General features: G+C 50.8%; 112 protein-coding genes, 1 riboswitch and 1 other annotated feature (2 of these 114 cut by a window edge). Of the genes, 23 read left to right on the forward strand and 89 right to left on the reverse strand.

What is annotated here, in order from left to right; genetic code table 11:
- The 14 genes from AF331_RS14705 to AF331_RS14770 form a co-directional block, all read right to left on the reverse strand.
- Positions 1-384 carry the 5' portion of a flavin reductase family protein gene (locus tag AF331_RS14705; RefSeq protein WP_053428815.1) on the reverse strand. Its footprint begins 228 nt before the window's first position, so the window shows 384 of its 612 coding nt (coding positions 1-384); it begins with the start codon at positions 382-384; its stop codon lies beyond the left edge, outside the window.
- Positions 368-1,486 carry a histidinol-phosphate transaminase gene (gene hisC / locus AF331_RS14710; protein ID WP_053428816.1) on the reverse strand — a complete coding sequence of 373 codons (1,119 nt, stop codon included), beginning with the start codon at positions 1,484-1,486 and terminating at the stop codon, positions 368-370. The genes AF331_RS14705 and hisC overlap by 17 nt, the downstream gene beginning before the upstream one ends.
- Positions 1,487-1,723: 237 nt before the next feature.
- Positions 1,724-2,812: a 4-hydroxyphenylpyruvate dioxygenase gene (gene hppD / locus AF331_RS14715; protein WP_412177720.1), complete on the reverse strand. Its 1,089-nt coding sequence runs from the start codon at positions 2,810-2,812 to the stop codon at positions 1,724-1,726.
- A gap of 135 nt (positions 2,813-2,947) precedes the next feature.
- Positions 2,948-4,363, reverse strand: a complete 1,416-nt coding sequence (locus tag AF331_RS14720; RefSeq protein WP_053428818.1) for a dihydrolipoyl dehydrogenase family protein — start codon at positions 4,361-4,363, stop codon at positions 2,948-2,950.
- Positions 4,364-5,488 (reverse strand): dihydrolipoamide acetyltransferase family protein, encoded by a 1,125-nt coding sequence (locus AF331_RS14725; RefSeq protein ID WP_053428819.1) that lies wholly within the window; start codon positions 5,486-5,488, stop codon positions 4,364-4,366.
- A gap of 13 nt (positions 5,489-5,501) precedes the next feature.
- Positions 5,502-6,497: an alpha-ketoacid dehydrogenase subunit beta gene (locus AF331_RS14730; RefSeq protein ID WP_053428820.1), complete on the reverse strand. Its 996-nt coding sequence runs from the start codon at positions 6,495-6,497 to the stop codon at positions 5,502-5,504.
- Positions 6,494-7,558 (reverse strand): pyruvate dehydrogenase (acetyl-transferring) E1 component subunit alpha, encoded by a 1,065-nt coding sequence (gene pdhA, locus AF331_RS14735; RefSeq protein ID WP_053428821.1) that lies wholly within the window; start codon positions 7,556-7,558, stop codon positions 6,494-6,496. The genes AF331_RS14730 and pdhA overlap by 4 nt, the downstream gene beginning before the upstream one ends.
- 391 nt (positions 7,559-7,949) lie before the next feature.
- Positions 7,950-9,056 carry a Glu/Leu/Phe/Val dehydrogenase dimerization domain-containing protein gene (locus tag AF331_RS14740; protein ID WP_152915664.1) on the reverse strand — a complete coding sequence of 369 codons (1,107 nt, stop codon included), beginning with the start codon at positions 9,054-9,056 and terminating at the stop codon, positions 7,950-7,952.
- A 78-nt stretch (positions 9,057-9,134) separates the two neighbouring features.
- Complete coding sequence (locus AF331_RS14745) at positions 9,135-9,530, reverse strand: thioesterase family protein (RefSeq protein WP_053428822.1); 396 nt, start codon at positions 9,528-9,530, stop codon at positions 9,135-9,137.
- A gap of 1,002 nt (positions 9,531-10,532) precedes the next feature.
- Positions 10,533-11,315: an SDR family oxidoreductase gene (locus AF331_RS14750; protein WP_053428823.1), complete on the reverse strand. Its 783-nt coding sequence runs from the start codon at positions 11,313-11,315 to the stop codon at positions 10,533-10,535.
- Positions 11,316-11,460: 145 nt separating this feature from the next.
- The gene (locus AF331_RS14755) at positions 11,461-12,255 is read right to left on the reverse strand and encodes an ABC transporter ATP-binding protein (protein ID WP_053428824.1); all 795 of its coding nucleotides are present in this window, start codon (positions 12,253-12,255) and stop codon (positions 11,461-11,463) included.
- The gene (locus tag AF331_RS14760) at positions 12,239-13,258 is read right to left on the reverse strand and encodes an ABC transporter permease (protein ID WP_053428825.1); all 1,020 of its coding nucleotides are present in this window, start codon (positions 13,256-13,258) and stop codon (positions 12,239-12,241) included. The genes AF331_RS14755 and AF331_RS14760 overlap by 17 nt, the downstream gene beginning before the upstream one ends.
- Before the next feature lie 18 nt (positions 13,259-13,276).
- On the reverse strand, positions 13,277-14,236 hold the full coding sequence (locus tag AF331_RS14765) for an ABC transporter substrate-binding protein (RefSeq protein ID WP_152915665.1): 960 nt from the start codon (positions 14,234-14,236) through the stop codon (positions 13,277-13,279).
- 300 nt (positions 14,237-14,536) lie between these two features.
- Entirely contained in the window at positions 14,537-15,493 is a 957-nt protein-coding gene (locus AF331_RS14770) for an NAD(P)H-dependent flavin oxidoreductase (RefSeq protein ID WP_053428827.1), read from the reverse strand.
- Positions 15,494-15,645: 152 nt separating this feature from the next.
- Between AF331_RS14770 and AF331_RS14775 the strand changes: the two genes are divergently transcribed.
- A complete protein-coding gene (locus AF331_RS14775) occupies positions 15,646-15,969 on the forward strand; it encodes a PadR family transcriptional regulator (RefSeq protein ID WP_053428828.1) in 324 nt (107 codons plus the stop codon).
- A gap of 5 nt (positions 15,970-15,974) precedes the next feature.
- Complete coding sequence (locus AF331_RS14780; protein ID WP_053428829.1) at positions 15,975-16,649, forward strand: DUF1129 family protein; 675 nt, start codon at positions 15,975-15,977, stop codon at positions 16,647-16,649.
- Here the strand turns inward: AF331_RS14780 and paaX are convergent.
- Entirely contained in the window at positions 16,646-17,521 is an 876-nt protein-coding gene (paaX, locus tag AF331_RS14785) for a phenylacetic acid degradation operon negative regulatory protein PaaX (RefSeq protein ID WP_053428830.1), read from the reverse strand. The genes AF331_RS14780 and paaX overlap by 4 nt on opposite strands.
- A gap of 170 nt (positions 17,522-17,691) precedes the next feature.
- On the opposite strand from paaX, the gene AF331_RS14790 reads away from it, so the two are divergent.
- The gene (locus AF331_RS14790) at positions 17,692-18,369 is read left to right on the forward strand and encodes a hypothetical protein (protein ID WP_053428831.1); all 678 of its coding nucleotides are present in this window, start codon (positions 17,692-17,694) and stop codon (positions 18,367-18,369) included.
- 23 nt (positions 18,370-18,392) lie between these two features.
- Here the strand turns inward: AF331_RS14790 and AF331_RS14795 are convergent, their stop codons facing one another.
- From AF331_RS14795 to AF331_RS14855, 13 genes are all read right to left on the reverse strand, one after another.
- Positions 18,393-19,598, reverse strand: a complete 1,206-nt coding sequence (locus AF331_RS14795; protein ID WP_053428832.1) for an acetyl-CoA C-acyltransferase — start codon at positions 19,596-19,598, stop codon at positions 18,393-18,395.
- Entirely contained in the window at positions 19,595-20,470 is an 876-nt protein-coding gene (locus AF331_RS14800; RefSeq protein WP_053428833.1) for a 3-hydroxyacyl-CoA dehydrogenase, read from the reverse strand. Before AF331_RS14800 ends, AF331_RS14795 begins: the two co-directional genes overlap by 4 nt.
- Before the next feature lie 60 nt (positions 20,471-20,530).
- Complete coding sequence (locus AF331_RS14805) at positions 20,531-22,048, reverse strand: aldehyde dehydrogenase family protein (RefSeq protein WP_053428977.1); 1,518 nt, start codon at positions 22,046-22,048, stop codon at positions 20,531-20,533.
- A gap of 19 nt (positions 22,049-22,067) precedes the next feature.
- Entirely contained in the window at positions 22,068-22,841 is a 774-nt protein-coding gene (locus AF331_RS14810) for an enoyl-CoA hydratase-related protein (protein ID WP_053428834.1), read from the reverse strand.
- 3 nt (positions 22,842-22,844) lie between these two features.
- Entirely contained in the window at positions 22,845-23,624 is a 780-nt protein-coding gene (locus AF331_RS14815; protein WP_053428835.1) for an enoyl-CoA hydratase/isomerase family protein, read from the reverse strand.
- A complete protein-coding gene (locus tag AF331_RS14820; RefSeq protein WP_053428836.1) occupies positions 23,611-23,925 on the reverse strand; it encodes an EthD family reductase in 315 nt (104 codons plus the stop codon). Before AF331_RS14820 ends, AF331_RS14815 begins: the two co-directional genes overlap by 14 nt.
- A 22-nt stretch (positions 23,926-23,947) precedes the next feature.
- Positions 23,948-24,427 (reverse strand): 1,2-phenylacetyl-CoA epoxidase subunit PaaD, encoded by a 480-nt coding sequence (paaD, locus tag AF331_RS14825; RefSeq protein ID WP_053428837.1) that lies wholly within the window; start codon positions 24,425-24,427, stop codon positions 23,948-23,950.
- Between the two features lie 12 nt (positions 24,428-24,439).
- On the reverse strand, positions 24,440-25,258 hold the full coding sequence (gene paaC / locus AF331_RS14830) for a 1,2-phenylacetyl-CoA epoxidase subunit PaaC (protein ID WP_053428838.1): 819 nt from the start codon (positions 25,256-25,258) through the stop codon (positions 24,440-24,442).
- Complete coding sequence (gene paaB / locus AF331_RS14835) at positions 25,255-25,608, reverse strand: 1,2-phenylacetyl-CoA epoxidase subunit PaaB (RefSeq protein ID WP_053428839.1); 354 nt, start codon at positions 25,606-25,608, stop codon at positions 25,255-25,257. Before paaB ends, paaC begins: the two co-directional genes overlap by 4 nt.
- Positions 25,609-25,621: 13 nt before the next feature.
- Entirely contained in the window at positions 25,622-26,560 is a 939-nt protein-coding gene (paaA, locus tag AF331_RS14840) for a 1,2-phenylacetyl-CoA epoxidase subunit PaaA (RefSeq protein ID WP_053428840.1), read from the reverse strand.
- 36 nt (positions 26,561-26,596) lie between these two features.
- Positions 26,597-27,925 carry a phenylacetate--CoA ligase family protein gene (locus AF331_RS14845; protein WP_053428841.1) on the reverse strand — a complete coding sequence of 443 codons (1,329 nt, stop codon included), beginning with the start codon at positions 27,923-27,925 and terminating at the stop codon, positions 26,597-26,599.
- A 187-nt stretch (positions 27,926-28,112) separates the two neighbouring features.
- Positions 28,113-29,717 (reverse strand): MDR family MFS transporter, encoded by a 1,605-nt coding sequence (locus AF331_RS14850; RefSeq protein WP_053428842.1) that lies wholly within the window; start codon positions 29,715-29,717, stop codon positions 28,113-28,115.
- Positions 29,686-30,171, reverse strand: coding sequence for a MarR family winged helix-turn-helix transcriptional regulator (locus tag AF331_RS14855; RefSeq protein WP_053428843.1), 486 nt, complete (start codon positions 30,169-30,171; stop codon positions 29,686-29,688). The genes AF331_RS14850 and AF331_RS14855 overlap by 32 nt, the downstream gene beginning before the upstream one ends.
- A gap of 223 nt (positions 30,172-30,394) precedes the next feature.
- Here AF331_RS14855 and AF331_RS14860 point away from each other — a divergent pair, with 223 nt between their 5' ends.
- Positions 30,395-31,237, forward strand: a complete 843-nt coding sequence (locus tag AF331_RS14860; protein ID WP_053428844.1) for a YitT family protein — start codon at positions 30,395-30,397, stop codon at positions 31,235-31,237.
- A gap of 76 nt (positions 31,238-31,313) precedes the next feature.
- Here AF331_RS14860 and AF331_RS22505 read toward each other — a convergent pair whose 3' ends face one another.
- A complete protein-coding gene (locus AF331_RS22505) occupies positions 31,314-31,469 on the reverse strand; it encodes a hypothetical protein (RefSeq protein WP_160316566.1) in 156 nt (51 codons plus the stop codon).
- An 891-nt stretch (positions 31,470-32,360) separates the two neighbouring features.
- Between AF331_RS22505 and AF331_RS14865 the strand changes: the two genes are divergently transcribed.
- Positions 32,361-32,897: an MEDS domain-containing protein gene (locus tag AF331_RS14865; protein WP_082346989.1), complete on the forward strand. Its 537-nt coding sequence runs from the start codon at positions 32,361-32,363 to the stop codon at positions 32,895-32,897.
- Positions 32,898-32,961: 64 nt separating this feature from the next.
- On the opposite strand, the gene rbsB is transcribed toward AF331_RS14865, so the two are convergent.
- From rbsB to AF331_RS14905, 8 genes are all read right to left on the reverse strand, one after another.
- The gene (gene rbsB, locus AF331_RS14870; RefSeq protein WP_053428845.1) at positions 32,962-33,885 is read right to left on the reverse strand and encodes a ribose ABC transporter substrate-binding protein RbsB; all 924 of its coding nucleotides are present in this window, start codon (positions 33,883-33,885) and stop codon (positions 32,962-32,964) included.
- Positions 33,886-33,895: 10 nt separating this feature from the next.
- Complete coding sequence (rbsC, locus tag AF331_RS14875) at positions 33,896-34,852, reverse strand: ribose ABC transporter permease RbsC (RefSeq protein ID WP_053428846.1); 957 nt, start codon at positions 34,850-34,852, stop codon at positions 33,896-33,898.
- Entirely contained in the window at positions 34,845-36,335 is a 1,491-nt protein-coding gene (locus AF331_RS14880; protein WP_053428847.1) for a sugar ABC transporter ATP-binding protein, read from the reverse strand. The genes rbsC and AF331_RS14880 overlap by 8 nt, the downstream gene beginning before the upstream one ends.
- A 14-nt stretch (positions 36,336-36,349) precedes the next feature.
- Complete coding sequence (rbsD, locus tag AF331_RS14885) at positions 36,350-36,736, reverse strand: D-ribose pyranase (protein WP_053428848.1); 387 nt, start codon at positions 36,734-36,736, stop codon at positions 36,350-36,352.
- A complete protein-coding gene (gene rbsK, locus AF331_RS14890) occupies positions 36,733-37,623 on the reverse strand; it encodes a ribokinase (protein ID WP_053428979.1) in 891 nt (296 codons plus the stop codon). The genes rbsD and rbsK overlap by 4 nt, the downstream gene beginning before the upstream one ends.
- A gap of 5 nt (positions 37,624-37,628) precedes the next feature.
- Complete coding sequence (locus tag AF331_RS14895; RefSeq protein ID WP_053428849.1) at positions 37,629-38,606, reverse strand: LacI family DNA-binding transcriptional regulator; 978 nt, start codon at positions 38,604-38,606, stop codon at positions 37,629-37,631.
- Positions 38,607-38,745: 139 nt separating this feature from the next.
- Entirely contained in the window at positions 38,746-40,302 is a 1,557-nt protein-coding gene (locus AF331_RS14900) for an ABC-F family ATP-binding cassette domain-containing protein (RefSeq protein ID WP_053428850.1), read from the reverse strand.
- A gap of 81 nt (positions 40,303-40,383) precedes the next feature.
- Positions 40,384-41,493, reverse strand: coding sequence for an NAD(P)/FAD-dependent oxidoreductase (locus AF331_RS14905; protein ID WP_053428851.1), 1,110 nt, complete (start codon positions 41,491-41,493; stop codon positions 40,384-40,386).
- A 142-nt stretch (positions 41,494-41,635) separates the two neighbouring features.
- Positions 41,636-41,842 (forward strand) — a binding site (T-box leader).
- Positions 41,843-41,906: 64 nt separating this feature from the next.
- Here AF331_RS14905 and AF331_RS14910 point away from each other — a divergent pair.
- Positions 41,907-43,250, forward strand: a complete 1,344-nt coding sequence (locus AF331_RS14910; protein WP_053428852.1) for a sodium-dependent transporter — start codon at positions 41,907-41,909, stop codon at positions 43,248-43,250.
- Positions 43,251-43,296: 46 nt separating this feature from the next.
- Here AF331_RS14910 and AF331_RS14915 read toward each other — a convergent pair whose 3' ends face one another.
- The gene (locus AF331_RS14915) at positions 43,297-43,791 is read right to left on the reverse strand and encodes a superoxide dismutase family protein (RefSeq protein WP_235576398.1); all 495 of its coding nucleotides are present in this window, start codon (positions 43,789-43,791) and stop codon (positions 43,297-43,299) included.
- 269 nt (positions 43,792-44,060) lie between these two features.
- Here AF331_RS14915 and AF331_RS14920 point away from each other — a divergent pair, with 269 nt between their 5' ends.
- The gene (locus tag AF331_RS14920; RefSeq protein WP_053428853.1) at positions 44,061-45,023 is read left to right on the forward strand and encodes a S8 family peptidase; all 963 of its coding nucleotides are present in this window, start codon (positions 44,061-44,063) and stop codon (positions 45,021-45,023) included.
- Positions 45,024-45,058: 35 nt separating this feature from the next.
- Here the strand turns inward: AF331_RS14920 and AF331_RS23045 are convergent, their stop codons facing one another.
- Both AF331_RS23045 and AF331_RS14930 read right to left on the reverse strand, forming a co-directional pair.
- A complete protein-coding gene (locus AF331_RS23045; protein ID WP_082346990.1) occupies positions 45,059-46,159 on the reverse strand; it encodes a kinase in 1,101 nt (366 codons plus the stop codon).
- A gap of 102 nt (positions 46,160-46,261) precedes the next feature.
- Positions 46,262-46,507, reverse strand: a complete 246-nt coding sequence (locus AF331_RS14930; protein ID WP_048005756.1) for a YkuS family protein — start codon at positions 46,505-46,507, stop codon at positions 46,262-46,264.
- 1,461 nt (positions 46,508-47,968) lie between these two features.
- Between AF331_RS14930 and AF331_RS14935 the strand changes: the two genes are divergently transcribed.
- Positions 47,969-48,406, forward strand: a complete 438-nt coding sequence (locus AF331_RS14935; RefSeq protein ID WP_053428854.1) for a ferritin-like domain-containing protein — start codon at positions 47,969-47,971, stop codon at positions 48,404-48,406.
- Positions 48,407-48,445: 39 nt separating this feature from the next.
- Here AF331_RS14935 and AF331_RS14940 read toward each other — a convergent pair whose 3' ends face one another.
- Positions 48,446-50,755 carry a helicase C-terminal domain-containing protein gene (locus tag AF331_RS14940; RefSeq protein ID WP_053428855.1) on the reverse strand — a complete coding sequence of 770 codons (2,310 nt, stop codon included), beginning with the start codon at positions 50,753-50,755 and terminating at the stop codon, positions 48,446-48,448.
- Between the two features lie 18 nt (positions 50,756-50,773).
- On the opposite strand from AF331_RS14940, the gene AF331_RS14945 reads away from it, so the two are divergent.
- Positions 50,774-51,370, forward strand: coding sequence for a YczE/YyaS/YitT family protein (locus AF331_RS14945; protein ID WP_053428856.1), 597 nt, complete (start codon positions 50,774-50,776; stop codon positions 51,368-51,370).
- A gap of 26 nt (positions 51,371-51,396) precedes the next feature.
- Here the strand turns inward: AF331_RS14945 and AF331_RS14950 are convergent, their stop codons facing one another.
- Positions 51,397-52,686 carry an ATP-binding protein gene (locus AF331_RS14950; RefSeq protein ID WP_053428857.1) on the reverse strand — a complete coding sequence of 430 codons (1,290 nt, stop codon included), beginning with the start codon at positions 52,684-52,686 and terminating at the stop codon, positions 51,397-51,399.
- 241 nt (positions 52,687-52,927) lie between these two features.
- Between AF331_RS14950 and AF331_RS14955 the strand changes: the two genes are divergently transcribed.
- On the forward strand, positions 52,928-53,254 hold the full coding sequence (locus AF331_RS14955) for a cyclic-phosphate processing receiver domain-containing protein (protein WP_053428858.1): 327 nt from the start codon (positions 52,928-52,930) through the stop codon (positions 53,252-53,254).
- Positions 53,255-53,394: 140 nt separating this feature from the next.
- Complete coding sequence (locus AF331_RS14960; protein ID WP_053428859.1) at positions 53,395-54,456, forward strand: aromatic acid exporter family protein; 1,062 nt, start codon at positions 53,395-53,397, stop codon at positions 54,454-54,456.
- A 33-nt stretch (positions 54,457-54,489) separates the two neighbouring features.
- Here the strand turns inward: AF331_RS14960 and AF331_RS14965 are convergent, their stop codons facing one another.
- Complete coding sequence (locus AF331_RS14965; protein ID WP_053428860.1) at positions 54,490-55,650, reverse strand: acyl-CoA dehydrogenase family protein; 1,161 nt, start codon at positions 55,648-55,650, stop codon at positions 54,490-54,492.
- A gap of 146 nt (positions 55,651-55,796) precedes the next feature.
- Positions 55,797-57,263, reverse strand: coding sequence for an alanine/glycine:cation symporter family protein (locus AF331_RS14970; RefSeq protein ID WP_053428861.1), 1,467 nt, complete (start codon positions 57,261-57,263; stop codon positions 55,797-55,799).
- Positions 57,264-57,444: 181 nt separating this feature from the next.
- On the opposite strand from AF331_RS14970, the gene AF331_RS14975 reads away from it, so the two are divergent.
- Positions 57,445-57,693 (forward strand): alpha/beta-type small acid-soluble spore protein, encoded by a 249-nt coding sequence (locus AF331_RS14975; RefSeq protein ID WP_053428862.1) that lies wholly within the window; start codon positions 57,445-57,447, stop codon positions 57,691-57,693.
- Here the strand turns inward: AF331_RS14975 and AF331_RS14980 are convergent.
- The gene (locus AF331_RS14980; RefSeq protein WP_053428863.1) at positions 57,690-58,343 is read right to left on the reverse strand and encodes a uracil-DNA glycosylase; all 654 of its coding nucleotides are present in this window, start codon (positions 58,341-58,343) and stop codon (positions 57,690-57,692) included. The two genes, AF331_RS14975 and AF331_RS14980, sit on opposite strands and share 4 nt — an antisense overlap.
- Before the next feature lie 125 nt (positions 58,344-58,468).
- Here AF331_RS14980 and AF331_RS14985 point away from each other — a divergent pair, with 125 nt between their 5' ends.
- The gene (locus AF331_RS14985; protein ID WP_053428864.1) at positions 58,469-58,891 is read left to right on the forward strand and encodes a pyridoxamine 5'-phosphate oxidase family protein; all 423 of its coding nucleotides are present in this window, start codon (positions 58,469-58,471) and stop codon (positions 58,889-58,891) included.
- A gap of 388 nt (positions 58,892-59,279) precedes the next feature.
- Here AF331_RS14985 and AF331_RS14990 read toward each other — a convergent pair whose 3' ends face one another.
- Together AF331_RS14990 and AF331_RS14995 are read right to left on the reverse strand one after the other, a co-directional pair.
- The gene (locus AF331_RS14990) at positions 59,280-61,055 is read right to left on the reverse strand and encodes an ABC transporter ATP-binding protein (protein WP_053428865.1); all 1,776 of its coding nucleotides are present in this window, start codon (positions 61,053-61,055) and stop codon (positions 59,280-59,282) included.
- Complete coding sequence (locus AF331_RS14995; protein WP_053428982.1) at positions 61,039-62,766, reverse strand: ABC transporter ATP-binding protein; 1,728 nt, start codon at positions 62,764-62,766, stop codon at positions 61,039-61,041. The genes AF331_RS14990 and AF331_RS14995 overlap by 17 nt, the downstream gene beginning before the upstream one ends.
- Positions 62,767-62,993: 227 nt before the next feature.
- On the opposite strand from AF331_RS14995, the gene AF331_RS15000 reads away from it, so the two are divergent.
- Positions 62,994-63,356 (forward strand): DUF2500 domain-containing protein, encoded by a 363-nt coding sequence (locus AF331_RS15000; RefSeq protein WP_053428866.1) that lies wholly within the window; start codon positions 62,994-62,996, stop codon positions 63,354-63,356.
- 50 nt (positions 63,357-63,406) lie between these two features.
- Here AF331_RS15000 and AF331_RS15005 read toward each other — a convergent pair whose 3' ends face one another.
- From AF331_RS15005 to AF331_RS15040, 8 genes are all read right to left on the reverse strand, one after another.
- The gene (locus AF331_RS15005; protein WP_053428867.1) at positions 63,407-63,862 is read right to left on the reverse strand and encodes a threonine/serine exporter family protein; all 456 of its coding nucleotides are present in this window, start codon (positions 63,860-63,862) and stop codon (positions 63,407-63,409) included.
- A 20-nt stretch (positions 63,863-63,882) separates the two neighbouring features.
- The gene (locus AF331_RS15010; protein WP_053428868.1) at positions 63,883-64,644 is read right to left on the reverse strand and encodes a threonine/serine exporter family protein; all 762 of its coding nucleotides are present in this window, start codon (positions 64,642-64,644) and stop codon (positions 63,883-63,885) included.
- Between the two features lie 53 nt (positions 64,645-64,697).
- The gene (locus tag AF331_RS15015) at positions 64,698-65,351 is read right to left on the reverse strand and encodes a DedA family protein (protein ID WP_160316567.1); all 654 of its coding nucleotides are present in this window, start codon (positions 65,349-65,351) and stop codon (positions 64,698-64,700) included.
- A 109-nt stretch (positions 65,352-65,460) separates the two neighbouring features.
- On the reverse strand, positions 65,461-66,054 hold the full coding sequence (gene thiT, locus AF331_RS15020) for an energy-coupled thiamine transporter ThiT (RefSeq protein ID WP_053428870.1): 594 nt from the start codon (positions 66,052-66,054) through the stop codon (positions 65,461-65,463).
- Between the two features lie 61 nt (positions 66,055-66,115).
- Positions 66,116-66,220: riboswitch (TPP riboswitch) on the reverse strand.
- Between the two features lie 54 nt (positions 66,221-66,274).
- Positions 66,275-66,604 carry a hypothetical protein gene (locus tag AF331_RS15025; protein WP_053428871.1) on the reverse strand — a complete coding sequence of 110 codons (330 nt, stop codon included), beginning with the start codon at positions 66,602-66,604 and terminating at the stop codon, positions 66,275-66,277.
- Between the two features lie 169 nt (positions 66,605-66,773).
- Entirely contained in the window at positions 66,774-67,589 is an 816-nt protein-coding gene (locus tag AF331_RS15030; protein WP_053428872.1) for a ZIP family metal transporter, read from the reverse strand.
- Between the two features lie 131 nt (positions 67,590-67,720).
- On the reverse strand, positions 67,721-69,352 hold the full coding sequence (locus AF331_RS15035) for a hypothetical protein (RefSeq protein WP_053428873.1): 1,632 nt from the start codon (positions 69,350-69,352) through the stop codon (positions 67,721-67,723).
- 2 nt (positions 69,353-69,354) lie between these two features.
- Positions 69,355-70,140, reverse strand: a complete 786-nt coding sequence (locus tag AF331_RS15040) for an ABC transporter ATP-binding protein (protein WP_053428874.1) — start codon at positions 70,138-70,140, stop codon at positions 69,355-69,357.
- 138 nt (positions 70,141-70,278) lie between these two features.
- On the opposite strand from AF331_RS15040, the gene AF331_RS15045 reads away from it, so the two are divergent.
- Positions 70,279-71,121: an STAS domain-containing protein gene (locus tag AF331_RS15045; protein ID WP_053428875.1), complete on the forward strand. Its 843-nt coding sequence runs from the start codon at positions 70,279-70,281 to the stop codon at positions 71,119-71,121.
- Positions 71,122-71,430: 309 nt separating this feature from the next.
- Here AF331_RS15045 and AF331_RS15050 read toward each other — a convergent pair whose 3' ends face one another.
- Together AF331_RS15050 and AF331_RS15055 are read right to left on the reverse strand one after the other, a co-directional pair.
- Positions 71,431-74,169 (reverse strand): hypothetical protein, encoded by a 2,739-nt coding sequence (locus AF331_RS15050; protein WP_053428876.1) that lies wholly within the window; start codon positions 74,167-74,169, stop codon positions 71,431-71,433.
- Positions 74,170-74,407: 238 nt separating this feature from the next.
- Positions 74,408-75,598: an MFS transporter gene (locus AF331_RS15055; RefSeq protein WP_053428877.1), complete on the reverse strand. Its 1,191-nt coding sequence runs from the start codon at positions 75,596-75,598 to the stop codon at positions 74,408-74,410.
- Between the two features lie 312 nt (positions 75,599-75,910).
- On the opposite strand from AF331_RS15055, the gene pxpB reads away from it, so the two are divergent.
- Together pxpB and AF331_RS15065 are read left to right on the forward strand one after the other, a co-directional pair.
- The gene (gene pxpB / locus AF331_RS15060) at positions 75,911-76,612 is read left to right on the forward strand and encodes a 5-oxoprolinase subunit PxpB (RefSeq protein ID WP_053428878.1); all 702 of its coding nucleotides are present in this window, start codon (positions 75,911-75,913) and stop codon (positions 76,610-76,612) included.
- Complete coding sequence (locus AF331_RS15065) at positions 76,609-77,589, forward strand: 5-oxoprolinase subunit C family protein (protein WP_053428879.1); 981 nt, start codon at positions 76,609-76,611, stop codon at positions 77,587-77,589. The genes pxpB and AF331_RS15065 overlap by 4 nt, the downstream gene beginning before the upstream one ends.
- Before the next feature lie 40 nt (positions 77,590-77,629).
- On the opposite strand, the gene AF331_RS15070 is transcribed toward AF331_RS15065, so the two are convergent.
- The 5 genes from AF331_RS15070 to AF331_RS15090 all read right to left on the reverse strand — a co-directional run bounded on the left by AF331_RS15070 (position 77,630) and on the right by AF331_RS15090 (position 80,189).
- The gene (locus tag AF331_RS15070; RefSeq protein ID WP_048007545.1) at positions 77,630-77,827 is read right to left on the reverse strand and encodes a YwbE family protein; all 198 of its coding nucleotides are present in this window, start codon (positions 77,825-77,827) and stop codon (positions 77,630-77,632) included.
- 26 nt (positions 77,828-77,853) lie between these two features.
- The gene (locus AF331_RS15075) at positions 77,854-78,084 is read right to left on the reverse strand and encodes an excisionase family DNA-binding protein (RefSeq protein WP_053428880.1); all 231 of its coding nucleotides are present in this window, start codon (positions 78,082-78,084) and stop codon (positions 77,854-77,856) included.
- Positions 78,068-79,465 (reverse strand): 23S rRNA (uracil(1939)-C(5))-methyltransferase RlmD, encoded by a 1,398-nt coding sequence (gene rlmD, locus AF331_RS15080; protein WP_053428881.1) that lies wholly within the window; start codon positions 79,463-79,465, stop codon positions 78,068-78,070. Before rlmD ends, AF331_RS15075 begins: the two co-directional genes overlap by 17 nt.
- Positions 79,466-79,527: 62 nt before the next feature.
- The gene (locus AF331_RS15085) at positions 79,528-79,884 is read right to left on the reverse strand and encodes a hypothetical protein (protein WP_053428882.1); all 357 of its coding nucleotides are present in this window, start codon (positions 79,882-79,884) and stop codon (positions 79,528-79,530) included.
- Positions 79,884-80,189 (reverse strand): antibiotic biosynthesis monooxygenase family protein, encoded by a 306-nt coding sequence (locus tag AF331_RS15090; RefSeq protein WP_053428883.1) that lies wholly within the window; start codon positions 80,187-80,189, stop codon positions 79,884-79,886. The genes AF331_RS15085 and AF331_RS15090 overlap by 1 nt, the downstream gene beginning before the upstream one ends.
- A 247-nt stretch (positions 80,190-80,436) precedes the next feature.
- On the opposite strand from AF331_RS15090, the gene AF331_RS15095 reads away from it, so the two are divergent.
- A complete protein-coding gene (locus AF331_RS15095) occupies positions 80,437-80,784 on the forward strand; it encodes a hypothetical protein (RefSeq protein WP_053428884.1) in 348 nt (115 codons plus the stop codon).
- Positions 80,785-80,870: 86 nt separating this feature from the next.
- Here AF331_RS15095 and AF331_RS15100 read toward each other — a convergent pair whose 3' ends face one another.
- The 6 genes from AF331_RS15100 to AF331_RS15120 form a co-directional block, all read right to left on the reverse strand.
- Positions 80,871-81,785 (reverse strand): diacylglycerol kinase, encoded by a 915-nt coding sequence (locus AF331_RS15100; RefSeq protein ID WP_048007539.1) that lies wholly within the window; start codon positions 81,783-81,785, stop codon positions 80,871-80,873.
- 167 nt (positions 81,786-81,952) lie between these two features.
- Positions 81,953-82,714: an arylamine N-acetyltransferase gene (locus AF331_RS15105; RefSeq protein ID WP_235576400.1), complete on the reverse strand. Its 762-nt coding sequence runs from the start codon at positions 82,712-82,714 to the stop codon at positions 81,953-81,955.
- Between the two features lie 174 nt (positions 82,715-82,888).
- Positions 82,889-83,269, reverse strand: a complete 381-nt coding sequence (locus AF331_RS15110) for a helix-turn-helix domain-containing protein (protein WP_053428886.1) — start codon at positions 83,267-83,269, stop codon at positions 82,889-82,891.
- Positions 83,270-83,429: 160 nt separating this feature from the next.
- The gene (locus AF331_RS15115; protein ID WP_053428887.1) at positions 83,430-83,996 is read right to left on the reverse strand and encodes a thioredoxin family protein; all 567 of its coding nucleotides are present in this window, start codon (positions 83,994-83,996) and stop codon (positions 83,430-83,432) included.
- A gap of 417 nt (positions 83,997-84,413) precedes the next feature.
- A complete protein-coding gene (locus tag AF331_RS22510; protein WP_156450566.1) occupies positions 84,414-84,572 on the reverse strand; it encodes a hypothetical protein in 159 nt (52 codons plus the stop codon).
- Positions 84,544-84,972 carry a DUF4257 domain-containing protein gene (locus AF331_RS15120; RefSeq protein ID WP_048007535.1) on the reverse strand — a complete coding sequence of 143 codons (429 nt, stop codon included), beginning with the start codon at positions 84,970-84,972 and terminating at the stop codon, positions 84,544-84,546. Before AF331_RS15120 ends, AF331_RS22510 begins: the two co-directional genes overlap by 29 nt.
- A 101-nt stretch (positions 84,973-85,073) precedes the next feature.
- On the opposite strand from AF331_RS15120, the gene AF331_RS22515 reads away from it, so the two are divergent.
- Entirely contained in the window at positions 85,074-85,229 is a 156-nt protein-coding gene (locus tag AF331_RS22515; RefSeq protein ID WP_156183310.1) for a hypothetical protein, read from the forward strand.
- A 1,019-nt stretch (positions 85,230-86,248) separates the two neighbouring features.
- Here AF331_RS22515 and gatB read toward each other — a convergent pair.
- The 3 genes from gatB to gatC are packed head-to-tail and all read right to left on the reverse strand — an operon-like array spanning position 86,249 to position 89,457.
- A complete protein-coding gene (gatB, locus tag AF331_RS15125; protein WP_048007534.1) occupies positions 86,249-87,679 on the reverse strand; it encodes an Asp-tRNA(Asn)/Glu-tRNA(Gln) amidotransferase subunit GatB in 1,431 nt (476 codons plus the stop codon).
- A 14-nt stretch (positions 87,680-87,693) separates the two neighbouring features.
- Positions 87,694-89,154, reverse strand: a complete 1,461-nt coding sequence (gatA, locus tag AF331_RS15130) for an Asp-tRNA(Asn)/Glu-tRNA(Gln) amidotransferase subunit GatA (RefSeq protein ID WP_053428888.1) — start codon at positions 89,152-89,154, stop codon at positions 87,694-87,696.
- Between the two features lie 12 nt (positions 89,155-89,166).
- Entirely contained in the window at positions 89,167-89,457 is a 291-nt protein-coding gene (gatC, locus tag AF331_RS15135; RefSeq protein WP_053428889.1) for an Asp-tRNA(Asn)/Glu-tRNA(Gln) amidotransferase subunit GatC, read from the reverse strand.
- Positions 89,458-89,673: 216 nt separating this feature from the next.
- Between gatC and AF331_RS15140 the strand changes: the two genes are divergently transcribed.
- Both AF331_RS15140 and AF331_RS15145 read left to right on the forward strand, forming a co-directional pair.
- Complete coding sequence (locus tag AF331_RS15140) at positions 89,674-90,042, forward strand: cupin domain-containing protein (protein ID WP_053428890.1); 369 nt, start codon at positions 89,674-89,676, stop codon at positions 90,040-90,042.
- 20 nt (positions 90,043-90,062) lie between these two features.
- Positions 90,063-91,136, forward strand: coding sequence for an AbrB family transcriptional regulator (locus AF331_RS15145; RefSeq protein WP_053428891.1), 1,074 nt, complete (start codon positions 90,063-90,065; stop codon positions 91,134-91,136).
- On the opposite strand, the gene AF331_RS15150 is transcribed toward AF331_RS15145, so the two are convergent.
- The 17 genes from AF331_RS15150 to AF331_RS15230 all read right to left on the reverse strand — a co-directional run bounded on the left by AF331_RS15150 (position 91,117) and on the right by AF331_RS15230 (position 114,063).
- Complete coding sequence (locus AF331_RS15150; protein WP_235576402.1) at positions 91,117-91,557, reverse strand: YueI family protein; 441 nt, start codon at positions 91,555-91,557, stop codon at positions 91,117-91,119. The two genes, AF331_RS15145 and AF331_RS15150, sit on opposite strands and share 20 nt — an antisense overlap.
- Positions 91,558-91,780: 223 nt before the next feature.
- Positions 91,781-92,728, reverse strand: a complete 948-nt coding sequence (argF, locus tag AF331_RS15155) for an ornithine carbamoyltransferase (protein ID WP_053428892.1) — start codon at positions 92,726-92,728, stop codon at positions 91,781-91,783.
- The gene (locus tag AF331_RS15160) at positions 92,725-95,796 is read right to left on the reverse strand and encodes a carbamoyl phosphate synthase large subunit (protein WP_053428893.1); all 3,072 of its coding nucleotides are present in this window, start codon (positions 95,794-95,796) and stop codon (positions 92,725-92,727) included. The genes argF and AF331_RS15160 overlap by 4 nt, the downstream gene beginning before the upstream one ends.
- Positions 95,789-96,853: a carbamoyl phosphate synthase small subunit gene (locus AF331_RS15165; RefSeq protein ID WP_053428894.1), complete on the reverse strand. Its 1,065-nt coding sequence runs from the start codon at positions 96,851-96,853 to the stop codon at positions 95,789-95,791. Before AF331_RS15165 ends, AF331_RS15160 begins: the two co-directional genes overlap by 8 nt.
- A gap of 139 nt (positions 96,854-96,992) precedes the next feature.
- The gene (locus AF331_RS15170) at positions 96,993-98,141 is read right to left on the reverse strand and encodes an acetylornithine transaminase (RefSeq protein WP_053428895.1); all 1,149 of its coding nucleotides are present in this window, start codon (positions 98,139-98,141) and stop codon (positions 96,993-96,995) included.
- Entirely contained in the window at positions 98,138-98,947 is an 810-nt protein-coding gene (gene argB / locus AF331_RS15175) for an acetylglutamate kinase (RefSeq protein WP_235576403.1), read from the reverse strand. Before argB ends, AF331_RS15170 begins: the two co-directional genes overlap by 4 nt.
- The gene (argJ, locus tag AF331_RS15180) at positions 98,910-100,139 is read right to left on the reverse strand and encodes a bifunctional ornithine acetyltransferase/N-acetylglutamate synthase (protein ID WP_053428897.1); all 1,230 of its coding nucleotides are present in this window, start codon (positions 100,137-100,139) and stop codon (positions 98,910-98,912) included. The genes argB and argJ overlap by 38 nt, the downstream gene beginning before the upstream one ends.
- A 14-nt stretch (positions 100,140-100,153) precedes the next feature.
- Positions 100,154-101,188, reverse strand: coding sequence for an N-acetyl-gamma-glutamyl-phosphate reductase (gene argC, locus AF331_RS15185; RefSeq protein ID WP_053428898.1), 1,035 nt, complete (start codon positions 101,186-101,188; stop codon positions 100,154-100,156).
- A gap of 256 nt (positions 101,189-101,444) precedes the next feature.
- A complete protein-coding gene (gene aceA / locus AF331_RS15190) occupies positions 101,445-102,725 on the reverse strand; it encodes an isocitrate lyase (RefSeq protein ID WP_235576404.1) in 1,281 nt (426 codons plus the stop codon).
- A 54-nt stretch (positions 102,726-102,779) separates the two neighbouring features.
- Positions 102,780-104,357 (reverse strand): malate synthase A, encoded by a 1,578-nt coding sequence (aceB, locus tag AF331_RS15195; RefSeq protein WP_053428899.1) that lies wholly within the window; start codon positions 104,355-104,357, stop codon positions 102,780-102,782.
- Between the two features lie 167 nt (positions 104,358-104,524).
- The gene (locus AF331_RS15200) at positions 104,525-105,676 is read right to left on the reverse strand and encodes a CamS family sex pheromone protein (protein WP_053428900.1); all 1,152 of its coding nucleotides are present in this window, start codon (positions 105,674-105,676) and stop codon (positions 104,525-104,527) included.
- A gap of 15 nt (positions 105,677-105,691) precedes the next feature.
- Positions 105,692-107,698 (reverse strand): NAD-dependent DNA ligase LigA, encoded by a 2,007-nt coding sequence (ligA, locus tag AF331_RS15205; RefSeq protein ID WP_053428901.1) that lies wholly within the window; start codon positions 107,696-107,698, stop codon positions 105,692-105,694.
- Between the two features lie 35 nt (positions 107,699-107,733).
- Positions 107,734-109,947, reverse strand: a complete 2,214-nt coding sequence (gene pcrA, locus AF331_RS15210) for a DNA helicase PcrA (protein WP_053428902.1) — start codon at positions 109,945-109,947, stop codon at positions 107,734-107,736.
- Between the two features lie 74 nt (positions 109,948-110,021).
- Positions 110,022-110,708, reverse strand: coding sequence for a heptaprenylglyceryl phosphate synthase (gene pcrB / locus AF331_RS15215; protein ID WP_053428903.1), 687 nt, complete (start codon positions 110,706-110,708; stop codon positions 110,022-110,024).
- A gap of 130 nt (positions 110,709-110,838) precedes the next feature.
- Positions 110,839-111,153, reverse strand: coding sequence for a YerC/YecD family TrpR-related protein (locus tag AF331_RS15220; RefSeq protein WP_053428904.1), 315 nt, complete (start codon positions 111,151-111,153; stop codon positions 110,839-110,841).
- A 56-nt stretch (positions 111,154-111,209) separates the two neighbouring features.
- The gene (locus tag AF331_RS15225; protein WP_053428905.1) at positions 111,210-112,229 is read right to left on the reverse strand and encodes a DUF3048 domain-containing protein; all 1,020 of its coding nucleotides are present in this window, start codon (positions 112,227-112,229) and stop codon (positions 111,210-111,212) included.
- Between the two features lie 43 nt (positions 112,230-112,272).
- Positions 112,273-114,063: an adenine deaminase C-terminal domain-containing protein gene (locus AF331_RS15230; RefSeq protein ID WP_053428906.1), complete on the reverse strand. Its 1,791-nt coding sequence runs from the start codon at positions 114,061-114,063 to the stop codon at positions 112,273-112,275.
- A gap of 68 nt (positions 114,064-114,131) precedes the next feature.
- Here AF331_RS15230 and AF331_RS21985 point away from each other — a divergent pair, with 68 nt between their 5' ends.
- Both AF331_RS21985 and AF331_RS23125 read left to right on the forward strand, forming a co-directional pair.
- Positions 114,132-114,557: a YgaP family membrane protein gene (locus AF331_RS21985; RefSeq protein WP_082346993.1), complete on the forward strand. Its 426-nt coding sequence runs from the start codon at positions 114,132-114,134 to the stop codon at positions 114,555-114,557.
- Between the two features lie 64 nt (positions 114,558-114,621).
- Positions 114,622-114,732: an EYxxD motif small membrane protein gene (locus AF331_RS23125; RefSeq protein ID WP_323856363.1), complete on the forward strand. Its 111-nt coding sequence runs from the start codon at positions 114,622-114,624 to the stop codon at positions 114,730-114,732.
- On the opposite strand, the gene purD is transcribed toward AF331_RS23125, so the two are convergent.
- A protein-coding gene (gene purD / locus AF331_RS15240) for a phosphoribosylamine--glycine ligase (protein ID WP_053428907.1) crosses the window boundary here: on the reverse strand, positions 114,710-115,343 show its 3' portion. 626 nt of this gene lie beyond the right edge of the window; the window shows 634 of its 1,260 coding nt (coding positions 627-1,260); its start codon lies beyond the right edge, outside the window; the stop codon is at positions 114,710-114,712. The genes AF331_RS23125 and purD overlap by 23 nt on opposite strands.

Genomic DNA, 115,343 nt, shown 5'->3' on the forward strand with positions numbered 1-115,343 from the left:
CGAAACAGCCGGAGGAGCCACGGTAACCGATGGCTTCTTCCCCAGTCCGGCCGCCTCGAACTCATCCACTTCAGGTGCATATTCTTTCGCACAGTCATTCATTTGTTCTACAAACGTTCCACTGACAATATTAATCACAAACTCCTTCGTCGCTTCGATATTCAACAGCGTATCCTTCTTTCCGCCGTCGGTGCCTCTTCGCATCGGTGAAAAACAGACCAGCATGGGATCGGCGCTGATGGCTGTGAAAAAGCTGAACGGAGCGAGGTTTGCATGTCCCGCCTCATCCACGGTGGAAACAAATGCAATCGGTCTCGGAAGAATGGAGCCGATGACCAGTTTATAAGCTTCCTGCCATGGTAGCTTATCAGGCTTGATATCCACTTGTATTCCTCCCCAGCACATATTCAAGGGCTTTGATGAAAGCACGATTATCCTGTTCGGTTCCGATTGTCACGCGAATGGTCTCGGGATAGCCCAGAAGGACCCCGGACCTGACCAGGAACCCTCTCTTCGCCAATTCACCGGCAATGAGATTCCCATCCTTCCCCGTATCCACCATGATAAAATTCGCCTGGGAAGGGAAGTACGCGAGCCCAAGCCTGTGAAATTCCCCCTCGAGATAGGAACGGCCCGCTTCATTCAACGAAGCACACTTCCCGATGAACCCCTGATCGTGGAGAGCCTTGACGGCTGCTCCTTGGGCCAGTGCATTCACATTGAAGACATCCTTCACTTTGAGGAGCTGTCCGGCCACCTCCTCATTCATGACGCCGAATCCGACCCTGAGTCCCGCCAGACCATAAATCTTTGAAAAAGTCCTCAGGATCACCAGGTTTTCGAAGCGTTTCAAAAGCGGGAGCGTGTCGAGGTGATTTCTGTCTGACACGTATTCCACGTACGCTTCGTCCAAAACCATAAGGATGTGTGAGGGTACGGCGGAAATGAAGGACAGCAGTTCCTCAGTCCCGACGATGGTTCCTGTGGGATTATTCGGATTGCAGATGAAGATCAGTTTGGTTCGATCAGTGATGGCATTCTTCATTCCGGCCAGGTCATGGACTCCGTTCACCAGGGGCACCCTTACCGAATTTCCGCCTTCGAGGAAGACATTTGTATGATAGCGTGGGAAGGTGACATCGGCCATGATGGCTTCGTCTCCTTCACTGATATAGGCCCTCGAGAGAAGCCGGATCACTTCATCCGACCCATTTCCGAATACAAGCTCTCCTTGGCGCACCCCAAGGAATTCAGACACCTCTTTACGAAGTTCAGTGGCCGCACCGTCCGGGTAAAGGAAGAGCTCCCCATTCCCTTCCTTCAACCAGCTGATGACCTTCGGGGAGCAGCCGTGGATATTTTCATTTTCCGATAGCTTGCAAATGGACCCGAGACCATGCTCCCTTTGTAATTCGACAGTCGATTTCCCAAGAACATAAGGATCGATTTTTGTAAGGACTTCCCTCGTCTTGAACTTCAGCACCATCAGCCTGCCCCCTCTTTATAATAGGGCTGACCCCGAGTTTCAGAACGTGATCCCGACCGATTCCTGCACGGATGCAGGAGATGTCCGGATCCCTTCGAAAAGCTCTTGGGCCAGCCCGTTTTCTGTTTGTTGATCCCCTATTATTCTCGATCCCTTTTACATTCCCTTTTGTCAGTATCTCTTTTTTTGTCTATCTCTCTTTTATTTCTTTAAAGGTTTCTATCGGATATATTTCACTTAAAGATTCCCGCGCCGCTCCTGCTCTCTTTCGATTGATTCAAACAACGCTTTGAAGTTCCCTTCACCGAATCCCCTTGCCCCTTTTCGCTGGATGACTTCAATGAAGAGGGTCGGACGATCCACGATCGGCTTCGTAAAGATCTGGAGCAGATATCCTTCGTCATCTCGGTCGACCAGAATGTTCAGTTCTTTGATTTGGGAAATTTCCTCATCGATTTCTCCCACACGCTCAGACAGCATATCGTAATAGGAATCCGGAGTGCTCAGGAATTCCACACCATTCTCCTTCAGGATCCCGACGGTCTTCACGATGTCCTCCGTCAGAACGGCAATATGCTGAACCCCCGGACCGCCGTAGTACTCGAGGTACTCCTGGATCTGGGATTTGCGCTTGCCTTCAGCCGGCTCGTTGATCGGGAACTTGATCCTGCCTCCGTTATGCATCACTTTGGACATGAGGGCGGAGTATTCTGTCGTGATATCCTCATCAGAGAAATGGCGCATTTCCTTGAAGCCCATCACCTTCTCGTAGTACTCCACCCATTCTTCCATGCGTTCGACATTCCCCACAACGTGGTCGACGGCAATGATGGCCGCATCCCGCTCTGTTCTGGAAGAGTCGGCTTTTTCATACCCCGGCATGAAGATCCCGTTGTAATCCTTCCGTTCAATCAAGGTATGGATCGTGTCTCCGTATGTACCGATCACCGCTTTTTTCAGCTTCCCATCTGCATCTTCCAGTGTTTCAGGCGGCATGATTTCAATGGCCCCTCGCTCAACCGCACCATTGAAAGCCTTTTCAACATCATCCACCATAAGGGCGATATCCTTGATCCCATCCCCATGCTTCCTGACGAATTCCGCTACACGACTGCCTTCGTGAAGGCTCCCCGTCACAACAAGTCTTACTTTATTCTGCTGAAGGACATAAGAGACGGTATCGCGGTTACCTGTTTCAAGTCCGGAATATGCGACGGTTTTGAATCCAAACGCTGTACAAAAGAAATGGGCCGCTTGCTTGGCGTTCCCTGTGAAATATTCGAGATAATCGACATCCCTTACCGGGAAAATTTCTTCAGTCTTCATCGACTTCTTATCCATCTTTTCCATAACGATCCCTCCGATTTTGTATTTTTCTGATTATTATCGTATTCTCTTTTTCTTCTCTTCTCAAGAGCGGCATGTGAAGCATGAACGCTTTTCTGTAGTAAAGTAACTGACTTACCGCACTGCCTTCTTCCTCCTCTGAAGATGCACGGCTTGGCCGGTGAGCTCCTCCACTGCTTCCATCAGGGCTTCATTGGTGCTCGGATGCGGATAGAGAGGGAAGGTGAAATCCTCTGCCCTTGCTGCCATTTCAAGTCCGAGCACACCGGCGGAGATCAGTTCGACAGCCCCCGACCCGATCATATGGATGCCAAGGATCAGAGAAGTCCCTTTCTCCGATACGATTTTGATCATTCCGTCCGTTTCTTCCTTCAGCGCTGCGAAGCCATTCGCTCTGAAAGGATACTCACTGCACACAACGTCATATCCACGTTCCTTCGCTTCTTCCTCAGTCCAGCCCGCACAGGCGACGGGCGGATCCATATGGACGATGGCAGGAAGCCACTCCAGGTCGACTTCTCCCGTTTTCCCGCAAATGGCTTCCGCTGCCACCTTTCCTTCCTTGATCGCTTTGATGGCAAGCCCCGGCCCGGGGGTCACATCCCCTATGGCCCACACGCCGGGAATGGACGTGCGGCCCTCCCCGTCGACCTTGATTTTACCTTCCACGCACTCAAGCTGCAGCCGGTCCAGTCCTGCACGGGACAGATCTGCCCCCGACTTCCCACATACGACCAAATGAGTCCCATTCACCTGCTTGGTCCCGGCAGGACTTTCATAATCCACTTCCACCCCTCCATCGTGCGATGCGCTCAGAAGCGTCACTTCGGTGGCGACAGAAACCTTCTGTTTTTTCAGAAGCCTCTTCATCTCACGCTCAATGGACTGATCAAAGGGCAGTCTCCCCTCCATCAAGAGGGTGACTGTGCTTCCAAGGGCCGCGTATACAGCAGCTATTTCAATGGCCACATAGTCATGGCCGGATACAATCAATTCCTCCGGTATCTCGGTCATGGCCAGGGCCTCACGCTCTGTCAGAACAAAAGGGGATTCCAGAGTGATACCGGACGGATACACCATCTTCCCGCCAATGGCGACAATGGCCTGCTTGAAATCAAAAAGGGAGAACTGATGACCGCTTTCGATCCCGATCCGGTTCTCTGATAGAAACGAAGCGGTCCCTTTGATCACCTCGACTCCTCTTGAACGAAGCAGCCCTTCCACCCCCGCCCGCAGGACCTTGATCTTTTCTTCTCTGAACGACTTAAGCCTGGCAAGATCGATGGATGCTTCCCCCATCACCATGCCCATTTTCTGAAGATGCCCCTGCTTTCGGAACTCACTTGCAAAATGGGTCAGGATCTTCGATGGGATGCAGCCTTCATTCAGGCAGGCTCCACCGACCTCCCCCTGCTCGATCAAGGTGACCTGCTGCCCCAATTGGGCGGCACGAAGCGCGGCATGATAGCCCCCAGGACCTCCACCGATGACCATCAGATCACGTTTTTCAACCATTTCGCCAACTACCATCTATATCATCTCCATCAGCAGGATCCCCGGTTTTTCAATAAAATCCCGCAGTCGATTGGTGAACCTTACGGCGGTCCCTCCATCTGCCACCCGGTGATCGAAAGACATGGATACATTCATCATGGATCGGATCACGATTTCATCGCACTCATTGATCATTGGCCGCTTTTTCGTTTTATGGAAGGATACAAGTGCCACTTCCGGTTCATTGATGATCGGTGTCGCACCGATCGAGCCTCCGAGAGGGCCGACATTGCTCACCGTGAATGTCCCCCCTGTCGCCTCTTTGGCTGTAAGCGTGTGATCCAGCGCTTTGTTTGTCAGTTCCTTGAGTTCCCTCTGGATATCCTTCAGCTTCTTCTCTTCCACATGACGTATCACTGGTACAATCAACCCTTCCTCCGTATCGACGGCTACTCCGATATGATGGCCATGCTGAAGGTGGACGCACCCCTGTTCTTCATCAAGCCGTCCGTTGAAAATCGGGAATTCTTTCAGGCAAATAGACAGCGCCTTGATGAAGAATGCACCCATTGAAACGTCCGGCACATCCCTTTTCCACGCGAGAAGTTCCGTGACATCAATCTCTTCAAAGTGGGTACAGTGAGGAATGGTCCTGACTGACCGGACCATCTTTGAAGCAATCTGCTTTCGCCTTCCCCTGAATGGAATGCTGTCTGCCTCAGTCCGCACAGGCGTTTCCTGAGGGGGTGGTTCCACTTGAAGGTGAGACTCGATATCCTCATCCATGATCCTTCCCGCCGGACCGGATCCCCGCACCTTTTCAAGGGGGATTCCTGCTTCCCTCGCAAGCTTCCTTGTGTAGGGGGATGCCATGATCCTGGTCTTTTGTGCCGTGGCCGGGGATGTCCGTTTGGGCGCTGTCGACGACATGCCGGCACCCATGATCAAAACCGTCTCACCGACGCGGATCGTATCCCCCTCCTTTACATTGAACCCTTTGATGATCCCATTGGCCGGTGCCGGGATTTCCGCTGTCATCTTGTCTGTCTGAACTTCCACCAGCGGTTGATCCGCACGCACCTGTTCACCGACCCCCACTAAGAAGGCGTTGATTGTCGCCTCGGTCATACCTTCTCCTATATCATGCAGCTTGACCTCCATCGGCTCCCTCCTTTCAAAATGCCGCCGCTCTCTCAATTGCTTCGAGGACGCGGCCCGTATCCGGCAGATAATAGTCTTCATATCCAAAATAGGGGACGGGCGTATCGAATCCAGTCACCCTCTCCACAGGAGCCTTCTGATAGAGGAAAGAAAAGTCATTGATGATGGCAAGGACATCGTTGCCCACACCCCCTGTGGCGTGAGCTTCATGGACGATGACGGTCCTCCCTGTCTTCTGGACAGATTCGGTGATAAGATCCTTGTCCAGGGGAGACAGCGTCCTCATATCGAGTACCTCACATGAAATCCCCTTTTCCCCTGCCTTCTTCGCTGCCTCCTCTGCCACCTTCACCATTGCTCCCCATGCAATGACCGTGACATCGTCCCCTTCAAGGACGGTCCTTCCTTTACCGATTTCAACCGTATACTTCCCCTCGGGTACTTCCTCACGTGTCGACCGATAGCACTGCATGGGCTCAAGGAATAAGACGGGGTCCGGGTCTTCAATGGCAGCAATCAACAACCCCTTTGCCTCACGGGGAGTAGAAGGGCACACGACCTTGATGCCCGGCATATGGGTGAACAGCGCCTCCGTACTATCGGAATGGATCTCAGGCGCCCGGACACCAGCTCCGTACGGGGCCCGTATGACCATGGGACATGTATAGTGCCCGAGCGTTCTCGAGCGCAGGCGGCTTGCGTGGGTCATGATCTGCTCATAAGCAGGATAGATGAATCCGAGGAACTGGACCTCTGCCACGGGACGGAACCCATTTACCGCCATTCCGATCGCAGCACCGATGAATCCGGCCTCACTCAGAGGCGTGTCCAGCACCCGATCTTCACCGAACTCTGCCTGGAGGCCATCCGTTGCGCGGAACACCCCGCCGTTCGTCCCGATATCCTCCCCAAGGAGCAGGGTATCACTCCGTTCGTTCAACATGACCCGAAGGCCGTCTGTGATCGCCTGTACCATCGTCATCGTTTTGGTTGTTGTCATGATACTCATCTTGATCCCCCCTTCAGATGTGAAAGCAATCTTTCTTTCTGCTGAAGGACGGGCCAAGTCGGTGTTTCGAATACATGATCAAAGATCAGGGACGGGTCCGGCTCAGGATACTGTTCCAGATCCGCAACAGCCGCATCGACCTCCTTGGCAACCTCCAGCTTGACGGAATCCAGCCACTCCTCATCGCACCAGCCTTTTTTCTCCATATAGCGCTGCAGCCTGTCTATCGGATCTTCCCTTCTTTTCACATCGCTCTCTCCCTGATCCCTGTATTTCGAGGGATCATCGGCTGTCGTATGGGCACCGTACCTCCACGTCACAGCTTCAATAAGCGTCGGTCCTTCCCCTCTCCTTGCCCGCTCCAATGCTTTCTTTGTTTCAAAATAAACAGCGAACACATCATTCCCGTCGATCCTGACGCTCGGGATGTCATACGCAATGGCCTTTTGTGCAATCGTCTTCGTTTTCATCTGCTTGTGGACAGGCACCGAAATCGCATAGCGGTTGTTCTGGTTGAAGAAGACCACAGGAGCCCCCCATACGCTCGCCAGGTTAAGGCCCTCATGGAAATCCCCTTCGGATGTCGCTCCATCACCGAAATACGCGATGGTGACATTCTCCGTCCCTTTCCTCTTTTCGGCATATGCCGCCCCCACGGCATGTGGAAGCTGGGTCGCGATCGGGATGCCAGGGGTAAAGATATTCTTTCCGTCAGGCGGGACACAGCCTTCATTCCGCCCCTTCCAAAACAGAAGGATTTGAAGCAGCGGGTGCCCAAAGGTCATGGTCGCCCCATGATCCCGGTATGTGGGAAAAAGCCAGTCCTTTTCATGCAGGGCCATAGCGCTCCCCACTTGGGATGCTTCCTGCCCCTCAAATGGAGCATAGGTGCCGATGCGTCCTTGCCGTTGAAGACTTACTGCCTTGCGGTCGAACGTCCGGATCCGGATGAGGTGGCGCAGGAACGTCCTCGCCAACCCTTCGGACACCTCTTTCTCTCTATCGGGGCTCAACTCCCCATGCGGATTCAGCACTTGAACGATCGGAAACTGTTCGATCATTCCCTCACCTCTCTCATGGGGAAGTTTCCCCATTGTATTATTTTGGGTGTATTGATAATTGCAAGGATGTCAGATTGATAGGTTTCCTTTTTTCTATTGGTTTTTGCTTAGGGCCGCGAGCCGCCTACGCTTTTCTTTTTGTCTAGCTACGGCGCCTTGGGGCTCGAGGTCATAAGTCATAATCGTCAAAAGGGCCAAGACCATGCCCTTCTGACGATCCCACCTTATGCTTGTCGGGTCAGAACGAGCCGCCTACGCTTTTCTTTCTGTCTAGCTACGGCGCCTTGGGGCTCGAGGTCATAAGTCGTAATCGCCTAAAGGGCGAAGACCATGCCCTTCTGCCGATCCCGCCTTATGCTTGTCGCCCCAGAACGAGCCGCCTCCGCTTTTCTTACTTCCTTACGCTCCATTTTGGGCGTTTGGTGTGGGTGAAGAAGCTGTTTCGTTTGGTTCTGGTCTGGATGCGGTTTTCGCAGAAGCGGTCTGCTGCCTGGACGGTGGTGATGTGTTCGTTTTCTGATTGGGTGTAGATGTTGAGGAGGCTGTTATAGATGGCCCCCGTTTTCTGGAGGACGCGTTCTTTGTTAGGTTCATAGAGTTCATCGGCTACCTGGATCAGCCCCCCTGCGTTGACGATGTAATCAGGGGCGTACAGGATCCCTTTCTGGTGAAGGGACATCCCGTGTCTGTGCTCAAGGAGCTGATTATTGGCAGAACCGGCGACGGCTTTCACCTTTAAACGTCCGATGGTCTCGTCGTTCAGGATCCCGCCAATGGCACAAGGGATGAACACATCGGCATCCACAGAGTAGATTTCGTCTCCGCTGACGACCTTCACTGCCGTTCCGAGGGCTTTTGCTTTCAACTGCAGTTTTTCCACAGAGTGATGACTGATATCGGTCACAATCAGATCGGCTCCTTCTTCAAGAAGACGTTCCGCGACTTTGAATCCGACTTTCCCCAGTCCCTGGACCGCATAGCGCTTCCCGTGAAGATCCCTTGATCCCCAGATGGTTTCGTTGGTGGCTTCAAGTCCGTAGATGACGCCCATTGCTGTCGGAATGGAAGAGTCACCGCTTCCTCCATATACTTCATCGACCCCTACGATGCAGTTGGTTTCCTTTAGGGCGTGGACAAAATCATCGGGTGACGTGCCCATATCCGTCCCTGTGTAGAATCTTCCTTGAAGGGATTCGACGAACTGCCCGAATGCCCTGAATAGCTCGGGATGTTTATCTTTGGTCGGGTCACCGATGATGACCGCTTTTCCTCCGCCAAAATCCACGTCTGCTGCCGCGCATTTGTATGTCATCCCCCTCGACAATCTGAGTACGTCGTTCAATGCCGCATCCACTGAGGCATACGGCATCATCCTGCACCCGCCGAGAGCGGGTCCGAGAGTGGTATTATGTATGGCGATGATTGCTTTTAAACCGGTCTCTTCATCGTTGCAGAACAGGACCTGTTCATGATTCTTGATCTGATCGAACATGTCCATTCCCCTGACCTCCGTCTCTTTTGTAAACGTTTTCATTTTATCGGATAGGCTTGCCATGCGAGTTCCCCCTTATCGTCTTCAATCAGTCCCGATACGTTCAGCGATTGTTTGTTTCGGAAGGACAACCTGCCTCACTTCTCCTTCTCCTACAATGGAGTCCGTTTCCTTCCGGCGGATCATGATTTCAGTCCAGATGCCTTTTTCATTCATTCGGGTCACGGTGGCCATGATACTCAAACGGGTTCCCGTCCGCGCTGGTGAACGATGCATCACCTTTACTTCGGCACCCATTCCTTCTTCCTCTTCGTTCAGGAAAGGAAGGATGATTTGACGGGAAACCCATTCCATGTGATAGACCATTTGAACGGTGGAATAGACTGGGTGGACCACTTCCCCTTCAAAGCTTGCGTGCATGTCGGGTGTGACATCAATAATGATTTCTAGCGTGTGCCCTACGGTCAATCCGGACTTCATCGCTTTCCTCCTTTAAATGATTGCATTATGGATATTAATATAACGTTAATTCAACGATATAATAACATTTTGTTTTATAAATAGTCAATAAATTGTTAAAATTAAAAATTCTTATTGTTTTTGAGGGAGATGGGTGTTTTTTATGGGGGAGTATTGAACAGTAGACCGTTCCTTTTCGCTGCAGGCTCCTGCTTTCCTGCGGGGAGCATGCCGAGCCTCCTCGTACCTGCGGGGTCTCGACCATACTCCTTTTCCGCTGGAGTCAGGCGCCTTCCGCTTCAATCCACTCTGGGATTCTTGTAGGGGATGAGCTGAATGAATTCCCTTTATATGTAATGTTCTTAGATTCATTAATTAATGAATCCGGGGTAAGCATTCTTTATGGGGCTATATTGAATAATAGACCGTTCCTTTCCGCTGCAGGCGCCTGCTTTCCTGCGGGGAGCATGCCGAGCCTCTCGTGCCTGCGGGGTCTCGACCATACTCCTTTTCCGCTGGAGTCAGGCGCCTTCCACTTCAATACACTCTGGGATTCTTGTAGGGGATGAGTTGAACGAATTCCCTTTATATGTAATGTTCTTAGATTCATTAATTAATGAATCCGGGGTAAGCATTCTTTATGGGGCTAAATTGAACAGTAGACCGTTCCTTTCCGTTGCAGGCGCCTGCTTTCCTGCGGGGAGCATGCCGAGCCTCCTCGTGCCTGCGGGTCTCGATCATGCTCCTTTTCCGCTGGAGTCAGGCGCCTTCCACTTCAATCCACTCTGGGATTCTTATGATGTAAGAATTGTTTTTTCAAGAAGCATTGTTTGGTGGATATTCATCCTAAGTCTCCATCTTATATGTTTGGGAGGATACTTATCATACAATCAACTAGTGTAGAGACCACCTTCAACTATATTTCTCAATCTACTTCCTAATAGTTCTCTTAAACATAAAAAAACAAGAATGTGCGCTTGGCCATCATTCTTGTTTTTTTACTGCTAGTATTCTATTTGTTGATCAGTATTTATAGGATTGTCCGCCGTCGATCGGGATGACGGCTCCGTTAATGAAGTCTGCTTGGGAGGATAGCAGGAAGGCTACGAGGTATCCGACTTCTTCTGGTTTTCCGAAGCGTTTCATCGGATTGACGCTGACGAATTCCTTGCCTGCCGCTTCCCAGTCATCGCCTCCGATTTGGCGGAGGGAGCCTTCGACCATCGGTGTCATGATGGCACCTGGTGCGATGGCTTTGATGCTGATTCCGTACTGGCCATATTCAACACCGGAATTGCGGGTCATGCCGACTACGCCGTGCTTGCTTGCCGCATAGCCGGATTGGTTGCCGACGCCGCGGATCCCTCCCACGGATGCCGTATTGACGATGGAACCGTAGCCCTGCTCCCTCATGACTTTCAGTACATATTTCATGCCATAAAAGACACCGTTCAAGTTGATGTTCACTACACGTTCAAATTCATCCGTACCATATTCCTCTGTAAGATCCTGCTTCCCTTCGATTCCTGCGTTGTTGAAGAATCCGTCGATTTGACCGAAGTGCTCCACCGTTTCATCGACGTATTTCTTCACGGCGCTTTCGTCGGAGCAATCCGCTTCGATCAACAATACGTCCGCTTCACTGTAAGAAGATAGAATGGATTGCTTTACTTCTTCCAAACCACCTTGGTTCAGGTCTACGAGTGATAGTTTTGCGCCTTCCGATGCAATTTGCATGGCCGCAGCATGTCCAAGTCCGGACGCAGCCCCAGTGATCAAGATTACTTTGCCTTCAAAACGTTTCATTTTGAAATCTCTCCTATTCTTGATGGTTTACCAGAACCGGGCAGGGATGAATTTCCTGTCCTTACTAGTAGATTACGCCTATTCCATTTGAAGGGCAAACAACTCGACTCGCACCAAAAAGCCGGCCTTCAGGGGCCGGCTTTCTTTAGGAGAGGAGGGCCCGATCACTGGCAAGCTTGCTACCGCGGATCCGCTGAAACTCATGAAGGAGTCCTTCAACGGTCAAGCCCTTCTTCTCTTGTTCATTCACTTCAAGGATGATCTGTCCTTTATCCATCATGATCAGCCTGTTCCCTAAATCGATGGCCTGCTGCATATTGTGGGTGACCATGAGGGTGGTCAGGGCGTATTGATCCACAATTTGACGGGTCAACTTCGTGATCAGATCAGCGCGTGCTGGATCAAGTGCTGCCGTGTGTTCGTCCAGAAGGAGGATGGACGGCTCCGTGAAGGTCGCCATGAGAAGGGACAGTGCCTGACGCTCCCCTCCCGATAGCAATCCGACTTTCGCGTTGAGCCGATTCTCCAGACCGAGGTGAAGGCTCTCAAGTACTTCCCTGAAATACATCTTCCTCTTCTTTGTGACTCCGAGCCTGAAGCCCCTCGTACGATTCCGCGAGTAAGCCATGGCAAGATTCTCTTCGATGGTCATCGAGGGGGCCGTGCCTGCCATCGGATCCTGGAAGACGCGTCCGATGAGCTTCGATCTCCGGTACTCCGACACTTTCGACACATCCTGATCCTGGATGTGGACGGTTCCGACATCTGGAATCATGACCCCCGAGACGATATTCATGAGCGTTGATTTTCCGGCCCCGTTGCTTCCGATCACCGTGACGAAATCGCCTGGTTCCAGGGAAAGCTGGATATCATCGAGGGCGATTTTTTCATCAGGTGTTCCTTCGTTGAAGACTTTGTGGATCCTATTTAATCGTAACACTGCTGCCACCCTCTCCTTCCGAGACCGGAACGGCCTTCATCCTCTCAGCCATGCGCTTTGCCTTGCGCTTCCTGTCCTTATATCTCTCCATGACTTTCGGCATGACGAGTGCGAGGATGACGATCGTCGCTGTAATCAGCTTCATGTCCCCCGTTTCAAGGAAGTCTACGCGAAGGGCCATGGAGACAACCAGACGGTAGATGATGGCACCGCCTATGACGGCAAGTGTCGTCCTTGCAATGGATTTGGTACCGAAAAGGGCTTCACCGATGATGACGGATGCAAGACCGATGATGATCATACCGATCCCCATCCCGACATCGGCGAAGCGGCTGTACTGAGCAATGAGTGCCCCGGACAGGGCTACAAGCGCATTGGAAATCCCGAGACCGAGGATGATCATGAGGTTCGTATTGGCAGAAAAGCTGCGGATCATCCGCTGATTATCGCCGGTCGCCCTGAGGGCAAGACCCACTTCTGTCTTGAGGAACGCATCCGTCAAAAACTTGATCATCACCGTCACGATCGTCATGAACAGGAGGACCGCCCATGTATCAGGGAGTGGCTCGCCTAATCCGACTGCATTCCAGACACCATTCAGTGCCCGGTCGATTCCAAGGGACCCGATCAGCCCTGTGATTCCCGTAAAAGCCGTATCTTCATTCAATAGGGACACATTGGATGTGCCCATGATCCTCAAATTGATGGAGTAGAGGGCAATCATCATCAGGATTCCGGATAGGAGTGCATTGATCTTTCCGAATGTATGGAGAAGCCCTGTTATACACCCTGCGACGAAGCCGATCACCATGGCGGTGACCGTTGCAGCGACGGGATTCACTCCGCTCACGATCATCGTAGCTGCAACGGCTGCCCCCGTCACGAAGCTCCCGTCCACTGTCAGATCAGGGAAATCCAATATCCTGAAGGACAGGTAGACTCCCAAGGCCATGATGGCGTAAATGATCCCTGACTCAAAGGAGGCAAATATGGCCGTTGGCATCTTGAATCATCCTTTCTATCACTCTTCGTAGAATTCTCCGAGTTCACTCCAGGCATCCTTCACTTCGACACCCTGTTCTTCGGCCGCTTTCTTGTTGATCATAAGTTTGAAATCTTTCGGATACTCCACGCTGATCTCAGACGGTTTCTTCTCACCCTTCAGGATCTTAACGGCCATGAGGCCCGTTTCATATCCAAGATCTTCATAGCTGAATCCACTGGCGGCTACCGCCCCTTTTTTCATGGAATCAAGTTCTCCGACGAAAAGCGGGATATCTTTATCATTGGCGACACCGATGACGGCATCAAGGGCTGAGACCACCGTATTGTCTGTCGGGACGTAGATGGCATCCACACGGCCTACAAGCGATTCAGTCGCCTGCTTCACTTCCGCTGAAGTGGATACAGACGCTTCCACGACCTGCGCTCCCTTTTCCTCAGCAAGCTTCTTCACTTCCTTGGCCTGTACGACGGAGTTTTGTTCACCAGAGTTGTAGATCACCCCGATTTTCTTCGCTTTCAGTTCATCTGTGATAAAAAAGATTGTCTTGGAGGTCGCTTCGGGATGGTTGTCCGATGTACCCGTGATATTCTCCCCCGGCTCCTCGAATGATTTCACCAGTTCAGCACCGACGGGATCCGTCACCGATGTAAACACGATGGGGATCTTCTTGGTCGCATTCAAAGCATGCTGTGCGCTCGGTGTTGAATTGGCGAAAATAAGGTCCACCCCGTCCCCGACGAGGTTTTTGGCGATGGTCTGGGAATTATTCGGATCACCCTGGGCATTCTGAACATCGTATTTCACGTTGTCGCCCTCTTTGAATCCGTTCTCTTCCAGTGCTTTCTTAAACCCTTTGTAAGCTGCATCAAGCGACGGATGCTCGACGATCTGACTGACCCCGATCACATATTCCTTCTTTCCATCGCCCTCGCCACCGCTTTTTTCTGATGAACCGCAACCCGATAAAATCATCATCCCGAGGAGCAGGGACGATGCACCCAATAACCAACCTTTCTTTTTCACAGAAATCCCCCTTTGATCACAAGTTATATGATTAATAGTCTATAAGACTACCGAATCCTTTTTGTGATAAAAATGACACGTACCGTTATTACAACGTTATAGTATCACTGACGTCACAAAATAGTCAATAATATTCGGAAAATTTAAAAATTACTCTCAGTATAGTGGTTTTGGCTCAGGATTTCCAGAAGATTTTAGCGGTTTAAAAGAAAAAAGCAGCGGGTGTCTTCCTCACCCACTGCTTTTCAACTCTTATTCTACCTTCATAGTGTCTGAAAGAGCCCTCAGGACCGTTGAGGCGTCGGTCATCATCCCGTCCACCACTTCTTTGACGGTCGGTACATCCGCGATCAGACCGGCCACCTGTCCTCCATTGATGAATCCTTCGTCAAGCTTCCCTTCGAGGGCACCTTTGCGATGATTGTCCTCAGAGGTCAGTTCCGCATACTGTTCAAGGGTCATTCCCTGTTTTTCAAGATCCAGTACCTTTTCTGCGTAAGGGGACCTCAGAACACGCCGTACCCTTCCTACGCTCCGCCCCACAATAAGCGTCCCGTGATCATTCGCCGCAAGAAGGGTTTCTTTATACCGCTCATGAAAGGGTGCTTCCTTGGTCGCGATGAACCGGGTTCCCATCTGGACGCCGCTTGCGCCCAGGGCGAGCATGGCTGCAAGCCCGCGGCCGTCCGCAATTCCCCCAGCTGCCACGACGGGAACGGCCACTTCATCCACGAGCTGCGGGATGAGGGCCAGGGTCGTGGTCTCGAGATGGGAGTTGATGCCCGCCGCTTCATACCCTTCCGCCACCAGTACGTCTGCCCCTGCATCCGCCGCTTTTCTTGCTTGCTTGCGGGACGCCACCACGCAGATCACCTTGATCCCGTGGTCGTGAAGGACAGGAATGAGCGGGGCGGGATTTCCTGCTGATAGGGAAACCACGGGAACCTCTTCCGTGATGGCGATCTCGATCATGCCTTTCAGGTCAGGCGTCATTGTAATCGGGATATTCATGGCGAACGGCCGGTTCGTCAGCATCTTCAGATCCCGGACGATCCCCCCCACTTCCTCCACATCCATGGTCCCCGTCCCGATTGTCCCAAGGGCACCCGCTTCCGACACGGCGGCAGCCAGGCGTGCATTGCTGATGTTCCCCATGCCTCCCTGGATGATGGGGTGCTGGATTCCTAAGCATTCCGTGAGTCTATTCATAGCGATTCCTCCTTTACTCCGTTCATATTTTTAAAAAGAGGTTTACAAAACCTCTTCCAGCATTTATGCTATCTATAGCTACTTTGCGTAACAAGGTAGCTGAACTTTTATCGTAGTATCTTGTTTTACAATATACCTAAAGGGGAATCGTCATGTCGATCCGAAGCCAACTGCTAAAAGGGATTCTTGATGGATGCATCCTGGCCGTCATTGAAAAGGAGCCCGTCTATGGCTATGAATTGTCCAGGAAACTTCAGGCATCCGGCCTGCAGGATGTGAGTGAAGGAACAATCTATCCCGTCCTTCTCCGACTGCAGAAGAACAAATGGATCACAGGCGAAATGCGGCCGTCCGAATCGGGTCCGAACCGGAAATATTATTCACTGACCCAGGATGGAAAAGCCGCGCTAGTAGAGATCACCCAGGAGTGGGAGCATCTGTCCATCCCGGTCAACCAACTACTGAAAAGGGGGTAACACCATTGATTGCAGCAAAAGAACTGATCGAATTGAATAACAGGAAGAGAGAAGAACTGACCGAAGAGAACGAAAAATATTATTCCGATATCTTATTGTACCTTCGACTCCAGCTCACTCTGTCTGAACAGCAGACCGAGGAGATCCTTATGGAGATCCTCGAACATCTCCTGGAAGGACAGGAGGAAGGAAAGTCAGCTACGATGATCTTCGGAGCTGATCCAAAAGCGTATGCCGACGAGCTTGTCGAACAGCTCCCTCCAGAGGACAAACGGAGCGTGGCAGGGTTCATTTCCCTGATAACCCTGAACCTGTTCGGCATTTACTTGGCCATCCGCGGAGCAGGCCTGTTGATCACTTCTTTCTTCAAAGAAGTGGAAAATGATGTGTTCATCGGCTCGGCAGCCATTATGGCGGTGATCTTACTCCTCACCATATTGGCAGAGCTCAAGATGTTCTTTTCCATCATCAAGCGTTCACTATTTCAAGAAAAAGATTCAGCCGGCAAGATGGCCCTGATCGGCGGATTGAGCGGTGGAGCGATCAGCGTACCGTTTTTCCTTGCCTTGTTTTTCCTACCCGACCTTGGCCCTTCTTTTTCTTTCAACTGGTGGTCTTCCCTTATCGCTGGATTGGTCATGATCATTCTGTACAAGATGATATCCAGAAACAGATTCTAATCCATCAGGAGCGGATGGTTCATCACGTCGTAGGATGTATCTTTATTTGTGAGCTCGTTTCCATCTTCGAATACACTCTCGAAGAAGCGGGAGGCGGGCTCAGCAAGCTCCTTATAATACTCTCCGAAAAGCGTAGCAGCATGACCTCCGAGCCATTTATCCGGTAGCAATTCATCGGGCAGTCCAGGATCCACGAATAGGAACTTCCGGTATTCGTGGACAAGCTTTGCCCGCCCCACGAAACACTCCGCATCGGTCATCTGTCCCTTGGCGATTTTGCTTTTATCGATCATATACATGCGGCTGTACTCCGCGATGAACTCCTCATACTTGGCATTGATTTCTTCCAGATCCCAGTTCTTCTCTACGAGCCTTCTGCTTTCACTCGGCCCTTTATGGTCGGCAATGAAGAAGTCGACATACTCTTCGATCTCATATTTCAGGATCAGCTGCCGGACCTGCTTCTCCAGGTCATTCGGGGAAATCCACGTACTGGCGGACATTGTGCCGAAGCCGCTCCAAACCAGTTCTTTCCTGAGCTCATCCCGTATACTCCGGATTTCTTCCGGAATGGAGTACATGAAGATCCTCCACTTCCCGTCCCACTCCTCAGGCTTCAGCTTGAAGATCCTGTTCGCAGCCTCTTCCATCCTGTCGACGCCGCGCTCGGTCAACGTGTAATAACTTTTATTCCCTTGTTTCTCTGCCTGGACCCAGCCCTGTTTGTTCATTCGCGAAATGGCCGCCCTCACTGCCTGGTCATTGTGGCCGAACTCATTCAGGAGCCGGATCAGGCTCCCGATCCAGATTTTATTCCCATAGTGGCTGATGTAATCCCCGTATAAGGTGAAAATCATTGATCTTGTATTCATGATAAGCCTCTCCTTTTACGCCCGGTCTATGATGGATTGCTGCGTGACGTGTTCTTAACGTATAACTATTATAATATCATAATTGTCAGAAAGAAGAAGCGTTTACATCATCGGTTTCAACACGGGTCATTAAGGGAAGGGATAAGAAAAATAGCAGAAAGGACTGTTATATGGATACTCTCTTATTCTCTGTCTTTACCATCGCCTATATCGTCCTCTTCATCGTGTCCATCCGGCTCCTCAGGAAACGGCACGCTCTCAGCATCGCGTTCCTCCTTCCTGTCATTGCAGGTCTCATTTACGATAACGGCATCATCGCCTCTGGGAAATACATAGGGGAAGGACGGCTCCTGAAAGAACTGAGCCTTGTGAGATATTACTTGCATGCCTTCTTCACTCCACTCCTGGTCCTGTTCGCCTGGAAGTCCCTTGAACAAGGAGGAATCCGGGCCGCACGAACGACGGCATTCCGCTCTTGTGCTTTCCTTATCACCATCGGACTGATCACTGTGGAACTCCTTACAGAGGTCATCGGCCTGAAAGTGAAACCGGAATGGTCGTACGGCGTGCTGTCATACGGAAATGCCGAACCCTCTTCCGGTCCGCCCATCATGGTCCTCATCGTCGCCATCGTCCTTCTTGCGGCATCGATTGCCGTTTGGAAAGCACAGGGGTGGATCTGGTTCTTCCTCGGTTCCCTGATCATGACGATCGGCAGTGCCGTCAGCATCCCTGTGGACAGCGGCGCCGTGACCAACTTATTCGAGCTTGCCTTGATTGCCTCCCTTGTCGGTACGGCTGCCTATCAAGCCTCCTATACAAAACAACACATCGAACCCGCGGCATGATGGTCGCGGGTTTTCCTGTGCCTTTATCCCTTCAGCCTTTCCACCACGGTCGCGATTCCCTGCCCGACCCCGATACACATGGTGGCAAGGCCATATTGGACATCCCGTCTCTTCATCTCATGCAGGAGTGTCGTCAGAATTCTTGCTCCGCTCGCCCCGAGGGGATGTCCGTAGGCAATCGCACCTCCATTGACATTCACTATCGCCTCGTCGAGTCCAAGCTCCCTGATACAAGCGAGGGACTGGGCGGCAAATGCTTCATTCAACTCCACCAGTCCGAGCTGTTCCATGGTGATACCCGCCCGGGTCAATGCTTTTCTGGTGGCTTCGATGGGACCGATGCCCATGACGGACGGTTCCACGCCGGCGACAGCAGACGTCACATACCGGGCGAGAGGCGTCAATCCCAGCTCCTCCGCTTTGCCCCTGCTCATCAGGAGCAGGGCAGCAGCCCCATCGTTCACCCCTGAAGCATTACCTGCCGTGACGGTCCCGCCCTTGAACAGCGGCTTTAATCCTGCAAGCTTTGCGAGATCGGTTTCCGGTCTCGGATGCTCATCTTGGGTAACGCGCATGGTCTCGTTCCGTTTGTGGAGCACCTCCACCGATACTATCTCATAGTCCAAGCGTCCGTGGACCTGCGCTTCTCTTGCTTTGGTCTGACTCCCCAGGGCAAAACGATCCTGCTCTTCACGGGAGATATTGAATTTCTTTGCCACGTTCTCGGCTGTTTCCGGCATGGAATCGGTTCCGTACATGTCCTCCATCTTCGGATTTACAAACCGCCACCCGATGGTCGTATCAAACAGCTCCATGTTCCCCCGGGGGAACTCCCCTTCAGGCTTTCTCATCACCAGGGGGGCACGGGTCATGCTCTCCGTTCCTCCTGCGATGAAGATCTCACCCTCACCTGCCAGGATGGCCCGAGCCGCATAATTCACCGCATCGAGACCGGATCCGCACAGGCGATTAATCGTGGTCCCCCCCACTTCGACGGGAAGCCCTGCCAACAGGGCAGACATCCTGGCCACATTCCGATTGTCCTCTCCGGCTCCGTTTGCATTTCCGAACACCACTTCCTCAATGGCTTCCGGAGGTACGTCGGGATTCCGCGCGATCAGGGCCTTGATGACAACAGCCCCCAGATCATCAGGCCTCACCCCTTTAAGGCTTCCTTTGTATCTCCCGATCGGGGTTCTGACGGCATCGACGATCACAACTTCCCTCATGTCGACTTCTCCTTTTCTTTCTCCACAGAGTACTCATACACGCCCCTGCCCGTCTTACGCCCCAGCCTTCCCGCCTTCACATACTGCTCCAACAGGGGAGCCGGACGGTATTTATCGCCGAGCTTTTCATGGAGGTACTTCAAGTTATTGAGGCGCGTGTCCAATCCGACCAGATCTCCGAGCTCAAACGGTCCCATGGGATAGTTCAACCCAAGCTTGATGGCTTTATCAATGTCTTCCGGTGTCCCGAGCCCCTCTTGTAGCATGAAGAATGCTTCATTCCCCACTAGAGCCGAGATCCTGCTTGTGACAAATCCGGGGAATTCATTGATGATGACCGTCTCTTTCCCCATGGCGCGTGCCGCTTCGCGGACGGCCTCCACCGTTTCTTCATCCGTCTCCAAGCCCTTGATGATCTCGATCAGGGGCATTTTATGTACGGGATTGAAGAAGTGCATGGCGATGACCTTATGAGGCCTTTTTGTGTATGAACCGATTTCCGTCGGGCTCATCGTGGACGTGTTGGTGGCAAAACAACATGATTCAGGAGCATGGGCGTCCAGCACCTGGAATACGGAGCGCTTCAGCTCCCGGTCTTCCGGTACAGCCTCGATGACAAAATCAGCATCCGATACGGCAATCGACAGATTGGTGGAATAATGAAAGTTCCCTCTTGCTTCTTCGTATTGATCCGCCGTGAGCTTCTGGCGCTCTATCCCTTTTTGCAGGTATCCTGCAATCTCCCTTTCTGCATGGAGCAGCTGTTCTTCCTTAATATCCACAAGGGTGGTCCGATACCCGCCTACGGCACTTACGTAGGCAATCCCTCTCCCCATGACCCCTGAACCGACGACAACGAGATTCCGCATGATACCCTCTCCTCTCTTGAAATAAGGGGTTGACCTCCGGAAAGGACAACCCCTGTCTGTTCATCACACACCGAATGGATTAAGTGGACGATTGCCGAAATAGGAAATGATGCTTTTCGTCTCGGTATATAAATCCAGCGTCTCGACGCAAAGCTCCCGACCGAACCCGGATTGCTTGTATCCGCCGAACGGGGTGCCAGGAAACGCCGAGAATGGGCAGTTCACCATGACGATTCCGGCCTGGATCTCTTTGGCCACCCGTGTTGCACGCCCATGATTCTCCGTCCAGATTGCAGATCCGAGACCATATTCGCTGTCATTGGCCATGCGGATCGCTTCTTTCTCATCCTTGAACGTCATCACAACCACGACTGGTCCGAAGATCTCTTCTTTTACGGCTTTCATGTCATGGCTCACATTGGTGATGATCGTCGGCTCATACCAGCTTCCCTTTTCATAGCCGTCCACCTTTGCTTGTTTTCCTCCGGTCAGGATCGTTGCCCCATCTTCTTTGGCCGATGTCACATACTCATGGATCGTATCCACCTGCTTTTGATCGATGACGGCCCCGATATGTGTTCCTTTATCGTGAGGGTCCCCCAGGGTGAGCTTCTTCGTCTTCTCGACGAATTTCTCCATGAACGCTTCATAGATATCTTCATGTACATACAGTCTGGACCGGGCTTCACAGGATTGACCGGTATTATAGAAGATTCCGAAGAGAGACCCGTCGACCGCTGCATCCAGGTTGGCGTCGGCGAAGACGATATTCGGGGATTTCCCGCCGAGCTCCAAGGTGACGCGCTTCAATGTCTGTGACGCCCTTTCCATGATGTTCTTCCCTACAGGCGTCGAGCCTGTGAACGCGACTTTATCCACGTTCTTGTGCTCCACCAAATAATTCCCCACCGTTGAACCGGAGCCTGGAATGATGTTGATGACTCCTTCCGGTACGCCGGCTTCAATACAGATCTCACCCAGGACGATGGCGGTGAGAGGGGTCAGGGTCGCCGGCTTCACGATCACGGAGCATCCGGCAGCAAGGGCGGGGGCAATCTTCCAAGCAGCCATCATCAATGGATAATTCCATGGAATGATCTGCGCGCAGACTCCGACCGGCTCTTTTTCCGCTACATTGGTGAATTGACCCGGGACCGGATTCACCGTCCCCCTGTGACCGACGATGGCGCCAGCATAGAATTCAAAGTCCTCGATCGCCTGCATGACCTGACCCTGTGCAGCCGACAGGGACTTTCCGCTGTCCATGATTTCAAGTGCCACCAGCTCATTGAATCTTGACCGCATGATCCCTGCGATTTTATTGAGAGTACGTGAACGTTTATTGACCGGGGCCTTTTTCCATTTGCCGAAATCAAAGGCATTGCGGGCAGCCTGTACGGCTTTCTCTGCATCCTCGATGCCTGCAAGCGACACCGTGGCCAGTAGCTCCCCAGTAGCCGGATTGTAGGTGTTGAAGGTTTCGCCGGATTCACTTTCCGTTCGCTGTCCTCCGATAATTAAGGAATAATGTTCCCTCTTCGTTTCCAACACGTCAAACGTCTGTTCTTTCACTGTCGACATCTCTTCATCTCCTTTGGGATTATCGTCCTTCAAAAACAGGTCTCTTCTTTGCCATAAATGCTTCGACACCTTCACGGTGATCCGCGGTCATGCCGGCCATCCGCTGGGCGTAGGCTTCTTTTTCCAAATACTCGTCAAATGTCCGCTTCGGCGCATCCTTCAATAGCCGCTTCATCGAACCGATCGCCTTCGTCGGAAGGGAGGCGATCCGTCCTACGAATCTCGCAGTCTCCTCTTCCCATGAATCAGCCGTGATCACTTTGGTGGCTAGCCCGAGATCTTCTGCTTCCCGAGGACTGACCTTTTCACCTAGTACAGCCAGTTCCATCGCCTTTGCATAGCCTATAAGATTGCTTAAGTAATAGAGATTGCCGGAATCCGGTACGAGCCCGACATGGACAAATGATTGGATGAAGCTTGCTTTCTCGGAGACCAGGCGGAAGTCGCAGGCAAGTGCGAGGCTGAAGCCTGCACCGGCGGCGACCCCGTTGACGGCGGCAATGATCGGTTTCGGACAATCCTCCAGCGCCTTCACCATCGGGCCATATTGGCGACGAAGCACGTCACCGTGATCCATGTTCTCATCCACCTCACTGAGATCCTGGCCGGAACAAAAGGCCCTGCCTTCCCCGGTGATGACGATCACCCTCACCCCTTCATCCCGTTCTGCCGTTTTGATCGCCTTTTGTATCTCCCGGTTCAGCTGGAGGATGAAGGCATTGAGACGGTCCGGCCGATTCAGGGTGATCCAGGCTGCTGAGTCCTTCACTTCATAACGGATGGTTTCAAACATGGCTTACCTCCCCTTGAATTCGGCAGTCCGCTTCTCCACAAACGCCTTCATTCCTTCTTTTTGATCTTCAGAGGCAAACAACAGATAAAAGTTCTTCCGTTCTTGCTTCATCCCCTCCGATATCGTGGCATCCACCGCCATGTGTACCGATTCTTTTATCAGACGCAGGGAAAGAGGAGGCTTACCAGCCAACTTTCGGGCAAAACGCTTTGTTTCTTCTATTAATAAAGACTGCGGGATCGTCCGGTTGACGATACCCCACTGCAAGGCCTCTTCGGCTGAGAACGTTTCACCTGACAGCAGCCATTCCATTGCCCGGGTCTTCCCGAGCAACTTCGTGAGCCGCTGGGTTCCCCCGGCACCTGGCATGACGCCGAGATTCACCTCGGGAAACCCGAAGCGGGCATCCTCCGCAGCAAACAACAGATCACAGCTGAGGGCAAGTTCGAATCCCCCGCCTAGGGCAAATCCATGCACAGCACCGATAATGGGCTTTTTGATGAGGGTCATCCGGTCCCATGGTGCGAAGGGATCCAGAAGCTCAAAATCGACTGGATTGGCACCTGCCATCTCCTTGATATCGGCCCCCGCAGCGAAAGCGCGTCCCCTTCCCATCAGGAGTATGACCTTCACGCTCTCGTCACGATCGAGCCGCTCGAACGCCCCGACCACTTCAGAGACCATGTGGCGATTGAGGGCGTTCAGTACATCGGGACGATTCAATTCAACGATCCCGATGGCATCCTCCACCTTCACCGAGATGAATTCATCACTCTGATCCATCGTTCTCTTCCCCGATCATAAGGGTGACGAGGTCTCCGGCAAATCCCATGAGATCCTTGCCCGATGCCTTTCCTTCAGGCGATTTCATACCAGCTTTCATCGATTCATGGCTGTCATAGTACATCTCGCACATCAGATAATAGGCGCCCTCTCCGCCCATCGGAGATCCCGTGATCTTCGTTACCACCATCTTCTTCAGACCAGGGATCTTTGCTGTGATCGGTCCGTGGGTATTAAAATAATGCTCATCAAACGCTTCCTTATCCTCCGGGTGTTTATACAGTGCAATCAACTTGACCATATCCATCTCTCCTTTTCTTTTTTTACATGATTGTGGAAATCGGCTTCATCGCTTCAAATGGGTTACGGCACTCCTTGCAGTACAGGATGCTCCTGCACGCTGTCGGTCCGAATAAATTTTCCATTGACGTGTAATGGGAATCACAATATGGACAATGGATCTCCCACTCTTCAAGATTCGTAAACTTCTCGGGAGGCGGGGCGATGCCGAATTCCTTCAGCTTCTCCCTTCCATTTGGCGTCAGCCGGTCCGAGGTCCAAGGCGGTGTATAGACGAAGCGTACGTCGACTTCTTTTATCCCCGGCTGAGACAAGCACGCCTTTTTGACATTTCCTTTGATGATATCCAAAGCCGGACATCCGGCAAAGGTGGGTAAGAGCTTGATGGTGCATCGCTCTCCCTTCATTTCGATCAAATGGACCATTCCGAGATCGACAATGGAGATGGAGTCGATTTCCGGATCCTTGACCGTTTCAAGTATCTTCATGACCGTCTGTTCCATGCCTTCCCTCCTTCACCAGGTGCCGGATGCCTCCAGTCTGTACACTTCACTGAGTGTATGAAGGGCATCTGTCAGATCACCGGTATGTTCACCTTTACGCCCATCTCCCCTTAAGCTCCGGATGACTGGTGGATGCTGGACTCCTGTGGAATCGAATGGCTTCTTCAGTGCTTCGGTCCATCGGGATGCGAGAATGGCTTCCTCTTCAATGAGTCCGTATCGGGACATGCTCTCCCCATCCGGTCCGAGGGTCAGGACCCCCAGAAAGTCGTCACATACCCGCGAGACGGCGTCTTCCATCCGTTGTTTCGCCTCCCCGCCTGCATTCATAAGCTGTGTGAACCACGTCTGCCAGTGAAGAAGGTGATAGTACAGCTCCGTATTGATCTTGACAGCAGCCTCCGCAAGCGGACCATAACTTGACTGCTTGAGGGAATCCATGCGAACCTTCTTCGCCACCGTGTAGAAATAATGTCTCACGACAGCAAATGCCCAGTCGTAGCGCGGCTCGATCAGGTAATCACCCGGTCCATTCACTTCCTCCAGGATGATGGCATTCCTTCGCTCTTCCGGGGGACGCCCATGGGCAAGCTCGTCTTCGGTTCCTTCACCTAGGCTTGCCAACAGCTCGTAGATCATGGAAGCATGCCCCATCGTATCCTGATTGATCGAGGAGAAAGCCACATCCTCCTCAATGTGCGGAGCCAGCCCCAGCCATTCGGACCCTCTGTAGGCAAGGATGAAATCATCATCTGCCAGCTGGTAAAGGAGGGAGGCAAGGGCCTGCCTATACCCTTCATCGGGGATCGTATTCAACTCGTACTGCTTCATTTCTTCTTCACCAACTCTCCCCAGGACATGATTTCTTTTTCATCGAGCATCTCCTGCTCGTATTGGCGCCACTTTTTCTTCAGGTAACCGTAGCCTTTGGCATTGCGGTAATCCTTATTATCGAGCCGCTGCAGCGTTCCCCTTTCATCGGGGGTCATCATGCGCACATCGGAGCGTTTGACCACCCAGATATCTGCGACCGGTTCGCGCCTCATGAAATTCTCTTGTGCCATGATCATGGCAAGCTCGTGGTTCGGAGCGAGAAGGCTGAATTGATGCTGCATGACCCCTCCATCCGCACGCTTGCTGAAGACTTCGAATTCCTGATAAAACCGCTTATCCCCTGACATCTTCTCACTCCCTTCAGCTCAGTGCTTCCCGGACCCAGGCATTGTTTTCATAGGATAACTCCCTAAGGCGCAGGCGTTCCTTTGACTTTGGACCGTTGTTTTTGATGATCTGTTTGAACTCCTGCCAGTCAGGCTGCCTGTATGTCCATTCCCCCGTGGCTTCATCGAACGCCATGGACGGGTCCGGCAAAGTAAGACCAAGGGATAGGATCCTCGGGACATATTTGGTGAAGAAATCCTGCCGGAGCTGTTCATTGGTCTTCGTCCTGATCTTGTACTTAATCGTGATGTCCTGCTTGGACGACCCCGTCGTCTTGACATCACCGGGACCGAAGAACATGAGCAGTGAATCCCACCAGCGGTCGACGGCATCCTGAACCATCGCACGCTGATTCGGCGTACCCTCTGCAAGGGCCATTATGATGGCCTCACCGTGCTGTGCATGGAAGACTTCCTCTGCACAAATCCGCTTGAGCGCCCGTGCATACGGCCCATAGGAAGCATTCAACATATTGGTCTGGGTAATGATCGCGGCCCCGTCCACCAGCCATCCGATCAGCCCGGCATCCCCCCATGTCGGTGCTTCCATGTGAAATACATTATGGAATTTCAGGTCGCCGGAGAAGAGATCGCGCATGATGCCCTCCCTTGTTTTCCCGTACGGTTTCATCAAATCCTCGGCTACACGCAGAAGGAGCTGACCGTGTCCCATCTCATCCTGTACCTTCGCCATGATGCCCAGCTTCCTGCGCAGGGTCGGCGCTTTCGGGACCCACTCCTTTTCCGGCAGGGCCCCCATGATTTCACTGATCCCGTGCATGGAAATCAGTTTGATCAGTGCGTTCCGATAGTCATCAGGCATCCAATCATCCGCTTCTATCTTCCTGTCATATTCGATCTTAGCCATGAAATCTGCCATAAGCTCCCCGTCTGTCCTCTCTTGACTGATCATGTTTTCCGCCTCCTTCTTGCAGCATCGGCTGCTCCTTTAGTGGCTTATCAAACCCTCGTCCCTCAAATCCACTACCCTGACAGCTTTCCCTTCAGAGCGCGGGATTCCGTTCTTCCCTACAATCGTGACGTCCATGGAGACGTAGCAGCGTTCTTTCATCATCCCCTTCACCTTGGAAGAAAGCAGGGCTGCCTTCTCGTGGCAAAGGTCATGTGAAATCTCTTCAGAAAATGTATCGCTGATTTCAACCTTTAGTTCTACCGCATCCAGGGCCCCTTCCTTTCGCACATACACCTGATAATGAGGGGAAAGGTCCTCGACCTGCAGAAGGTAATGCTCTATTTCTGAAGGAAACACGTTGACGCCGCGGATGATCATCATGTCATCCACCCTGCCCTTTACCCTTGACATTCTCGTCGTCGTTCGGCCGCATCGGCACTGCTCCTTCGTAATGGAGGCAATGTCACCTGTACGGTAACGGATGATCGGAGATGCTTCCTTCGTCAAACTTGTGAACACGAGCTCACCGCATTCCCCTTCAGCAAGCGGCTCGAGTGTCACGGGATCAATGACCTCCACAAGGAAATGATCGTCTGCGATATGAAGACCATCCTGCGCTTCATGGCATTCCATGGCGACACCCGGTCCGACGACCTCGCTCAGTCCATAAATATCGCACGCTTTGATCCCGAGCTTCTTCTCAAGCGTCATCCGCATCGTCTCTGACCAGGGCTCAGCGCCAAATATCCCAAATTCCAAGGAAAGACCCGCCGGATCCTTCCCTTGAGACTCCATCGTTTCAGCAATCGTAAGAATGTAGGAAGGCGTCCCGCAGATGACGGATGGACGGAAATCTTCCAGAAGGGTGATCTGTCTTGCCGCGTTGCCCCCAGATACCGGCACCGTCGTCATCCCCAATCGTTCACTTCCATAATGGAGTCCCAGTCCTCCCGTGAACAAACCGTACCCATAGGCATTGTGAAGGATGCTTCCGGGTTTCCCGCCGCCTGCCGCGATGGCCCTTGCGACAATATCACTCCACATGTCAAGGTCCCGCTTCGTGTACCCTACAACAGTGGGCTTCCCGCTCGTTCCAGACGAAGCATGGATCCTGACCATGCTCTCCTTTGGTACGGCAAACATGCCGAAAGGGTACTGCGAGCGGAGGTCGGCTTTATTCGTAAGCGGTAACATTTTGATGTCTGACAAAGAATGCAGATCGGCAGGATGGACCTGATGCTCATCAAACTTTTTCCGGTAAAGGGGTACATGCTCATAGACCGCGGACAGCGTTTGTGTCAGCCTGCTCCACTGCAGGGTATCCATTGTTTCACGGTCCAACGTTTCCACTTCATGCAGGATCACCCGCACCGCCACCTTCCTACTAATTTTTTATATAACGTTAAAATACCGATTTATAAAATTTGTGTTATATGTAGCTATTCAAAACATACCGCCTTTCCCCCTCCCATGTCAATATATTTTCTGAAAATTAAATCTTATAGAAAGAAAAAAACACCTGACTCCGTGATGGAATCAGGTGAGAAATGACTTATTCCGTGTAGGCTGGGTCCATGGATGCTTCTTTTTGCTCATTTTCAATTTCATGGTCCCGTTTGATCTTGCCACTACCTACTGACAATGCGACGAATACGCCGACACTGATGAAGATCAGACCTGTCAGGAAAACGGTCGTGAACGCATCCGACCATGCCATTTCAACAGCTGAAATAACAGCTTTCCCGATTTCTTGAGGCAGCTGAAGAACATCAGGGGTCACAAGGACTCCGAACAAGCTGTCTGTCTTATCGCTCAGCGCCTTGAGGACTTGTGCAACTGCCGGATTTGATTCGCTCGATGCGACATCCTTCATATTCCCTTGAAGGGATTGATTCATCACCGCGTTCAATACGGTGATACCGATCGTTCCTCCGATTGAACGGAAGAAAGTCGAAGCCGATGTGACAGCCCCCAGACGGGACTTTGGAAATTCATTCTGGATGGCAATCATCAAAGTCGGCATTACAAGCCCCATCCCGAAGCCCATCACCACCATATAGAGATAAGCGGTGAATTCCTTCGATTCGGGTCCCATCGTACTCATGAGCAGGAAGCCTAGAACCGTGATGAGCATCCCGGTCGTCAGGACCGTACGGAACTTCAGCCTCAACAGCAGCCTTCCCCCGATGATGCTTGCGACGATCAATGCGATCATCATCGGCGTCATGGTTGATCCCGCCTGGGTAGGGGTCACGCCCAAAATTCCCTGCATGAACATCGGGACAAACATGATGGCGCCGAACATGCCGAGTCCGAGAAGGAACCCGAGGGCGTTAGTTGTGGCAAAGACGCGATTCTTGAATAAACTCAAATCCAAAATCGGCTCCTTCGCCTTCTTCTCGACTAAGCCGAATACGACCAAGAAAAGAAGGGCTCCACCGAATAAGAGGATGCTCGTTCCGGACGTCCAGGCGAATTTGTCACCGCCGAAGTTCAGTACAAGTAGAAGCATCACAAGTCCCGGTACCAATGTGATGATGCCAAGATAGTCGATGCTGACTTTCTCTATCTTACGACCAAGGTTTTCATTTTTCAGTCCTATATAAAGGAGGATGGCCGAAAGGAACCCAAACGGTACATTGATCAAGAAGATCCAGTGCCAGCTGATGCTATCAACGATGACACCACCGATGAAGGGGCCGATGACCGAGCTGAGGCCGAATAACGCACCGAATACCCCCTGCCACTTCGCGCGCTGTTCAGCAGAGAAAATATCACCGATGATCGTCTGGGACAGCGGCATGATCATGCCTCCCCCGATTCCCTGAAGACCGCGATAGAATACAAGCTGTTCCATCGTAGCGGCTGTGGCACACAAGCCCGATCCTATAATAAAGATGATGACACCGATTAAATAAAGCAACCTTCTTCCATATAAATCCGACAGTTTCCCGACAATGGGTGTGACGACCGTGGATGTGATCAAGTAGGCAGTCGTCACCCAGGCGAAGATGGAAAATCCATTCAGTTCCGCAATGATGGTCGGCATCGCCGTTCCCACAACGGTCTGCTCAAGGGCACTGAAGAACATCCCGATGATCAGACCGGTCAAGACCAGGCGCCTATTAATTCCTGTTTGTTGTTCTGACACGTTCATTCTCTCCTTTTGTATGTTCTATAATGGTAGCGAGCTTTTCATATGTCATGACCAGCTGCTCGATATCCGCTTCTTCCAAATAGGATAAGTACCGGGTAAAAATCTCTTTCCGAACAACCTTCGCTTTCTCAAAGATTGCCCTTCCTTCCTCCGTACTATCCAACTTGACGATCCTGCGATCGTCCTCATCCCTCTCCCTCCGTACCAGGCCACCCTTGATCAGCCGGTCGACCATCACCGTGATCGCACTCGGTTTCACCTCAAGCTTATCGGCCAACTCGGTCGGTTTCGCACCACCTTCTTGGCAGAGGAGATACAAGATGTAGAATTGCGGTCCCGTAAGATGCAGTTCTTTGAATGACTGTGCCATATCCTGCTGTATTTGCCTGTTGGTTATATAAAATGCTTTAAAAAGCCTTTCAATATAGCCAGGCGGGACATCATTCTGTTTCATGGCCTGCCCCCTTTCTTACACACTATAATATTTAACCTGTTTAAATATTAATGTCGTGATCAATAAATGTCAATACAGATCTTAAGGAAAATATAGTCTGAAAAAACCCACTATATAAACTTTTATAAGTAAATGCTTACATCGTTTTTCTCCGTTTACTTCACTCCGCAGGCTCTTTATAATCGGGATGGAACCTTTTTAGGAAAGGAGCTTGCTCCACCATATGAAATTATTCAAAACCTATCTTATTATCGTCATAGGCGCCTTCCTTATGGCCCTGAATATACATTTTTTCCTGACGCCAAATAACCTTGCCCTTGGAGGCACAAGCGGAGCGGCGATTGTCCTAGCGGAAATCATCAACCTCCCTGTGGGAGCCTTGATGCTCGCCTTGGACGCCTCTCTCTTCCTCCTCGGCCTGATTTTGATCGGTCCTGCATTCGGGATCAGATCCGTGATCGCCACCCTGATCCTTAATGGGTTTGTCTGGGGAATGGAATCATTCTTCCCCGTCCACCAGCCGATCAGTCCCGATGTGCTTGTACAGGTTGTGATCGGAACCTTGCTCGGTGCCGTGGGCGTCGCCATGATCTTCTATCAGGAAGCATCTGCCGGAGGAACAGGGGTATTGGCCCAGGTACTTCACAGGTACATCAACGTTGAACTCGGCACCGCCGTCCTTCTGTCCGATGTACTCATCGTTCTCGCCTCGGCTTTCTTGTTCGGACTGCAGACCGGGTTGTACGCATTCTTCGGATTAATCCTGAAAGGACTGCTGGTTGATAAAAGCATCCAGTTCTTCAATGAGCGGAAAGAAGTGGTCATCATCAGCGAGAAGAGTGAAGACATCCGTGGATTCATCATTCACGAACTCCATAAAGGAGCCACGGTCCATTCTGCCAGAGGCGGTTTTTCGGAAGACGATAAGGAAGTCATCACCACGATCCTGGAGCGCAAGGACTTTTCCAAACTCAAGACCTACATCCAGGCAACCGATAAAGAAGCATTCATCACCGTCCATTCCATGCATGAAATTTGGGGACGGAATTTCCGATCCTTTGCATGATGCGTGTAAAAAGGCTGATCCACACTGGTTTACAGTGGTGGATCAGCCTTTTTTGTTTTGCTCGGAGTTGAAGACGCTACTTGACCGTAGTGATGAGTAGATTTTGAGGAGTGATGAATGTGAAGGGGATCGTTCCTTTACGCTGCAGGCGCTTGCTTTCCTGCGGGGAGGGCGTCGAGCCTCCTCGTGCCTGCGGGGTCTCGCCGCTCTTTTCCGCTGGAGTCAAGCGCATTCCGCTTCAATCCACTCTGTGATTTTTCACTGTTTTCTTTAGATGGGGGCTCATCTCAACTCTTCTTACCGTGGAGAACCTTCCAGCCCATTTAAATTATGCCTTAACCGTTCAATAATATAATCTCATGAACTATTCCGCACTTTACTTGAAGTGAAGACCTCTTAAACTCCTTCCTCTATTAATAGAGGAAACACCTATTACCTTAGTGAAGTGTATGTGTAGCAAAACGGGACGAACCACTCCCACTGCTATCCCCTCCAAATAAAAGAGTAGGAACCGATTTGTCACCATCACCACCATCTATTTGATGAGGCCGATCACATTTTCACCCCACCACTCTTCAACGCATAGTGCAGTGCAGCGGAGGATGGCCGACTCCTACGGGAATAGCGCGCAGGGTGAGACCCCGCAAGAATGAGGAGGCTCACCGCAAGCCCCGAGGAAAGCGGCCACCCGCAGCGGAACGGAACGAACCACTACCCCTACCCCCCTCCAAATAAAAGAGTAGGAACGTATTTGTCACCATCACCACCATCTATTTGATGAGGCCGATCACATTTTCACCTCACCACTCTTCAACGCAGAGTGCAGTGCAACGAAGGGCAGACGACTCCTACGGGAATAGCGCGCAGGGTGAGACCCCGCAAAAATGAGGAGGCTCATCGCAAGCCCCGTGGAAAACGGCCACACGCAGCGGAACGGAACGAACCACTCCCACTACACCCCTTTCCAACTATCTAGTCTAGTAAACCGGGTTAGTATAAACCAAACTTATTTTCAATTATTTCCACAAGCCTATTTTTCCAAATATATTTTGTGTTACACTTAACTAAACGATCCGCCACACTATCAACGGAATACGTCTCACAAATCAAATGGGGTGCAAAATTGAAGCAAATCGAAGTACATGAGGTCTCAGACCTTCGCAGCCTTACTAAAGGACACGTTGCATACTTCTTCACCGATCAGGAACAATACGTTTCCAACGTTGTGGACTATGTCATCGCCGGACTCCGTCAAAACGAATGCACCATCATCGTCGAAAGCGACCGAATGGCTCCTATGATCGTTCTTAAATTAGCTCAAAAACTGACAGCATCTGAACTCGATCAGGTCAGGTTTCTCAATAATTACGAATTCTATTATGCACACGGAGACTTTCGGATCAACTCCATCCCGGATCTTCTTCCCACCTTGTTCAAAGGAGAATTCGACCCCGACATGTGTTATAGAACGTGGGCACATATCGAATGGAGGGACGAAAGCGAAGTGAGCAAGCTCCTCCACTCAGAAGAACAGGCGGATGTCATCGTGGCAGAAGAGAATCTCCTTTCTGTGTGCGCCTATGATTCCAGACGCGTCAGCGGAGATTTCAGGGACCGCCTCCTTGCCAGCCATAGTATCCATCTTCATGATAAGGCCTGAAAATGTATACACATCAGACAAAAAATGCCCCGACGGGATCACCGTCGGGGCATTTTCTGTTCATTCACTCTTTGTCTTTTGTGACTAATTTCAAAGGAACAGGAATCATTTTCTCCACTTTTTTACCATTCAGTACATCAGCTCCTGCCTGGACGGCGAGCTTGCCGATCTCTTCCGGCTGTTGGGCAACCGTAGCTGACAGGTTCCCTTCTTCAATGCTCTTCAGGGCATCTTCATTTCCGTCGAATCCAACGACGAGTACATCCCGTCCTGAGCTCTGGATCGCCTGTTGGGCACCGAGGGCCATTTCATCATTATGGGCGAAGACAGCCTTGATATCGGGATTACCCTGTAGGATGTTTTCCATCGTATTGAGTCCTTGGGTCCGGTCGAAGTTGGCCGTTTGCTTCGCGGCTACGTCAAGCTTGTCGTCAGCGAGGTTATGGAAGCCTGCTCCCCGTTCACGGGTCGCGGATGCTCCAGGTACCCCTTCGAGCTCGGCCACTTTCGTCCCTTCACCTAATTCTTTGATAAGATAGTCGGCGGCCATTTCCCCGCCCTTTTCATTATCAGAGCTGACGAGTGTCGCCACATCGCCTTTATCTGCTGAACGGTCAAGGGTGACGACTGGAATTCCGATGCTGTTGGCAGACTGTACGGCTGTAGAGATGGCCGATGAATCTGTCGGGTTAATGAGAAGAAGATCGACGCCTTGTTGGATCAAATCTTCCACGTCATTGATCTGCTTGGCTGCATCGTTCTGGGCATCGACAACGATGACTTTCATGCCCTGTGCCTTTGCTTCTTTCTGAACCCCTTCTTTGATGGAGACGAAGAACGGGTTATTCAGTGTCGAAACGGAGAGACCAATCTTCAGATCTTTCGGATCCTTCTTCCCGCTAGGCTTCGCCCATTCAGGGGGCTGAAGGGAACATGCTGCCAGGAATACGAGGGAGATACTCATCATAAGTACAATCAGTTTTTTCATGTGGAACCTCCTATGCTGCTTTCTTTCGATCGATTAATACGGCGATGATGATGACGATCCCCTTCACGACCATCTGGAAGAAGGATGATACGCCGAGTAGGTTTAGTCCGTTATTCAGCGTCCCGATGATTAGGGCACCGATCAGTGTCCCGACAATCAACCCGCGTCCACCTGATAGGGAGGTTCCTCCAAGCACGACGGCCGCGATGGCGTCAAGCTCATAAGATGTCCCTGCTGTCGGCTGAGCGGAGTTCAATCTTGACGTGAGTATGGCCCCTGCCAGTGCGGCAAGCAAGCCGGCGAGTGAATAGATCATGATTTTCACTCTCGATACTTTGATACCTGAAATAAGGGCTGCTTTTTCGTTCCCTCCGATGGCATATGTCTTACGTCCGAACGGCGTTTTGTGAAGGATCACCCAGAGAATGGCGAATGCCAGCAACATGGTGATGGCCGGTACCGGGATTCCGAGGAAATAGCCTCTTCCGAACAGTTGGAAGGCATAGTTGTCTCCAAGACCCGTGATCGGATTCCCGTCTGTGTAAACCAGGGTCAATCCCCGGAACATAGTCATTGTTGCCAGGGTAGCGATGAACGGAGCCATCTTCCCTTTTGTGATGAGAAGGCCATTGACTGCTCCCATGATGGCCCCAAGAATACATCCGATGAGGACGGCCAGGATCGGATCAAGACCGGATACCATCATCCCTGCCATCAGTGCGCTTGAGAGGGCGAGTATGGAGCCGACGGAAAGATCAATTCCTCCTGTCAGGATCACGAAGGTCATTCCATATGCAATCAAAGCGTTGATCGCAACTTGACGTAAAAGATTCAATAAGTTCAATGGTTCAAGGAAACTGGGATTGATAATGGAAACGGTCACGATCAGGACGAGAAGTCCCAAGAATGGTCCGAGCTTCTGCATGAAGCTTCCTACGTGATTGGTTCGATTAAGTGTGTTATTCATTGATCTGACCTCCTGTTGCCAGCGTCATAATTTTTTCCTGCGTTGCTTCTTTGCCTATTACTTCACCTGACACCCTGCCCTCGTGAATGACGATCACCCGATCACTCATCCCCAGTACTTCAGGAAGTTCGGATGAGACCATGATGATGGCGACTCCGCGGTCCGTCAGTTCATTCATGAGCTGGTAGATTTCCCGCTTTGCTCCCACATCGACTCCCCTTGTCGGTTCGTCCAGGATGAGAACTTTCGGACCGATCCCGATCCACTTGGCGATGACGACCTTCTGCTGGTTCCCACCGGAGAGGTTCTTCGCGGAGGTCATGGCGGATTCTGTTTTGATTGTCAGACGTTTGATAAGGAGTTCGACGAATTCTTCCTCCTGTTTGTCCTTGATCATCCCGTTCTTGGTGAAACTGAAGAGACTCGGGAGGACGATGTTATCCTTGATGGAGAAATCAAGGATGAGACCCTCTTCTTTCCGATCCTCTGTGATGAAGCCAAGTCCGAGTTCCACCGCTTGATTCGGGTTCTTGACGGTAACATTCTTACCGGCCACCAGGATGTTCCCTTCGTATTTGCCATCAAGACCGAAGATGGTACGCATGATTTCTGTGCGTCCGGCACCCATCAGTCCCGACACCCCGACGATTTCCCCTTCCCTAACTTGGAAACTGACGTTTTCGAACACGCCTTTTCGCGTCAGCCCTTTGACTTCCAGGATGGTTTCCCCGGGGTTACTGTTTCTCTCCGGGAATCGATCGGTCAATTCCCTGCCGACCATTTTTTTGACGACGTCGTTGAAGTTCGTTTCAGGAATCGGGGTCGTGTCTACTGTCCGGCCATCCCGCATGACGGTGATGGTGTCGCAGATAGTGAAGATCTCTTCCATCCGGTGAGAAATATAGACGATAGAGACGCCCGACTCCTTTAGGGAACGGATTACATCGAAGAGCTTTTGGATTTCCCTGTCGGTGAGCGCTGCGGTCGGTTCATCCATGATAATCACTTTCGCGTCGGTCATCAGTGCCTTGGCGATCTCAATCATCTGCTGCTCACCCACCGAGCACTTCCCCGCTTCCTTATGAAGAGGGATGGAGATGGAGAGGCGGTCGAATTGCTTCTTGGCAACCGCTTTCATTTTTTGGGTTTGAATGAGACCGAATGACGTAATCGGTTCTTTATTGATGAAGAGATTGTCGAGAACCGTCATCTCTGGCCAGATGTTCAACTCCTGGTGGATGAAGGCTATGCCGAACTCTTCTGCCTGTTTTGGATTATCAAAGGTCTTTTCCACACCGTCCATGGTGATGGTACCCTGATCTTTTTTATGAAGGCCCGTCAAAATGTTCATGAGGGTGGACTTACCTGCTCCATTCTCCCCCATCAATGCGTGGACTTCTCCTCCACGGATATGGATGTCCACTCCTTCCAGGACCTTATTTTGACCGAAGGCTTTATGAATATGATCCATGCGGATTTCCATGAGATTCCCTCCTTTTAGAACGTTACGCCGGCATGCAGGATGCAGTTGGCATATGGGGTGATTTCACCTGTGCGTATGACGGCCCTTGCCGATTGGAGCTGATGCTTCAGCTCTTCATGAGACATGTATTCGATCTGTTCAAAGCGCTGTTGAAGCTCCTTGTGAACATGAGGATTCTGTTCCAGTTCGCTGGCAGCTGTCATTCGCTCCACCACCATCTCGTCCATGAGAATATCCACCACATCAAGGAAGGATGGAACCCCTCCTTTTAATGCCAGGTCGATCTTCTTCACATGAGGGGGGATGGGGAGCCCCGCATCAGCGATGACGACTGTATCGGTATGCCCCAGGTCGGCCAGTACTTTTGCGATTTCACTATTGAGTATTCCGTTTCGTTTCATTCCGCGAGCCCCCTTTCGACTTCTTCACGAGTCGGCATTCCGCCTTGGGCACCGAAGCCTGTAACGGAAATGGATGCAGCCCGATTGGCAAAACGAAGGCTCTCCTCAAGGGGCTTCCCTTCGGCCACTGCCACTCCAAGGGCTGCATTGAATGTATCTCCTGCCCCTGTTGTATCCACCGCCTCCACCTTGAAGGAGGAAACGAGTTTCTCTTCTGCACCGTCATAATAGCGTACTCCGGCAGATCCTTCTGTGATGAAGAGCTTGTTCGGATACTTAATCAGTACGTCCGCTAATGGGACTCCAGGGAATAAAAGACCCGCTTCATGCTCGTTCGGCGTCAGATAGGCCGCCTGCTCGATCACTGTATCGGGAATCTCCCTTGCCGGCGCCGGATTAAGCAACAGTGGTACTCCGATCTCGGTGCACAGTCTGGCTGTCTCGATCACGGTTTCTTCAGGCACTTCCTGCTGGATCATGATCAAATCACACTCTCTTAAGAGGGAAAGGGCATTTTTTACGTATGATGGGGTTACATGATCGTTGGCTCCTTTGACGACGATGATGCTGTTATCTCCTTCTGCCAATACAATGTGAGCAGTCCCACTGCTTACATCTGTAACCGGTTCCACATAGTCGGTGATGACTCCGTTGGCTTTCAGGTTTGCAACGATCTCCTGACCATATGCGTCATCTCCGACCCTGCCGATCATATGAACGTCAGCCCCGAGTCTCGCAGCTGCTACTGCCTGGTTCGCGCCTTTTCCTCCGGGTACGGTACTGAATGCTTCTCCGAGGATGGTTTCCCCTGCCCCCGGACGTCTGTCGGCCGTTACGACCAGATCCATGGAGGAGCTGCCGATCACGGCGATTTTTGGTGGTTTCATCATGATCATCCCTTTCTGGTTGTGTCTCTTTCTATGAGTTCCACCGGCATCTGGATGGTGGATTGAGTGACAGTTTCTTTTCGTATCATGGTGATGAGAAGCCTTGCCGCTTCCCGTCCCATTTCATAGGCAGGCTGCCGGATCGTCGTGAGCGTAGGATAGGACAGCCGGCTTTGGGGGATATCATCATACCCGATGATCTGTACCTCTTCAGGGATGCGTTTCCCCCTTTTTAATGCTTCATGGATGGCGGCGATCCCAACAATATCATTGCTTGCAATCACTCCGTCGGTATCCGGGAACTGCTCGAACAATTCCTTTGCCCATCCCAGTGCTTCTTCGAAGGAATAAGAGGTGGTGGAGAGAACCGAGAAGTCGACCTCTGCCTGACTCAGCTCTTCGATGGCGCCCTGGAACCGGTCACGTGCCGGTTTGATATGGGCCGGACCTTTCAGGATGGTAATCTTGCGTGAACCCTTTTCAATCAGGGTCCTTGCCGCAAGCCTACCTCCTTCCCGCCCATCTGCATAGACGGCCGGGTGGTTGTCTGTGGTGCGATCCAGGAGGACCAGCGGTGTTTTCACTTCATTGTATATATGGTAATCGACGTGGTTGGTTGCCGATATGATTCCGACTACATTGTTCTGTATGAACGTTTGGATGTAATCCATTTCTTTTTGCACATGCTCATCACTGTTTCCCAACAGGAGCCTGAATCCGGATTCACTCAGTTCATCCTCTACTCCCCGTGCCAGCTGTGGGAAGAATGGATTCGTAATATCGGGAAGAAGCAGACCGATCAGTCTTGACTCCCGCTTATATAAAGAGCGGGCAACTTCATTCGGACTGTAGTTCAGCTCTTCGATGGCCTTCATCACTTTTTTTCGTGTATCGGCCCCGACATATCCATTATCATTGAGCACCCGGGAAACCGTGGCAACGGAAACCCCCGCTTTTTTTGCTACATCTCTGATTGTGACCATGTGCTTTCACTTCTTTCGTGTAACCGGTTACATATAAATTATCATAGACCCTTCAAGAAAAGCAATAGAATAAATTTCCTAATTCATTTTTTGATAAAAAAAGACGCGGGCATAATGCCCGCGTCCTTCCTCGTTCATATTAAAACAGTTTCGTTGTCCATGATTCACAGTTCCAAACTTCGGTAGCCACATCCTGATAGAATTCAGGTTCATGACTGATAAGAAGGACGCTTCCTTTGTATTCCTTCAATGCGCGCTTCAGCTCTTCCTTCGCTTCCACATCCAGGTGGTTCGTCGGTTCATCGAACACAAGAACATTGGATTCATTGTTCATGAGTTTGCACAGGCGCACCTTTGCTTTTTCCCCACCGCTCAGTACTTCCACCTTGCTCTCGATATGCTTCGTCGTAAGTCCGCATTTGGCCAGGGCGGCACGCACCTCCGCCTGATTGAGGGAAGGAAATTCGTTCCACACTTCTTCAATGCAGGTATTGCGGTTTTCGGTTTTGATCTCCTGCTCGAAGTATCCGATATGAAGATATTCACCAAGTTCAACGCTGCCTGAAATTGGTTTGATCTCCCCCAGGATGCTTCTGAGCAGGGTCGTTTTTCCGATTCCGTTGGCTCCTGAGAGGGCGATCTTCTGACCCCGTTCCATTTTCAGATTAAGAGGTCTGGATAGTGGCTCATCATACCCGATGACAAGATCCTTCGTTTCAAAGATGACGCGTCCCGCTGTCCTCGCAAGCTTGAAGTTGAATTCAGGCTTCGGCTTTTCGGATGCAAGCTCGATGACCTCCATCTTATCAAGCTTTTTCTGACGGGACATGGCCATATTCCGGGTCGAAACCCTCGCCTTATTACGTGCCACGAAGTCTTTCAGATTCGAGATCTCCTGCTGCTGTTTCTTATAGGCAGACTCTAGCTGCTGCCGCTTCATTTCGTGGACTTTCTTGAACTCATGATAGTCTCCCGCGTAGCGGTTCAGCTCCTGATTTTCCATATGGTAGATCAGGTTGATGACGCTGTTGAGGAACGGGATATCATGGGAGATAAGGATGAAGGCATTCTCATACTCTTGCAGATATCGCTTCAGCCACTCGATGTGCTGCTCATCCAGATAGTTTGTCGGCTCATCTAGAAGGAGGATATCGGGCTTCTCAAGAAGGAGTTTGGCCAGAAGGACCTTCGTACGCTGTCCGCCGCTCAGGTCATGGACATCTTTATCAAGGCCGATATCATCAAGCCCCAATCCGCGCCCGATTTCTTCCACCTTGGCATCGATGATGTAAAAATCATTGTTGGTCAGCGCTTCTTGCAGGGTACCTGTCTCTTCAAGAAGGTCCTCCAACTCTTCAGGGGATGCGTCCCCCATCTTGCCGAAAAGCTCATTCATCTCGGTTTCCATATCGAAGAGGTATTGGAAGGCCGTCTTGAGGACGTCGCGGATCGTCATCCCCTGTTTCAATTGGGCATGTTGATCCAAGTACCCGATCCGGATCCGCTTCGCCCATTCCACCTTGCCTTCGTCTGGTTCAAGCTTGCCTGTGATGATATTCATGAATGTCGATTTACCTTCACCGTTCGCCCCGATCAGGCCGATGTGTTCCCCTTTCAACAGACGGAAGGACACATCATTGAAGATCGCACGATCACCGAAGCCGTGGGTCAGGTTTTTGACTGTTAATAGACTCATATCGATTTAACACCTTTTTCTATAAATTCTCAGTTCACTCCCTCTATTATAAAGGGGATGACTTGTAAAAAATAGTGGGAATTACGGGTTGCGTAAAGCTCCGTTCACATCATAGTCTGCAGGGTCCAGATCGGTCTCTTCCCCCAGTGCCAGCTTCGCGAGCTGGGATCCAAGGAACGGGCCAGCCGTCAGACCCGATGCCCCGAGGCCGTTGGCAAAGAGGACCCCATCAACGCTTGGCATGTATCCGAATACCGGCAAAAACCCCGGGGTGAATGGGCGATAGCCGACCCGGGTTTCTAGCACTTCACTTTCATGAAGACCCGGCGCGATGGCCATGGCTTTTGAAAGGATTTCAAGCATTCCTCCCGCCGTGACCCGTCCGTTGACGGCATCATTTTCGTGGGTGGCCCCTGCGACGATCCTTCCTTCCGGGAAAGCAAGCAGGTATTGATCATTGGGTGGCATGACGACGGGCCACTCATCCGTATCGGCATCCGCTTCATTTAGATGGATGATTTGGGCCTTCTGCGATGTGACATCAACATCGATTCCGAGTGGAGCAAACAATTCCTTCACCCACACGCCGGCCGTGACAATGACACGATCGGCTTCGATCCTTTCGTCATCGAGCATGATCCCCGTTCCCTTTTTCAGGAGACGGGCATTCCCCTTCCTGATGATCGCACCGCGTTTCTCTGCAGCTGACAAGAGTGCCTTGCAGATAGCGCGTCCGTCCACCCGGGCCGCCCCTGATACATGGACGGCCCTGTATTCATCGGAGAGAAGCGGGAAAATGGCCCGGGTTTCTTCTGCCGACAATTTCGTCAGCTCTCCGATTTCCGGAGCATCCTCCCTCCTTTTCAAGGCCCTCTCCATCATTCCATCCAGTTTCTTCTCATCCGTATGGAGGCTGAGAGCACCTACCCGTTTATACCCCGTGTCATGCTCGCCATCCTCCTTCAGCATCTCGATGAGTTCGGGATAGTAGGCCGCTCCTCCTTTAGCAAGCTTGTACCATATTTTGTTACGGCGCTGAGACAGCCAGGGACAGACGATACCGGCTGCAGCCGCCGTCGCCTGACCCGTATCGCCCCTGTCCACGACCAGGACTTCCGCCCCTTTCCTTGCAAGGTGATAAGCGGTCGAGGCCCCGAGGATCCCGGCACCGATGACGATCGTCGATTTCATGTATAAACACACTTTCCATTCGTTTTTCTCTTATCTTACTTGAGATTGGCTTTGAACTCAATCTGTGCACATCACGGCCAATTTCAGAAAAGACATTGACAATGTACGTCAATCCATGATAAAAATTGTATAACCTAAATAACGAAAAGCTTTGAAGGAACCAAGTAGCGAACCCTTCCCTGTTCTAGAGAGCCGATGGTTGGTGCAAATCGGTACACATGCGGTAAGTGAATTTCGATTCCAGAGCTTCTTTTGACGAGATCAAAAGACGGTATATGCCGTTATTTCCGAAGAGTGATGGGCTTGTCCCATAACTAGGGTGGTACCGCGATATCCAATCGTCCCTACAATTATGTAGGGGCGATTTTTTTATTGTCTTCGGCTACAACCATAAACAGAAAGGAGATCAACCCATGAGTCAACGTGAACAATGGTCATCCAAACTCGGCTTCATCCTTGCTGCGGCAGGATCGGCCATCGGTTTAGGCGCAATCTGGAAATTCCCTTATATTGCAGGGCAGAACGGAGGCGGCGCATTCTTCCTGATCTTCATCCTTTTCACTTTATTCCTTGGCCTTCCTCTGCTTCTGGCGGAATTCTCCATCGGGAGGACTGCTCAAAGCAATGCGATCGATTCGTATAAAAAGATTGCCCCGGGAACCCAGTGGCACTGGATCGGAGTCCTTGGGATGGTCGCATCCTTCATCCTGCTATCCTTCTATAGTGTCGTTGGCGGATGGATCGTCATCTATCTGTTCAAGGCCATCACCGGACAGCTGAATGGATTGACCTCGGATCAGTACGGTGAGGTATTCGGAACCACCATTGCTGATCCGTGGGTGAGTGTCATCGTTCAACTCATCTTCATCCTGATGACCATCGTCGTCGTAGCCAAAGGCGTTCAGCAGGGAATCGAGCGTGCCAGCAAGATCATGATGCCTGCCCTGTTCGTCCTTTTCATAGTGCTGGTCCTTCGTGCTGTGACCCTTGACGGAGCGGGAGAAGGCGTCCGATTCCTTCTTCTGCCGGATTTCTCCAAGGTCACCCCGCGTACGATTCTGGAAGCCATGGGACAATCGTTCTTCACCCTGAGCGTCGGGGTATCGGTCATGCTGACGTATAGCTCCTATCTTCCGAAAAATCAGAGCCTGCCGCGTTCGGCTGTGTCCATCGTCATCATGAATATCTTCATCGTGCTCCTTGCCGGCCTTGCCATCTTCCCGGCGGTCTTTGCATTCGGACTCGAGCCTAACGCAGGACCTGTTCTCCTGTTTAACGTGCTTCCGACAATCTTCAACCAGTTGCCATTCGGAATGCTGTTCTTCATCGCGTTCCTGATCCTCTTCCTGTTCGCCGCCTTGACTTCAGCATTCTCCATGCTTGAAATCATCGTATCGGTCATCGCGAAGAATGATCCGGCAAAGAGGACAAAGTGGGCATGGATCATCGGGATTGCCATCTTCATTTTCGGGATTCCATCCGCCCTCTCTTATGGGGTACTCAGCGACATCACCCTATTCGATAAGATCATCTTTGATCTTGCCGATTTCGCCGTAAGCAACGTATTATTACCGCTCGGGTGCCTGCTGATATCCATCTTTGTCCCGTTAAAGATGAAGAAAACGGCTCTCTATGAAGAGTTGAAAAGCGGAAGCAGCATGAAGAAAGGCATATTCGAAGTTTGGTTCTTCCTGATCCGCTTCGTTGCACCACTTTTCATCATTGTTGTCATGCTCAATATGCTCGGCTTTTATTAATAGAAGAAAAAAATCGTACAGCGCGTGCCCTGTACGATTTTTTCTATTATGTTTGCGATTTGGTATAGGGAACGATCACTCCGCAGGCCAAGCGTTTCCCCGCATCACCTGAAGGCTGAGACCGGTAATCATCTGGACTCTGGTGGATGATCACGCCTTTTCCCACCACATCCTTCACACTGAATTTATTGGTGAAGAAGGACATCCGGGCATATCCCCCATTAGAAAACAGGACGGGAAAATCTCCTGCGTGATTGCCATGGGGTTGGGCTCCGGGATTCCAATGACCGCCCGCAGATGTAAAAGGATCGGACGGGTCTCCAATTTCGCATATCCCCTTCTCATGAAGGTGGAAACCATGTGGACCGATTGGTTTCTCTCCATTCTTTCCTTCTTTATAAGGCGGAAGACCCCTCACCTCCACCATGACTTCCACCCCTCCCTTCACATCGTGAAAAAAGACGTTCCCGTCGAGATCCGGCGCAAGCGGACCTCCCTTGATCATTGCGTACGCAATGTTCCCCGTATCCATTCCATTCATCTTTTTTCCCCTCCTTCTCATCTTCATCAATCTATGCCTTCCAGTCCTTTTGCATGACCAACAATCGTTTAAACGTAGATTCCTTGAGGCGCAAGGAAGGAACCTTCTTGATCAAACGTTTGTTTAAAAAGGACCTTTCTCCATTGAACCCTAATAAGGTAAATTCCACCTATTACCATCTACCCTGTACAATTGTCCAAAAAAATGGTATATTTTCAGAAACTTCAGACTAATGGACATCATGAGAATAATATTTTGGAGGGATGACCATGGCAACCGAAATGAAGCTGATTCCGTATTTCATGAACGAAATGATTGGAGATGTAAATGAGGTTCCGAAAGGCATTGAAATGATTCAGTCCCCCATACTATGGAAAGAAGGATGCAAAGGAAAGGGCACGACCATCGCCGTACTCGATACAGGCTGTGACATCAACCATCCTGACCTTGCCGGACGGGTGAAGGGCGTCAAGAACTTCACTGATGACGATGCAGGGGCAGACGATAATGTGACGGACTACAGTGGACATGGCACCCATGTCTCCGGAACCATCGCTGCCAATGAGGATGGAGATGGAGTGATCGGAGTCGCCCCGCTTGCAGACCTCATGATCATCAAAGTACTCGCGGGAAGTTCCGGGAGAGGACAATACGATTGGATCGTGAAAGGAATCGAGTATGCAACGGAACAGGGAGTCGATATTATCTCCATGTCCCTGGGCGGCCCGACTGATTATAAACCGCTCCATGACGCAATCAAAAAAGCCGTAGCAGCTGGTATCCTGGTGGTTTCTGCAGCCGGTAATGAAGGCGACGGGAACAGCGATACAGATGAATTCTCCTACCCGGCAAGCTATAAGGAAGTCATCGCCGTGGGAGCCATCGACCTCCAGAGAAAATCATCCTACTTCACCAATTCCAATAATGAAATCGACCTTGTAGCCCCTGGAGAGCAGATCCTCTCAACGATCCCCGGGGATAAATATGCCAAGCTCAGCGGGACGTCCATGTCGGCTCCCCACGTAGCAGGCGCGCTTGCCTTGATCAAAGAGTTTGAGGAAGCAGCATTCAAACGGGAACTGAGCGAACCGGAAATCTATGCCCAGCTCGTGAAACGAACCATCCCTCTCGGATACCCGAAATCCCTCGAAGGAAACGGATTGCTCTATCTCACGGCTCCGGATCTGCTGAGGGAACATCTCCGCTCCCAGCCTCTTGCCCATATAGGATAAAAAAGAAACGGCCGGGGGTCTCCCGGCCGTTTTCATTATGTAGGGATGACCCAATCTGCACGTTTCATCGGCTGAACCGTATCGAGGTAATACTCTTCTGCCTTCCAATACCGATTCCTGAACTTTTCAAGCTTCAGCTGCGTCTCCTCCGATTCACGGAGTAACCGTCGTTCTCTCGAGCAATCAAGGAATAGGATCCCATCGAAGGCATCCCTCCATTCCTCCCTCTGAAGGAATACCCCCTCTACAATGATGATACCCTTATCCGAAAGCTGCACCTGCCTTTCCGTCACGGTATCCAGCTCCCCATCGTAAAATGGTAACCTTACATCCATGCAGCCCTCTTTCAGTTTCATAAAGAACTCTTCCCTCAACCGTTTCCGATCCCACTGCAGACTATAATATTCAAACCACTCCTCATGACCGGTGTCATACCGCGCTTTCCGCTCGACAATGTGGTCATCGATATGAAAGATCTGATGAGTGACCCCCTTACCCTTCAGCCATTCCTCTATCTCTGACACCATGGTCGACTTACCCGACCGGCTCAACCCGTCTATCCCGAGGACGAAACGTGCTTCTGCATTTGCCCCGTCCAAGATCTCTTCCAGCACACGTTGAGGAGAATCCAAAAGCCAGCGGGTCGCTTCCTGAAGGTCGTCAGCCACGTGGTCCACGGTGCCTTCAAAGTTCATTCTGTTTTTCTGCCATTCACTCTCACCCGCTCCCGTCCTGACAAGCACCGTCGTACACCCTGCCTTTTTGCCGGCGAGCATATCCTTCCACCTATCCCCGATCACGGCACATTTGGTGAGATCAAGCCCTCGATCCGCTGCTGCTTGCTCCAGCATGCCGATCTCAGGCTTCCGACATCCGCAGCCCTCCCCTTCTTCATGGGGACAGATGTACACACCATCAAACCCGAACCCGTTCAACTCCCGTTCGAATTCTTCCATCAGCCTGGGTCTTGCAGAGATTCCAGGCTGATTGGTGAAGGATAGGATGGGGATTCCGTTTTCTTTTATCCTCTTTAAAGCGATTGCACTCCGGGGAAACACCTCAAACACTCCCGGATATTCAATTTCATTACTGCCGCCCAGTGTACCGTCACGATCTATGAATAGAGCCTGCCACATGCTGAACCCTCCCTCAATATGGAAATATCATTCATTTTACCATATCGGGGGAAGGCAGACTTTTTATTCAATAAAAAAAGGAAGGCTGTGGCCTCCCTTCCCTTACATCATTCTGCTGTCGACCTGTTCACATACTTGATCGGCCGTCAGTCCATCCGCTTCAATGACAGATCCTTTGAATGTTGTATTTTGCATTCCCATTACGTTTGTATCCAAGCCTGTCGTGACACAGCAATCACAGCCGTTCACATCTTGTTCGTTCTTGAGTTCAACGACGTCATACCCTTTTTCACGCAATGCCTGCACTACATTTGAAAGGGATTGTTCAACACCTACACGTTTTGTCATGGCTTAACACCTCCTGTTTCTTATCTTTAGGATTTTCAACCTGGGTGAAAGATATTCATGGAGGTGGCAGTTCTTCTATATTTGTCTTTGTTAGTGTAACTGTGTATGCTCATGAAGGAATGGGGCGTTCCTTTCCGCTTCTAGAGATTTGATTTCTGTCGCGAAATAAGAATCATCATCTTGGTTATGATGATAGCTGAAGATAATATCGTTCTAAGTGAAGGGTGAGATGGAAAACTAATCCGTTCCTTTGCGCTGCAGGGATTTGCTTTCCGCGGGGAGCATGTCGGATATGCCCGTGCCTTCGGAATTTAAATCACCCAAGTGCAATTAGAATTAATGGCCTCGTAGTTCTTAATGAAGGCTGTGGTGGAAAGGTAGTTCGTTCCTTTGCGCTGCAGGGATTCGCTTTCCGCGGGGGGCATGTCGAGCCTCCTCGTGCCTGCGGGGTCTCGATCATCCCCCTTTTCCGCAGGAGTCAAATCCCTTCCGCTTCAATCCACTCAGTGCCATCGGACTATGAGGTAATCGTTTGTTAATAAGGATAGAAAGTCATGCTAAAAACGAAACAAGGATGGGGATGTCCTGTTTCTCCTGCGCACAAAGTATAGCGAACGGAAAAAGCTCGCCTTCAGCACGCATTCATTGCAAAAAACTGGATGCGATACCTTGCATCAAATCAGCACATCCCCTTTCCTTCGCACAGAGTGCAGTGCAGCGAAGGCCTCCCGACTCCTATAGGAATAGCGGGCAAGGTGAGACCCTGCAGGCAACGCCGAAGCGGCTCACCGCACGCCCCATGGAAAGCGGGTGGCCGCAGCGGAACGGAACGATCTCCTTTCTATCACAACCTCATTACAAGATCAGGATGGCAAATTCCCCTGTTTCGAATCAGCACATCCTCTATCCTGCGCACAAAGTGCAGTGCAGCGAAGGCCTCCCGACTCCTATGGGAGAAGCGGGCAGGGTGAGACCCTGCAGGCAGCGCCGAAGCGGCTCACCGCACGCCCCATGGAAAGCGGGTGGCCGCAGCGAAACGGAACGGTCTCTTCACCTCTACATACTCACAAAAAACAGGATGGCGTTAGCATGTTTCAAATCAGCACTCTCCCACTCCTACCCACAGAGTGCAGTGCAGCGAAAGCCTCCCGACTCCTATGGGAATAGCGGCTCACCGCACGCCCCATGGAAAGCGGGAGGCCGAAGCGGAACGGAACGGTCTCTTATCCACCACACACTCATAAAAATACAGGATGACAATTCCCTGCTCCAAATCAGCACACCCATACTCATACGCACAGAGTGCAGTGGAACGAAACGGCACCTTACCACAAAAGAGATGAAAAGGATAAGCAACTCTGACAAGCCGCCCCCACCCCCACACAGCAAAAAAGGGGTTTATCTCCATGCGAAACGGGTACATTATAACCATACAACATACACAAAGGGTGGTAATGACAAATGGATCAAGCAAAACTTGACGAACTAATTGAAGGACTGAACGAAGACCTAGCAAATGAATATGCCGCAGTTATCCTCTACACGAACTACGCAGCAGTAGTAAGCGGCTTATATAGACAGGTATTGAAACCTTTCTTCGAAGAAGAGATCCCTGATGAGCAAGGACATGCTCTATACCTTGCAGAAAAAATTAAAACCCTTGGAGGCAGCCCTACAACGACTCCAGCAAAGGTGAAACAAACGGACGACGTGAAAGAAATGCTCCTTGAAGGACGCAAAGCAGAAGCTGACACGATCGAACGCTACAAAAAACGCAAAGAGCAGGCTGAAGAGCTTGGTCTTGTGGAGCTCGGAATCAAGCTTGATGATATGATTGCCGACGAAACGCACCACTTGGAAGAATTCGATCGTCTTCTTAAAGACCCTTCTTTCAACTAATTGAAATGTCCAAAAAGACCGCTCCCGTAGCGGTCTTTTTTATGTCCACGAACCTCCCACCACAGTGAAATGTCGCCATTCCTCGAGCAGCAGCTTCTGATATTCTCCTGAGAGATAGCGATCATCAATGAGCCTGAGGACACCGCGGTCTTCTTCAGTCCGGATCAGCCTTCCACCAGACTGAAAGACTTTGTTCAATCCGGGGTAGGTGTAGGCGTAGGCAAATCCATTTACTCCGAGAGAGTTGAAATAGGACTTCATCAGCTCCCGTTCTTCATCAGGTTGTGGGAGGCCGACACCGACAACCACCACCTGATTCAACCGTTCACCCTTCAGATCGATGCCTTCTGAAAAAATGCCTCCCAAGACGGCAAGACCCAATACTGGCTCCTTTCGTCCTGCTTGGAACTCAGCCAGGAACTCTTCTCGTTCCTTTTCTGACATCATCGGCTCCTGCATGATCAGCTTCGCCGATAAATCATACCCTTCCAATGCGTGAAAGGCTTTTCTCATGAAGGCGTAGGAAGGAAAGAATACGAGGCCATTTCCATCGACTCGATTAAAGAGATTGACGATCGACTCCATCAGATGGGGAAAATGGCGATCCCGGTCCCTGAAGCGTATGGAAAGGGGCTGGATTTCCACTTGCCACTGGCTATGATCAAAGGGGGTCGGAATGACAAATCGGTAATCCTCCGCTTCTCCTCCAAGCTGATGGAAGTAATACGAAAACGGATGTAAGGTCGCGGAAAAGAAGACCGCCGCCTTATACCCTGCCGTCACCTGACGCAAAAATGCTGCAGGATCCAGACAGACGAGCTTGAAGGTAATCCCGGCCCCATGCTGGGTGACCAATGTCCGGTGTTCTTTTGAATAGAGCTGCAAGATGCGCAGGAATTGGGTCGATTCAAAATACGCCTCCAATAGAGGACTTTCACCTTCCATGTGAGGAAGTTCCTTTTCCGCAGCATCCACGAATGCCCTTACTCCATCTGTGACACCGGAATCGACTTCTTCATATGTACCGGGGCCCACACCTTCCAAAGCCTCCGTGAGGGTACGAATCGCCGTGCTCAGTTCTCCCTTCACATGTGTCGCCAGCGATGTGAATACCGTGGACGTCAAGGAAGCAGAGTGCATGTCCCTCCCGCGCGGAACGAGATTATGAGCTTCGTCGATGAGGAGCGTCGTCTGCTTTTTAGAGGAATCACTGAATCGCTTCAACGATGTTCGTGGGTCGAATAGATAATTATAATCTCCGATGACCCCTTCAACGAGATACGATAGATCGATGGAGAACTCAAACGGACATACACGATGTGCTTTTGCGTACTCCTCGATCACCGGTCTGGTCATGAGGGTCTCTTTCTGAAGGATATCCAGGATGGCCCCGTTCACGCGATCATAGTGGCCACAGGCAAATTCGCAATGATCGGGCTGGCAGATGGTTTGATCTTTAAAGCAGATCTTGTCCTTAGCCGTGATGGTCAATGCCCTGGTGGAGAGGCCCCCTTCTTCCATCAGCTTAACGGCGTCTTCAGCCACCGTCCTCGAGATGGTTTTGGCCGTGGCGTAAAACCATCTGCCTCCTTCTTTTACGACGGGAAATAAGGTAGAAATCGTCTTCCCAGTTCCCGTGGGGGCATTGGCAAAAAGAGTCTTTCTTTCGGTGACGGTTTTATAAACGGCTCCCACCAATTGACGCTGACCCTTTCTGAACGTCTCGAAAGGAAAAGAAAGGCGGGAGAGGCTCGCCTCCAGATTCTCCTCGTTTCTCAACCTCACTTCTGCAAACGGCGTATAGAGCTGCAATAGACCGATCATGATTCCCTGAAGTTCTTCACGGTCATACTCGCGGGTAAATGATTTTGTCTCTTCTGTTCCTGTGTGGATATACGTGAGCCTCACATGTATGGCATCCCAGCCCCGCTCTTCCGTCAGGAGGCTGGCATAGCACTCCGCCTGAGCCCAGTGGACCCCCATCCCTTCCTCCAAATCATCAAGGCTCCGGGCCGTTGATTTGATTTCTTCCACCATGATCTTTCCTTCACGGTGTATGATCCCATCACATCTGCCTTCAATCTGATAGCTGATTCCATCCACGACTTTTCTCCCTTTAAGATGAACCTCTTTTTCATCGGGCTCTTCATAGCGTCGTTGAAGTTTTTGATGGAGCCTTGTTCCCGTGAGCATGGATGACCTAGGCTGAAATCGCGAATCGATATCCCCAGCCTTGAGGACAAACTCGACGAGCTCCCTGACGGATAGTGTCATATCGGCATCCAAGGCGTTCACCTCGCTTTCTTCTTCTATTCTGTCCACTGCCGGCATATGTATAGAGACAAGCATCGGTTAACGGAGGTAGACATGATTCGATTCCTTTTTTATAGTATCGGTTTATTATGCTTATCACTCGGCGTTTCATTTGTGATCCATGCCAATATGGGAGCGGGTCCTTGGGACGCCCTGGCTGTTGGAGAATCACGTTTGTTCCACCTTACAATCGGGACATGCATCTTTTTAAACGGATGCATCCTGATCGGCGTCAATGCGTTTCTGCTGAAAGAGCGACCAAGATGGCTCGCCGCCCTGTCGATTTTCCTTATCGGTCAGCTCGTTGATTTCTGGCTGAGAGTGACGGAGGCCGTCCTTATCCCATCTGATCTTATGTCACAGATCCTGTTTGTGCTCATCGGTACAACCCTGATCGGGCTTGGGATTTCCATTTATCTACAGGCTGGACTTCCTTCGAGTCCCATGGATACACTCATGATGGCCCTTCACCACCGTTTCGGGTTGAATCTCAACCACGCGCGTCTCCTGAACGAGGCCATCGCCATTACATTGGCCATCACGGCAGGCGGTTCCATCGGGATCGGCACCCTCATTGTCGCCTGTACGTTAGGGTCGGTCATTCATTTCTTTTATCCTATCATAGAACGTATGTACGGTAAATTAACATGAGAACGGAATGAAAAAACACTTAGATTTCAAGCATCTAAGTGATGGGAAAGGACATGTTCCTTTTTCAATTTTTCATTCCGGAGGGGAAGGATGATCTCCACGGTCGTCCCCTTCTTCACCTCACTTGAATACCTTACACGGCCGCCGATCGTTTCGATGATTTTAAGGGAGACCGACGTCCCGAGTCCTGTCCCCTGATTCTTTGTGGTATAGAACATCGTACCGATCCTCGCCATCTCTTCTTTCGACATTCCTTTTCCTGTATCCTTCACAGTAATGACGGCATTCTCTTCAGTGACCTGTAGACTGATCGACACATATCCTTTCGGCGGAGTCGCTTCGATCGCATTCTTCACAAAGTTGATGAGTGCCTGCTTCATTCTATTCCGATCCGTGAGGAGGATCCCGTCATCATCCAGGTGGCTCTCCAAAAAAACATTCTCCTTCACGGCATAGGCATTCAACAGGATAGATACCTCCGACAGAATCTCCTTTATATGAACCCGCTCCACTTTCTCGAATTGCGGCTTCGCAAAATTCAAATAGTCATTGATGATTTCTTCAGCCCTGCCAAGCTCACTTAAAATAATTTCCAAATATTCATCCTCCTCCCCTTTTGACTGACGCTTCATGAGCTGAAGGAAACCCTTCACGACCGTCAGGGGATTTCGCACTTCATGGGCGATGCTGGCAGCCAATTCACCCAGCGTATTCAATTTCTCCGATTTGATGATTTCTTCCCTCATCACTTTCTTCTCGACCATCCATTCATTCAATCGGGCGGCGATACCGATTCCAAGCACCTGGACAAGGCCGAACTGCAAGATGAATGTAATGGAATGGATTTCACTCAAAAATTGTGACGGAAGATTAAAGACGAAGAGCAAGAGAAAAATAACAGCAATCGGCCAGAGACCGATTAGCTGAGCAGCAAGCACCCGTTTGACAGGAGTAAGCTTCCAAAACCCTTTTGAAAAATAAAAAGGGACCACAGAGGCCATTATTATACTGGAGAGGCCATGTATCAATATATCCCCGCCCATGATTGTCCTTCCAACGAACATGAAGGTAAGGACGATCAGGCCCGCCCTCCTTCCTCCATAGACCATGGCGATGATAAGGGGTACATAGCGGAAGTCCCAGTACAAGCCGGCGAACTCATACGTAAATGCGAGACAAGCAAGAGTGGCGAAACCATTTAGTACACCTGTGAAAATAGGCGACTTACTCCATTTATGATGTTCGAGCAGGGAGGTTTGGATCAACACCGGAGCAAGAATGATGAACGTGTGAAAAAGTAATTTTTCAATTATCACCTGAAACTCTCCCAACGCAGTATGGTCTTTACTTCATACGACAAGAAATGAGAATATTCCTTCTATTATTCTCTAATTTTCAACCTATTTTGGTAAAAATGACAGAATTTTGAGTCTCGGAGCTAAAAAGCCTAACTTTCCAACCACAAATATATTTGTAATACACACCTAATTACCTATATAAGTATAGGTATAGGTCTGTTAGGCTTACAGTAAGTCAAATGACGAAAGTAGAATGTATATGACAGTAAATGTGTTTCTCGACGATTATCGCCACTGTCCCCAAGGTTACATTCTTGCAAAAGACATCGATGAGTGCCTGCATCTTATGTACAATTATTCCATCGGTCATCTCTCCCTCGATCATGACCTCGAGAGCAAGACCCGGAATGGTTTGATGTTGGTTCACGCCATGGTGGAGCACCAATTATTTGCAGAACGCATCACGATCCACTCTGCTAATTCAGTAGGTGGAAAGAATATGTTCCGCTATCTCAAAGCGGCACAAGAAAACGACCAGATGCCTCATTCGATCAAGATTGTTTTAAGGCCTTTGCCTCTCAGATGAGTTTCTCATATACGGCCTGTCCAATGTGGACAGGCCTTTTATAACTAAAATTTTTATTTCGGGACTCAAAGTAAACACAGAGCCTCCCAAAAGCGTTATAATGATAGGTACGTATTCTTTCAGCAAAAAGAGGGTCCTATATGGCATTTTTCAAACATTTTCGATTAGTCGGCGGTCGCGTTGCAAAGACAGGCATTGCCGTTTTTTTGACTGCACTCATTTGTGAGTTATTCAACTGGCCAGCGACGTTCGCGGTCATCACGGCCATCGTCACCATCGAGCCGACGGCCACCAATTCAATCAAAAAGGCGTTCATCCGATTTCCGGCATCAGCCATCGGGGCACTGTACGCAGTCGTATTGTCTTCTTTTTTCGGAGACCGCCCCATCACCTACGCATTTGTCGCGCTGCTGACGATTATCACCTGTCACAGGCTGAAGCTTGCCCCCGGAATCCTGGTCGCCACCTTGACAGGAATCGCCATGATCCCGACAATCCATGATCATTATATAGCCACTTTTTTCATCAGGCTCGGAACCACCACAATCGGGCTTATCGTTTCGACCGTGGTCAACATTTGGGTCCTGCCTCCTAAATATTCAGATAAAATCACGGCGAGCATTCATAATTTATATTTCAAAACCGGTAATCTTTTAGAACGAAGAGGATCGGAACTGCTCAAGCAGCATTCCCTTCACCGGGACACCCGCCTCATTTTCGCCGACATCCTCCAAGAAGTCGAAGCAACGGATACCCTTTGCAAATATCAAAAGGAAGAGTGGAAACTACATCGCTCCAGCAGGAAAGAGCTCCGGTTTTTCCACTACGAGTATAAAAAACTGAACCTGTTGAGACAGATCCTTTATCATATCGGAAATCTGATCTACCTCCCCATGAACCGCTATTCGTACAGCCAGGAGGAGAAGGAACGGATCATTTCGGCGATCCAGTCTCTTAAGGGGATCCTGCACCATCCCTCTTTCGAGATTCCAGAACAGCACTTCGTCCTTATGAAGGATCTTTTAGAAGAGTTCTGGGAGGATCATGAATTCCTCAAAGGAAAACAGGTGAAACATTTCTCATGCGAATCCGTTCTCTTATACGAATTGTTATCCATACATGACCTGCTTGAAGAACTGAAAGGGATCCAGACCCTGGAGATTCACCATTCCTCCGTATTGGAGAAAAAATTACAGACGTAAAGAAGCCAAGGATCGTGATCCTTGGCTTCTTTACTATTTTCCACCGAGAGCCCGCTTTGACAGCAGCGAGATGACCATGTCATCCATAGGCGGATTATGCAGCCCCGCTCTGACGTCCCGGTAATATCGTTGCATCGGGTTGGAGCGGTACAGACTCCTTGCCCCTACGATCCTCATGGCAATATCCACGATGCGCGCGGCCCCATTCGTGACGATATGTTTGACCGCCGAAAGCTCCGGACCCATCCCTTTCCGTTTATCCGGTTCCTTCACCCATTTATCCGCAACCGAATAGAGAATTTGTCTTGCCTGAAACAGCTCGAGCTCCATCTCCCCGATTTTCCTCTGTACCTCGGGAACCTCTTTGATCGGCCCCGGCAGGCTGTTCGGTGAATAATTCTCCGCAAACTCAATGGCATAATTCCTGGCTGCCACCGCCACACCGAGATAGCAGGCAGGAATATGAAGGAGCCATGCCTTAGGGATGTCTCCACCCCTTTCATCCCCTTCTACCATAGCCGAAGGAGGCAAGCTCACGTGATCAAGAACCAGGTCTTCACTTCCGGTCCCCTTCATGGCAATCACATCCCATGTATCTTCGATGCTCACACCATCCAATTTATGATCAACCAGGAAAAATCCCTTTTTCTCCGTCTCCCCAATGCGTGCCAGCACCAATGAATAATCCAGGACCTTCGCCATGGAAGTGAAGCTTTTCCTGCCTGTTAGTTCAAACCCATTATCCGTTTCGGTAGCCTTCGTCTCCGGAAGACCGCCCCTTGTAGGACTGCCTGTAGCGGGCTCGGATGCTGCCCTGTTGACGAGGGCTTGGTCCGTGACGACCGCTTCGCATAGCGCTTGGAATTGTGCTTCATCCCACAATCTGCTCTCACTCAGCTCCATCAGACCGCCAAGATGCCAGCCGATCGATAGTGCAGTGGCAGCGTCGCCCGTCGCCAGGCGTTCTTGCAGCATCACCATCTCATACAGGCTGATTTCTTCGCCCCCATATTCTTTAGGCACCGTGAGCTTCCCGTAGCCTTTCTTCTTCAAGTCGTTGAAGTTCTCAAATGGAAAGGAACCTTCTCGATCATGTTCTTCTGCCCTCTCCGCGAACACATCGGCAAGTTCGCCTGCCAGAGAAAGCAGTTCCCTTTGTCTATCATTCTGTATATACGATTCATATAAATCCAATTACCTGCACCTCCTGAAAAAATGCTCTCTTCTCATCATAATCAAAAAGAGCCTTTTCCTCAAAAGATATTGCCTAGTATTCCCGTAAGGATACTTTAATTCCGGCAAAAAAGCATAGAACCCGTCACGGGTTCTATGCTTTTTCATCAAGATGCGTTTTCTTTATTCTTATCGTACTTATAGTCCCCTTCCCAGAACTCGGCATTTTTCACGCCCATCTTCTTGGAATTATATACGGGGTCAAGTCCTTGCTTCTTCTGTTGTTCATAATCTTTGAGTGCAGCAAGGGCAGGTTTGGCCAGGATCAGGATGGCAATCAGATTGAGCCAGACCATGATGCCAAGTCCGATGTCCCCCATGGCCCATGCAAGGGTTGCTTCCTTGACGGCGCCGTAGAAAGTGGCAGCAAGGATGACAACTTTCAAGACCATCATCCCCACCTTGGCGCTCCTGCCTTTCATCAGGTAGGCGATATTCGTTTCAGCCATATAGTAGTAAGCCATGATGGTTGTAAAGGCAAAGAAGAAGAGTGCAATGGCGACGAACCCGGCACCGAAACCAGGGATCACCTGTTCAATGGCTGCCTGGGTATAAGCAGGGCCAGCCTCCACTCCTTCAACACTCGCATTTGAAGCAATGACCGTATCATCCGGTCCGACCGTGTTATATGATCCGGTAAAGAGGATCATAAAGGCAGTCGCCGTACAAACAAGAAGCGTATCGATATAGACGGAAGCCGCCTGTACGAGCCCCTGTTTCGCAGGATGTGAAACCTCGGCTGCCGCTGCAGCATGTGGACCAGTTCCCTGTCCTGCTTCATTGGAATAGATACCACGCTTGACGCCCCATGATATGGCCGAACCAAGAATTCCTCCAAAGACTGAATTTGCACCGAACGCACTGCTGAAAATCAATGAGAACACGTCTGGTACCTCTGTGATGTTCACCCCGACAATCACTAGGGAAAGGAGGATATATCCGATAGCCATGAACGGCACCACATAGGAAGCCACCCCGGCGATCCTCTTTACTCCTCCCAAAATGATGATGCCGAGGAGGACGACAAGACCGATGCCCGTAACGGTCGTACTGAGCCCGAATGCATTCTCAAGGCCAAGGGCGATGGAGTTGGATTGAATTCCCGGCATCAGGATGCTCATGGCGATCAGTGTGGCAATGGAGAACAAGACAGCGTACCATTTCCAACCGATCCCCTTCTCAATATAGTAAGCCGGTCCTCCCCTGTATTCACCATCGCGCTTTTCTTTATAGATCTGGGCAAGGGTTGATTCGATAAAAGCACTGGCAGACCCGATGAACGCAATGGCCCACATCCAGAAGACAGCACCAGGACCACCGAATCCGATGGCTGTTGCCGTTCCTGCAATATTACCTGTACCTACACGTCCCGATAGCGAAAGGGCAAGGGCCTGGAAGGAAGATACCCCTTCCTTTGAGCTGCCGCCCGTAAACATGAGCTTGACCATGTCCTTCAAGAATCGGACCTGCACGAATTTTGTTAAGATCGAAAATAATAGTCCTACACCTAAACAAAAATAAATCATGACCGGTGACCATAATACGTCGACAAGGCTTCCTACAAATTCCGTCATACTTTGTCCCCCTGTTATCTTTTTGATTTATCTAACTATTATGAATTATATTTTATCTGACACAATATAGACAATCTTTTTTTATTTCCACCTAACAGCCGAACTGCTGAAAACCCTTGTGTAACAATACCTCACATGCCAATAATTTTTTTGGGGAAAATAGGATGAAGGGGGTGAAAACATGTCGAAACGCAAGCTTTTAGTCCCAGGTTCCCGTGACGCCCTCAACGAAATGAAGGCGAGGATCTCCGGTACCGGAAATCCATCAGAAGCAAAGTTTGAAGCCGCAAGGGAAGTGGGGGTCCCCCTCCAAAAAGGCTACAACGGTCACCTGTCATCTGCTGAAAACGGAAAAGTCGGGGGACAACTTGGCGGCAGGATGGTCCAGGAACTCATCAAGATGGCCAAAGAAAAGATGGACCGCAGCTAGAAGACCCCTTTATCCATGAGGATCTGCCTGAGCTGATCAAGATCCCGGTAAATGTCTTTTTCCAGGGAACGATTATAAAAGATCGAGGCGGGATGGAACGTCGGAAAGAGAGTGTACTCTTCCTCCGTTTCTCCCCACTCCCTGCGATCGTAATCCTTCAGGCACTTCACTTTGGTCCGAATAGGGGTGCCGTGTACGGACGAGATGCTGTATTCCCTTCCCGCAAGCCTCTGGAGACCAATATTCCCAAGAGTCACAATCTGCTTAGGATGTACGTGGGCCATTTCATAATCCAGGATGGCCGCATGGGCGAGCTGTTCCTTCCTGTTCGGGGCGCGGTTGACCCATTTCCTTTCGACCCTTCCATCCTTCCTCACTTTATCCACGCGTTTGAATGGACGACTTCGCACGGTGGAGGTGAAATAAATATCCTCCCTGTCCACTCCCACGTAGCGAAAGAATTCATCCAGCACCTTCCCGGCCCTGCCGCTGAAGGGAATTCCATTATGTATTTCCGTTTCACCCGGCGCTTCCCCGACGACCATGAGGATCGGATCCCGCGGCCCCCGTCCATTGACGAATCCTTCGCAGTCAAAAGGCTCCATTCTCTTCCTGCAAATGGTTGATATATCTTCCGGCACGACTGTCATTGCGATTCCTCCTGTATGTTTTTTTACACTATTCCCCATCCTACAACCCATCACGCATGTTTAATCCTACTTTAAAAAAGGAATAGTAAAGACATAAGATGTTGAATCGAAAAGGAGATGGGATCGTGTCACAGAATGAAGTGAAAGAGCAAGTATTGAAGGTGTTGGACGAAAGCAAGGTAGGAACACTTGCTACTGTAAAGGATAACAAACCTTATTCCCGCTATATGACCTATTATCACGAAGACCTGGTCTTGTACACACCAACAAGTAAAAAAACCGAAAAGACCGATGAAATCGAAGAAAACCCCAACGTTCATATCCTGCTTGGATACGAAGGGGAAGGATACGGCGATACATTCGTCGAAATCGAAGGAAAAGCCTCTATTGAACAATCGGAAGGCTACAAGAAGAAGATATGGAATGATCACATGAAGGACTGGTTCGACGGACCGGAAGATCCAAATCTAGTCGTCCTTAAGATCGAACCCGTGGGGATCAGACTCATGAATAACGAAGAAGATTCTCCACAGACATTGGATCTTTAAACAGCAGAGGCTATTGACAGAGTATGAAGTGCATGTTATTATTAGTGATTGTAGACTTGTAACATACTTTCAAACGATAGAGAAGATAATCTGTAATTCTCCAGTTGTTTGACAAAAACAACTTATTCACACTGGATCGGCTTCGGAGCCGTTAGGATGTAAGAGAGGTAGGGCTTACGTCGTTTAGGTAGATCAAGCGACTAAGAAGAATTGCCCGCGGCTGTTTAAATTATCTTAAACGTATAGGAAATCAACTATATTCACTTGTGATGTTGCAAGTTACATGCACGCTTTTCTCCATAATAGAGAGCGTGGGAGTAGACCGGTCGGGATGACCGCCTCCTCCGATGTAAAAGAACCCGAAGCGGGATCCGCTTCGGGTTCTTTTTTATATACTTTCCTTCAGCTGACTATGATAGAGACCCGCATAAAATCCACCTAGCTTGATCAGGTGATCGTGTGAACCGCGTTCAATGATCTTCCCACCGTCCAGAACAAGGATCTGATCTGCCTGCCTTATCGTATTCAACCGGTGTGCCACAACGACACTTGTGCGCCCTTCCATCAATCGTTTCAGCGCTTCTTGTATCTTCATTTCCGTGATTGTATCAATGCTGCTCGTAGCCTCATCCAGAACAAGGATGGACGGATCGGAGAGGATGGCCCTCGCAATGGACAGCAGCTGCTTCTGCCCCTGACTGATACTCCCCTCGCTCAACACCGTATGATAACCTCCTGGAAGCTTCCGGATAAAAGAGTGGGCATTGGCCAGTTTCGCCGCCTCCTCCACTTCTTCATCTGTCGCATCCAGGCGTCCATATCGGATGTTCTCCATGATGGTGCCTTGGAACAGGAAGCTGTCCTGCAGGACGAACCCCATATGCGAGCGGAGGCTCTTCCGCTTAACCGAAGAAAGGTCCACCCCATCTATAAGGATGTCACCTGCATTCCGTTCGTAGAATCTGGAAATCAGATTCGTGATGGTCGTCTTGCCCGCTCCAGTCGGGCCGACAAGCGCCACGGTTTCACCAGGCGAAATCACAAACGAAACATCATCGAGAATCATCTCGTCTTCGCTATATCCAAAGGAAACATGGTCGAAGACCACTTCCCCCGTCACTTCGGACAGTTCCACCGCGTCCGCTTCATCGACTGCCTCAGGTTCCTCATCAATGATCTGGAACACCCTTTCGGCACCGGCTATGGCCGAGAGCAGCGTATTATACTGATTCGCCAGCTCATTCAGCGGCCTGGTGAATTGCCTCGCATACTCTGCAAAAATCACAATGACCCCGATCGTGATGTAGCCCTTGATGGCAAAGAGCCCTCCAATCCCTGCAATGACGGCAAAACTCAAATTGTTCAATACATTCATGAGCTTCGGGATGAACCCCGAATACGTGTCGGCCCAAAAACCGGCCTTCCTCAGCTTTTCGTTCTTTTCCTTGAATTCCTGTATAGCGGTCTCTTCACGGGAGAAGGTTTTGATGATGCTGTGACCGGAAATCGTCTCTTCGATGTACCCGTTCAGTTCACCGATATTTCCTTGGTATTCCTTGAAAAGGGGACCCGTCCTCTTCGTAATCCACTTCATGCCGAATACCATGAGGGGTACGACCGTCAGGGTGATCAACGTCAACAGAGGACTCAACCATAGCATGACCGATACGGTCCCAAGGAGGGTCAGGAAACTTGAAATGATCTGAATGAACGAACTATTCAGCGTAGCACTTACGTTATCGATATCGTTTGTCACACGACTCATCAGCTCCCCGTGCTTCCTCTTATCGAAGAATGGGATCGAAAGCTGATGCAGCTGGTGGAACAAATCTTTCCTCATCCGGTGTACCGTTTCCTGCGCAATCCCGATCATCCAATAATTTTGGAACCACACAGAGATGGAGTGAAGGATATAGATCAGAATCAGGGCGATGAGCAAACGTCCGAGTCCGGTGATTTCACGCGTGACGACATAGTCATCGATGGCCTTCCCTACGAGGAACGGACCGAGGAGCGATGCAGCGGAACTGATGACCACCATGACGATGACCATATAGAGAAGCACCCGCTGGCGTGAAAGGTAATCCCAGATCCTCCGGAGTGTGCCTTTCATATCCTTCGCTTTATCATGTTTCCCCAGCTTCTTTCTAACGTGTCTTGACATGCTGCCCCTCCTCTCCGAACTGAGATCGGTAAATTTCCCGGTACAACGGGGAGTCTGTCATAAGTGATTGATGATTACCATGGGCGATCAGCTTTCCGTCTTCAAGGAGAAGGATGATATCCGCCCCTATGGCGGTCCCTACCTTTTGGGTGATGATCATGGTTGTGCATTCATACCCTTTTAGGGCTTGAATGAGCTTAGCCTCCGTTTTCATATCCAAGGCACTCGTACTGTCGTCGAGCATGAGGATTGCCGGCTTTCTGATCAAAGCACGCGCAATGGAAAGGCGCTGCTTTTGACCCCCGGAAAGATTCACACCTTTTTGGCCGAGAACCGTTTCATATCCCCGCGGGAGCTGGCTGATGGTATCGTGGATCTGCGCGTCCTTTGCCGCCTGTTCCATCTCTTCTTGTGATGCGCCTTCTTTTCCCCAGAGAAGATTTTCGGCAATGGTCCCCGAGAATAAGACGGCTTCCTGAGGGACGAAGCCGATTGAAGTCCTAAGCGTATCCAGAGGGATGCTTCCCAGGGGCTGGCCATCGATTTCAATTTCGCCGGATTGCGGGTCGTACAGCCTCGGGATCAGCTGGAACAAGGATGTCTTGCCGGAACCGGTCGCCCCGAGTACTGCCATCGTCTCACCGGACTGAAGGGTGAATGTAACATCCTCTAGGGCGTATTCATCCGTGCCAGGGTACCGGAAGGAAACATCCTTGAATGCAACCTCCCCTTTTACCACCTGACCTGCTGCCCCTTCATGATCCGTAATATCGACAGTGGTGTTCAATACCTCTCCTACCCGGCCCGATGATGCCTTCGCACGTGAAAAGCTAGTGATGATGAAAGAAAAGATGGAGAACACCGATGAAATCCGGGTTACGTAGGTGACAATGGCAACCACTTCCCCTACTTGTACTCCTCCGGTCGCAACCCGTTCACTGCCATGCCAAAGGATATACAGGAGGGCCATGTTCATAACAAGCATCAGTAAAGGCATGATGATCTCCATGAAGCGGAGGGCTGTCATCGTTCGATCCTTCAGGGAATCATTGGCTTCACCAAAACGGGATTCTTCATATTGCCCCCGAGTATATGCCTTGATCAGTCTCATGCCTGAGAGGTTCTCTTTCATGACTTCATTCACCCGGTCAAGACGGATTTGAACCTTCCCGAACAAGCCCCAGCCCTTTTTGAGGACCCAGACGAGGAATAGCCACAGCACAGGGATGATCACGAGCAGGATCAAGGTGAGCCTGGCATTCACCAAGAGGGCCATGATGGTGGAACCCACGACCAGGAGTGGAGCCCTCAACATGATCCGGAGACTCATGAAGATCGTATTTTGAATCTGCCTTACATCATTGGTCATCCTCGTGATGAGGGATGATGCGGGAAGATGTTGAAAGCTCGATTTGGAGAAAGACTGAACCTTTTCATAAAGGGCCCCTCTCAAATCATATCCGAAGCCCTGACTGGTATGGGCTGCGAAGAAAGAATTGGCGATGCCGGAGAGGAATGCGAACAAGGACATGGCCACCATGATGGCACCCCATTTCAGCACGAGATCCAGATCCCCGGTCATGACGCCGTCATCGATGATCTTCGCCATGAATAATGGGTTGAAAAGCTCCACAGCGAGTTCTGTGAGCATGAACAGCCACGCTACAGCCATGGCCATGCGGTAAGGTTTCAGAAAATGTATGACCTTCATATGTACTCCCTTCATACCTGCGCCCGGATGTGGAGGAAACGCCGGCAATACCGAAATATCGTTCCTTTCATCATAGCGTGTTTTTTGATTGTACGGAAGCCGAAAGATTTGCCCAATGTCCATTTTCTCCCCAATTGCGCCCCAATGATCCAATGACTACGAATGAAACTTTTTCGGCCCTTTTTCCGTATACTATGTTACGAGTCAACCGATAAGGGGGAGATACCATGGGCGAAACAGGAGATGTCATGTTCAGTGTTGTGCCGGTCATAGTGGGACTCGGTTTCATCGCTGTAATAGGATTTGTATTATTCCAATCTTTCAAAGGTGTGAGCGAATGGAATAGCAATAACCAGTCCCCACAACAATCTTCGAAAGCCAAGCTCGTGTCGAAGCGGGCTTTGGTGCAAGGTGGAGCAGGGGAGGCAAGGGCACATACCAGCTATTTCATGACGTTTCAATTTGAAAACGGCGACCGGATTGAGATGCGTGTCAAAGGCAAAGAATACGGCATGCTTGCAGAAGGTGACGAAGGACTCCTCACCTTCCAGGGCACTCGCTATCTCGGTTTTGAAAGGAATAGCGAATAAGTAGGAAAAGAGGGTGCCGCGACCGGCACCCTCTTATTCTCTATAATGATTCATCTCATCCTGCGCGCAGAGGAACTGAGCTTTGCGTTTCGGATCACCTGATTGATGACCTCGGAGAAGACGAGACCGATTGCGATCGACCCTGAGATCATGAACGCTTTGGCTGCGAGATTCATGGCCATATTGTAGTCATTCTGGACAAAGTTCCTCATGGCATCATAAGCGATCCCCCCCGGAACAAGGGGGATGATCCCGGCAACACTGAAGATGATCACCGGGGTTTTGTACATCTTTGCAAATATCTGCGATACCACCGCCACGACGAATGAAGCCGCAAGCGTGGCAATGACGGTATCGATTTCAAAGGTGAACAGGACGATATAGATCATCCATCCGAGCATTCCGACGATGCCGCATTTGAACAGCGATTGCTTCGGAGCATTGAAGATGATTCCGAAAGCGGCAGCCGAAATGAAGCTCGTCACCATATGTTCAACAACAAACATCACTCTTCATTCCCCTTCCGTTACAACAATGTGAAGACAACCGCAACCCCGCCACCGATGGCGAACGCCGTCAGAAACGCTTCTGCCCCTTTGCTCAGGCCGGATACAAGATGACCTGCCATCAGATCCCTGACAGCGTTGGTGATCAACAGCCCCGGTACCAAGGGCATGACGGAGCCGATGACGATTTTATCCAGCTGGTGCCCGATGCCTGACTGGACGAATCCGAAGGCCAGCATGCCGATGATCAGACTGGCCAAAAACTCGGAGAAGAACTTGATCGGTACGACCCGTTGGAAATAGATCAGGCAGATGTAACCGACACCGCCCGTGATGGCAGCCGGGATAAAGTCATTCCAGGATCCAAGGAACATGATCAAGAAACAACCGCTCGCAATGGTGGCTGCAAGGAGCTGAAGCTTGAACGGATAGGAAAGATCCGATTCATCCAACTTCTCAAGCGCATGAAAGGCCTCTTCCACAGACAGATGCCCTTTGCTGATCTGCCTGGAGAGGCTATTGACGAGCGTCACTTTCTCGAGGTCCGTGGAGCGCTCGTTGATCCTGATCAATTTGGTCTTGGTCGGTTCTTCTGTTTCAATTGAAAAGATGATACCCGTGGGCGTCACATAACTGTGGGATTCCTTGATCCCGTAGGAGGCTGCGATCCGCATCATGGTATCTTCCACCCTGTACGTTTCAGCGCCGCTTTGCAGCATGATTTTCCCTGCAAGGAGGCATACCTCCATGATATCGTATCTTCGCATCATTTTTGCTTCCATAGAATCTCTCCACACGATTGATTTAAGAATAGGTTTAGTTTAAAGGAAAGGAATTATGTTCGCAATGAGGACTCATCATCGTTCTTTATCGAAGAGGGTCCGCCGTCTGTGACGGAACTTTTTTTCCTGAGGGGCTTCCACTTCCATTTATAGAGGACATAAACGACCGTGGCGGCGATGATAGCGCCGATCACGAGGTTTTGATAATGATCGATTGTACGCATGACGGTTTCAGGATCTCCTCCGTAAAATTTCCCGAAGCTTAGGAGGAGGAAGGTAGAGGGCGTGATCCCGAGCATGGTGAGGAAGGAATATAGTTTCACATCCATCTTGGACATCCCCGCAACAAAAGGGACGACATTCCCCAGATGAAGAGGACTCGCGATCGCCACGCTCCAAATGCCATACTTCGTGAACTGATCCTGTGCTGCCCGAAGCTTTTGCCTGCGTTCAGGGCTGAGGCGTGCCTCCACCCTTTCACCGAGCTTATAACTAAGGAAGTAAGGGATATAGCTCCCTAAGACGTAGAGGGCACTTCCTGCAACGGAGACGAAAAAAAGCTCAAGCCACGATAGTTCCAACAAGAACCCGACGGTCACGATGAATAACGTACCTACAAATGGAAAGGCACTCCCTTCGATGAAGAGGGAGAGGAGAATCCCCCACACTCCCCAATCCTGGGCAGCCTCCAGCATATATTCCGTCATGATCACCCCTCCTTCCATAGTCCTATTCCTGTTCATTTACCCCTGCTCTCCCCAAGCGAAACCCCCGCCAGCACAATAGAAAAAGACCGGCCTCAGCCGATCTTCACACTCACGCAGCTTTACGATTGACGGGACGTCCATCCTCGACTTTGACAAGTCGGGGTGCTGTAGCCACCAGCGCGCATAAAACAATCGCGCAAAGGATCGCCGAACCGAGCATCGAAGCTCCGTTGGCAGCAAATGAAAACAGAACCGGCGACAGGTTATCCGGCGCCAAATACCCGAAGAAGAACACACCCGCGATGAAATGCCAGAAATAACGGGCCACGCTTCCGACCAAAATCGCGAGAAGCATCCAACTCAGCAGCCCCTTCTTCCTCCCATCGCGCACCGCGCTCTGGATCCGGCTGCTGAATAGTCCGGCCCCACCGATAAAGGCGAAAGCCACGAAATACTCAAGGAAGACCTGTACCGGATGAACGACCCAGGCTTCCCCGAGGGCGACCTGTAACAATCCCCAGATGAAACCGGCCAGGGTGGCCGCCTTGAAGCCCCTTCTGAATGCCAACAGGAAGATCGGCACCATGGCCACATTAAATGAGATCGACGGTGTTAGCTTGATGGATGGAATCAGATCGACCACGACGGCCAGAGCCGCCATGATTGCCACTTCGATCAAGACGATGAGCTTCATATTCTTCATAAAAAAAATCCCCCTTTTCTATGAACGAAACCATTAGGGAGAATGCATGTACTACAAGGCAGAAAACTGCCTTCCACATCCCTACGCTAGTGCTAACTAACAGGTTCAAAGGGTCAGAACGGATCGACCGTTCACTCTCAGCAAAAAAGCTCCCCTTGTGGTTACGTTTATGAAATTGATTACCTGTCCATTATAACGGAAGAGCGGGAAAAGGGCAAAATCATTCCGGTGCAGGCTCCAACGGATCATGACGGATGAAGATCGGCATGGCTTTCGGAGTGACCATGAAGCCATAGCGCTTCCCCTCCCCGTCTTTATACGCTACGGAGTAGTCGCCGAGCTGCGGGGAATATTCGACTGAATCATAGGATAATTTCAAATGCTCATACTTAAAGTTGATATACACGTTGGTCGCGATGCGCGCTGTGACGTGCTGTACTCCAGGAATCTGGTTTGCTGTCACGAAAAGGATTGCAACCAAAAGAATGCTCAGTGTCTTCTTCGACTCGGCGATCAGCTTCATTCCATCCCCTCCAACCAGTTCTTTCATACTAATGAATCCCTTTATAGTATAGTATAAAAGAATCTGAATGATATGACAAAAAGATTCACCGATAATAGGTCTTTTGACTCTTTTTACAGATAGTCCGACATCATTCGTGGTAAAGCGACCCTGACAAGCACGTAAAAAGCACCCTGAATTTTCAGGGTGCTCTCTCTCAACCCAACGATACGTCCAGGATCATCATGACCACAAACCCCGCCATCAGACCCAGGGTGGCAAGGTCCGTGCTTCCTGAAGATTGGGATTCCGGTATCAATTCCTCGACAACGACGAATATCATGGCCCCTGCCGCGAATGCCAGGGCATACGGAAGGAGCGGTTGGATCATCAGCACGGCCGCCGCTCCGATGACTGCTGCAATGGGCTCTACGATGGCAGACATCTGACCGTAATTGAAAGCCCGCCTTCGGGACATCCCTTCGCCTCTGAGAGGGATGGATAATGCGGCCCCTTCCGGCATATTCTGAATCCCGATTCCGATGGCAAGACCGATGGCCCCGATCAGGGTCGCATCGCCAAGGCCGAGTGCCGCAGCCCCGAAAGCCACCCCGATTGCAAGACCTTCCGGAATATTATGAAGCGTGATAGCAAGGAATAAGAGCGTGGATTTCTTGAACTTCGTCGGTGGTCCCTCCGCCTTTTCCGATGCATTCCCGAGATGCAGATGGGGGACGACAAAATCCAGGAGCCGGATGAAAAGTCCTCCAAGAAGGAAACCGACTGCCGGTGCAAGCCACGGGATCTGCCCGTTCTGCTCGCTGAACTCGATGGATGGAGCAAGAAGTGACCAGAAGGACGCTGCAATCATGACCCCCGCAGCAAAGCCCAGCATCATATTCAATGTATGTTTCTCAATCTTTCTGAAAAAGAAGACCGCAGAGGCCCCCAACGCTGTAAGCCCCCAAGTCACCGTTCCTCCGAAAAGCGCCTGTAGAGCAGGATTAAGTCCGCCTAACCAATCAAGGAACATGAAGCTCTCCCCTTTCGTCCTCTATCATCATTCCCTTTTCGACGTTACCCATTCTTCCCTATGTATATGCCTATAGCTGCAAATGGTGTTATCCGAATGAATTTCCGCGCAAGGCAAAAAGCCGGAAACGCCTAAAGACGTTCCGGCTCATTCCGACCGTTGATCAGCCATTTCCAACAAATAAGATTGACCGCAGTCACAATCACCGCATACCCATAGATCCCAAAAGGTATCTTGAGTACCAGGTAATGCAGACCCACCAGTGCTCCCCCCACGAAGAAGAAGGGGATGATTTTAAGGGTTTCGCTCTGGGCCATCCCTTCGAAACTCTCCGAAAAAGGAAGAACCCGATTCATCCACAGGCTGCATAGGACCGTCGTGATACACACCATTATGAAGATGACGAAAAGATCCGGTATGATTACAGGTCCATAGAGGAAGATGCATGCAAGGGTAAGAATCATGTACACCGGAAGGAACAGCTTCACAAGGAATGCTTTCAATGTCCCTCTGTAGACCGAGTCCACCCGGGTCACTGGAGCCACCCTGTAGATCCAGGACCCTTTATGCCTTCCGGAATAATTCAGCATCATCACGACGGACGGGGCAACGATGAGACTGGCATAGACAGCCAGATATGATTTACTTCCAGGAAGATCCGAGATGGAAAGGTCTGGCCTTGTGAAAATAAAGAGAAACGGGAGGATCAGGGCGAAGCCCAATGAAGGATAGACTTTGAGCTTGAAATCCCTCTCCGTCCTCATCATTTTTTGGGCAAATCGGTAAAACGCACGTTCCTCCTGATTCCGGCAAAGCAACTTAAGGAAACGATCACTTTTCACCCTTCTCTTCCTTCCTCCAGCTTGGGCCGAGAGCTTATGAAGATTGCGCTCGAACTGGGGAAGCGCCTTGATGTAGATGACCATTGCGGCCAGGGGAACCAGCACGAAGAGAATGGTCATGATCAGTACCACTGTGGAATGATTCCCGTTGAGGACGTATTCAAACGGGGCACCGAACCAAAGGGGCGGAATCAGCACCGTCCACCACTCCGGTGAAAAAGAAACATTCACATCCACGAGATCAAACGCCCTTGCCGCCAGCTGATAGGCGATGGCAATCCCGACGGAGAGACCGATCTGGACATAATTGATCATATCCTTCAGCTTCTCACCATCAAAAAACTTCAGAACATAATAATACATCAGGGCCGTCATGGCCAGGATGAGAAGATCAAGAAGAACGATACCAACCAGGAACAAAAGGAAAAAGACAAACCCATTCAAGAAGAACGAAGCAACAAGCGGAATGACCGTCAGTGCTCCGGTCAGGAAGAACAGATAAAAGAATACATGTAACGCCTTCGCCATCGAGATATCCTTCCGCTGGACCGGTTTGGTGAAAAGGATCGTGGAATCGCGCACATCGAGGATCACGACCGAAAAATCCGAGATCATCGAGGTGCTTGTCATGAAGAAGATGACGGAGAATATCAGCGTCATTTGAAACAGATACATATCCCCGAAGAACAGGATCGGAAGCAGGATCAATCCATATAAGGCATACACCCAGAGGGATTTGATGAACCGATTCCCGTCTTTATTATTTTTTACCTTTCCCTGCTGGAAGATGGTAGGGACCCTCCTGCCGTCCATGGTCCATTTCATCTGGAGGATCTTGCGGATGACAGGATAATCAAAGCCGAATATCGCGAACAAACCCTTGAATGCATCAAGGACCTTCAGGGTCGGAAATGTCCTCATCACTACACTCCCCTTACGACCGAAACGATCTCAGACGCCGTTTCCTTATGCTCGGTGAAGCCAGTCAGCTGATTGAATATTTCCTCGAGGGAACCTTCCAGATTCTGATTCTTCAACTCTTCAAAACTTCCATTCGCTGCGACCGTCCCTTGATGAAGCAGGATGATGCGACTGCTGATCTTCTCGACAACATCCATGATGTGGGAGGAATAAAAAATCGTCTTGCCCTCTGCAGCAAGCTGCGCCAGCAGTTCTTTGAAGATCATCACGGAATTGGCGTCGAGGCCATTGATCGGCTCATCCAGGAACAGGATATCCGGATCATGAAGAAGACTCGCAATAATGAGGGTCTTCTGTTTCATTCCCTTTGAGTAGGATGCAATCCTGGAATGATACACCTCAGACAACCCGAAGAGGCTCATCAGCTTTTCCGCTTTTTCATCCGCTTCGACCGGGGCCATCCCATACAGCTCTCCGCTGAAGGTCAAGTATTCCTGTGCCGTGAGATTATCGTACAGGTCTGCAAGTTCAGGCACATACCCTATCCTTTTTTTGTATTCAACCGACGCAGAGGTGATTTCTTCTCCGAACAGCCTCACTGAGCCGGCATCATATTCTTCAAGTCCGAGGATGATTTTAACTGTTGTACTCTTACCGGCTCCATTCGGACCAATGTAGCCGATGATCTGCCCGGGGAACACATCAAGGTCTACACCTTTTAATACTTCTTTTCCATTGTAGGCTTTCTTTAGTTGATGCAATGAGAGGATTGGTTGATTCGTTTCCATGCTATACTCCTTTACTTAAACAGTATCTTCCAATGGTAACATATATCCATCTCCATTTCTTTTCCTCCTGCACCATTCATTGACAAAGACTGACATTCGATAGACAATGAGTAGAGAAGATTTGCGAAGGAGAGCCTTATGACGACACATTCACTAGCACTATATGAGTATCTGAACGAAAATGCCTATCATTTCACTGAGGAATGGGCCGCCCGCCAACGCGTGAAGTACGGCTCCCATTATTCCGCCGAGGCACCCCAGGATGTACAGGAGCGGGTGAAAGAGCAGAACGCGACTTACGCCAGGCTCTTGGCCAAATGCCTGATCCGCCCAGAAGAAGAGATGAAAGAAGCGATTGATGAGTGGACGAAGAAAACGGCTGCCGATCGCAGCCGCTCTACTACCACCCTTGATGAAGTGGTACGGAATTCCGCCGTCTTCAGGAGAGTCTACTGGAACTTCGTCAAAAAATTCGTCAACGAGTCCGGTCTTGATATCGGTGTTGCTGAAGTCTTCCAGTGGGAAGAACAACTTAACAGATCCCTGGACTACGTACTTGAACGCTTCACTTCCCATTATTTGACGTATATCATGGACAGGCTTCAAGCCCAGTCTGATCTTATCAATGAATTGAGTTCGCCCGTCATCTCCCTGACAGATGAAATCGGCCTTCTCCCCCTCATTGGCGATATCGATACAGCCAGGGCAAGGAGCATATTGGAAGGAACGCTTCAGCAGAGCTCACAATCACAGCTCTCCACCCTGATCATCGACCTTTCCGGCGTCCTTCTCATCGACACGATGGTCGCACAGCAGCTGTTCCATCTGGTGGATGCCCTTAACCTTCTCGGCGTGAAATCAATCATGACCGGTATCCGCCCCGAAGTGGCCCAGACAGCAATCCACCTTGGACTGGACTTCTCGGAAGTGCGTACGGAGAATTCACTGAAACGGATCATGACATCCATCTTTGCCACATAAAAAAGAGGGTAGGACAAAATAAAAAGAGGGATCATACAATGACGAACAATGGCAGTGTAGGTTCTTAATACCGCTAATGATTTCCGTGCAAGACTTCGCTTTCCGCGGGTAACCCGTGTGTGCCTCCCCGGCAAGCCTGCGGGGTCTCACATCAGCTACAGGAGTCTTCGTCTTGCACTCCAATCAACCGCTGGAAACAATGAAATAGTAATGTTCTTTACATAACTTAAAAACCCGAATTCATTTGCCTTATCGCAAGCAAGTGAATTCGGGTTTTACTATGGCTAAAACAGTTTCGTGACAGCTTTTTTATCGGGAATACTTTTGAGAAGGCTGATAGCTTGCCTTCATCATATATTCATATTGCAGGAGTTTCACTTCGAATAAAGTGATCGGGTCGAAATATCTTTCGGGGTCCGCCTTTATTTCGCTCAGAAGTTCCTTGTCCTCCATGATTTCCCCTTCTGTCCCTTTGATGGTCAAAGAGAGCTGGTGGAAAGGTTGTGCATAGAAGGAGCGGATATCCTGTTCCAACGATTTCTCGAACAGATCGAACTGTAGGAAGAATTTCGTCACTACGGATTCAGTAATATCCCCGTAGTCCTCATTCTCCAGGTATCGCTTGTACTGATTGTATAGAAGCGTCTTGTTCTGAGGCAGCACGCCCAAGAGCTTCCCGGCACTCTTCAATAGGAACTGGGCAGGCTTGAAGCGGAGGAGGATATTTTCCTTATCGATCTGCGCCCTCGTCCCCATGCGGCTTACATCCCGTCTCCAGTCGTCGAGCACCTGATCATCACACTGAAGGACGACTCGCTCTTCCCCGAACAGACCATTGAAGGTCGAACTCATTTCGTACAGATACTCTTGGCTTTCCTGCAGTTCATGCTTCGATGCTGCCAGCCATTCCTGAAGGGAATCGAGGTATCTCGGCATGAGGTCATTCTGGAGATATTCCTGTATCCTTGTATTCATCGCTTCATTGAGCTCGGTATGGATATTCTTATAGTCACTTTCCTCGTTGATCAGCTCGGAGCATTTATGCAGGATATTGGGAATTTCCGTCCTGATTTCCTTTTTGACCGCTTCTTTGCGCTCGTGGAAGGAATCTTTGATCAGGGCAATCTTCTCTCCCTGCATATCACCGAGATGATTGTGGAATCCATTCAGTCGTGACAGGATGTCTTCATTTTTCGCAATGCTTTCTTTCAAGGCGATTTCTTTATTCTTGCGGATCGAATACAGATCCTTCAAGGTTTTACGCACAAGGTAGAAGAGCTTCGTCCCTCTCTCTGCTTTGATATACGCAGGACTCACATCATAATGACGGGTCATGAATGCTTCTACACCTGTACGCTGGATGGAAACGGCCTCAAGGGACGAATACGGCAGCACTTCCGCTTCTGGGAACCACTCCTTGGCCTTTCGTTCCACGGATTCGATCACATCATCTGGATGTACCCCGACCTTATCCATTTTGTTCAACAGGAAGTTGATCTTGACGGGCTGATCGATTTCCTGCAGCCTGCGTAGCACTTGACGATCCTCGGCATTGAACGGCGCCTCGGCGTTAAGTACATACAGCAGGCCATCTGCCACCGGATAGAACGAAGCAAGATCATCCTGATGCCTTTGTCCTGCCTGGACATCGATGAGGACGGCACTGTTTTTCTTCAGGAAGTCTGAAGGGATCTTGTACTCGACAAACGCTTCCCTGTGCATCACCTCTTCGAAATCAGCGATGCTCTCCACACGGCGGACGCCTTCTCCGTGGATTTCACTTACTTCGACAGGCTGATCATGATAGGTGTAGACCACCGTCGAACCTTCTGATTCCCCGATACTCTCACCGAGGACAGACTGCACGAAGGAAGACTTCCCGCTCGAAACGCTTCCTGCGACGACGATATGGTTCCTGCTATAATCCATCAGCTGCTCGGACATCCATTTTGTCTTATAGCCTACAGGTACACGATTCGATTCGGACCAAGCCATGATCCGGTTAAGGAAGAGGAGGACATCCTCGAAGCGGGCATCTTCTGCCGACTCGATGAGCAGCGCCTCTGCTTCTTCCGCAACCCCGGGCTCAAGGGAATACGAGAACACATCGTTCCATGCAAGAACGGCAGAAGCCGCAAGCAGGGATGACCCTGCACGGCTCACTTTGAGCCAGTTTGTCACAAGACCAGGCATGAAGGGTTGCAGATCATGGATCAGATGACCGCTCTCCATGAAGCCGTTGAAGGATTCCTTATAAAGGGAAAGGATATCATCCCACGATTCATGGTTCTCGATCTGCACGTATTCAAAAATGGTATTGATCGTCTGCATCCATTCGATATGCAGTGCAGGTTCCACCTTGTAGCTGTTCCAGAACGCTGCGACAAGCCCTCGGAACTGCCTTGAATCGCTCTCATAGGAAGCGATGAGGAGGTCATGGAAGTACGCAGGGGCAAACGATGTGATGTACCCTTTGACCGCATATTCCTCGAGAACGGAAAACCATTTGCCGTCCTTCGTGCGGAGCGCTTCCCTCACTGCAAGCTCGATGGCATTATTCCAATCCTGCTGGCCCTCGTAGAAAGCACGGGCAATCGAGGAAACATTTGGATAGTCCGGATCGATACCGAGTGCCTTCTCGATGACGCGGTATGCTTCCTGAGTCTTCTCCCGTTCGATATAAAGGGAGAATAATTGCAGGGATACCTCCATCGTCAATACGACTCCGTCGGTTTGGATGGCGGTATACACATCTTCGGCGGAAGAAAGCATCCCGAGCTCATAATAAGCATCGGCAATGTTTTTCTTCGCCCAAGGCTCACGCTCGTTCTGAACGCTTTCCCACTTGAAGATGGCCGCTTCATAATCCTTGCAGTGGAAATAGACTTCCCCTTGCGCAAAGCGGATATCGGTCAGGTCATAAGGCTCATTCTTCTGTTCTTCGACGAAGGCAGCACCCAAGACCTCGATGGGATGAAGATTCCTTCCGGTATCCCCTGTGAATGTTTCATGGAATGTTTTTTCCATTAGCAGTTTTTCTTCTGTCATAATATCCTCCGTTAAATGCGGAACCAACAATCCGCAGACTGATCTATTTCTATCATTCTAACAGAATTTCACCGTGATAAAATGTCATTTCCTTTTCATTTTGCGAATGGTCCTTTGTACCATGGTCGCATAGACCTTCATTCATTACAGAACAAAGGACTATCCACTTCCAATGGCGGCATCACCGCATTGAAAAGGGATAGTCCTATCATCATACCACTGTCGTGCGACCCGTAAACTAGGAGGCCGCCTGATGAACCAATTTCTTCTTCCTCCCGTGGAAAATCGCGATAAAAAAGGCAGCCAAGAGGAAAATGCTTGAGATCTGGAACAAGATCCCGATCTCGATATACTGTGCCAATACACCGAAGACCAACCCGCTCAGCCCGATCCCGAGATCGATGGATGAGAAGAACATTCCATTCGCGACGCCGCGCCTGTGCTCCGGCGTCAACGACAGCGTCCAGGATTGAAGCGTCGGGATCAAGGAACCAAAACCGATTCCGAATAAAACGCCTGCAATGGAGATCATGACATCCGAATGGGCAAGGGAGAGCACCCACATTCCGATGAACGTCACAGCGATGCAGAACAGAACAAGCCCCTTCGGCCCCCTCTGATCAAACCATTTCCCCGCAATCGGCCTAGAGAGCGACGCCAGGATGGCATTGAAGAGGTAGAACAGGAAGATATGATCGATGCCCCGTTCGTCTCCGAATATCACGATGAATGTCACAATCGTGCCGTAGCCGAAGGTGATGACGATCGTGATGAAAGCCGGGAACCAGCTCGACTTCTCAATAAGGGAATCCCGGTATGAAAAGGTCAGGTTCTCTTTTTTCGTCTCCTTGACGACCTTCGGGGTCTGATAGCGCACAACCGCAAGCAGGAGAACCGCAATGAGCCCCAGTATGCCGGAGGTGATGATCAGATTAGTGAAGGTCGTAACCTGATAAAGATAGATTCCAAGACTCGGGGCGATGATCATGCCGATCGTGATCGACAGCCCGTAATAGCCCATCCCCTCACCAAGCCTTGATTTCGGCACCACATCAACGGCCGCGGTGCCATTGACCGTCGTCGACCACCCCCACACCAGACCGTGAACGAACCTGAACAACAGGAAGATCAGGACGACGCTGGATAGGGGGTAGATGATCGTGATGGCGAGGAGCATGGCCGCTCCTCCCAATACGAGGGGCTTCCTTTCTTTATACTCAAGCATGAAACCGATGAACGGACGGCTGAGGACCGCACCGAGGGAAAATAATGTTGTGACCAGTCCGATTTCAAAACCCGATGCCCCAATCGATTTGATATAGGGCGGAAGCGTCGGGATGAGCATCTGAAATGACATGAATACAAACAGGTTCCCTACCATCAGCATCACAAAAGACCGTGTCCACAGGGGATCTTTTGCAGAGATCATAGAAACCCTCCTCTCTTATGACAACCTTGATTCTGAATTCGTCCCTTCAGGGAGGCAGGCATTTGCCAGCGGAAGAAACCTCTGCAGATTCCCTTACCCGAATGGGCTAAGATCGCCATCCCTTGCGATACGAGTATTTCGAATTACTAAATAATAACACAAAGTCGCAAGAAGATGGCGCTTTTATAAGGAAAGTTCGGATTATTCACTTTTTCAAGGAGCCTGCGGGCGTTCTTCGTTGAAAAGACTGCCCATTCTACTATAATAAGAGTCAGATAAGTTTAAACTTTCAAACATAAAGGAGGATGACATGTGGATTATTCCTTACGTCCCTTGGGAGATCACTCCCTCGTCATCGAGGCAGGTCCCTCAATCGATCACACTACCCATGTGAAGGTCAGGAGCATCTGCTCTGCCATCGAACGGGCAGATCTCTCCTGGATGACTGATATCGTACCCGCCTTCACCACGGTCACACTTCACTACGATCCTACGAATCTGGACGATCCGGGCCGACTCCCTTACGAAACAGCAATGAATAGAATACATATGATCCTTTCTTCCGCCCCTCTTCAAACCGATAAGGAGCCGAGGACAATCGAGATTCCGGTATGCTATGGGGGCGACTTCGGACCGGATTTGGAGTCTGTGGCAGAGTGGAATGCCCTGACTCCCGAAAAGGTAATAGAGTTGCACTCCGCCTCTCCTTACCTGATTCATATGATCGGTTTTTCCCCCGGGTTTCCATATCTCGGCGGCATGCCTGAAGAAATCGCGACTCCGCGAAGAAAGGAACCACGCCTCAGGGTTCCGAGTGGCTCCGTCGGCATCGCCGGAAGCCAGACAGGCATCTATCCCCTGGAAAGCCCCGGCGGCTGGCAGCTGATCGGCCGGACACCCGTCGCTCTGTTCGACACTCAGGCTTGTCCGCCCGGCTTGTTACAGGCAGGCGACCACCTTCGATTCAAACCCATAACCGCTGAAGAATACAAAGAAATGGAGGCCAACCGATGATCGAAGTCTTAAAACCCGGATTACTGACGACCATACAGGATTTAGGGAGAGGAGGGTTTCAGCAATTCGGTGTTTCAGTAAGCGGCAGCATTGATCCCTTGGCCCATAAAGTGGCAAATTTATTGGCGGGTAACGACATTGATTCAGCGTTGATCGAAATCACCCTTACAGGACCTCATCTGCGTTTCCACGGGCACACCCTCCTCTCCATTTGCGGTGCCGATTTCTCCCCGACCATCAACGGGGTCCAACATCCGCTCTGGAAGCCACTTAAAGTGGAGGAGGGGGACATCCTCCGGTTCGGCACCCCGAAAGAAGGCTGCCGTGCCTATCTGGCCGTTGCCGGAGGGATTGAAGTACCCGAGGTGATGGGCAGCAAGAGTACCTACCTCCGGGCAGGGATCGGGGGCTATAGGGGCAGGGCCTTGCAGAAAGGGGACAGACTTACCGTCGGGACTCCATCAAGTCTTTCCATAAAAATGGGGAACGCGCTTACCAGGAACCCCACGACGGATTGGTCTATCCCCCATGAGCTCATCGATCACTCTCGTTCGCGGGCGATCCGCATCATGCCGGGAAATGAGCATGGCCAATTCCAAGAGGAAAGCCGGGAGGCACTTTTCAATCAATCCTACACAGTGTCTCCCCGGTCGGACCGGATGGGCTGCCGCTTATCGGGGCCCGCCCTTCAGACCGAAACTCCCCGGGATATGATTTCTGAAGCCGTCACAACCGGGACCATCCAAGTACCTCCTGACGGCCAGCCCATCGTGCTCCTTGCCGATAGGCAGACCACAGGGGGATACCCAAGGATCGCCGAGGTCGCTTCCATCGATTTACCGCGGGTCGCCCAGGCGAAGCCCGGCGATGAATTGAGATTTGCCCCCATCACCCATGTGGAAGCCCAGAGGCTGTATCTCCGGCGTGAAAGGCAGCTGAGAGAACTCAGACAGGGAATCTCCCTGAAATACGTGTGAAGACAGCAAAAGCGCCCTTCAAAACGAAGGACGCTTTTGTTTATTCCGTTATGATCTGTTTCACGCGGCCCACTTGTCCGTCTTGCAGGCGGACCTTGATGCCGTGCGGATGCTGAGGCGAGTTGGTCAGGATATCTTTGACGATCCCCCTGGTCAACGCACCGGAGCGCTGATCTTTCTTCAGGACGATATCCACTTCGATACCCGGTTTGATATTCACACGCTGTTGTCCGTTCATGTTCACTGCTCCTATCTTAGGACCTGTCAGTCCTCGTCTTTCACATCAGGGTCTTCGGGTATCGGCTCATTCCAATACTCGGCAAGCTGACGCTTCATCTTCTCCATCTGTTCAAGATGATGGGTGAATTGCTCTTTATTGATCAAGTACCGCTCTCCATCATGCACAGCCCGCACCTTCCGTTCAAGGATGAGGCTTTCGATATAGGCGACTGGGAGGGAAAGATACTCTGCTGTTTCTTCAATCGTCAGATACATGGGGGTCCCCTTCCCATTCAATACGCGCGACGGCTTCGCAGTGCATCGTTTGCGGGAACATATCCACAGGCTGTACCTCTTTCGTTCGGTAGCCACCTGCTTCAAGGATCTTCAGATCCCTTGCCAGGGTGGCGGGGTTGCAGGACACGTAGACCACCTTCTTCGGCTTCATGGAAAGAATGGTGTTCAAGAGTGCCTCATCGCAGCCTTTACGTGGCGGGTCCACGACGAGGACATCGGCTTTGATGCCCTTCTCATACCAGGCTGGAATGACGACTTCGGCGGGTCCTGCCTCGAATTCTACATTGTCCATCCCGTTCAACGCTGCGTTCTTCCGGGCGTCCTCGATGGCCTGAGGGACGATTTCCACTCCATATACCTTCTTTGCCTTCTGTGCGAGGAATAATGAAATCGTCCCGATTCCGCAGTAGGCATCAATGACCGTTTCTTCTCCCTGAAGATCGGCATATGCCAAGGCCTGATCGTAAAGGACCTTCGTCTGCTCAGGATTCACCTGATAAAACGACCTTGCCGATATGGCGAACTTCACATCCCCGATGCTGTCGTGAATGACTTCTTCCCCCCACAGTACCCGGGTATCATCTCCCATGATCACATTCGTCCGTTTGCCGTTCACATTATGGACGATGGATTTCAGGCCGCTGATTGACTGGGTGAGCCCCTTGATCAGCTCCTCTTTATGGGGAAGGGCTTTGGTCCGCGTGACAATGACCACCATGACTTCACCCGTGGTGAATGCCGTCCTCGTCATGATGTGGCGGAGGACACCCTTATGAGACTGTTCATTATAAGGCTGGATACCGAGGTCTGCGCATAGATCCTTCACCTTCTGGATCACTTCATCATTCTTCTCGTACTGGATGATGCAGTGATCCATATCGATGATTTCATGGCTTCGCTTTTGATAGAATCCGGCCACCAGTCTGCCGTCTTGAAGCCCGACGGGTACCTGAGCCTTGTTCCGGTAGCGCCACGGCTCTTCCATTCCGAGGACGGGGTTGACAGGGAGATCACGGAGTTTCCCGATCCTCTCGAGCACATCGCGGACGTTCTTTTCTTTTACCTGAAGCTGCCCTTCATACGTCATATGCTGGATTTGGCATCCGCCACATTCCGAGTAGATCGGACAAGGCGGCTCCTGCCTGAAGGGACTGTCACTGTGTCTCTCAACCAGTCGCCCGAAGCCGAAGCCTTTTCCGACCTTCACGACTTTGACACGACCGGTTTCGCCGGGTAGGGCGTCCGGAACGAAAATCGGGAACCCATCTACTTTGGTTACGCCATTGCCGTCATGGGTCAAATCCTCGAAATGCGCCTCTTCGATATATTCATTTTTAGTAATGGGTGCTATTCTTTTCATGTCGATCTTCCTTTTCAGATTTCATTCCATGATTGTACCATAAACACGTCTCCGGGACGAAATCAGGAAGGGGTTTCACACTGTTCCCCCTGACGGATGGACCGGATGGCTGCCTGCAGATAGGAAGTGAAGCGGCTGTCCCCTTCCCCTTCTTCGATCGCTTCCTGGATACAGACGAAATTATCGATCAGATGGTCTGGTTTCATGCCTCTGCTCACCAGGACACTGTTCAACCAAATGGCGTAGTCGACGAAAATTTTCTCTTCCCCCACATCCGCAGCCGCCTGGAGATAGTTGAAATGGTGCACATTGTCTTCCCTGCACTTTCTCCGTCCTTCTTCCCCGAATCGATCCTGCAGTTCAGGATAGCGCTTATATAGCTTTTCCACGACGTTATCAATCAAGAGCTGATTTTCCATCAGTACGCCACCACCTTGAACTTATCAATGGACGGAACGATGGCTGCAAGCCCCTGATCCGGGTATTTCTTCTCGAGCTCATGGATCCTCTTGAAATCTTCCCCCTGGACCCACGTCATGAAATGTTTCTTTGTATCCCACTCCATATGTACTGTAATTTCCCCAGACTTCTTCTCATTTTGTAAAAGAAGGAAGCGCTGAAAACCCTCCGCCTGATCGACCAGTCCGGAACGCTTTTGGTAGATGGAGATGACTTCATCGGCTTTTTCCGGCGGAACATTGAATGTTGAATGAACGATATACATGGCCCTCACCCTTTCATGGCTCATAGGTCGTGCTTGTTTCATCCACTGTACCACACGAGGTATTAGTCAGGAAACAATTCCTATTGACCAGAAGCCGGATTTACGAGAATATGAGGGCGATGAACCCCTTTCCCCCGGGCTTTTCAGTGGAAAGTCTGTCAATTCCTGACTCGTTTACCTTTGTCGATCATGGGGAAAGGTGGTAGGTAGAAACCAGCATCGTGCCGGAACAAAGTAGGTAGATACTATGAATGAAGAATTTCTTGTGAATATGATTTTGATCATGAACGTATTGATCGGGGTGTTCCTCACCCTGAAGACCCGCAGCTGGTGGCTCCCATACATACTGATAGCTCTGACATTCCTCGTCCTGACCTTCGGATTCGGCGTGTCACTCCTAATGAAATCGGAAACCATACTCGCCTACCTTTTCGTTTTCGTAGTCAGCCAGCTTATCTGGGTTTTCTTCTTCGTCATGGCCGCCCATATCCTTTCGTGGGTCGTCCGGAAGGTCCCTTTTCGCCACAAGCAGCAGATCGGATGGATCTTTCTGATTGGCTTCCCCGTCGTCTTTTACCTGGCCATCCTCAAGTAGAAGCAACGCGGATCACGAACAAAAAAACCGGATACCATGCATTTCAATTGAAATCGCAATGGTCATCCGGTTTTTTTAATCCTTCATCACAGCGCTTTGTCTTCCGGTCGGATCTTATCCAACGGGACAAACACCTGGAGATGGCGGTAAAGATTCTCGAATTCGGCAGGAAGCACTCCACCGAGCTCGCCATCTACGTTCAGCTGTACCTTTTCCTTTGCCTTGATTTTGATACGGTTGGCCTGCGTATAAATGACATGCGGATCCTTGACATGATCCCCTCGGAGGGCCATGGAAGCAATCCGGATGAATTCTGCCAGATTGGTCTTTTTCAGGATCAACAAAGAGAATAATCCATCATTGATGGACGCATCAGGGGCAAGCTTTTCAAAGCCGCCGACTGAATTCGTCAGACCGATCAAAAAGAGCATCGCTTCGCCTTCGAACAGTTTCCCGTCATACTCGATCGATACATCGGTCGGCTTGATGGACGGGAGCATTTCGATGCCTTTCAAGTAATAGGCGAGCTGTCCGATCATCGTCTTCAGCTTGCTCGGCACTTCATATGTAAGCTCCGTGATCCTTCCGCCGCCTGCAATATTGATGAAGTAGCGATCGTTCATACGACCGATATCGACCGGTATGGACTCACCCTTCGTGATGATATCGATGGCAGAGCTGATATCCCTCGGGATATGGAGGGCCCTGGCAAAGTCATTTGTCGTTCCCATAGGGACGATCCCAAGCTTGGGCCGGTAGTCCTGCTCGGCAAGTCCGTTCACGACTTCATTGAGCGTACCGTCCCCGCCTGCTGCCACCACGATATCATAACGTCGCTCAACGGCGATCTGAGCCGCCTTGGTTGCATCCCCTTCACAGATCGTTGCATGGACAGAGGTTTCATAACCTGCCTGTTCCAGCTTGATCAGCACTTCGGCAAGATGCTTCTTGAAAAGCTCCCTCCCGGAAGTAGGATTATATATAATTCTTGCTCGTTTCATCCATCATCATCCTAATCTTATTTTAATTCCATTAGTCTGTCCGTTCCCACTAGTACCATCATACACATATACTTCCGAAATATTCATTTGGGCATCTGACCCGACGCACAATATCATACCTCTTTTCAAAAGAAAAATCTAATGAATTGTCAATGTGTGGAGGATTGTCACGGAAAAAGATCGATCTTCCTGTCTTCCAGGAATCGGATGGAATCACGGAGCGCCAAGGAATCGAATTGATACACTTCCTGGATGATTTCCTTCCATTTTTCAAAGTCCTTCATCTGATATTCGCGGATATTCCGGTAGGTCATGACCTTCAGGGATCGGTTCCTGAGGAAGTAGCATTGATTGCCCTGGAAGCGGACCGCCGTGATCCTCCTCATTGTGACATTATCGTCCGTATCGGCATAGGAAGCTTCAATGTCCGGTACAAGCTCTTCCTCATCAAGGGGCACCCATTCGATCACTTTTTTCACGAAGGTCTTCCCGTTGGAGCGCCTGTCGATTTCAAACTCCACGTGATCCTTCTTCGAGAAGATGATTTCTTCACCGAATCCATGGAGGATATGCTTTTGTCTGGACTCAAGCTCGATCGGCTTCATGATTGGGGACCCATACCCGACATCGACATATAGTTTCCTGCCGTCGATGGAGACCATCAGGCCGAGATGCCCGGGATTGACACGTACAAAACGGCATTCAAACCCGAGACGCGTCAGAAGCCTGCCAAAGTTGATGTTCAAGGTGAAACACGTCCCTCCCCATCCCCTTGAATGAAGATTGTCCACAAAGGTGTCCAGGGACGGCACGTACGTCTCGCCTGAATTGAAATAATGAAATTTACTGAATGTCTCATAAGGGATCTTCAGAAGATGCTGGCCGATGAGGCGCTGGAGATAATTGAGCGTCGGCTTTTCTAATTTCATATGTAAAAATTGCACATAGCTTGCTACTGCATCCATCCTATCACTCTTTCTGCATAATCATTTCCTTCAGGGCAGTGACCCCTTCTCTTCATGATAAAGGATTTTGCCCCTGGATTCCCATTACGAAATTGTTTCAGTAGGTTCACGGTAGCAAAAAAGCGGCCATCCGGCCGCTTAATTCCTGGTCCCTTCCGACATCTGCTTCACGTTCCGGTCAACGGTTTTGTTCAGGTCGGGGGTGAATCCATTCTTCATTCGTTGATTCTCTTGTTGGAAATAGGCTTTGACTTCGTCATCGAATTCAATCTCGATGAGATCCCGCAGATCCGTGATCCTAAGGGCGATCATGATGGAAACAAGATGGGCGACGGTGAGTGACTTTTTCTTAAAGTTGACCAATTCATTGATCGTTGCCACACGCAACCCTGTCAAACGATGAAGGTCCCCTTGCGTCAACCCTCTTTCCTTCAGGATGTCTCCCAATTTTATGTGAATTTTATGGGGAAATTTATTCAGTGAATCAATAACGATTGAATTTGTCTTTTGGTGGATCACATTGCTTCAACTCCTCATTCATAAACATCTTACCGTGAATGTCAGTGCTCGTGAACCGGCAAAAACTACCAATATATGAGGTACTAATTACCATTACCCCATGTATTCGCATCCAAAACAAAAAGGTACGGTTTTCCCATACCTTTTGTCATCTTTCCTGTTACATGAGGATGCTCTGAACGAGGCTTGTCTTCAAGCTATCATAGACTTCCTGCCAGATGGTCCTGTCTGTTGAGTAAAGATTCCCCAGTCGTTGAATCATCTCTTTTTTCCTTAATGGAAAGTCCTCATGATCCCTTGGAGGCAGTTTGGCGTTCTCATCATCTACGACTTTCTTCACCAAAGGAGCCCTCGGTCCCCAAACCATGCGTTCCTTTCCTTCTTCATCAATAAAGATGAAAATCGGAATCGAACGTGACGTCCCATTCGTGAGATACTGATCCATGAGTTCTAGGTTTTCATCCCTCAAGATCATCTTCACCTCGATATTCGCTGCTTCAGCAAGCTTAAGGAGGATTGGAATATTGACCATGGCATCTCCGCACCAGTCTTCCGTAATGGCGATCACTTTAAGGGAATGCTCCCCGATCCGCTCCAGCAGCTCGCGGTCCTCTTCAGGGATCGAGAACTTCTCGAGGATCGAAGCCGTCCGTTCTTTGTTTTCCTTCATATATTCTAAATAGGCGTCCGATGACATCGCCTTTTGATACCACTGCATCAAGTCCATAAAATGTTCCTCCTTCAGCCGGCATAGCGAGAAATAAATTGTCTCATTATGCCTATAAGCATATAATATAAGAAAATGCGAGATAAGGGTAGATTTATTATTGTCCAGTTCACTTTTGTTCACATGTAGACAGTATTCGAATACTGCCCCATTTTTCTAGGGGTCCAGGAAAATATTCTCACCCTTTTCACCACCCTGTATACCAAATTACGGTAAAAACACCTTGACATAACAATGTCCATCCACTACATTTATTTTTGGCGACACCTGTCATTCCGTTCCAGGCGAAAAAAAAAGAATAGCGCGTGGCTACCCGATTTTCGGTACTCCAGAGGGTGAATGGGTCAAGAAGAGAAGTATCCCCGATACATCTTTCCTGTACAGAAAAAAAGCTGACTCATCGTCAGTGGTTGATTCTCACACATTTTGAGACTTCCCTAATATTTGTGCCACTTTTTTGTAGTAGTAGTTCAGCTCGACCAGGTTATCTGCCTCCTTCAGCCGTTCTAGATACTGCTGGGCTTTGGCATACTGCTCAGGTGGCAGCTCAACCTTGATTCTTTTGTTCTTCCACATCGTCAACAGGTTTCACCTCATTATGATTTGAAGATCCTCCCTTAGAGGTCAGTTCGAGCTGATAATGAGATAGCTCTTGAATATAAGACGCCTTCGTCTCTGCAAGATTTTGTTCGATTTTTCGCGTGATGACGGAACTTCCCCCGATTCCCGATAATAAACTGATATAGATGATATACCAGACCGGGACTGTATCAACAACTGGCAGCACGGATATGAATCCGGCCAATACCCCGATGATGATGTCCTTGACCGAACCAAACACATAGTGTTTCTCACCCTGGTCATCGATGAATTTCCGTGGGAAAGTGAAATGGCCATTCTTGAATACCAGGATATGCCCCAAGCCTCCAATACCACCCATCAACATTGGTAACAGAATCACTTCGATTATGGACATTCTATCCACCCTCTGGAATCATTTACTATTATTATATTTTATTTACAGAAAATTCAGAATAAGCAATTGGACGCAATTTTGTCCATCAAAGGAGCAGGAAAATGAGGAAAATCGTGATGAAAGTCTCGTCTGTCGACAAACTTCGATTCCAAAACTATATGATGCACTTAAAACGGGCAGAATCCAAAATCGAAGCCGATACGTATTACCGTCTCGCCAAGCAGATCCTCGAAAAGGCCAAACGAAACAACAAGTGATGCTGACGCATGAATTTATCGCGCTCTGACCCGGAGCACCATAACTTGATGCGTCACCTGCACTCTACACTATCCTATTCACCCCAGACTCGTCTCATAACCTACACCTTCCCCCACCCTCGCATTACACCCTGAGAAAACGTCCAAGGAGCAACAACAATCCACCCAACCAAAAAGCCCCCGCAACATGCAGGGACCCTCCAACTTGCCACATCCTGAACATTCAAACCAAGAAGGCAGCATCTTCACCTATACATAGACAGCTCGATGAAATCCATTCCCCTTCCACTCCCACATTCAGAACCAAAGAGTGCATTGAAGCGAAAGGCGCTTGACTCCAGCGGAATAGGAGGAGTGGCGAGACCCCGCAGGCACGAGGAGGCTCGACACCCTCCCCGCAGGAAAGCAAGCGCCTGCAGTGAAAAGGAACGGTCCACATACTACCACTTACTTATTAAGAATCGGAAATACAAACTCCATCCTCAATACGACCCGCAAGATCCGATGCCATCCCCCACCTCCAATCCACATTCAGAACCAAAGAGTGCATTGAAGCGGAAGGCGCTTGACTCCAGCGGAATAGGAGGAGTGGCGAGACCCCGCAGGCACGAGGAGGCTCGACACCCTCCCCGCAGGAAAGCAAGCGCCTGCAGCGAAAAGGAACGGTCCACATTCTACCACTTACTTATTAAGAATCGAAAATACAAACTCCATCCTCAATACGACCCGCAAGATCCGATGCCATCCCCCACCTCCAATCCACATTCAGAACCAAAGAGTGCATTGAAGCGGAAGGCGCTTGACTCCAGCGGAAAAGGAGGAGTGACGAGACCCCGCAGGCACGAGGAGGCTCGACACCCTCCCCGCGGAAAGCAAGCGCCTGCAGCGTAAAGGAACGGTCCATATACTATCACTTACTTATTAAGAATAGGAAATGCACAACAAAAAATCCGAACGACCACCACCCCCAATAAGAGGATCGCCTGTCGTTCGGATTTGTCTACTAGCATATGAATCACTTAGCGTTTCTTGATCTCCTGCAAGAGAAGCTTATTGACCATCGGCGGATTCGCCTGACCCTTAGTCGCCTTCATGATCTGGCCGACAAGGAATCCAATCGCACGATCCTTACCGTTCTTGAAGTCCTCGATGGACTGTGGATTCGCATCCAGCGTTTCCGTCACGATCTTGAGGAGGGCACCCTCATCGGAGATTTGAACAAGTCCCTTCTCCTTCACGATCACTTCTGGATCTCCACCGTTTTCCACAAGCTCCTTGAACACTTTCTTCGCGATCTTGGAAGAAATCGTCCCCTTCTCGATCAAGCTGATCATTCCAGCAAGACCTTCAGGTGTCAAAGCGATATCGCTGAGCTCTTTTTGCTGTGCATTCAGGTAAGCAGAAACCTCACCCATGAGCCAGTTGGACGCCTGCTTCGAGTCTGCACCCTTGGCGACAGTCGCTTCGAAGAAGTCGGACATTTCCTTCGTGAGCGTCAACACCATGGCATCGTATGCCGGCAGTCCCATGTCTTCGACGTAGCGCTTCTTACGTGCGTCTGGAAGCTCAGGGATCTCGGCGCGGATGCGGTCCATCCACTCTTGGTCGATATGAAGGTTCAATAGATCCGGTTCCGGGAAGTAACGATAGTCATCTGATCCTTCCTTGACACGCATGAGGAGGGTTTTACCCGTCGATTCATCGAATCGGCGCGTCTCCTGCTCGATGATGCCTCCTGAAAGAAGGACTTTCTCCTGGCGAACTACTTCATGCTCAAGACCCTTCTTGACGAAGTTGAATGAGTTCAGGTTCTTAAGCTCTGCTTTTGTACCGAATTTCTCCTGACCGATCGGACGGAGGGAGATGTTCGCATCGCAGCGGAGAGATCCTTCTTCCATCTTACAGTCGGAAACACCGGTGTATTGGATGATGGATTTCAGCTTTTCAAGATAGGCATAGGCCTCTTCCGGTGTACGGATATCAGGCTCGGATACGATCTCGATAAGGGGAGTACCCTGACGGTTGTAGTCGACGAGTGAATAGCCGTCTCCTGAGTGAGTCAGTTTACCGGCATCTTCTTCAAGGTGAAGTCGGGTGATACCGATGCGCTTCTTCTCGCCGTTCACTTCGATTTCGATCCAGCCGTTTTCACCGATCGGCTTGTCGAACTGGGAAATCTGGTAGGCTTTCGGATTATCAGGATAGAAGTAGTTCTTTCGGTCGAACTTCGTATCCGTGGCGATTTCACAGTTGAGGGCCATGGCGGCCTTCATGCCGAATTCGATCGCGCGCTTGTTGACCACGGGAAGGACACCCGGGTAGCCAAGGTCGATGACATTCGTATTCGTATTCGGATCGGCACCGAAATGGTTCGGAGCCGGAGAGAACATTTTACTGTCCGTCTTCAATTCTACGTGGACTTCAAGTCCGATTATCGTTTCAAAGTTCATCTTCTATTCCCCCCTTACAGTTGTGGTCTTTTTTTATGGAAGTCCGTTGCCTGTTCGAATGCATGGGCAACGCGATAAATGGTGCTTTCGTCGAAATGCTTTCCGATGATCTGAAGACCGAGCGGAAGACCTGTTGAAGAGAAGCCGCATGGGACAGAAATCCCTGGCACTCCTGCAAGGTTCACGGGAATCGTCAGGATATCGTTGGCATACATGGTGAGTGGATCGTCGATCTTTTCACCGATTTTGAATGCAGGTGTCGGTGTCGTAGGCCCAAGGATGACATCGAATTTCTCGAATACATCTTCGAAATCCTTCTTGATCAGCGTACGCGCCTGCTGTGCTTTTTTGTAATATGCATCATAGTAACCGGAGCTGAGGGCGAATGTTCCGAGCATGATCCTTCTCTTCACTTCGTCCCCGAAGCCTTCAGCACGGGTTTTCTTGTAAAGGTCTAGGAGATTCTCTGCATTCGGTGAGCGGTAGCCGTAGCGCACGCCGTCGAAGCGGGCAAGGTTCGCAGATGCTTCAGATGATGCAAGAAGATAGTAGGTTGCCACACCGTATTTTGAATGCGGAAGGGATACTTCTTCCCACGATGCTCCAAGTCCTTCTAGGACCTTCAAGGAAGCAAGGACCGCCTGACGTGCTTCTTCCCCAACGCCTTCTCCGAGATATTCTTTCGGAACGGCGATCTTAAGGCCTTTCACATCTCCTGTGAGGGCAGCGGCATAATTCGGTACTTCCACGTTTGCAGAGGTAGAGTCATTGGCATCCACGCCTGCAATCGCCTGAAGGAGATACGCATTGTCTTCTACGTTCCTTGTGATCGGTCCGATCTGGTCAAGGGATGAAGCGAACGCGATCAGTCCGAAACGGGACACGCGGCCATAAGTCGGTTTCAACCCTACTGTACCTGTGAAAGCGGCCGGCTGGCGGATCGATCCACCTGTGTCGGAACCAAGGGAGAATGGCACTTCGCCTGCAGCAACAGACGCAGCGGATCCACCTGAAGAACCACCTGGTACCGTGTCAAGATTCCAAGGGTTGCTTGTCTTTTGGTAGCCGGAGTTTTCAGTGGAAGAACCCATGGCGAACTCATCCATATTCAGTTTCCCGATCGTGATGGTTTCGGCTGTATGTAATTTATTCATGACCGTTGCATCATAGATTGGATCGAAGTTCTCAAGGATCTTACTTCCGGATGTCGTACGAAGGTCTTTCGTTACGATATTATCCTTGATCCCGATCGGCATACCGAATAGAAGGCCTTTGCTTTCATCCGTGCCGAGTTTTTCATCTAGGGCTTTTGCTTTATTCCGTGCATTCTCTTCATCAAATGTGAGGAATGCCTTCACTTTATCTTCTACGTCGCCGATACGCTTGTAGGATTCGCTTACGAGATCCGTTACCGAAACTTCCTTCTTATGAAGAAGTTCGTGCAGTTCTGATAATTTATGGTCGAATAATGACATGTGTATCCCTCCTTAATCCAAGATCGATGGTACGCGTACCTGTCCGTCTTTGTGATCCGGTGCATTCTTCAATACGTCTTCGCGTGGCAGACCGGTGCCCGGCTTGTCCTCGCGCATGACATTCTTCATATCCAGTACATGGCTTGTCGCTTCGACACTGGACGTATCCAGCTCGTTCAACTGTTCAGCGAAGCCGATGATGGCGTCAAGTTGACCTGTGAATCGTTTTACTTCATCTTCTGTGATGGCCAGTCGTGCCAGGTGGGCAACGTGCTTCACCTGCTCTTCGGAAATTCTGGACATTTTGTTCACCTCCGGGTAATTTCGAACACTTGCAATACTATTGATAATACCAAAGTTCACTTTGTGAAAGCAACTACAAGTCTAGGTTTGATAACGCTTAGACAGCCGTTTCCCCAAGCATTTCCTCGGTTACAAAAAAACCTCAACGATTCCATCCTGTCGAATAAAAGAGGAATCACTCGGCGATTGGACGAAATAGTGGAGGAGGTGTATGCTATGAAAATATATGAGTTCACTAAAGAATCCGGTAAAACCATAACCCGGTTCAACAGCAGCGGGGTGACGATCCACCCCCTTTTGAAGCCTGATTCACCATTCCAGATCGGCTATTTTTATCTTGAGGCAAAGAGCGTCCTCGGAATGCATCCGGCAATGTGCGACCAAGTGCTTATGATCACGTCAGGCAATGGATGGGTACGGGTGAAGGATGGGGAAAAGCGTCCTGTAAAAGCAGGAATGGCTGTGTATTGGAGTGAAGGTGAAGAACATGAATCAGGAACTGAAACGGGCATGACCGCCATCGTCGCGGAAGGTTCAGACTTGGACCCTAAGCGATTCCTGTCTTCCTTTCAACCGGAGGATTAATCAAGAAAGGATCCTGTTTTATGCGAATACTTGCATCATTGATCGTCGGCTTCCTTGGCGGAGGCATATTCACTCTTCTCCACGTCCCGTTATCGTGGATGCTCGGGGCGATGGTTTCCATGTTCATCGCGAAGAAATGGGGGAAGATCGACCTGAAATGGCCGCCCATGCTGAGGAATCTGGCCCTCGTCATCGTCGGATACTCCATCGGTCACTCTTTCAGTAAACGGACCGTGGTGGAGATCTTCACTCAGCTCCCCACCATGCTGTTGATGACCATCTTCATCATCGTCTTCAGCATGGGGCTCGCATTCATCATCACCAAGGCGACGGGCATCAACCTGGCCTCCACCATCACGGGGAGTGTGCCGGGAGGATTGTCCCAAATGGTGGTCCTCGGGGAGGAAATGAAAAATGTGAACCTGACGGTGGTAACGATCCTTCAGGTTGTCCGGGTCCTCAGTGTCGTATGTATCGTCCCCTTCCTCGTGTTCAGCCCCTTGCTCGGAGGCGAGGCGGCGAATACGTCAGGGGTCCCGCCGACAGATCCGGCGTCGTTCCGTTGGGGACTGCTGCTCTTTTTCGCAGTGGCTGTCATCACGGGGCTGCTGGCGAAGAAGATCCGCTTTCCCACCCCCTTCCTCCTTGGCCCGATCCTGGTGATCGGAGGATGCATGATCGGAGGGGCAGGAGTGCCGGATATGCCCGGAGTATTCATCATCCTGGCTCAGCTTTCCCTGGGGATCTATTTCAGCTTCATGCTGGATATCTCCCCTTCAAGGCAGCTGACGGCCTTCATCCTTTGGTCGGTCGTCACATCAATCGGACTGCTAGCCTTTTCCATCGGGCTCAGCTTCCTGCTCAGCAGTTGGCATCATATCTCCTTCATGACGGCATTCATCAGCCTATCACCGGGGGGCATGGCAGAGATGGCACTGCTGGGTCACGCAGTCGGAGCCGATCTATCCATCATCACCGGGTACCATCTGTTCAGAATCCTGTTCATCCTGTTCCTCATGCCGCCAGCGCTGAAGGCGATATTCAAGCTTCCCTATTTCAAGGAATCGGACAACTCTAGAAGAGCATCTTCTTGATCGAAGAGAAGATGCTCTTCTTCTTTTTGACGTCTTCCTTCTTCTTCAATGATTTTTCCTGTACAAATATCTCTTCTTTGTCGATGGCTTCGTTGTAGGCCAATACAAGCCCAACATCCGTCTCGGTCTCCATATTCGTCACCATGGAGAAGGAGATGTTGAATGTATCGGCAAGTTTGATGTATTTTGAGAGGAAGGTATAGCTCATTGAACCGTTCAGAAGGAGCCTGGCATCAGGGTTCTCCTTAAGGGCTTCCTGCACTTCCTTATAGACGCCCTTCTCCCTTACCTGACTCTGCGTAAGAGCCACGACAACACGCTCGCGCAGCGACCCTAAAAACTTCCTTCTTTCATCGGGCTTCGTCTGCTTCTGCCCATATATTCCATTTTCCAAATAATCATCCATTGTCGGTTTACTCAAAACCAGGCACCTCCAAACGTAATCAATCATAGGCTCTCCTACACTCTATGTTCCCATGTGTATGTTTGATAATCCTTGATTGCTTCCTTTTTGTTCAAAGGAAAAGGCCCGCTTCCTTTTAGGGAGCGAACCTTTTCCTATCACGACGATTCATTTTATCCGATAAAGTACTGTTTTTCAATACGTTTTTTACACTTTTTGAAAGTCGCTTCAACCCGCACCGTTATAGGACGGATTGGAGGATGGCCTTCTGGACGTGGAGGCGGTTTTCAGCTTGCTGGAAAACCGCCGATTGCGGTCCATCGATGACCTCCGCAGTGACCTCTTCCTCACGATGGGCCGGCAGGCAATGAAGGAAGCTTGCATCGGCTGCTGCATGGCTCATGAGACCGGCATTCACTTGATACGGTGTAAATGCCGTCATACGGGTTTCCGCCTCCTCTTCCTGCCCCATGCTCGCCCATACATCCGTATAGACGATGTTAGCGCCTGCTACGGCCTCCACGGGGTCATAATGCAGCGTGTAGCTCCCACCATTGAGCTTGGCCAGCTGCAACGTCTGTTCTTCGATCTCCTTCACAGGCTCATACCCTTCCGGACAGGAGACGACGACGTCCATGCCGAGCTTTGCCGCAAGGATCATGAACGAGTGGGCGACATTGTTCCCATCCCCGATGAAAACAGCCTTTACCCCTTTGAAGCTTCCTTTCAGCTCCAGGATCGTCAGGACATCTGCAAGGGCCTGACAAGGGTGATAGGTATCACACAGCCCATTGATGACGGGAACGGAAGCATGCTTTGCAAGCTCCGTGACCGTTTCGGTATGGAAGGTCCTGATCATGATCCCATCTACATAGGAGGATAGCACCTTTGCCGTATCGGCGATGGTCTCTCCCCTTCCCAGCTGGATATCTTTCGAATTCAGGTAGATGGCGTGACCACCCATTTGGAGCATGCCTGCTTCGAACGAAACCCTTGTACGGGTTGACGATTTTTCAAAGATCATGGCAAGGGTCTTCCCTTCCAGCTTCTTGGAATGGGGCTGTTTCTTCAGGCTTTGGGCAAGATCCAGCAGCTCGAGGATTTCATCCGTTGAATAATCCAGCCAGGTTACCACATCACGCCCCTTGAACGCATTCCCCACACTTTTTAAGGCTGTACTTGATTTCATACTCCGCTCACTCCTTGCTTGATTTTGTATTCGGTCAAATGAATCGGTGCCCCGCCTGCCCCTTGACTCCTGATGAACGCGAGGAGTGTAGCGGGCTCTGTGATCACGGTGATCCCGGCCTCCAAGGCTTCGATCCTTTTCTCCTTACCTTCTCTGGTCTGTTCGTCATTATAGTAAAGGGCAGCCCCGTCGGACTTCACCCAGCTTTTGAATCCGGCGGTTCCCGAGGTCCCATGCTTCACAAGCTCACTGTCCTTGGCATCCACAAAGATCGTCCCACCTGCCTCCATGTCATCATGAAGGGTAACGAACACTTTATGCAGGGCTTCCTCCACCGTCCCCCCGATGCAAAGACCTTCTCCAGTGGACTTCATATTGGCTCCCAGGGTCTGATCCAATTCCGGAAGGGCATGAGAAGAGAAGACGGGATATTTCACTCCTTTGAGATTGACATCCTGAGGAGATGGAACATCGAATGCACTCAGCTCCGCTGATGGATCAGCCAGGAGGTCGATTGCCAGATCGACGAGTGGATAGCCGATGATCTTGCTTACAATCGGGATCGTCCGACTCGCCCTCGGGTTCACCTCGAGCATGAGGAGTTCGTCACCCTTGAGAAGGAACTGGATATTCATGAGCCCTTTATAACCGAGGGACGAGATGAGACTGTCGGCATATTCACCGATCCTGGCCACGATGTGCTCTGGGACCGATTCGGAAGGGAAGATGGACATACTATCGCCGGAATGGACCCCTGCCCGCTCGATATGCTCCATGACGCCTGGTATATAGGCTTTTTTTCCGTCCGCCACCAGGTCTACCTCCACTTCTCCACCTGCTTTGAACTCATCGATCAGGATCGGGAAGTAGGAGGATTCCGCTTCTTCCAACAGTTCCTTCAGTTCCCCAGGTGTCTCCACCTTGACCATTCCTTTTCCGCCTATTACGTAAGAAGGGCGGCACAGGAGCGGGTACGTGAGGGTTTTCGCCACTTGGATGGCCTCATTTCGGCTGTGGCAAATATCTCCGTTCACATGTGGAATATCCAGTCGGTCAAGAAGCTCGTAGAAACGTTCGCGGTCCTCAAGATGATCGATGGTATCAAACGATGTGCCGAGAAGCTTCACTCCGTGTTCTTCAAGATCCTGCGCAAGATTCAATGCGGTCTGGCCACCGAACTGCACCAGTACGGCATCGATGGACTCGTGGGCAATGATGGCCAGGATCGATTCCTTCGTGATCGGCTCAAAGTAAAGACGGTCTGCTGTTTCATAGTCCGTACTCACCGTTTCGGGATTGTTATTGACTGTGATGGTCGTATATCCGTGTTCCTTCAGGCGCTGTATGGCCTTGACGGCGCTGTAATCAAATTCGACGCCCTGACCGATCCTGATCGGTCCGGCTCCGATGATCAACACCTTTTTGTCCCCTTCCAGGGGTTCAATTTCATTTACACCATAGTAGGTCGAATACACGTAGTTCGTGACCGCTTCGAATTCACCGGCACATGTATCCACCATCTTGAAGACCGGTTTGAGGTCTTGCTTCCATGGGGCAATCCATTCGGGACTTTTCCCCGATAATGCCAGGATTTTATCATCATCGAACCGCTGCTCTTTGGCCTGCTTATAAAGGTGTTCGTCCAGGCTGCCGGTCTTCAGGCTGCTCTCGGTTTCCACCAGATGCTGAAGAACGCCAAGGAAAAGGGAATCAATCTCCGTCTTTTCATGTAGCTCCGACACGGAATACCCTCTTCTCATCAGCTCTAGGAGTTCAAAGAATCGGAGATCCGTCGCCACGCCGATCCTCTGGAGCAGCTCTCCGTCCGTCGCCTCTCCTTTGAACTCAAGCCCCTGAGAAGAAATATCCAAGGATTGCACCGCTTTATGGAAGGCGGCCTCCATGGAACGTTCGATGGCCATCACTTCCCCCGTTGCCTTCATCTTGGTCCCAAGGACACGGTTTGCTTCCGGGAATTTATCGAACGGCCATCTCGGGAACTTCACGACCACGTAGTCGAGGGCCGGTTCGAAACTTGCGAATGTCGTTTGTGTCAGGGGATTGATGATTTCATTGAGCGTATAGCCGATGGCAAGCTTCACGGCAATCTTCGCAATCGGATACCCCGTCGCTTTAGATGCGAGGGCCGAAGACCTGCTTACCCGCGGGTTCACTTCGATCACATAGTATTGGCTGCTGTAAGGGTCTAAAGCAAACTGTATATTGCATCCACCGATCACTTCGAGGGCATCGACGATATCAAGGGCTGCCGTCCTCAGCATATGGAATTCCTGATCGGTCAAGGTCTGCGACGGGGCCACCACGATGGAATCCCCCGTATGGACGCCCACTGGATCGAAGTTTTCCATATTGCACACCGATATACAGTTTCCTTTCGAATCTCTCATGACCTCATACTCGATTTCCTTGAAGCCCGCAATGCTCTTCTCCACCAGGAGCTGGTGAATCGGGCTTGCCTTCAATCCCGTTCCGACAAGCTTTCGGTACTCTTCCTCGGTCGCCGCGATACCGCCTCCACGCCCCCCCAGTGTGTACGCAGGACGTACGATGACCGGATAGGAAACGGTCTCTGCGAAGGCAAGAGCCCCTTCCAGATCTTCGACGATGGCACTTTCCGCAACGGGATGTGCCAGTTCATTCATCAGATCACGGAATTTCTCACGATCCTCCCCTTTTTGGATGGAAGGAACCGATGTACCAAGGAGCTTCACGCCATTTCCTTCAAGGATGCCTTTTTCATGAAGCTGAACGGCCAAGTTCAATGCCGTCTGGCCGCCAAGGTTGGCAAGGATGCCGTCTGGCTTCTCGATTTCGATGATCTTCGTTAGGGACGGGACCGTGAGTGGCTCGCAGTATACCTTATCCGCATACGTTGTATCCGTCATGATCGTTGCAGGGTTATGGTTCACAAGGACGACTTCATAGCCTTCTTCTTTCAGGGCCAGGCACCCCTGCGTCCCGGAATAATCAAATTCCGCCGCTTGACCAATGATGATGGGGCCTGAACCGATGATGAGGATCTTGTTTAGTGTTGGCTCTTTAGGCATAGATTTTCTCTCTCCCTGACTTTGTAATGGATTGATGGAACTGTTCAAATATCCACGATGCATCTTCCGGGCCTGGACGGGCTTCCGGATGGAACTGGACGCTCACGATCGGTTTGGTCCTGTGCTGAAGCCCCTCAAGGGAGCCGTCATTTACATTCCGGAAGCGTGGATACAGCTCCGTGCCGGCAAGGCTCGCCGGCTCGACAACATAGTTATGATTCTGGGACGTGATGAATACTTTCCCCGTCTCTCCGTCGATCACGGGATGATTCGCCCCCCGATGACCAAACAAAAGCTTCTCGGTATTCCCACCGAGGGCAAGGGCGATGAGCTGGTGACCGAGACAGATACCTAGGGTCGGCACCTCAAGGATCTTCTCCTTCAGCACGGTCAGAAGATCCGTCATTTCCTTTGGATCCCCTGGTCCATTGGAGAGGACCATTCCGTCGTACTCAAGATGATCAAGCTGATCGAGCTGATGGAAAGGAACGACCGTAACGGAACAGCCCAATTTGAGCAGACTGTTCACGATGGACTTCTTCACGCCGAAATCGATGACGGCAATGTGGGTATTTCCGCTCCCCTGTCTCTGCAGGGACTGAGCGGCCACCCGTCCGATCTGACCGGTCAAATGGTCTTTCGATGGCATGACGGATGTGTGGGATATGCAGGCATTCTGACTGCCTCCCTGCCGGATCGATTTGACCACCTGACGGGTATCGACCCCCGTCATATGGGGAATTTCCCACTTCACAAGGTAATCCTTCAAAGACGAGTTGGCGTGATAATGGGAATACACATCAGGTGCTTGAAGCATGATCACACCCTTCACCTGGGGCTTCATGCTTTCGGAATCATCGTCGTTGATCCCGTATTGGCCGATCAGGGGATACGTAAAGACAACAATCTGATCTTTATACGATGGATCGGTCAATACTTCCTGATAACCCGTCATTCCAGTGAAGAATACGATTTCTCCCAATGCGGGTCCCTCCCCGCTCATGTGAACCTCCCCCTGAAAGGTGAGGCCATTTTCCAAACATAGATAACCAGGCATGGGATTTCCTCCTTGATGTATGAATTAATATTAATAATTAAGTATTTTTATACATTTATAATCAAAAAAAGAACGGGAATCAAAGGTGTGTGCCTGGTGACCGACTGTCCGGCCGATCACCATCACCAGGCTCTCCCCCTTACACCACGGCCGTTGCCTTGCCGAGTGCTTCTTCCACTTTTGCCACCGCTTGATCGATCTCCTCCCGGCTGACGGTCAATGGAGGCAGGAGACGGATCACCTTCGGACCAGCCGGGAGCGTCAGAAGTCCGTTCTCCCTGAGATCCGTGATGATGCCCCCTGCTTCCGACTCAAGCCCGATCCCGATCATGAGGCCGTTCCCCCTGATGGAGACGTTATGAGCGGAAAGCTTATCCTTCAGTTCCTTCATGAAGTAAGCTCCCTTATCCTCTACTTCCTGTAAGAAAGAAGGGACGAAGATTGTCTCAAGCGTTGCTTTGGCCGCTGCCATGGCAAGGGGATTCCCACCGAACGTGGAGCCATGTGTTCCAGGAGAGAATGAAGCCGTGAGGGCCTCCTTCCCGATCATGGCGCCGACAGGAAAACCACTGCCGAGTCCCTTCGCCGCCGTGACGATGTCAGGGTTCAGATCATGATGCTGATACGCGAATGGTCTTCCCGTACGTCCGATACCGGTCTGGACTTCATCGACGATAAGGAGGGCGCCCCATTCCCTGCACTTCGCCTCGACTGCCTTCAGGAAAGCGGTGGTACCCGGTATCACGCCTCCCTCGCCCTGGATGATTTCCACCATGATGGCGGCTATCTCGTCCCCTTTGATGCCTTCAAGGGCCGATTCGTCATTATACGGTAAATAGTCAAAGGAAGGAGCTAAGGGGCCAAAGCCACTATGCACTTTTTCCTGACCGGTGGCGCTCATCGTGGCGAACGTCCGGCCATGGAAGGATTGTTTGAACGTCAGGATCTTCGTTTTACCCGTGTGCTTCTTGGCAAGCTTGATGGCTGCTTCATTCGCTTCGGCTCCGCTGTTGCAGAAAAATACGGCCTCAAGATCCGTGTGTTCCGTCAAAAGGCCGCCGACCTCTTCCTGAGCGGTGATGGGGAACAGATTGGAGACATGCCATACCTTCTCCAACTGCTCCTTCACCGCCTCTTTCACCACTTCGGGAGAGTGCCCGAGATTGCATACGGCAATTCCTGATATGAAGTCGAGATACGTGCGCCCTTCCCCGTCCTTCACGACCGTCCCTTTTCCTGAAACCAGTTCAAGTTCCCAGCGATTATACGTGGGGAATAAATGACTCATAATCGATTGACTCCTTCTGCTTGTATGATTTTCGTCCCGACAATATTCCCTTCTTCGTAGAGGTTGCCTTTCCCTCCGACAATCATGACTTCCTTCATGCCCGAACCAAGGGTGGAGACAGCCGCTTCGACCTTCGGGATCATCCCGCCGTAAATGGTGCCTTCCTCCACAAGGGAGCGGATGCCTTCTACAGAGGTTTCTTGTATAAGATCGCCGTCCTTCAGGATGCCCGGGACGTCCGTGACCAATAATAGGCGTTCTGCCCCGAGACCCGCTGCAATCGCCGAAGCACCGAGATCGGCATTGACGTTCACCTTCACACCGCCGGATGTGACGGCCAGTGGAGTGACGACGGGAACGTATCCGGAGGAGAGGAGATCTTCAAGAAGATCCGTGTTCACTTTCACGACTTTCCCCACCCGTCCGAGGACCCCCTCATCCAGGAATTCAGCAAGGAGGGTGCTGTTGTCGTAGCCGCACACGCCAACGGCTTTTACACCTGCGTGATTGAAGCGGTGCGTCAGGTCGCCGTTCACTTTTCCTTTCAGCATCTGTTCCGCCACCTCGAACACTTCATCCGTCGTCTTCCGCTGACCGTTGATGAAGGTGGAGCGGATGCCGAGCCTGTCTAGCATCCCGTTGATTTCCGGTCCGCCTCCGTGGACGATGACCACATGATAGTCTTCGGTCATGGAAGCGATGCTGTCGATAAAGGAGGACGGAAGCTGAGACATGACGCTGCCCCCTACTTTGACGACGACTGTTGCCTTACGTGCGGTAGCTTGCATTGATCTTGACGTAGTCATAGGTCAGGTCACACCCCCAAGCCTTCCCTTCTCCGCTTCCTTCCTGAAGGATGATGGAGATGCACACTTTTTCATTCTTCATATACCCGCTCACAAGCGCTTCGTCGAATGCCTGGGGTGTTCCCGAGGTGAACACGAGCGTCTCTCCGATGAAGATATCGCAAAGCTCCGGCTGAATCTTGATGTCACTGTGGCCCATGGCTCCCACGATGCGCCCCCAATTCGGGTCCCCTCCAAAAAGTGCCGTCTTCACCAGGCTGGAACCGACGACCTTTTTGGCTACAACATTGGCTTCCCCGTCGGTGTGGGCCCCTTTGACTGTCACTTCGATCAGCTTGGTGGCACCCTCGCCATCGCGAGCGATCTGTTTGGCGAGGTCTTCACACACAAGGGTCAGCGCCTCCTGGAAAGAGGACCAATCAGGATGCTGTTCGTGAAGCTCTTCATTCCCGGCCAGTCCATTGGCCATCACGACCACCATATCATTCGTCGACGTTTCCCCATCTACGGTGATCTGATTGAATGATCCGTCGATGGATGTCTTCAGGGCCGCTTGGAGGGCAGCAGACGAGATCGAAGCGTCCGTTGTGACGAATCCGAGCATCGTTGCCATGTTCGGATGAATCATACCGGACCCTTTTGCAGAGCCACCGATGGTAACGGTCTCTTCCCCCACCTTCACCCTGTAGCATGCCTTCTTTTCAATGGTATCCGTCGTGAGGATCGCTTGCTGGAATGCAGCGGCCCCTTCTTGTGAATCCGACAGCTCGACCTCCTTGCACCCCCGCTCCATCTTATCCATCTGAAGCCATTCCCCGATCACACCGGTGGAGGCGACAGCGATGTATTCTTCAGGAAGCTGCAATCGCTCCGCCATCCACTCCCTTGTCTGATAGGCATCTTTCAACCCCTGCTCGCCGGTGCAGGCATTGGCGATTGCACTATTGACGACAATGGCTTGCAGAAGCCCTTTTTTCCCGATGCTTTCCTGGGTGACTTTGAGAGGAGGAGCCTGGAAGTGGCTCTGGGTATAGACCGCCCCGCAGTTCGCCGGCACTTCGCTGTAAATGACCCCGAAATCTTTTTTGGCATAACGGAGCCCGATATGAAGTCCCCCGGCCTGATAGCCTTTGGGAGAAAGGATCGTTCCTCCCTGTACCTTCACAATCTCCTCTTTCTCTTTGACTTTCATGATTTCTCCTCCTCTTAAGGATAAATTGGATAGTGATGAAGCCCGGTCGTTTCGTGCCAGCCGAACATCATATTCATATTCTGGACCGCCTGACCGGCTGCACCTTTCATCAGGTTGTCGATGACGGAAACAATCGTGACGCGGCCCGTCCGTTCGTCCATGGACAAGCCTATGTCGCAATAGTTGGTCCCGAATACCTCTTTTGTCCCTGGGAACCCTCCTTTGGGTCGTACCCGGACAAAGGGATGGTCATCGTACTCTTCACGGTAGGAAGCAAGAAGCTCTTCAGTGGAAGAAGGATCCTTCAGTTCCACATAGATCGTCGCCATGATGCCCCTGGTCATGGGCACGAGATGGGTGGAAAACGTGATCGGACCCGCATCGAGAGCCCATTCGTGAAGCTGCTGTTCGATTTCCGGTGTATGCTGGTGCTCATGTACTTTATAGATACGGAAGTTTTCCTGTGTTTCCGCGAAATGACCTGCAAGAGAGGCTTTGCGCCCTGCTCCGGAGAGACCCGTCTTGGCGTCGATGATGACACTGCCCGGCTTGATCCTCCCGGCGGCAGCCAGCGGATACAAGCCTAGCAGGACGGCCGTCGGGAAACAGCCGGGGTTGGCGATCAACTCGGCATCCCTGATCGAGCGTCCGTTGCACTCAGCAAGACCGTATACAGCCCTTTCCAGGGTGTCGGCGGGTGCTGCTTCGCCGTGATACCAGGTTTCATAGGCTCCACGTTCTTTCAGGCGCAAATCTCCTGAAAGGTCGATCACCTTCGCCTGACCACCGAGCAAGCCTGGTGTCATCTTCTTCGAGATCCCTGACGGCGTCGCCAGGAAGACCACATCGAGTCCCTTCATTTGTTCTTCATCGATCGGATGGACACGTTGTTCACTGATCCCGTACAGATGGGGATATTGTTCCGTATAAGGTGTTCCATCGAGGGAGGACGAGTACAGGACACATTCCCTGACCTCCGGGTGATTGGACAGCAGCCGGTACAATTCGACGCCCCCATATCCCGTGCTCCCTACAATACCAACTTTCATTGCATTCACCACTCACATATTTTTTAAATTAGGTATAATTATAGGTATGTATATTAATAAAATCAATAGTATATTTATAAATAATTATTTTATTTAAATAGTTTGGTAATTGGTCCCCGTTTTTTCCCTGAATATAGGTGACGATGGACCGTTCCTTCCGATAGGCCCAATACGTCCTCACTCGACAGGAAGGAATAATCATTCATCCCTTTGCATAAAAAATCCGGCCGCTGCATGCGGACGGATCCCCGTCGAATCAGAATTGTGCTGCTTCCGTGGAACCTTTGAGGGCGGTGGTGGAAGAATTCCCGCCTGTAATGACCATGGACACTTCGTCGAAGTACCCGGTCCCGACTTCCCTTTGATGCCTTGTGGCTGAGTACCCGTGCACCTCGCTGCCGAATTCCGCTTCCTGGAGTTCAGAGTAGGCGGCCATCCCGCGGTCCTTGTATCCCCTGGCAAGCTCGAACATGCTGTGATTCAGGGCATGGAAGCCAGCGAGGGTCACGAATTGGAATTTGTAGCCCATGGCTCCGAGCTCCCTCTGGAACTTGGCGATGGTCTCATCGTCCAGCTTCTTCTTCCAGTTGAAGGACGGGGAACAATTATAGGCAAGGAGTTTTCCTGGATATTGCTCGTGGATGGCTTCTGCAAACCGTCTCGCTTCTTCCAGATTCGGTTCGGACGTTTCACACCAGATCAGATCGGCAAATGGGGCATACGCGAGACCCCTGCTGATGGCCTGATCCAGTCCCGAACGGGTCCTGAAGAAACCTTCAGGCGTCCTTTCACCCGTGATGAACGGCGCATCATACGGATCGACATCACTTGTGATCAAGTCGGCGGCGTTGGCATCCGTCCGCGCAATGATGATGGTCGGCACCCCTGATACATCGGCTGCAAGCCTGGCGGAAATCAGATTCTTCACAGACGTCTGGGTCGGCAGGAGGACCTTTCCGCCAAGATGGCCGCATTTCTTCTCAGAAGACAGCTGATCTTCGAAGTGAACGGCCGAAGCCCCTGACTCGATCATGCCCTTCATCAGTTCGAATACATTAAGCTGTCCCCCGAACCCGGCTTCGGCATCCGCTACGATCGGGACGAACCAGTCGATGGATTCATCTCCCTCCACATAGTGGATCTGATCGGCACGCTGCAGGGCCTGGTTGATCCGCTTGACCACGGACGGAACGGAATTGGCGGGATAGAGGCTTTGATCCGGATACATCTGACCGGATAGATTCGCATCCGCCGCTACTTGCCAGCCGCTCAGATAAATGGCTTTCAGGCCCGCCCTCACCTGCTGGACAGCTTGATTGCCCGTCAGTGCCCCGAGGGCATGGACATACGATTCCTCATGAAGGAGCCTCCAAAGCTTCTCCGACCCTTTTTTCGCAATCGTATGCTCGATATCCATACTCCCCTTTAACCGGATTACATCTTGGGCCGAGTAGGGCCTGGTGACTCCTTTCCACCTTTCGTCTCTTTCCCATCCTTCTTGAAGCTCCATTACGCGCTCATTCATCGATCTCGTCATTTTCAACACTCCTTTTTTTGTTTATCCACATGATTATTGTTTCTCCCATATTCCTTAAAGTATGTCATAGCCTTTCAGCGTCAAAAACTCTTCGAACCTATCATTCCGGATCAAATCATCGAACAGTGCCACGGCTTCCGGGAAGCGCTTCTCCTCATACGCGGTGCCGAATTCGTCTTTGATTCTCGTAAGCTCTTCCTGCTTGATGGCTTCATAGAGTTCCAACGTCAGCTTCCGTCCGTCTGCCAGGACCCCTTCCGGATGCCTGATCCACTGCCAAAGCTGCGCCCGGGAGATCTCGGCGGTTGCGGCATCCTCCATCAGGTGGTTGATCGGTACTGCCCCCTGCCCTTTCAGCCAGGCAGCCACATAGCGGATCCCTACGTTGATATTCAGGCGCACCCCGGCTTCCGTGATTGTTCCCTCTGGAAGCTGTAGGAGGTCCTCCGCTGTGATCTGCAGACCCGTCAGCCGTTTATCCCCGATCTGATTATCCCCGGGCATCTCCCCGTCGAATACATCTTTCGCGACCTGTACCAGTCCGGGATGCGCGACCCAGGTACCGTCATGTCCATCCCTCGCTTCCCGCTCCTTATCCTGTCGTACCTTCCGGAAAGCTTCCTCGTTCTTTGCGGGATCGCCTTTAATGGGAATCTGCGCTGCCATTCCTCCTATCGCCGGTGCCCCCCTCCGGTGACAGGTCTTGATCGTCAGCAGGGAGTAGGCCCTCATGAACGGCGCCGTCATGGTGACGGTGGAGCGGTCGGGAAGGACCCCCCTCGCACGGAATTTTTTGATATAGCTGAAGATATAATCCCAACGCCCACAGTTGAGGCCAGCCGAATGCTCTTTCAGTTCATAGAGGATTTCATCCATTTCAAACGCAGCGGTGATGGTTTCGATCAGGACCGTTGCTTTGATCGTCCCCCTCGGCAGTCCGACCGCCTTCTGGGAAAAGATGAACACATCATTCCAGAAGCGGGCCTCCTGGTGACTTTCAAGCTTGGGAAGGTAGAAGAATGGTCCCCTTCCGGTGGCGGCAAGCTTCGGGCCGCTGTGGAAGAGATGCAAACCGAAATCCACCAGGCCAGCGGAGAGAGGTTCACCATCCAGCTCAATATGCTTCTCCACCAGGTGCATCCCCCTCGGTCTGACGATGAGAACGGCCCCTTCCCCGTTGAGGCGATACTCTTTTCCGCCGGGCTGGCTGTAGTGGATTGAACCGTTTACGGCATCCCGCAGATTGACTTGCCCTTCCATGACATTCTGCCATGTCGGAGATGTCGCATCCTCCAGGCAGGCCATGAAGCAATTCGCACCGGAGTTCAAAGCATTGATCATCATCTTGCGATCGACCGGCCCGGTGATTTCCACCCGGCGATCTTTCAAGGCTTCCGGCAGTTCATCTACTGTCCAGGCAAGCTTGCGGATATGCTCCGTCTCGTCCAGGAAACCTGGTGATCCCCCTTCATCAAACCGTTTTTGACGATTCAACCTTGCTTCAAGCAGTTCCTTCCTCCTTTGACCGAAACGCCTTTCCAGCTGTTCCAGAAATCCCAGTGCTTCATCTGTGAGGATCTCTTTGTATGATCCCTCTCCCTTTATTCTCATGCCTACCACTTTGGTGTCCATCCCTGCTCATCACACCTTCCACTCTGTATTGTTATAATACAGTTTATTTAATATGATTGTATTGTATAACAGATAATTCTGTTATGGAACACCTTTTTACTGCTTATCGTTCGACAATTCTCGCAGCACACGAAAAAACCCCGCCTTTACAGGACGGGGTTGAGGGTTCATTCATAGATATGGACGTAGGTTTCCTTGCTTCCTTTTTTCTTCACGATGAGGGCTTCAGGCCCGTCGGAAGAGGAGATGGTTAATTTCATGTCCCAACCTTCGGGCACATGTTTCGTGATCATAGAGGCCAGATGCTGGGCAAATCCGATGGTTTCAGTCTTCCCTTCAAAGGTGAGGGCGACTTCAAAATCCATCTTTGCCAGTTTATCATCTTCATATAGTGCCTGGCCGGTCAAACCGGTGTACACCGGGAAGTAATCCTCCACGTCATCTTTCAGGGTCTTGAAGACTTTGTAATCATTCGGATGGGCATCGGCCGCTTCGGGGGAAGGGAAGAGATAATGGCTTTCATTGACATCCTTCCAATCCTGGATCGAGTCCTCTCCGTTCCCTGCCACGGAATAGGCGAAGAAATGACCTGGTACACGTTCGTCTTTCGGCGCCTGCTTATAAAGGGCAATCATGATCGGGGCGTTTTTGAGCCCGTCTTTCTGACGGAGGCGTTTTACGACCTCTTCGGCCATCTTCATTCCCTGCTGCTTCAGCTCGTCATTGCTGATATTCTTGACGGTCCTGGCTCCGCTGGACATATTCGTCTCATACTGGACCGAGTTCAGGGAGAGGGCAATCACAACCCCACCAAGCCGGACTTTATCCCCTTCGGTCTTCATGAGGTAGTTGTGTTCCACAAGGTGGGCGAGGTAGATCGGTTCAGTCTCGCCATCCTCCTGGACGGGGTTGAGCCCGATATTCTCGGACTCCTTCATCTTCTTATCCTTCAGCTGCTTGCTCGTATATTTACGCTGCAGCCAGCTGTCGACGGTTTCCTTATCGAGGTATTTCCCTTCTTTGAAGAAATACTCGTCTGTCGGAAATTGATTCTGGGCTACCCGCATAAGCCCCGTCTCGATCTCATTGATATCATAGCGTGATCCGAGGTCGTTCACCACAACGCCGCGGGTTTCACTGGTTTCATACGGCAGCATCGTCTTGTAATAGTCTTCCGAAATTTGAAAGCTCGGTATGATCGCTTTCTCTCCTTCGTCGGATTTGTTCTCCTGAACCACCTGATCCTGCTTCTCAAACGTCGGTGCACATCCTCCCAGTAGGAACAGTACGGAGAGAGCGGCCACGATTCCTTTTTTCATTCGTTGCTACACCTCTTATCGGTTTAGTTCTTCCAACAGCTTATCCTCATCCCAAACCTCGATCTCCAGCTCATTGGCTTTCGTCAGCTTGGAACCTGCTTCTTCCCCTGCAATGACGAGATCGGTTTTCTTGCTCACGCTTCCTGTCACCTTGCCTCCGAGGGCTTCGATCCGTTCTTTTGCTTCATTCCTGCTGAGCTGTTCGATCTTCCCTGTAAGGACGATGGTCTTCCCTGCGAAATAGGAGTCCACGTCGCTTGCAGCGACCGGTTTCGGTCCTTTATATTCCATATTCACTCCAGCATCCTTCAATTCCTGGAGCAGCTCCTGTACTTCTTCGTTCTCGAAATAGGCGACGATGGCTTCAGCCATTTTCCCGCCGATCTCATTGACAGCCGTCAGCTCTTCAGCAGACGCCGAGGATAGCTTATCCATCGTCCCGAATTCCTGGGACAGGGTCTTGGCGGCTTTGGCACCGACATGACGGATTCCGAGGCCGAACAGCAGCTTTTCAAGTGAGTTCTTCTTCGATGCTTCGATGGCGGCAAGGAGATTATCAACGGATTTCTCCCCCATCCGTTCAAGGGCCAGAAGCTGCTCACGTTCCAGTCGATACAGGTCGGCTACATCTTCAATGAGTTGTTCCCTGAACAACTGGCTGATGACCTTCTCTCCCAGTCCGTCGATATTCATGGCATTGCGTGAAACGAAATGGATGAGTCCTTCCCTGATCTGAGCGGGACATTTCGGATTGATGCACCGGAGGGCGACCTCTCCTTCCAGTCTCACCAGTTCGCTTTCACACTCCGGACAGTGGGTCGGCATGGAGAATTCCTGTTCTTCGCCGGTACGCTTTTCTTCGAGTACGTTCACCACTTCAGGGATGATATCCCCTGCCTTTTTGATCACAACGTGGTCGCCGATCTTGATGTCTTTCTCCCTGATAAGGTCTTCATTATGCAGGGAGGCACGTTGAACGGTCGTCCCTGCAACCCTGACAGGCTCGAGGATCGCAGTCGGCGTCACCACACCGGTGCGTCCGACACTCAGCTCGATGTCCTTCAGGATCGTGACGACTTCTTCTGCCGGAAACTTGAAGGCGATGGCCCATCTTGGGCTCTTCGCCGTCGTCCCGAGTTCACTCTGTTGATCGAGGGCATCCACTTTGATGACGATCCCGTCGATGTCATACGAGAGATCAGGACGGCCCTGCGTCCATTCCTCCACGTATTCCAGTACTTCCTCAATCGTGGCACACCGTTTGCGCTCCGGATTCGTCTTGAATCCAAGCTCATCCAGCCGGTCGAGCCCCTCGCTGTGGGACTCGATCCCCATATCCCCGATTTCCGCCAGGGCATAGAGGAAGATATCGAGGTTACGCGAAGCCGCGATTTTCGGATCAAGCTGACGAAGGGAGCCTGCCGCTGCGTTCCGCGGATTGGCAAACGGTTCTTCTCCCCGCTCTTCTTTCGCGGCATTCAATGCTTCGAACGACCGTTTCGGCATGAACGCCTCGCCCCTCACTTCAAATGCGGCCGTTTCTTTCACTTTCAAGGGAATCGAACGGATCGTCTTCAGGTTGGAGGTGATGTCTTCTCCGATGGAACCATCCCCCCGGGTGGCACCCTGAACGAAGCGGCCGCCCTCATAACGGAGGGAAACGGCAAGTCCATCGATCTTCAGCTCGCATACATAGGAAAAATCGTCGCCGACTGCCTGGCGGACACGTCTGTCGAAATCCCGTAGGTCCTGCTCGTTGAAGGCATTCCCGAGACTGAGCATGGGCGTCCTGTGCTCGACTTTTTCAAAGAAATCAAGGATTGCCCCTCCGACCCGTTGCGTCGGGGAATCCGGTGACTTCAGGTCCGGAAATTGGTCCTCAAGTTCGATGAGCTCCCTCAGACGCTGGTCATATTCGGAATCCGGAACCGACGGCTTGTCGAGTACATGATATTCATAGTTATACTGATTCAAGGTTTCGTGCAGCTCCTGCACGCGCTTTTCAGCTGATTGTCGTTCCATTTCCACACAGCCCTTTCAGACGATTTTTAGGTTGTTCATACTTTTTCAATCGGGGCGAATTTCGCCAGGAGGCGCTTGATGCCCGTCGGACTCGGGAAGGCGATGTCGAGTTCGACGCCGTCACCGGAGCCTTTTACGCTGACCACGGTGCCTGTTCCCCATTTTTTATGCTGTGCTTTATCGCCGACCTGCCAGCTTGCAGCAGCCCCTCCGGATGCCGGTGCCGGACGTGAAACCGGTTTTCTCGGTGCCGGACGCGCAGCCGGGCGTGATGACTGGAAGGAGATGGCGCTTTTCTTCTCGGTCACCACGTTATCCAGCAAATCTGCCGGGATTTCATTGATGAATCGCGAAACGGGATTCATCTTTGTCTGCCCGAAGAGGGTACGCATCTGGGCATTCGAAATATACAGTTCTTCCTCGGCACGGGTGATACCGACATACGCAAGCCTGCGCTCTTCCTCCATCTCGTCTTCTTCCATAAGGGAACGACTGTGGGGAAATACCCCTTCTTCCATCCCCATCAGGAAGACGACAGGGAACTCAAGTCCCTTCGCCGCATGGAGCGTCATGAGGATGACGGAATCCTTCGGCTTATCATCTTCATCCAGCTTGTCGATATCGGCCACAAGGGCAAGGTCGGTCAGGAAGGCCACAAGGCTCTTATCCTCATTCGACTTCTCAAACTCCTTGGTTACAGACAGGAACTCGTCCAAGTTCTCGAGGCGGCTTTGGGATTCAATGGATTTCTCTGCCTTCAGCATGTCGTTGTATCCCGACTTATCTAGGATCTCTTCCACGAGTTCCGTGACGGACAGATACTCCTGCATTCCTGTATAGCCTTTGATCATTTCCTTGAATTCAATCACGGCTTTTGTGATTTTCGGGCTCAACCCGATGAAATCGGCTTCTTCAAGGGCCGTGAACATGGAAATATCATGGTCCTGTGCATATCTGGCAATCTTATCGAGTGACGTCGCCCCCACTCCCCGTTTCGGTACGTTGATGACCCTTTGCAGGCTGATGTCATCATCAGGGTTCGAAATGAGACGCAGATAGGCCAGGATGTCCTTGATCTCTTTACGATCATAGAACTTGATTCCGCCGACGATGGCGTATTCAATATTGGACTTGAGGAGAACTTCCTCCATGACACGGGACTGTGCATTGGTCCGGTACAGGATGGCAAAGTCGGAGTATTTCCGCTTTCCTGCATCCACCATTTCCTTGATTTTACCCGTTACGAACTGAGCTTCGGACTGTTCCGTATCCGCTCTGAAATATGAAATCTTCTCACCGTCATGGTTCTCCGTCCACAGGTTCTTCGGCTTCCGGTTCGAGTTCTTCTGGATGACTTCGTTCGCCGCCTGGAGGATCCGCTTCGTCGAGCGGTAATTCTGCTCGAGGAGGATGACTTTTGCCCTCGGATAATCCTTCTCGAAGGATAGGATATTGGCAATGTCGGCACCGCGCCATTTATAAATGGACTGATCGGAATCACCGACGACACATAGATTCTGGAAGCGCGACGCCATGAGCTTGACGAGCATGTACTGGGCCCTGTTCGTATCCTGATACTCGTCCACATGGATATATTGGAATTTCCGCTGATAGAATTCAAGCACTTCCGGCACCCTTTGGAACAGCTGGATCGTCGTCATGATCAGATCATCGAAGTCGAGCGCCTGATTCTTCCTGAGGCGTCTCTGGTATTCCGTATAAACGTCGGAAACGACCTGATCATAATAGCTCCCTGCGTTCTTCGCGAACTCTTCGGGAGGGATCAGTTCATTCTTCGCTGAGCTGATCGAGCCGAGGATCGATCGTGGATCGAATTTCTTCGGATCGATGTTTCGGTCCTTCAGGATCGACTTGATGACTGACTGTTGATCCGTCGTATCGAGGATCGTGAAGTTTCGGTTGATGCCGATCCGGTCGATATCCCTTCTGAGGATCCGTACACACATGCTGTGGAAGGTGGAAATCCAGATACTCTCAGACGCACCCCCGAGAATATTCGTGATCCGCTCCTTCATCTCCCTTGCCGCTTTATTCGTAAACGTGATGGCCAGTATATTATAAGGATTGACTCCTTTTTCCACCATCAGATAGGCGATCCGGTGGGTCAACACCCTCGTCTTCCCGGAGCCTGCACCTGCCATGATCAACAGAGGCCCATCGGTCGCCTTTACGGCTTCTGCCTGCTGTGGATTCATCCCGTTCAATAATCGATCAGTCAAAAATTGCATTCTCTTCACCACCATAACGAACATACGTTCTATTTTTTTATCATTATACTTTATGCTAAGGCCAATGGCTACTTTTATCCTTTTACAGCTTTCACGGTTTTGAGCGCTTCTTTCAGATTATCATACACGGCATTGCCGACCACGATCACATCGGCGATGTCCGCCATCTCCTTTGCCTGACGGGCATTCGAGATGCCCCCGCCGTAGAAGAACGTCGTCTCATTCAGGGCGTCGCTCACTTCTTTGACCGTATCGAGATCCCCGTACATACCACTGTACTCCAAGTAGAAGATCGGCAGATGGAACATCTCTTCGGCCATGCGGGCATAGGCCGCTGCATCTTCAGCATCGAGGGCGCCTGTTGCGCCGGTCAGCTGTGCCGCCTTGCAGTCGGGGTTCATGATGCAGTATCCTTCCACCAGGATCTCCTCCCAGTTCATGATTTCTCCGTATTCCTTCACGGCTTGATGATGCAGTCCCGTCACCCAATCGGTGTCCGAACTGTTCAAGACCATGGGGATGAAATACAAGTCGAATCCCGGTGTCAGGGATTCCATATTCGATACTTCAAGGATACAGGGAACCGTATAGCGCCGCACACGAGCCATCAAATCCAGGACATTCTCAAGGGTCACACCGTCCGTCCCCCCTACCAGGATGGCATCGGTCCCGGATTCACAGATGGCCTCAAGCTCTCCATCTTCTATGGTTTTGTTCGGATCTAATTTAAACACATGGCTCCACTGCCGGACATCATACATACTGTCGTTCCTCCATTCATTCTTCCATCTAACGTATTATATCATTTACGGACAGGCATCGCATACCATCGTCGGCTGTAAAAAAGTTGAAGGAATCACCCGCCGGACAAAAAAAGAAAGACGGCTGCAATCAGCTGTCTTCCTCTGTATCATCTTTTTTATGAACGCGGTCGAGTACAAGTTGATACGTATCATTCCCGTAATTCAAGCAGCGTTTGACACGTGAGATGGTGGCGGTACTGGCACCGGTCTCCGTTTCGATTTTATGATAGGTATTCCCGTCCTGAAGCATGCGTGCCACCTCAAGGCGCTGAGCAAGTGATTGAATTTCATTGATGGTACAAAGGTCATCGAAGAAACGATAGCACTCTTCCAGATCCTGAAGTGAAAGGACAGCATTGAAGAGCTGATCGAGCTCTTTGCCCCTAAGTTTATTGATTTGCATAATGGTATACTCCTTTATTTGCTAAAAATTAGTGCCGTAACGCGCAGAGAAGAAGATCATCTGCCTTCTTCATAGGATACGGCTTCCGACAGTCCCGGGGAATCGGGGATCACAGAGATCCACGTGTGGCCCGGGTGGAAAGGAATCGGTTTTCCGTCCTGATAAGGGAGGATGCGCCCCCCGTCGTTCTTCCAGTTGACGTCCCGGCGGATGCCATCCTGGATGAGGTAAGCCTTCCCTCCGCTTTCGAAGTCGATCATCCGCCTGCCCGAGGTGTCGACGACCTCATGACGCGCTTGGATGATCAGCAGATTCTCGATGAGGACGGGGTCCTTTGTTCCGTCATCCACGGTTTGGTCGCCTGCTGAATACCGTTCATATTTGCCTTCATCCCTATTATAGATGAAAGTGGAATCGAACGAAGGATCCTGATAGGACACCATGACGGAGCCTGCAACCTTCCCTTTTGCCGGATCATCCGAAAAAGCGAGATTCTTGGGTGGGGCGGAAAGGTCATACCCCAGATCGTCGGCACCCTTCTTGATGTTCTCGAACGTGATATAGGAATTATGGGGTGCCTTCCGTGAGCTTGCCCGTTTGAACAATGTACCATCATAGCTGATACCATTCAGGTTATCAACAGCGCCGCCCTGAAGGATCTTTTTCGCATCAGGTGAATAACCATGTGCAATGAACAGACTGTCATACCCCTTTGCAAGACTGATATAATAATCCCTTGCACTCCTTACAGGACCTACATTCTCAGGCCTTTCACTCTGAAAGATGGCCAAAAATCGCGTAATATTCCCTTCGGCGAGGATTTCATAGACGATATCCGCCTGGGATAAGCCTGATTGCGGTCTTGCCTTCGGATGATTATTGATCATGACGGCGATGGACCTGCCGTTTCCTTCATCCTGGACTTCCCCTGTTAAAGGGGAGTGGGACTCAGCACCTGTCTTGTCTTCTGATACTGGGACGGCATCTTCGTTGTCAGTCGGATTCGTTGGCTGATTTGAGCTGCATGCGACAAGTGTGAGCACGCTTATGGCAATGGCCATGAAACGAACAAGCATGCTGAACACCCCTATTTTATTAAAATGAACTTACTTTCATATTTTAACGCATTATCGTCGGAAAGAGTACCGTTTTATTCATGACATCATAGATTCCTTTCGGTGTGACCCGGATGTACGGAAGATGGGTCGACTGCAGGAAGAGCAGGGTATAGATCGGATCGGCAAACGTATAGCCCCTCTCTATCAGGGCCTCTTTCAGTGCCTTTTCTTCCCCGATCAATTCAGGCATCTCCTTGTCGGAGAGGATCCCGCTCAATGGAAGGGGAATTTCCTGGACGACTTCCCCGTGTTCCGTCAGGACGATGCCTCCGCCCAGCTCCTTCATGCGGTTGAACGCCGCAATCATGTCGGGCTTGCTCTTCCCGATGACGATGATATCCCCTGTATTGGAGTAAGACGACGCAAACCCCATCACAGAGTGAGCGAACCCTTTGATCATCGTCGAGATCCTCCACTTCCCTCCGCGGTCGAGCATGAGGAGAAAGGATTCATCGTGCTCCGTAGAGAGTACATCCTGGGACGGATTGATCGCGATGGAATACGGCTTCGTAATGACGTCATTGACCATTTCGATTCCGAACGGCATGGAGAACTGCATATCATCATATCCTGCCTCCCAGTTGAGATCGAGGGGCTTGAACCCATTGGACGACCAAGGGATGACGGTATCCTCTTTCACCGGTTCCCCGTCCTTCAGTACCCACTTCCCTTTCGCCAGCACCGAAACAGGTGTCGCATCGTCCTTCTTCTTAAGGAAGTTGATGTTGGCCACGCGTCCCGTCGCAATCATTCCATGAAGATGTCCGATCCCGTAATGCCTGGCCGCATTATAGCTCGCCATGTTGAACGCTTCGACTTCAGGGATGCCGCTTTCGATGGCCATATTGATCAAGCCGTTCATCACACCATCTTCGTAAAAGGCCGGAGTAGACCCATCCGTCGTGAATAGGAGGGAATCATATGTGTCGATTCCCTGCTCCTTCAGTCCTTCCAGTAAAACCGGCAAATCCGGTCGGATGGACGAGTGCCTCAAGGTGACCGTCAGCCCTTGGAGAAGGCGCTTATACACGTCTTCGCCGGTCATGGATTCATGATCTCCATCAATCCCGAGAAGGCGAAGCTTCGCGATCGTCTTATCCGAAGCACCCGGCAGATGGCCTTCCACGGCCTTGCCCATCCGCTTCGCTTCCTGCATCCAGTGAAGAATGAGATCATCCCCCTCAAGGAGGCGCGGCCAGGCCGTCAGTTCCCCACCCTGGATGACAGCATCATGCTCCAGCCAGGATTTCACTTCCCGATTCGAGAATGTCGTTTCTTCCTGGACCATCTCTGTTTGTGAATCGAACCGTGTCCACCAGTACATGGTCACGGGTAGTTTTTTGAGCTCTTTCAATAAAGTAAACGCTTTCTTTTTTCCTGATAATAAAAACATCATCAGATTGTCGTTGATAAATGTCGTTGTTCCCGTCTGAGATGCATATTTGGTGAAAGTCTGGGGATTATAAAGCTGAAACGGGTGAACATGCGGTTCGATGTATCCCGGAACAAGATAGTGGGAGCGGCAATCGATGATCTCGCAGTCCGATGTATGTTCCGGCAGGCGGTCTCCGGCATATACGATGCGGTCGCGGTCGATCCAGATATGGCCCTCAACCCATTTCTTGAGAGTCGAATGTAGGTATGTGGCATTCTTCAGGAGCATGCTGGGGGAGCGCTGACCATCCAGCACCTGTACATGTTCTCTCAGCTCTTTGTTCTTCCATCTGTAGCGTTGTTCCAATGTGAACACTCCTCTAGTGGAATGATAATAGTATAGTTCCCATGCTAACATATTTTACTATTTAACGCAGTAAAGGTTTAAACAATTATGTGAATTTTACACTCAAGGAGATGAAGGAAATGAAGGTATCATCAAACATTGGAATCATCAACGCCCTCGTGAGGATCACCATCGGTTTCACCCTCCTCGCCTGGACCACTGCAAAGCTTGTCAAACGTCCCTGGAGGAAGTCCTATCTGCTCGTTGCAGCCGTCGCCGCCATGAAGATCGGGGAAGGATTCCTGAAGTACTGTCCGGTCACAGACCTTATGGGAAGGGACTCTGACAAAGGCATGAACATGAAAGATATGTTCTCTTGGAATAAGAAGGACGAGCATGGGGGTCACGATCACCACAATCAGCACGAACCGGCCAAGCATACCCCTGTGCACCCGGAACCGCATCAAGAAAAGAAAAGCGAGTTCAATCCGGAGCAATTCTCCAATGATGAGGTGGCCAAAGCGCTTAAAGGCGGGATTCCTGATTCCGGCTTCACAAAGAACTGAGACACAAAGAAAAGAGTGCCGGGGATCCCGGCACTCTCATTCGTATGAAAAGGAGTGATGAAACATGCTTGAATACATCACGGATATGTCTTATGTGTTACTCTCCATCATCGGAGGAATCGTGGCATTCCTGTTCGTCTACGTGAAACGCGTCAGGAAGAAACGCGTCCGATAGCCTTCGCACCGATATCCGTTCGGTAAAAGAGACCTCGTGTTTCCAACGGTCGGAGTTTTTCATAAACCGCCTCCATGGCCTGTTCAACCGACGGTCCCTTTTCCGCTGTGAGAAGGACTCTTCCTCCGTTTGAGACTAGTCCTGCTTCACCCGTCTCCGTCCCTGCATGGTACACAAGTTCAAATGCGCTCAGATCCGGGATCGGCACACCCTTCCTGTAGGAACCAGGGTAGCCTTCGGCAGCGAGGACGACACCGACCACCGCTTCCCCGCTCCACTCCAGGGATACGTCCTTCCCTTCGATCAAATGCTTCACAACGAGTCCGAAGTCGGATGTCAGCCGCGGCAGTACCACCTGGGTCTCAGGATCGCCGAAACGGGCATTGAATTCAATGACTTTAGGTCCATCACTCGTGAGCATCAGACCTGCATAAAGGATCCCCGTGAATGGGCGACCTTCTTCGACCATGGCACGCGCCGTCGGTTCGAGGACGGTCTTCACGGCATCCTGCACCACTGCATCAGGAATATGGGGAACCGGGGAATATGCCCCCATCCCGCCAGTATTCGGTCCTTCATCCCCGTCATGGGCCCGCTTGTGATCCTGTGCG

The sequence above is a fragment of the Rossellomorea marisflavi genome, assembly GCF_001274775.1.
In the GTDB taxonomy this organism is placed as follows: Bacteria; Bacillota; Bacilli; order Bacillales; family Bacillaceae_B; genus Rossellomorea; species Rossellomorea marisflavi.

Bases quoted from the DNA above. Each gene is read 5' to 3' on its own strand.
- hisC (WP_053428816.1), bottom strand. From the start codon at position 1,486: ATGGTGCTGAAGTTCAAGACGAGGGAAGTCCTTACAAAAATCGATCCT.
- hppD (WP_412177720.1), bottom strand. From the start codon at position 2,812: ATGAAGACTGAAGAAATTTTCCCGGTAAGGGATGTCGATTATCTCGAA.
- AF331_RS14720 (WP_053428818.1), bottom strand. From the start codon at position 4,363: ATGGTAGTTGGCGAAATGGTTGAAAAACGTGATCTGATGGTCATCGGT.
- AF331_RS14725 (WP_053428819.1), bottom strand. From the start codon at position 5,488: ATGGAGGTCAAGCTGCATGATATAGGAGAAGGTATGACCGAGGCGACA.
- AF331_RS14730 (WP_053428820.1), bottom strand. From the start codon at position 6,497: ATGAGTATCATGACAACAACCAAAACGATGACGATGGTACAGGCGATC.
- pdhA (WP_053428821.1), bottom strand. From the start codon at position 7,558: ATGATCGAACAGTTTCCGATCGTTCAAGTGCTGAATCCGCATGGGGAG.
- AF331_RS14740 (WP_152915664.1), bottom strand. From the start codon at position 9,056: ATGGACATGTTCGATCAGATCAAGAATCATGAACAGGTCCTGTTCTGC.
- AF331_RS14745 (WP_053428822.1), bottom strand. From the start codon at position 9,530: ATGAAGTCCGGATTGACCGTAGGGCACACGCTAGAAATCATTATTGAT.
- AF331_RS14750 (WP_053428823.1), bottom strand. From the start codon at position 11,315: ATGAAACGTTTTGAAGGCAAAGTAATCTTGATCACTGGGGCTGCGTCC.
- AF331_RS14760 (WP_053428825.1), bottom strand. From the start codon at position 13,258: ATGCCAACGGCCATATTTGCCTCCTTTGAGTCAGGGATCATTTACGCC.
- AF331_RS14765 (WP_152915665.1), bottom strand. From the start codon at position 14,236: ATGATGATTTTATCGGGTTGCGGTTCATCAGAAAAAAGCGGTGGCGAG.
- AF331_RS14770 (WP_053428827.1), bottom strand. From the start codon at position 15,493: ATGAATAGACTCACGGAATGCTTAGGAATCCAGCACCCCATCATCCAG.
- AF331_RS14775 (WP_053428828.1), top strand. From the start codon at position 15,646: ATGTCGATCCGAAGCCAACTGCTAAAAGGGATTCTTGATGGATGCATC.
- paaX (WP_053428830.1), bottom strand. From the start codon at position 17,521: ATGAATACAAGATCAATGATTTTCACCTTATACGGGGATTACATCAGC.
- AF331_RS14790 (WP_053428831.1), top strand. From the start codon at position 17,692: ATGGATACTCTCTTATTCTCTGTCTTTACCATCGCCTATATCGTCCTC.
- AF331_RS14795 (WP_053428832.1), bottom strand. From the start codon at position 19,598: ATGAGGGAAGTTGTGATCGTCGATGCCGTCAGAACCCCGATCGGGAGA.
- AF331_RS14805 (WP_053428977.1), bottom strand. From the start codon at position 22,048: ATGTCGACAGTGAAAGAACAGACGTTTGACGTGTTGGAAACGAAGAGG.
- AF331_RS14810 (WP_053428834.1), bottom strand. From the start codon at position 22,841: ATGTTTGAAACCATCCGTTATGAAGTGAAGGACTCAGCAGCCTGGATC.
- AF331_RS14815 (WP_053428835.1), bottom strand. From the start codon at position 23,624: ATGGATCAGAGTGATGAATTCATCTCGGTGAAGGTGGAGGATGCCATC.
- AF331_RS14820 (WP_053428836.1), bottom strand. From the start codon at position 23,925: ATGGTCAAGTTGATTGCACTGTATAAACACCCGGAGGATAAGGAAGCG.
- paaD (WP_053428837.1), bottom strand. From the start codon at position 24,427: ATGGAACAGACGGTCATGAAGATACTTGAAACGGTCAAGGATCCGGAA.
- paaC (WP_053428838.1), bottom strand. From the start codon at position 25,258: ATGAAGCAGTACGAGTTGAATACGATCCCCGATGAAGGGTATAGGCAG.
- paaB (WP_053428839.1), bottom strand. From the start codon at position 25,608: ATGTCAGGGGATAAGCGGTTTTATCAGGAATTCGAAGTCTTCAGCAAG.
- paaA (WP_053428840.1), bottom strand. From the start codon at position 26,560: ATGATCAGTCAAGAGAGGACAGACGGGGAGCTTATGGCAGATTTCATG.
- AF331_RS14850 (WP_053428842.1), bottom strand. From the start codon at position 29,717: ATGAACGTGTCAGAACAACAAACAGGAATTAATAGGCGCCTGGTCTTG.
- AF331_RS14855 (WP_053428843.1), bottom strand. From the start codon at position 30,171: ATGAAACAGAATGATGTCCCGCCTGGCTATATTGAAAGGCTTTTTAAA.
- AF331_RS14860 (WP_053428844.1), top strand. From the start codon at position 30,395: ATGAAATTATTCAAAACCTATCTTATTATCGTCATAGGCGCCTTCCTT.
- AF331_RS22505 (WP_160316566.1), bottom strand. From the start codon at position 31,469: ATGCGCTTGACTCCAGCGGAAAAGAGCGGCGAGACCCCGCAGGCACGA.
- rbsB (WP_053428845.1), bottom strand. From the start codon at position 33,885: ATGAAAAAACTGATTGTACTTATGATGAGTATCTCCCTCGTATTCCTG.
- rbsC (WP_053428846.1), bottom strand. From the start codon at position 34,852: ATGAATAACACACTTAATCGAACCAATCACGTAGGAAGCTTCATGCAG.
- AF331_RS14880 (WP_053428847.1), bottom strand. From the start codon at position 36,335: ATGGAAATCCGCATGGATCATATTCATAAAGCCTTCGGTCAAAATAAG.
- rbsD (WP_053428848.1), bottom strand. From the start codon at position 36,736: ATGAAACGAAACGGAATACTCAATAGTGAAATCGCAAAAGTACTGGCC.
- rbsK (WP_053428979.1), bottom strand. From the start codon at position 37,623: ATGAAACCACCAAAAATCGCCGTGATCGGCAGCTCCTCCATGGATCTG.
- AF331_RS14895 (WP_053428849.1), bottom strand. From the start codon at position 38,606: ATGGTCACAATCAGAGATGTAGCAAAAAAAGCGGGGGTTTCCGTTGCC.
- AF331_RS14900 (WP_053428850.1), bottom strand. From the start codon at position 40,302: ATGAGTCTATTAACAGTCAAAAACCTGACCCACGGCTTCGGTGATCGT.
- AF331_RS14905 (WP_053428851.1), bottom strand. From the start codon at position 41,493: ATGAAATCGACGATCGTCATCGGTGCCGGGATCCTCGGGGCCTCGACC.
- AF331_RS14910 (WP_053428852.1), top strand. From the start codon at position 41,907: ATGAGTCAACGTGAACAATGGTCATCCAAACTCGGCTTCATCCTTGCT.
- AF331_RS14915 (WP_235576398.1), bottom strand. From the start codon at position 43,791: ATGAATGGAATGGATACGGGGAACATTGCGTACGCAATGATCAAGGGA.
- AF331_RS14920 (WP_053428853.1), top strand. From the start codon at position 44,061: ATGGCAACCGAAATGAAGCTGATTCCGTATTTCATGAACGAAATGATT.
- AF331_RS23045 (WP_082346990.1), bottom strand. From the start codon at position 46,159: ATGTGGCAGGCTCTATTCATAGATCGTGACGGTACACTGGGCGGCAGT.
- AF331_RS14930 (WP_048005756.1), bottom strand. From the start codon at position 46,507: ATGACAAAACGTGTAGGTGTTGAACAATCCCTTTCAAATGTAGTGCAG.
- AF331_RS14935 (WP_053428854.1), top strand. From the start codon at position 47,969: ATGGATCAAGCAAAACTTGACGAACTAATTGAAGGACTGAACGAAGAC.
- AF331_RS14940 (WP_053428855.1), bottom strand. From the start codon at position 50,755: ATGCTTGTCTCTATACATATGCCGGCAGTGGACAGAATAGAAGAAGAA.
- AF331_RS14945 (WP_053428856.1), top strand. From the start codon at position 50,774: ATGATTCGATTCCTTTTTTATAGTATCGGTTTATTATGCTTATCACTC.
- AF331_RS14955 (WP_053428858.1), top strand. From the start codon at position 52,928: ATGACAGTAAATGTGTTTCTCGACGATTATCGCCACTGTCCCCAAGGT.
- AF331_RS14960 (WP_053428859.1), top strand. From the start codon at position 53,395: ATGGCATTTTTCAAACATTTTCGATTAGTCGGCGGTCGCGTTGCAAAG.
- AF331_RS14970 (WP_053428861.1), bottom strand. From the start codon at position 57,263: ATGACGGAATTTGTAGGAAGCCTTGTCGACGTATTATGGTCACCGGTC.
- AF331_RS14975 (WP_053428862.1), top strand. From the start codon at position 57,445: ATGTCGAAACGCAAGCTTTTAGTCCCAGGTTCCCGTGACGCCCTCAAC.
- AF331_RS14980 (WP_053428863.1), bottom strand. From the start codon at position 58,343: ATGACAGTCGTGCCGGAAGATATATCAACCATTTGCAGGAAGAGAATG.
- AF331_RS14990 (WP_053428865.1), bottom strand. From the start codon at position 61,055: ATGTCAAGACACGTTAGAAAGAAGCTGGGGAAACATGATAAAGCGAAG.
- AF331_RS14995 (WP_053428982.1), bottom strand. From the start codon at position 62,766: ATGAAGGTCATACATTTTCTGAAACCTTACCGCATGGCCATGGCTGTA.
- AF331_RS15000 (WP_053428866.1), top strand. From the start codon at position 62,994: ATGGGCGAAACAGGAGATGTCATGTTCAGTGTTGTGCCGGTCATAGTG.
- AF331_RS15005 (WP_053428867.1), bottom strand. From the start codon at position 63,862: ATGTTTGTTGTTGAACATATGGTGACGAGCTTCATTTCGGCTGCCGCT.
- AF331_RS15010 (WP_053428868.1), bottom strand. From the start codon at position 64,644: ATGGAAGCAAAAATGATGCGAAGATACGATATCATGGAGGTATGCCTC.
- AF331_RS15015 (WP_160316567.1), bottom strand. From the start codon at position 65,351: ATGACGGAATATATGCTGGAGGCTGCCCAGGATTGGGGAGTGTGGGGG.
- thiT (WP_053428870.1), bottom strand. From the start codon at position 66,054: ATGAAGAATATGAAGCTCATCGTCTTGATCGAAGTGGCAATCATGGCG.
- AF331_RS15025 (WP_053428871.1), bottom strand. From the start codon at position 66,604: ATGAAAGAACTGGTTGGAGGGGATGGAATGAAGCTGATCGCCGAGTCG.
- AF331_RS15030 (WP_053428872.1), bottom strand. From the start codon at position 67,589: ATGTTCCTTGATTGGTTAGGCGGACTTAATCCTGCTCTACAGGCGCTT.
- AF331_RS15035 (WP_053428873.1), bottom strand. From the start codon at position 69,352: ATGAGGACATTTCCGACCCTGAAGGTCCTTGATGCATTCAAGGGTTTG.
- AF331_RS15040 (WP_053428874.1), bottom strand. From the start codon at position 70,140: ATGGAAACGAATCAACCAATCCTCTCATTGCATCAACTAAAGAAAGCC.
- AF331_RS15045 (WP_053428875.1), top strand. From the start codon at position 70,279: ATGACGACACATTCACTAGCACTATATGAGTATCTGAACGAAAATGCC.
- AF331_RS15050 (WP_053428876.1), bottom strand. From the start codon at position 74,169: ATGACAGAAGAAAAACTGCTAATGGAAAAAACATTCCATGAAACATTC.
- AF331_RS15055 (WP_053428877.1), bottom strand. From the start codon at position 75,598: ATGATCTCTGCAAAAGATCCCCTGTGGACACGGTCTTTTGTGATGCTG.
- AF331_RS15065 (WP_053428879.1), top strand. From the start codon at position 76,609: ATGATCGAAGTCTTAAAACCCGGATTACTGACGACCATACAGGATTTA.
- AF331_RS15070 (WP_048007545.1), bottom strand. From the start codon at position 77,827: ATGAACGGACAACAGCGTGTGAATATCAAACCGGGTATCGAAGTGGAT.
- AF331_RS15075 (WP_053428880.1), bottom strand. From the start codon at position 78,084: ATGTATCTGACGATTGAAGAAACAGCAGAGTATCTTTCCCTCCCAGTC.
- rlmD (WP_053428881.1), bottom strand. From the start codon at position 79,465: ATGAAAAGAATAGCACCCATTACTAAAAATGAATATATCGAAGAGGCG.
- AF331_RS15085 (WP_053428882.1), bottom strand. From the start codon at position 79,884: ATGGAAAATCAGCTCTTGATTGATAACGTCGTGGAAAAGCTATATAAG.
- AF331_RS15090 (WP_053428883.1), bottom strand. From the start codon at position 80,189: ATGTATATCGTTCATTCAACATTCAATGTTCCGCCGGAAAAAGCCGAT.
- AF331_RS15095 (WP_053428884.1), top strand. From the start codon at position 80,437: ATGAATGAAGAATTTCTTGTGAATATGATTTTGATCATGAACGTATTG.
- AF331_RS15100 (WP_048007539.1), bottom strand. From the start codon at position 81,785: ATGAAACGAGCAAGAATTATATATAATCCTACTTCCGGGAGGGAGCTT.
- AF331_RS15105 (WP_235576400.1), bottom strand. From the start codon at position 82,714: ATGAAATTAGAAAAGCCGACGCTCAATTATCTCCAGCGCCTCATCGGC.
- AF331_RS15115 (WP_053428887.1), bottom strand. From the start codon at position 83,996: ATGGACTTGATGCAGTGGTATCAAAAGGCGATGTCATCGGACGCCTAT.
- AF331_RS22510 (WP_156450566.1), bottom strand. From the start codon at position 84,572: ATGTGGAAGAACAAAAGAATCAAGGTTGAGCTGCCACCTGAGCAGTAT.
- AF331_RS15120 (WP_048007535.1), bottom strand. From the start codon at position 84,972: ATGTCCATAATCGAAGTGATTCTGTTACCAATGTTGATGGGTGGTATT.
- AF331_RS22515 (WP_156183310.1), top strand. From the start codon at position 85,074: ATGAGGAAAATCGTGATGAAAGTCTCGTCTGTCGACAAACTTCGATTC.
- gatB (WP_048007534.1), bottom strand. From the start codon at position 87,679: ATGAACTTTGAAACGATAATCGGACTTGAAGTCCACGTAGAATTGAAG.
- gatA (WP_053428888.1), bottom strand. From the start codon at position 89,154: ATGTCATTATTCGACCATAAATTATCAGAACTGCACGAACTTCTTCAT.
- gatC (WP_053428889.1), bottom strand. From the start codon at position 89,457: ATGTCCAGAATTTCCGAAGAGCAGGTGAAGCACGTTGCCCACCTGGCA.
- AF331_RS15140 (WP_053428890.1), top strand. From the start codon at position 89,674: ATGAAAATATATGAGTTCACTAAAGAATCCGGTAAAACCATAACCCGG.
- AF331_RS15145 (WP_053428891.1), top strand. From the start codon at position 90,063: ATGCGAATACTTGCATCATTGATCGTCGGCTTCCTTGGCGGAGGCATA.
- argF (WP_053428892.1), bottom strand. From the start codon at position 92,728: ATGAAATCAAGTACAGCCTTAAAAAGTGTGGGGAATGCGTTCAAGGGG.
- AF331_RS15160 (WP_053428893.1), bottom strand. From the start codon at position 95,796: ATGCCTAAAGAGCCAACACTAAACAAGATCCTCATCATCGGTTCAGGC.
- AF331_RS15165 (WP_053428894.1), bottom strand. From the start codon at position 96,853: ATGCCTGGTTATCTATGTTTGGAAAATGGCCTCACCTTTCAGGGGGAG.
- AF331_RS15170 (WP_053428895.1), bottom strand. From the start codon at position 98,141: ATGAGTCATTTATTCCCCACGTATAATCGCTGGGAACTTGAACTGGTT.
- argB (WP_235576403.1), bottom strand. From the start codon at position 98,947: ATGACTACGTCAAGATCAATGCAAGCTACCGCACGTAAGGCAACAGTC.
- argJ (WP_053428897.1), bottom strand. From the start codon at position 100,139: ATGAAAGTCAAAGAGAAAGAGGAGATTGTGAAGGTACAGGGAGGAACG.
- argC (WP_053428898.1), bottom strand. From the start codon at position 101,188: ATGAAAGTTGGTATTGTAGGGAGCACGGGATATGGGGGCGTCGAATTG.
- aceA (WP_235576404.1), bottom strand. From the start codon at position 102,725: ATGACGAGATCGATGAATGAGCGCGTAATGGAGCTTCAAGAAGGATGG.
- aceB (WP_053428899.1), bottom strand. From the start codon at position 104,357: ATGGACACCAAAGTGGTAGGCATGAGAATAAAGGGAGAGGGATCATAC.
- AF331_RS15200 (WP_053428900.1), bottom strand. From the start codon at position 105,676: ATGAAAAAAGGAATCGTGGCCGCTCTCTCCGTACTGTTCCTACTGGGA.
- ligA (WP_053428901.1), bottom strand. From the start codon at position 107,698: ATGGAACGACAATCAGCTGAAAAGCGCGTGCAGGAGCTGCACGAAACC.
- pcrA (WP_053428902.1), bottom strand. From the start codon at position 109,947: ATGCAATTTTTGACTGATCGATTATTGAACGGGATGAATCCACAGCAG.
- pcrB (WP_053428903.1), bottom strand. From the start codon at position 110,708: ATGTATGATGTCCGGCAGTGGAGCCATGTGTTTAAATTAGATCCGAAC.
- AF331_RS15220 (WP_053428904.1), bottom strand. From the start codon at position 111,153: ATGCAAATCAATAAACTTAGGGGCAAAGAGCTCGATCAGCTCTTCAAT.
- AF331_RS15225 (WP_053428905.1), bottom strand. From the start codon at position 112,229: ATGCTTGTTCGTTTCATGGCCATTGCCATAAGCGTGCTCACACTTGTC.
- AF331_RS15230 (WP_053428906.1), bottom strand. From the start codon at position 114,063: ATGTTAGCATGGGAACTATACTATTATCATTCCACTAGAGGAGTGTTC.
- AF331_RS21985 (WP_082346993.1), top strand. From the start codon at position 114,132: ATGAAGGTATCATCAAACATTGGAATCATCAACGCCCTCGTGAGGATC.
- AF331_RS23125 (WP_323856363.1), top strand. From the start codon at position 114,622: ATGCTTGAATACATCACGGATATGTCTTATGTGTTACTCTCCATCATC.